General features: G+C 48.4%; 106 protein-coding genes and 6 pseudogenes (2 of these 112 running past the window's edge). 61 read left to right on the forward strand and 51 right to left on the reverse strand.

The features are described from left to right. The 8 genes from lysA to SPI9445_RS0115875 form a co-directional block, all read left to right on the forward strand. On the forward strand, positions 1-664 hold the end of the coding sequence (gene lysA / locus SPI9445_RS0115830; protein ID WP_017305751.1) for a diaminopimelate decarboxylase. It extends 737 nt beyond the left edge of the window; the window shows 664 of its 1,401 coding nt (coding positions 738-1,401); its start codon lies beyond the left edge, outside the window; its stop codon occupies positions 662-664. A gap of 28 nt (positions 665-692) precedes the next feature. Then, positions 693-1,610, forward strand: a complete 918-nt coding sequence (gene cdaA, locus SPI9445_RS0115835) for a diadenylate cyclase CdaA (protein ID WP_017305752.1) — start codon at positions 693-695, stop codon at positions 1,608-1,610. A gap of 84 nt (positions 1,611-1,694) precedes the next feature. Then, positions 1,695-1,982 carry a type II toxin-antitoxin system HigB family toxin gene (locus tag SPI9445_RS0115840; RefSeq protein ID WP_026079843.1) on the forward strand — a complete coding sequence of 96 codons (288 nt, stop codon included), beginning with the start codon at positions 1,695-1,697 and terminating at the stop codon, positions 1,980-1,982. 2 nt (positions 1,983-1,984) lie between these two features. Further along, entirely contained in the window at positions 1,985-2,206 is a 222-nt protein-coding gene (locus tag SPI9445_RS0115845; protein ID WP_017305754.1) for a hypothetical protein, read from the forward strand. 583 nt (positions 2,207-2,789) lie between these two features. Further along, entirely contained in the window at positions 2,790-3,545 is a 756-nt protein-coding gene (uppS, locus tag SPI9445_RS0115860; protein ID WP_017305756.1) for a polyprenyl diphosphate synthase, read from the forward strand. 431 nt (positions 3,546-3,976) lie between these two features. After that, the gene (locus SPI9445_RS0115865) at positions 3,977-5,002 is read left to right on the forward strand and encodes a ligand-binding sensor domain-containing protein (protein WP_017305757.1); all 1,026 of its coding nucleotides are present in this window, start codon (positions 3,977-3,979) and stop codon (positions 5,000-5,002) included. A gap of 28 nt (positions 5,003-5,030) precedes the next feature. Then, positions 5,031-5,813 (forward strand): 3-methyl-2-oxobutanoate hydroxymethyltransferase, encoded by a 783-nt coding sequence (panB, locus tag SPI9445_RS0115870; protein WP_017305758.1) that lies wholly within the window; start codon positions 5,031-5,033, stop codon positions 5,811-5,813. Positions 5,814-6,359: 546 nt separating this feature from the next. Next, positions 6,360-7,412 carry an RNA-guided endonuclease InsQ/TnpB family protein gene (locus tag SPI9445_RS0115875; RefSeq protein WP_237748025.1) on the forward strand — a complete coding sequence of 351 codons (1,053 nt, stop codon included), beginning with the start codon at positions 6,360-6,362 and terminating at the stop codon, positions 7,410-7,412. A 150-nt stretch (positions 7,413-7,562) separates the two neighbouring features. On the opposite strand, the gene SPI9445_RS0115880 is transcribed toward SPI9445_RS0115875, so the two are convergent. Beyond that, positions 7,563-9,284 carry an ABC-F family ATP-binding cassette domain-containing protein gene (locus SPI9445_RS0115880; RefSeq protein WP_017305760.1) on the reverse strand — a complete coding sequence of 574 codons (1,722 nt, stop codon included), beginning with the start codon at positions 9,282-9,284 and terminating at the stop codon, positions 7,563-7,565. Positions 9,285-9,473: 189 nt separating this feature from the next. Here SPI9445_RS0115880 and SPI9445_RS0115885 point away from each other — a divergent pair, with 189 nt between their 5' ends. Then, positions 9,474-10,178 carry a CADD family putative folate metabolism protein gene (locus tag SPI9445_RS0115885; protein WP_017305761.1) on the forward strand — a complete coding sequence of 235 codons (705 nt, stop codon included), beginning with the start codon at positions 9,474-9,476 and terminating at the stop codon, positions 10,176-10,178. A 207-nt stretch (positions 10,179-10,385) separates the two neighbouring features. Here the strand turns inward: SPI9445_RS0115885 and SPI9445_RS0115890 are convergent, their stop codons facing one another. From SPI9445_RS0115890 to SPI9445_RS0115905, 4 genes and pseudogenes are all read right to left on the reverse strand, one after another. Next, positions 10,386-11,207, reverse strand: a complete 822-nt coding sequence (locus tag SPI9445_RS0115890; protein WP_017305762.1) for an ABC transporter permease — start codon at positions 11,205-11,207, stop codon at positions 10,386-10,388. After that, positions 11,197-12,111, reverse strand: coding sequence for an ABC transporter ATP-binding protein (locus SPI9445_RS0115895; protein ID WP_017305763.1), 915 nt, complete (start codon positions 12,109-12,111; stop codon positions 11,197-11,199). Before SPI9445_RS0115895 ends, SPI9445_RS0115890 begins: the two co-directional genes overlap by 11 nt. Before the next feature lie 201 nt (positions 12,112-12,312). Continuing rightward, a complete protein-coding gene (locus SPI9445_RS0115900) occupies positions 12,313-13,521 on the reverse strand; it encodes an RNA-guided endonuclease InsQ/TnpB family protein (RefSeq protein ID WP_026079846.1) in 1,209 nt (402 codons plus the stop codon). A 77-nt stretch (positions 13,522-13,598) separates the two neighbouring features. Then, a pseudogene (locus tag SPI9445_RS0115905) lies at positions 13,599-13,823 on the reverse strand (hypothetical protein); the annotation flags it as partial. A 150-nt stretch (positions 13,824-13,973) separates the two neighbouring features. On the opposite strand from SPI9445_RS0115905, the pseudogene SPI9445_RS0115910 reads away from it, so the two are divergent. The 4 genes and pseudogenes from SPI9445_RS0115910 to tnpB all read left to right on the forward strand — a co-directional run. Next, positions 13,974-14,216: pseudogene (locus SPI9445_RS0115910) on the forward strand (bifunctional serine/threonine-protein kinase/formylglycine-generating enzyme family protein); the annotation flags it as partial. 7 nt (positions 14,217-14,223) lie between these two features. Then, positions 14,224-16,026 carry a bifunctional serine/threonine-protein kinase/formylglycine-generating enzyme family protein gene (locus tag SPI9445_RS0115915; RefSeq protein ID WP_026079847.1) on the forward strand — a complete coding sequence of 601 codons (1,803 nt, stop codon included), beginning with the start codon at positions 14,224-14,226 and terminating at the stop codon, positions 16,024-16,026. A gap of 298 nt (positions 16,027-16,324) precedes the next feature. Beyond that, positions 16,325-16,498, forward strand: coding sequence for a hypothetical protein (locus tag SPI9445_RS30675; protein ID WP_164674537.1), 174 nt, complete (start codon positions 16,325-16,327; stop codon positions 16,496-16,498). A gap of 142 nt (positions 16,499-16,640) precedes the next feature. Continuing rightward, a complete protein-coding gene (gene tnpB, locus SPI9445_RS0115925) occupies positions 16,641-17,882 on the forward strand; it encodes an IS200/IS605 family element RNA-guided endonuclease TnpB (protein ID WP_017305768.1) in 1,242 nt (413 codons plus the stop codon). Here the strand turns inward: tnpB and SPI9445_RS0115930 are convergent. Both SPI9445_RS0115930 and SPI9445_RS0115935 read right to left on the reverse strand, forming a co-directional pair. Then, entirely contained in the window at positions 17,833-18,252 is a 420-nt protein-coding gene (locus tag SPI9445_RS0115930; protein WP_017305769.1) for a type II toxin-antitoxin system VapC family toxin, read from the reverse strand. The two genes, tnpB and SPI9445_RS0115930, sit on opposite strands and share 50 nt — an antisense overlap. Continuing rightward, positions 18,233-18,499: a hypothetical protein gene (locus SPI9445_RS0115935; RefSeq protein WP_017305770.1), complete on the reverse strand. Its 267-nt coding sequence runs from the start codon at positions 18,497-18,499 to the stop codon at positions 18,233-18,235. The genes SPI9445_RS0115930 and SPI9445_RS0115935 overlap by 20 nt, the downstream gene beginning before the upstream one ends. A gap of 337 nt (positions 18,500-18,836) precedes the next feature. On the opposite strand from SPI9445_RS0115935, the gene SPI9445_RS30680 reads away from it, so the two are divergent. Genes SPI9445_RS30680 through SPI9445_RS0115945 form a run of 3 tightly spaced genes read left to right on the forward strand, consistent with a single transcriptional unit; the run spans position 18,837 to position 20,240 of the window. Next, complete coding sequence (locus SPI9445_RS30680) at positions 18,837-19,058, forward strand: hypothetical protein (protein ID WP_164674538.1); 222 nt, start codon at positions 18,837-18,839, stop codon at positions 19,056-19,058. 11 nt (positions 19,059-19,069) lie between these two features. Next, positions 19,070-19,516, forward strand: coding sequence for a hypothetical protein (locus SPI9445_RS0115940; RefSeq protein WP_033374888.1), 447 nt, complete (start codon positions 19,070-19,072; stop codon positions 19,514-19,516). 55 nt (positions 19,517-19,571) lie between these two features. After that, positions 19,572-20,240, forward strand: a complete 669-nt coding sequence (locus SPI9445_RS0115945) for a hypothetical protein (RefSeq protein ID WP_017305772.1) — start codon at positions 19,572-19,574, stop codon at positions 20,238-20,240. Positions 20,241-20,268: 28 nt separating this feature from the next. On the opposite strand, the gene SPI9445_RS0115950 is transcribed toward SPI9445_RS0115945, so the two are convergent. Then, entirely contained in the window at positions 20,269-20,598 is a 330-nt protein-coding gene (locus tag SPI9445_RS0115950; RefSeq protein ID WP_017305773.1) for a DUF433 domain-containing protein, read from the reverse strand. Positions 20,599-20,755: 157 nt separating this feature from the next. Next, positions 20,756-20,836, reverse strand: a pseudogene (locus SPI9445_RS32175) (GUN4 domain-containing protein); the annotation flags it as partial. Positions 20,837-20,997: 161 nt separating this feature from the next. Here SPI9445_RS32175 and SPI9445_RS0115955 point away from each other — a divergent pair. From SPI9445_RS0115955 to SPI9445_RS32180, 4 genes are all read left to right on the forward strand, one after another. Further along, positions 20,998-22,794, forward strand: coding sequence for a bifunctional serine/threonine-protein kinase/formylglycine-generating enzyme family protein (locus tag SPI9445_RS0115955; RefSeq protein WP_017305774.1), 1,797 nt, complete (start codon positions 20,998-21,000; stop codon positions 22,792-22,794). A gap of 124 nt (positions 22,795-22,918) precedes the next feature. Beyond that, on the forward strand, positions 22,919-23,272 hold the full coding sequence (avd, locus tag SPI9445_RS0115960; RefSeq protein ID WP_017305775.1) for a diversity-generating retroelement protein Avd: 354 nt from the start codon (positions 22,919-22,921) through the stop codon (positions 23,270-23,272). A gap of 13 nt (positions 23,273-23,285) precedes the next feature. Continuing rightward, the gene (locus SPI9445_RS0115965) at positions 23,286-24,341 is read left to right on the forward strand and encodes an RNA-directed DNA polymerase (RefSeq protein WP_017305776.1); all 1,056 of its coding nucleotides are present in this window, start codon (positions 23,286-23,288) and stop codon (positions 24,339-24,341) included. Between the two features lie 23 nt (positions 24,342-24,364). After that, positions 24,365-24,520, forward strand: coding sequence for a hypothetical protein (locus tag SPI9445_RS32180; RefSeq protein WP_420329826.1), 156 nt, complete (start codon positions 24,365-24,367; stop codon positions 24,518-24,520). A gap of 123 nt (positions 24,521-24,643) precedes the next feature. Here SPI9445_RS32180 and SPI9445_RS0115970 read toward each other — a convergent pair whose 3' ends face one another. From SPI9445_RS0115970 to SPI9445_RS0115985, 4 genes are all read right to left on the reverse strand, one after another. Further along, positions 24,644-24,988 carry a nucleotidyltransferase domain-containing protein gene (locus SPI9445_RS0115970; RefSeq protein WP_017305777.1) on the reverse strand — a complete coding sequence of 115 codons (345 nt, stop codon included), beginning with the start codon at positions 24,986-24,988 and terminating at the stop codon, positions 24,644-24,646. A gap of 74 nt (positions 24,989-25,062) precedes the next feature. After that, positions 25,063-25,326 (reverse strand): type II toxin-antitoxin system HicB family antitoxin, encoded by a 264-nt coding sequence (locus SPI9445_RS0115975; RefSeq protein WP_017305778.1) that lies wholly within the window; start codon positions 25,324-25,326, stop codon positions 25,063-25,065. Between the two features lie 12 nt (positions 25,327-25,338). Continuing rightward, positions 25,339-25,524 (reverse strand): type II toxin-antitoxin system HicA family toxin, encoded by a 186-nt coding sequence (locus SPI9445_RS0115980; RefSeq protein ID WP_026079849.1) that lies wholly within the window; start codon positions 25,522-25,524, stop codon positions 25,339-25,341. 100 nt (positions 25,525-25,624) lie between these two features. Beyond that, the gene (locus tag SPI9445_RS0115985) at positions 25,625-27,088 is read right to left on the reverse strand and encodes a protein kinase domain-containing protein (RefSeq protein WP_017305780.1); all 1,464 of its coding nucleotides are present in this window, start codon (positions 27,086-27,088) and stop codon (positions 25,625-25,627) included. A gap of 154 nt (positions 27,089-27,242) precedes the next feature. On the opposite strand from SPI9445_RS0115985, the gene SPI9445_RS0115990 reads away from it, so the two are divergent. The 3 genes from SPI9445_RS0115990 to SPI9445_RS30685 all read left to right on the forward strand — a co-directional run bounded on the left by SPI9445_RS0115990 (position 27,243) and on the right by SPI9445_RS30685 (position 29,539). Next, the gene (locus SPI9445_RS0115990) at positions 27,243-28,403 is read left to right on the forward strand and encodes a tetratricopeptide repeat protein (RefSeq protein WP_017305781.1); all 1,161 of its coding nucleotides are present in this window, start codon (positions 27,243-27,245) and stop codon (positions 28,401-28,403) included. A 259-nt stretch (positions 28,404-28,662) separates the two neighbouring features. Then, a complete protein-coding gene (locus tag SPI9445_RS0115995) occupies positions 28,663-29,241 on the forward strand; it encodes a Uma2 family endonuclease (protein ID WP_017305782.1) in 579 nt (192 codons plus the stop codon). 160 nt (positions 29,242-29,401) lie between these two features. Further along, complete coding sequence (locus SPI9445_RS30685; protein WP_164674539.1) at positions 29,402-29,539, forward strand: hypothetical protein; 138 nt, start codon at positions 29,402-29,404, stop codon at positions 29,537-29,539. Here SPI9445_RS30685 and thyX read toward each other — a convergent pair. Together thyX and SPI9445_RS0116005 are read right to left on the reverse strand one after the other, a co-directional pair. Then, the gene (gene thyX / locus SPI9445_RS0116000; RefSeq protein ID WP_017305783.1) at positions 29,536-30,258 is read right to left on the reverse strand and encodes an FAD-dependent thymidylate synthase; all 723 of its coding nucleotides are present in this window, start codon (positions 30,256-30,258) and stop codon (positions 29,536-29,538) included. The genes SPI9445_RS30685 and thyX overlap by 4 nt on opposite strands. 14 nt (positions 30,259-30,272) lie before the next feature. Further along, complete coding sequence (locus SPI9445_RS0116005; RefSeq protein ID WP_017305784.1) at positions 30,273-32,006, reverse strand: dCTP deaminase domain-containing protein; 1,734 nt, start codon at positions 32,004-32,006, stop codon at positions 30,273-30,275. A 220-nt stretch (positions 32,007-32,226) separates the two neighbouring features. On the opposite strand from SPI9445_RS0116005, the gene ileS reads away from it, so the two are divergent. The 3 genes from ileS to SPI9445_RS0116020 all read left to right on the forward strand — a co-directional run bounded on the left by ileS (position 32,227) and on the right by SPI9445_RS0116020 (position 36,225). Beyond that, the gene (ileS, locus tag SPI9445_RS0116010) at positions 32,227-35,106 is read left to right on the forward strand and encodes an isoleucine--tRNA ligase (RefSeq protein WP_026079850.1); all 2,880 of its coding nucleotides are present in this window, start codon (positions 32,227-32,229) and stop codon (positions 35,104-35,106) included. 277 nt (positions 35,107-35,383) lie between these two features. Further along, on the forward strand, positions 35,384-35,722 hold the full coding sequence (locus tag SPI9445_RS0116015; protein ID WP_017305786.1) for a type II toxin-antitoxin system PrlF family antitoxin: 339 nt from the start codon (positions 35,384-35,386) through the stop codon (positions 35,720-35,722). Between the two features lie 2 nt (positions 35,723-35,724). After that, the gene (locus tag SPI9445_RS0116020; protein WP_026079851.1) at positions 35,725-36,225 is read left to right on the forward strand and encodes a type II toxin-antitoxin system YhaV family toxin; all 501 of its coding nucleotides are present in this window, start codon (positions 35,725-35,727) and stop codon (positions 36,223-36,225) included. Positions 36,226-36,505: 280 nt separating this feature from the next. Here the strand turns inward: SPI9445_RS0116020 and SPI9445_RS0116025 are convergent, their stop codons facing one another. Beyond that, positions 36,506-38,071 carry an NAD(P)H-quinone oxidoreductase subunit N gene (locus SPI9445_RS0116025; protein WP_017305788.1) on the reverse strand — a complete coding sequence of 522 codons (1,566 nt, stop codon included), beginning with the start codon at positions 38,069-38,071 and terminating at the stop codon, positions 36,506-36,508. Between the two features lie 520 nt (positions 38,072-38,591). Here SPI9445_RS0116025 and SPI9445_RS0116035 point away from each other — a divergent pair. Further along, complete coding sequence (locus tag SPI9445_RS0116035; protein ID WP_017305790.1) at positions 38,592-38,933, forward strand: thioredoxin family protein; 342 nt, start codon at positions 38,592-38,594, stop codon at positions 38,931-38,933. A gap of 121 nt (positions 38,934-39,054) precedes the next feature. Here the strand turns inward: SPI9445_RS0116035 and glpD are convergent, their stop codons facing one another. Next, entirely contained in the window at positions 39,055-40,740 is a 1,686-nt protein-coding gene (glpD, locus tag SPI9445_RS0116040) for a glycerol-3-phosphate dehydrogenase (RefSeq protein ID WP_017305791.1), read from the reverse strand. A gap of 139 nt (positions 40,741-40,879) precedes the next feature. On the opposite strand from glpD, the gene SPI9445_RS0116045 reads away from it, so the two are divergent. The 3 genes from SPI9445_RS0116045 to SPI9445_RS0116060 all read left to right on the forward strand — a co-directional run bounded on the left by SPI9445_RS0116045 (position 40,880) and on the right by SPI9445_RS0116060 (position 44,377). Then, on the forward strand, positions 40,880-41,935 hold the full coding sequence (locus tag SPI9445_RS0116045; RefSeq protein WP_017305792.1) for an AAA family ATPase: 1,056 nt from the start codon (positions 40,880-40,882) through the stop codon (positions 41,933-41,935). 11 nt (positions 41,936-41,946) lie between these two features. Next, positions 41,947-42,846: a hypothetical protein gene (locus SPI9445_RS0116050; RefSeq protein WP_017305793.1), complete on the forward strand. Its 900-nt coding sequence runs from the start codon at positions 41,947-41,949 to the stop codon at positions 42,844-42,846. A 211-nt stretch (positions 42,847-43,057) separates the two neighbouring features. Beyond that, positions 43,058-44,377 (forward strand): hypothetical protein, encoded by a 1,320-nt coding sequence (locus SPI9445_RS0116060; RefSeq protein ID WP_017305795.1) that lies wholly within the window; start codon positions 43,058-43,060, stop codon positions 44,375-44,377. Positions 44,378-44,537: 160 nt separating this feature from the next. Here SPI9445_RS0116060 and SPI9445_RS0116065 read toward each other — a convergent pair whose 3' ends face one another. Both SPI9445_RS0116065 and SPI9445_RS0116070 read right to left on the reverse strand, forming a co-directional pair. Continuing rightward, the gene (locus SPI9445_RS0116065; protein WP_017305796.1) at positions 44,538-45,410 is read right to left on the reverse strand and encodes an alpha/beta fold hydrolase; all 873 of its coding nucleotides are present in this window, start codon (positions 45,408-45,410) and stop codon (positions 44,538-44,540) included. A 72-nt stretch (positions 45,411-45,482) separates the two neighbouring features. Beyond that, entirely contained in the window at positions 45,483-46,607 is a 1,125-nt protein-coding gene (locus SPI9445_RS0116070) for a glycosyltransferase (RefSeq protein WP_017305797.1), read from the reverse strand. Between the two features lie 607 nt (positions 46,608-47,214). Between SPI9445_RS0116070 and SPI9445_RS0116075 the strand changes: the two genes are divergently transcribed. Beyond that, a complete protein-coding gene (locus tag SPI9445_RS0116075; RefSeq protein WP_017305798.1) occupies positions 47,215-48,840 on the forward strand; it encodes an AAA family ATPase in 1,626 nt (541 codons plus the stop codon). A gap of 229 nt (positions 48,841-49,069) precedes the next feature. After that, positions 49,070-51,097: a transketolase gene (gene tkt, locus SPI9445_RS0116080; RefSeq protein WP_017305799.1), complete on the forward strand. Its 2,028-nt coding sequence runs from the start codon at positions 49,070-49,072 to the stop codon at positions 51,095-51,097. A 282-nt stretch (positions 51,098-51,379) separates the two neighbouring features. Here the strand turns inward: tkt and SPI9445_RS25870 are convergent, their stop codons facing one another. The 4 genes from SPI9445_RS25870 to SPI9445_RS30690 form a co-directional block, all read right to left on the reverse strand. Next, positions 51,380-52,366 carry a GNAT family N-acetyltransferase gene (locus SPI9445_RS25870; RefSeq protein ID WP_017305800.1) on the reverse strand — a complete coding sequence of 329 codons (987 nt, stop codon included), beginning with the start codon at positions 52,364-52,366 and terminating at the stop codon, positions 51,380-51,382. A gap of 857 nt (positions 52,367-53,223) precedes the next feature. Next, positions 53,224-53,793, reverse strand: coding sequence for a translation initiation factor IF-3 (infC, locus tag SPI9445_RS0116090; protein WP_017305801.1), 570 nt, complete (start codon positions 53,791-53,793; stop codon positions 53,224-53,226). 101 nt (positions 53,794-53,894) lie between these two features. Continuing rightward, the gene (locus tag SPI9445_RS0116095; RefSeq protein ID WP_083883554.1) at positions 53,895-54,980 is read right to left on the reverse strand and encodes a peptidoglycan-binding domain-containing protein; all 1,086 of its coding nucleotides are present in this window, start codon (positions 54,978-54,980) and stop codon (positions 53,895-53,897) included. Positions 54,981-55,100: 120 nt separating this feature from the next. Further along, positions 55,101-55,277, reverse strand: a complete 177-nt coding sequence (locus SPI9445_RS30690; protein WP_017305803.1) for a hypothetical protein — start codon at positions 55,275-55,277, stop codon at positions 55,101-55,103. Between the two features lie 280 nt (positions 55,278-55,557). Between SPI9445_RS30690 and SPI9445_RS0116105 the strand changes: the two genes are divergently transcribed. Then, a complete protein-coding gene (locus SPI9445_RS0116105; RefSeq protein WP_017305804.1) occupies positions 55,558-56,172 on the forward strand; it encodes a hypothetical protein in 615 nt (204 codons plus the stop codon). Between the two features lie 264 nt (positions 56,173-56,436). Continuing rightward, complete coding sequence (locus tag SPI9445_RS0116110) at positions 56,437-61,143, forward strand: S8 family serine peptidase (protein WP_017305805.1); 4,707 nt, start codon at positions 56,437-56,439, stop codon at positions 61,141-61,143. Positions 61,144-61,299: 156 nt separating this feature from the next. On the opposite strand, the gene SPI9445_RS0116115 is transcribed toward SPI9445_RS0116110, so the two are convergent. From SPI9445_RS0116115 to SPI9445_RS25875, 10 genes are all read right to left on the reverse strand, one after another. Beyond that, on the reverse strand, positions 61,300-61,791 hold the full coding sequence (locus tag SPI9445_RS0116115) for an SH3 domain-containing protein (RefSeq protein ID WP_017305806.1): 492 nt from the start codon (positions 61,789-61,791) through the stop codon (positions 61,300-61,302). A gap of 78 nt (positions 61,792-61,869) precedes the next feature. Further along, positions 61,870-63,384, reverse strand: a complete 1,515-nt coding sequence (locus tag SPI9445_RS0116120; RefSeq protein ID WP_026079853.1) for an AAA family ATPase — start codon at positions 63,382-63,384, stop codon at positions 61,870-61,872. A 24-nt stretch (positions 63,385-63,408) separates the two neighbouring features. Next, positions 63,409-63,936, reverse strand: coding sequence for a YceD family protein (locus SPI9445_RS0116125; RefSeq protein ID WP_017305808.1), 528 nt, complete (start codon positions 63,934-63,936; stop codon positions 63,409-63,411). Between the two features lie 97 nt (positions 63,937-64,033). Continuing rightward, complete coding sequence (locus SPI9445_RS0116130; RefSeq protein WP_017305809.1) at positions 64,034-64,519, reverse strand: Jag family protein; 486 nt, start codon at positions 64,517-64,519, stop codon at positions 64,034-64,036. A 160-nt stretch (positions 64,520-64,679) separates the two neighbouring features. Then, positions 64,680-65,846 (reverse strand): membrane protein insertase YidC, encoded by a 1,167-nt coding sequence (gene yidC / locus SPI9445_RS0116135; RefSeq protein WP_026079854.1) that lies wholly within the window; start codon positions 65,844-65,846, stop codon positions 64,680-64,682. Positions 65,847-65,883: 37 nt separating this feature from the next. Continuing rightward, positions 65,884-66,276, reverse strand: coding sequence for a PH domain-containing protein (locus tag SPI9445_RS0116140; RefSeq protein WP_017305811.1), 393 nt, complete (start codon positions 66,274-66,276; stop codon positions 65,884-65,886). Next, the gene (rnpA, locus tag SPI9445_RS0116145) at positions 66,266-66,646 is read right to left on the reverse strand and encodes a ribonuclease P protein component (RefSeq protein WP_017305812.1); all 381 of its coding nucleotides are present in this window, start codon (positions 66,644-66,646) and stop codon (positions 66,266-66,268) included. Before rnpA ends, SPI9445_RS0116140 begins: the two co-directional genes overlap by 11 nt. Positions 66,647-66,733: 87 nt before the next feature. Further along, positions 66,734-66,871: a 50S ribosomal protein L34 gene (gene rpmH / locus SPI9445_RS28695; protein ID WP_071525296.1), complete on the reverse strand. Its 138-nt coding sequence runs from the start codon at positions 66,869-66,871 to the stop codon at positions 66,734-66,736. 284 nt (positions 66,872-67,155) lie between these two features. Further along, a complete protein-coding gene (gene tftA / locus SPI9445_RS0116150) occupies positions 67,156-68,505 on the reverse strand; it encodes a hormogonium tapered terminus morphoprotein TftA (protein WP_017305813.1) in 1,350 nt (449 codons plus the stop codon). A gap of 188 nt (positions 68,506-68,693) precedes the next feature. Next, a complete protein-coding gene (locus SPI9445_RS25875) occupies positions 68,694-68,936 on the reverse strand; it encodes a hypothetical protein (protein WP_164674540.1) in 243 nt (80 codons plus the stop codon). A 379-nt stretch (positions 68,937-69,315) separates the two neighbouring features. Between SPI9445_RS25875 and cobA the strand changes: the two genes are divergently transcribed. The 3 genes from cobA to SPI9445_RS0116170 are packed head-to-tail and all read left to right on the forward strand — an operon-like array spanning position 69,316 to position 71,829. Then, a complete protein-coding gene (gene cobA / locus SPI9445_RS0116160) occupies positions 69,316-70,119 on the forward strand; it encodes a uroporphyrinogen-III C-methyltransferase (protein WP_017305815.1) in 804 nt (267 codons plus the stop codon). A 2-nt stretch (positions 70,120-70,121) separates the two neighbouring features. Next, the gene (locus SPI9445_RS0116165; RefSeq protein WP_017305816.1) at positions 70,122-70,574 is read left to right on the forward strand and encodes a nitrate reductase associated protein; all 453 of its coding nucleotides are present in this window, start codon (positions 70,122-70,124) and stop codon (positions 70,572-70,574) included. A gap of 52 nt (positions 70,575-70,626) precedes the next feature. Continuing rightward, a complete protein-coding gene (locus SPI9445_RS0116170; RefSeq protein ID WP_017305817.1) occupies positions 70,627-71,829 on the forward strand; it encodes a HEAT repeat domain-containing protein in 1,203 nt (400 codons plus the stop codon). A gap of 61 nt (positions 71,830-71,890) precedes the next feature. On the opposite strand, the gene SPI9445_RS0116175 is transcribed toward SPI9445_RS0116170, so the two are convergent. The 8 genes from SPI9445_RS0116175 to secG all read right to left on the reverse strand — a co-directional run bounded on the left by SPI9445_RS0116175 (position 71,891) and on the right by secG (position 83,986). Beyond that, a complete protein-coding gene (locus SPI9445_RS0116175) occupies positions 71,891-72,682 on the reverse strand; it encodes an MlaE family lipid ABC transporter permease subunit (protein WP_017305818.1) in 792 nt (263 codons plus the stop codon). Continuing rightward, entirely contained in the window at positions 72,682-75,714 is a 3,033-nt protein-coding gene (locus tag SPI9445_RS0116180; protein WP_017305819.1) for a methyl-accepting chemotaxis protein, read from the reverse strand. The genes SPI9445_RS0116175 and SPI9445_RS0116180 overlap by 1 nt, the downstream gene beginning before the upstream one ends. Positions 75,715-75,886: 172 nt before the next feature. Further along, on the reverse strand, positions 75,887-76,417 hold the full coding sequence (locus tag SPI9445_RS0116185) for a chemotaxis protein CheW (RefSeq protein WP_017305820.1): 531 nt from the start codon (positions 76,415-76,417) through the stop codon (positions 75,887-75,889). Positions 76,418-76,445: 28 nt separating this feature from the next. Further along, positions 76,446-76,811: a response regulator transcription factor gene (locus SPI9445_RS0116190; RefSeq protein WP_017305821.1), complete on the reverse strand. Its 366-nt coding sequence runs from the start codon at positions 76,809-76,811 to the stop codon at positions 76,446-76,448. A gap of 299 nt (positions 76,812-77,110) precedes the next feature. Further along, positions 77,111-77,698, reverse strand: a complete 588-nt coding sequence (locus SPI9445_RS0116195) for a phycobiliprotein lyase (protein ID WP_017305822.1) — start codon at positions 77,696-77,698, stop codon at positions 77,111-77,113. Positions 77,699-77,819: 121 nt separating this feature from the next. Then, a complete protein-coding gene (locus tag SPI9445_RS0116200; RefSeq protein WP_017305823.1) occupies positions 77,820-81,881 on the reverse strand; it encodes a DUF7948 domain-containing protein in 4,062 nt (1,353 codons plus the stop codon). Between the two features lie 246 nt (positions 81,882-82,127). Further along, positions 82,128-83,324 carry an RNA-guided endonuclease InsQ/TnpB family protein gene (locus SPI9445_RS0116205; RefSeq protein ID WP_017305824.1) on the reverse strand — a complete coding sequence of 399 codons (1,197 nt, stop codon included), beginning with the start codon at positions 83,322-83,324 and terminating at the stop codon, positions 82,128-82,130. Between the two features lie 431 nt (positions 83,325-83,755). After that, the gene (gene secG / locus SPI9445_RS0116210; protein ID WP_017305825.1) at positions 83,756-83,986 is read right to left on the reverse strand and encodes a preprotein translocase subunit SecG; all 231 of its coding nucleotides are present in this window, start codon (positions 83,984-83,986) and stop codon (positions 83,756-83,758) included. Between the two features lie 74 nt (positions 83,987-84,060). On the opposite strand from secG, the gene coaE reads away from it, so the two are divergent. Then, positions 84,061-84,690, forward strand: a complete 630-nt coding sequence (gene coaE / locus SPI9445_RS0116215; protein ID WP_017305826.1) for a dephospho-CoA kinase — start codon at positions 84,061-84,063, stop codon at positions 84,688-84,690. Here coaE and SPI9445_RS25880 read toward each other — a convergent pair. The 3 genes from SPI9445_RS25880 to SPI9445_RS0116230 all read right to left on the reverse strand — a co-directional run bounded on the left by SPI9445_RS25880 (position 84,657) and on the right by SPI9445_RS0116230 (position 89,293). After that, positions 84,657-86,879, reverse strand: coding sequence for a tetratricopeptide repeat protein (locus tag SPI9445_RS25880; protein ID WP_017305827.1), 2,223 nt, complete (start codon positions 86,877-86,879; stop codon positions 84,657-84,659). The genes coaE and SPI9445_RS25880 overlap by 34 nt on opposite strands. A 759-nt stretch (positions 86,880-87,638) precedes the next feature. Beyond that, positions 87,639-87,938: a YggT family protein gene (locus tag SPI9445_RS0116225; protein WP_017305828.1), complete on the reverse strand. Its 300-nt coding sequence runs from the start codon at positions 87,936-87,938 to the stop codon at positions 87,639-87,641. A 143-nt stretch (positions 87,939-88,081) separates the two neighbouring features. Beyond that, positions 88,082-89,293, reverse strand: coding sequence for an extracellular solute-binding protein (locus SPI9445_RS0116230; RefSeq protein WP_017305829.1), 1,212 nt, complete (start codon positions 89,291-89,293; stop codon positions 88,082-88,084). A 207-nt stretch (positions 89,294-89,500) separates the two neighbouring features. Here SPI9445_RS0116230 and SPI9445_RS0116235 point away from each other — a divergent pair, with 207 nt between their 5' ends. The 11 genes and pseudogenes from SPI9445_RS0116235 to SPI9445_RS32185 form a co-directional block, all read left to right on the forward strand. Continuing rightward, positions 89,501-90,025 (forward strand): DUF4330 domain-containing protein, encoded by a 525-nt coding sequence (locus tag SPI9445_RS0116235; protein WP_017305830.1) that lies wholly within the window; start codon positions 89,501-89,503, stop codon positions 90,023-90,025. Between the two features lie 145 nt (positions 90,026-90,170). After that, positions 90,171-90,950, forward strand: a pseudogene (locus SPI9445_RS0116240) (HisA/HisF-related TIM barrel protein); the annotation flags it as partial. Between the two features lie 123 nt (positions 90,951-91,073). After that, positions 91,074-91,244: a photosystem II assembly protein Psb34 gene (gene psb34, locus SPI9445_RS30695; protein WP_017305832.1), complete on the forward strand. Its 171-nt coding sequence runs from the start codon at positions 91,074-91,076 to the stop codon at positions 91,242-91,244. A 102-nt stretch (positions 91,245-91,346) separates the two neighbouring features. Next, a complete protein-coding gene (locus SPI9445_RS0116250; protein WP_026079856.1) occupies positions 91,347-91,874 on the forward strand; it encodes a GrpB family protein in 528 nt (175 codons plus the stop codon). Further along, the gene (gene psbP, locus SPI9445_RS0116255; RefSeq protein ID WP_017305834.1) at positions 91,871-92,416 is read left to right on the forward strand and encodes a photosystem II reaction center PsbP; all 546 of its coding nucleotides are present in this window, start codon (positions 91,871-91,873) and stop codon (positions 92,414-92,416) included. Before SPI9445_RS0116250 ends, psbP begins: the two co-directional genes overlap by 4 nt. Positions 92,417-92,484: 68 nt before the next feature. Then, positions 92,485-93,072: a Maf family protein gene (locus SPI9445_RS0116260; protein ID WP_017305835.1), complete on the forward strand. Its 588-nt coding sequence runs from the start codon at positions 92,485-92,487 to the stop codon at positions 93,070-93,072. A gap of 175 nt (positions 93,073-93,247) precedes the next feature. After that, positions 93,248-96,697, forward strand: a complete 3,450-nt coding sequence (locus tag SPI9445_RS27720; protein WP_017305836.1) for a hypothetical protein — start codon at positions 93,248-93,250, stop codon at positions 96,695-96,697. A 21-nt stretch (positions 96,698-96,718) separates the two neighbouring features. After that, positions 96,719-97,573, forward strand: coding sequence for a hypothetical protein (locus SPI9445_RS0116270; protein WP_202803715.1), 855 nt, complete (start codon positions 96,719-96,721; stop codon positions 97,571-97,573). A gap of 62 nt (positions 97,574-97,635) precedes the next feature. Continuing rightward, on the forward strand, positions 97,636-97,986 hold the full coding sequence (locus SPI9445_RS0116275) for a DUF565 domain-containing protein (protein WP_017305838.1): 351 nt from the start codon (positions 97,636-97,638) through the stop codon (positions 97,984-97,986). An 18-nt stretch (positions 97,987-98,004) separates the two neighbouring features. Continuing rightward, on the forward strand, positions 98,005-99,075 hold the full coding sequence (locus tag SPI9445_RS0116280) for a hypothetical protein (RefSeq protein WP_017305839.1): 1,071 nt from the start codon (positions 98,005-98,007) through the stop codon (positions 99,073-99,075). 20 nt (positions 99,076-99,095) lie between these two features. After that, positions 99,096-99,203, forward strand: a pseudogene (locus SPI9445_RS32185) (Rpn family recombination-promoting nuclease/putative transposase); the annotation flags it as partial. Positions 99,204-99,510: 307 nt separating this feature from the next. Here SPI9445_RS32185 and SPI9445_RS0116285 read toward each other — a convergent pair. Together SPI9445_RS0116285 and SPI9445_RS0116290 are read right to left on the reverse strand one after the other, a co-directional pair. Then, the gene (locus SPI9445_RS0116285) at positions 99,511-100,524 is read right to left on the reverse strand and encodes a glycoside hydrolase family protein (RefSeq protein WP_017305840.1); all 1,014 of its coding nucleotides are present in this window, start codon (positions 100,522-100,524) and stop codon (positions 99,511-99,513) included. A gap of 12 nt (positions 100,525-100,536) precedes the next feature. Beyond that, a complete protein-coding gene (locus tag SPI9445_RS0116290) occupies positions 100,537-101,529 on the reverse strand; it encodes a glycosyltransferase family 2 protein (protein WP_017305841.1) in 993 nt (330 codons plus the stop codon). A gap of 82 nt (positions 101,530-101,611) precedes the next feature. Between SPI9445_RS0116290 and SPI9445_RS0116295 the strand changes: the two genes are divergently transcribed. Further along, on the forward strand, positions 101,612-102,838 hold the full coding sequence (locus SPI9445_RS0116295) for a glycosyltransferase family 4 protein (RefSeq protein WP_017305842.1): 1,227 nt from the start codon (positions 101,612-101,614) through the stop codon (positions 102,836-102,838). On the opposite strand, the gene SPI9445_RS0116300 is transcribed toward SPI9445_RS0116295, so the two are convergent. Continuing rightward, positions 102,815-103,636: an HAD-IIB family hydrolase gene (locus SPI9445_RS0116300; RefSeq protein WP_026079857.1), complete on the reverse strand. Its 822-nt coding sequence runs from the start codon at positions 103,634-103,636 to the stop codon at positions 102,815-102,817. The two genes, SPI9445_RS0116295 and SPI9445_RS0116300, sit on opposite strands and share 24 nt — an antisense overlap. A 16-nt stretch (positions 103,637-103,652) precedes the next feature. Here SPI9445_RS0116300 and yqeK point away from each other — a divergent pair, with 16 nt between their 5' ends. The 6 genes from yqeK to SPI9445_RS0116325 all read left to right on the forward strand — a co-directional run bounded on the left by yqeK (position 103,653) and on the right by SPI9445_RS0116325 (position 107,261). Continuing rightward, positions 103,653-104,279: a bis(5'-nucleosyl)-tetraphosphatase (symmetrical) YqeK gene (yqeK, locus tag SPI9445_RS0116305; RefSeq protein ID WP_017305844.1), complete on the forward strand. Its 627-nt coding sequence runs from the start codon at positions 103,653-103,655 to the stop codon at positions 104,277-104,279. 118 nt (positions 104,280-104,397) lie between these two features. Next, positions 104,398-104,781, forward strand: coding sequence for a ribosome silencing factor (gene rsfS / locus SPI9445_RS0116310; protein WP_237747974.1), 384 nt, complete (start codon positions 104,398-104,400; stop codon positions 104,779-104,781). 33 nt (positions 104,782-104,814) lie between these two features. Beyond that, the gene (locus SPI9445_RS0116315; RefSeq protein WP_017305846.1) at positions 104,815-105,315 is read left to right on the forward strand and encodes a CGLD27 family protein; all 501 of its coding nucleotides are present in this window, start codon (positions 104,815-104,817) and stop codon (positions 105,313-105,315) included. A gap of 24 nt (positions 105,316-105,339) precedes the next feature. Next, positions 105,340-106,293 carry an asparaginase gene (locus SPI9445_RS0116320; protein WP_017305847.1) on the forward strand — a complete coding sequence of 318 codons (954 nt, stop codon included), beginning with the start codon at positions 105,340-105,342 and terminating at the stop codon, positions 106,291-106,293. Positions 106,294-106,313: 20 nt separating this feature from the next. Next, complete coding sequence (locus SPI9445_RS31685; RefSeq protein WP_272943238.1) at positions 106,314-106,439, forward strand: hypothetical protein; 126 nt, start codon at positions 106,314-106,316, stop codon at positions 106,437-106,439. Between the two features lie 189 nt (positions 106,440-106,628). Continuing rightward, complete coding sequence (locus SPI9445_RS0116325; protein WP_017305848.1) at positions 106,629-107,261, forward strand: ribonuclease H-like domain-containing protein; 633 nt, start codon at positions 106,629-106,631, stop codon at positions 107,259-107,261. A gap of 376 nt (positions 107,262-107,637) precedes the next feature. Here the strand turns inward: SPI9445_RS0116325 and SPI9445_RS0116335 are convergent, their stop codons facing one another. The 3 genes from SPI9445_RS0116335 to SPI9445_RS0116345 form a co-directional block, all read right to left on the reverse strand. Continuing rightward, positions 107,638-107,958 carry a hypothetical protein gene (locus SPI9445_RS0116335; protein ID WP_017305850.1) on the reverse strand — a complete coding sequence of 107 codons (321 nt, stop codon included), beginning with the start codon at positions 107,956-107,958 and terminating at the stop codon, positions 107,638-107,640. A gap of 348 nt (positions 107,959-108,306) precedes the next feature. Continuing rightward, a complete protein-coding gene (locus tag SPI9445_RS0116340) occupies positions 108,307-109,164 on the reverse strand; it encodes a prohibitin family protein (protein ID WP_026079858.1) in 858 nt (285 codons plus the stop codon). A gap of 200 nt (positions 109,165-109,364) precedes the next feature. Continuing rightward, positions 109,365-109,796 carry a tellurite resistance TerB family protein gene (locus tag SPI9445_RS0116345; RefSeq protein WP_017305852.1) on the reverse strand — a complete coding sequence of 144 codons (432 nt, stop codon included), beginning with the start codon at positions 109,794-109,796 and terminating at the stop codon, positions 109,365-109,367. 134 nt (positions 109,797-109,930) lie between these two features. On the opposite strand from SPI9445_RS0116345, the gene SPI9445_RS0116350 reads away from it, so the two are divergent. After that, positions 109,931-110,680: a creatininase family protein gene (locus SPI9445_RS0116350; protein WP_017305853.1), complete on the forward strand. Its 750-nt coding sequence runs from the start codon at positions 109,931-109,933 to the stop codon at positions 110,678-110,680. On the opposite strand, the gene SPI9445_RS0116355 is transcribed toward SPI9445_RS0116350, so the two are convergent. Further along, complete coding sequence (locus SPI9445_RS0116355) at positions 110,677-111,540, reverse strand: tRNA (5-methylaminomethyl-2-thiouridine)(34)-methyltransferase MnmD (protein ID WP_017305854.1); 864 nt, start codon at positions 111,538-111,540, stop codon at positions 110,677-110,679. The genes SPI9445_RS0116350 and SPI9445_RS0116355 overlap by 4 nt on opposite strands. A gap of 398 nt (positions 111,541-111,938) precedes the next feature. Here SPI9445_RS0116355 and SPI9445_RS25890 point away from each other — a divergent pair, with 398 nt between their 5' ends. From SPI9445_RS25890 to SPI9445_RS32280, 4 genes and pseudogenes are all read left to right on the forward strand, one after another. Further along, positions 111,939-112,379, forward strand: a complete 441-nt coding sequence (locus tag SPI9445_RS25890) for a hypothetical protein (RefSeq protein ID WP_017305855.1) — start codon at positions 111,939-111,941, stop codon at positions 112,377-112,379. Between the two features lie 123 nt (positions 112,380-112,502). Next, positions 112,503-113,882, forward strand: coding sequence for an LCP family protein (locus SPI9445_RS0116365; RefSeq protein ID WP_017305856.1), 1,380 nt, complete (start codon positions 112,503-112,505; stop codon positions 113,880-113,882). 175 nt (positions 113,883-114,057) lie between these two features. Further along, positions 114,058-114,330, forward strand: a complete 273-nt coding sequence (locus SPI9445_RS0116370; protein ID WP_164674541.1) for a hypothetical protein — start codon at positions 114,058-114,060, stop codon at positions 114,328-114,330. Between the two features lie 76 nt (positions 114,331-114,406). Beyond that, positions 114,407-115,343: pseudogene (locus SPI9445_RS32280) on the forward strand (tetratricopeptide repeat protein) (its annotated part continues 1,991 nt past the right edge of the window); the annotation flags it as partial.

The following is a 115,343-nucleotide window of genomic DNA, read 5'->3' on the forward strand; positions in this document are numbered from 1 at the left end:
CCTCGGCCGCGTCCTCGTCGATTGGTTCCACCAAGCCAAAACCTACAACCTCTCCCTCGAAATCCTGAACATTGGCGGTGGTTTAGGCATTTGTTACACCGAAAGTGATGATCCCCCCAGTATTGAAGAATGGGTCAAAGCCGCCGCCCAATCCGTCGCCAGTGCTTGCCAAGGGTATAATCTCCCCCTCCCGAAACTGATTTGTGAACCCGGGCGCTCCCTCATTGGGGCTGCCTGTGTCACCGCTTACACCGTGGGTAGTCGCAAAGAAATCCCCGACCTCAACCGAACCTACGTCGCCGTGGATGGAGGAATGTCCGACAATCCCCGCCCCATCACCTACCAATCCCTTTATCGGGCAGTCGTGGCGAACCAGATGACCACACCGAGCCAAGAAACTGTTACCCTAGCAGGTAAACATTGCGAGTCGGGGGATATTCTCATCCAAGCAGCCCAACTGCCCCGCACCCAACCCGGTGATCTCATAGTCGTTTTAGGCACCGGAGCCTACAACTACAGTATGGCCTCCAACTATAACCGTCTCCCTCGTCCGGCGGCCGTGTTAGTCCAGGGGGGGGATGCTGAGATTATCCTAGAACGAGAAACCTATGAGGACTTGTTACGACAAGACCGTTTACCGGAAAAACTGCAACTGAAGCCGTAAACCTACAATCACCCTTTGAGAAAGTTCAATGTTGTTGTCGGGTTTTCCTCCTGACTCTAGCTGGATTCCCTCCTGGCTATTAGAAATTGTTGATATTAGCTTAGTTCTCCTGCTCACCTACGCGGTTTTGTTGGTGATTGGAGAACGGCGCACCCTATGGGTAGTCCGAGGTCTAATTATTCTCATGCTAGCTGCCGTAATTAGTAACCGTTTGGGACTGCCCCATTTAAGCTTTGTCTTAGAACGGTTGGTCTTAGGCTCGGCGGTAGCAATGGCGGTGGTTTTTCAGTCAGAGTTTCGCCAGTTTTTGGAACAGTTGGGACGGGGTGAAATCCTCAAGTTATTTCAACCCTCCCGTCGTCCCATTCCCAAACCGGATCATGTAATCGATGAAATTGTAGACGCGGTAAAAGACCTGTCTCAGAACCGTACAGGGGCTTTAATTATGGTGGAAACCAGCGGCCCGATTGATGAGCGGGATTTTTCGGTGTCTGGGGTGGTTCTCAATGCGGAAGTGTCGCGGGAACTGTTACAAACCATCTTTCAAACCAGTACCCTGCTCCATGATGGGGCGGTGCAAATTCGCGGCTCCCGGGTAGTGGCAGCCGGGATTATTCTACCGCTCTCGGAACGCACGGCCTCCCGTCAACTGGGGACTCGACACCGAGCCGCTATGGGGATTACGGAACGGGTGGATAATTGTTTATGTATTGTGGTGTCTGAGGAAACTGGGTCGATTTCCTTGGCAGAAAAGCGCTCGTTAAATCGACCCTTGACCAGTACGAAGTTAAGGGAAATTTTGAAAGAAAAGTTCTCCCCGATGATGGAACGGGAGGCGGTCGCGCCTCAGTTGGGGCGCTGGAGTCGCAAACTTCGGCATTATGGCTGGAGTTTGGTGGAGCGTTTTTTAGATGGGTTTAGTTCGACTTCACGGGGGAGAAAGTAAGGTGGGGAACTATGGGGTTCGTTCTGTCCTGTTCGTTCTGCCCTTGGGTTAAAATTTGTGACAATCGGGAAAGATGCGATCGCAATGCACGTTATCACACGCAAACGGCTCAATGAATTTGCAGCAAAGTACCCGGACACAGAAAGCGCATTGGCTCGTTGGTATCAACTGGTGAAATCAGGAATATTTAATTCCTTTGTTGAACTTCGTAACGAGTTTCCCAGTGCTGATCAAGTTAATAACCTCACAGTGTTTAATATTGGTGGGAACAAAGTACGGTTAATAGCGGCGATTCACTATAATCGACAAAAAATTTATATTCGGGCAGTTTTGACTCATGCAGAGTATGATCGAGGCAAATGGAGAGAGTAAAAATGTTGAGCATTGATGAAACTCAAAAATTGTGGCAGCCCCTAGCAACTAAATTAGTCATTCCCCGCGATGAAGCCAGTTATCAATGTCTGGTTGATTGGCTCGATCGCCTGATTGATGAAGTTGGCGAAGATGAAGCACATCCTCTCGCTTCACTGATGGATCTTCTCGGTGTTTTAATTGAACAATATGAAAGCGATCGGGTTCCTGAACTTCAAAACTGATGGTTTACTATTTTCCTGAGTTATTCTGGGTAAAGCATATAAAAAACCCCGGTTTCTTTCTTGGCGCAGAACTCGGAGCCTCAGAAAACGGGTTTCTTTTTCGGGTAAAATAGGCTTATCGCCCTGCTTTTTGTGTTTCTTCTGTTGGCGTAATTTGCGTTTTTGCGTTTTCAGGATTTTGTGGTGCGAGGTATGACATGATATTTTCCTGTGCTTTGTTTTATTTTTATGACAAAAAGCGGTAAGCGCAGCTATGCCGTCAGGCTTATCGCCTGCCCTACATAGATATAAGTCTGGCTTATCACCATAGATCCGGGAGAGCCTGGGGCGGCACTAGCAAGAGAAGAAGAACTGTCGCCAAGGGTGTGAGGCTGTTCAAACCAGTACCCTGCTCCATGCTGGGGCGGTGCAAATTCGTGGCTCTCGTGAAGGGTGGGAGATTCCTGTTCAGGGGAAAAAGTTCCGGTTCGTCCTACCCTTGGGTTAAAATTTGTGACAAATCGGGAAATTTGCCCAAAAACATGAAACTCGGGTTTGATTTAATAGTAGCCGCCTCCAAGGGGATTCATTACCAGAAAAAGCAATGATTGTAAAACCAAGTGCGCCTTTAGAACAGTTACCCTCGGATCTGGATTGCGATCGCCTACCCCAACATATTGCAGTCATCATGGATGGCAATGGTCGCTGGGCTAAAGCGCGAGGTCTACCCAGAATTATGGGACATCGCCGAGGTGTGGATACCCTAAAGGATTTACTGCGCTGTTGCAAGGATTGGGGCATTGCTGCCTTAACGGTCTATGCCTTTTCGACGGAAAATTGGGGTCGTCCCATGGAAGAGGTACAATTCCTGATGACCCTGTTTGAGCAAGTCCTACGGCGGGAATTGGCGGAAATGATTGCCGAAAAGGTGCGCATTCGTTTTGTGGGCAATTTGGCGGCCTTACCCGCTTCTCTGCAACGGGAAATTGCCCGCTCAATGGAAGATACAAAGGATAATCAAGAGGTGCAGTTTACGGTAGCCACCAACTACGGCGGACGGCAGGAGATTGTTCAGGCTTGTCGTGCGATCGCCCAAAAGGTAAAAACGGGAGAATTGGAGGCTGAGGATATTGATGAGGCTTTATTTGAACGTCATCTTTATACCCACGAATTAAGCAGCCCCGATTTACTCATCCGCACCAGTGGAGAAATGCGGATTAGCAATTTTCTGCTCTGGCAGATGGCCTATGCAGAAATCTATGTTACCTCGATTGGCTGGCCTGATTTTGACCGAGAAGCTTTTCATCAGGCCCTGTTGGATTATCAAAAGCGCGATCGCCGTTTTGGGAAGGTTCGTTAATTAAGGTCTGCTGAATAACACGCCTACGCTAGACCCAACTGTACCTTTTAGGTCGAGGAGTGTCAATGTTAAGATTGGCTCAAGCACGAGAGAAACCCCTCAGCTTGTCACGAACTCGCCCTTAATTGCTGACGCAATCTAACGGGGGCTGGAAAAAGTCCAAACGTGACCAGACTAAGTTCTTCGAGAACTACGTTATCTGGGTCAAGACACCTCGGAATGCGTGCCAGTTCCCTGCTCTGTCGTCTAACGTTAAACATTTCTAAGGGGTTAAGGAAGTGAGTTAGACCCAACAAGCCCAGATAACGTTGTCAAGGCAAACCTGACCCAAGAAATTGGAGTTATCTATGACGGTTTCGTTAACAGCAAGGTTTAGTACCCGGCCCCTGAGTATTCTAGGAGGTCTGTTCCTCTGGGGTGGAGTCTTAGGAATGCCCCAGACCGCCATCATCGCCCAATGGCTGCCTCAACTCGAAGCAGAAGGCATCAGTCCCCCCCATTTCCAATCAGCCCCACCCCCTCCGGGAAATGCCCCCCTCCCCCCGGAGCGTGTCCGCCAAGAGAATATCCGAGAACGGGATTTTCGCATCACAGCCCTACAACCGGACTATACCGGGGATCTCTGGGTGGGATCTTGGATTGGACTGACCCGCATTGACCCCAATACAGGGCGGATTAACGCCCGAGTTGCCCTACCTAACTATAGTATTGGAGCCTTAGCCCAAGACCGTTCTGGGCGGATTTGGGTGGGGACTTATGAAGGGTTGGTGCGGGTAGATCCTCGCAGTAATGAAGTGACGGCGCAAAATTTCAGCTTGCCCTCTAATCGGGTATTATCCCTGTTAGTGGATCATCGGGGATACCTATGGGTCGGAACGGATCGGGGATTGGTGTTAATTAGTCCCGATCAAGGCTTAAGAATGACCACGTTACAAGCTTTACCGGGTGTTAGTGCCAATACTTTGGCGACGGATAATGAGGGTCAATTGTGGGTGGGGACTTTAGAGGGATTGGTTCAAGTGAACACAGCCAGCGCGTTAATTATGGGGCGAATGTCTAATATGCCGGGGGGGGTAGTACAAACTCTGGCGAAGGCTCCCGATGGGAATTTGTGGGTGGGTACGATTAGCCATTTATTGGTGGTGAATCCCATTGATAAGCGCATTGTCCGCACGATTCGGGAGTTTGATGGGCGCAATATTAAGTCGATTCGCTTTGCGGCAGATGGTCGGGTGTGGGTAGGAACGGAAAATGGATTATATAACTTAGATGGGTCAACGGGGGCCATTTTAGGGCAGATTCCGGATTTACCTTCCCATCGGGTTTTATCTTTGTCTCCAGATACGGGGAATAAATTATGGGTGGGTACCAGTGAGGGGTTAGCATGGGTCAGTCAAACTACCGGATTAGTGCGGCCTCATTTGGCTTTTGTGCGTAATCCTCCCCCGATTTATTGATTTTGAGTTTTGAGGACTTGGATTAAAAATGCCTGTCACCCCGCAAACGCTACGGAATTGGAAGAATCAAGCCCAGCCTTTTGTTATGTTAACGGCTTGGGATTGGGCGATCGCACAAATTGTCGATCAAGCGGGCGTTGAGGTGATTCTCGTCGGGGACTCCCTCGCCATGGTCGCCTTGGGCTATCCCAACACCTTACCCCTCACCCTTGACCAAATGATTCACCACAGTCAAGCGGTCTGCCGAGGGGTCAAACAGGCCTTAGTGGTGGTGGATTTGCCCTTTCTGACCTATCAAGAAAGTATCCCCCAAGCGATTCACTCGGCCGGGCGTATTCTCAAGGAAAGTCATGCCCAAGGGGTGAAAATTGAAGGGGGAAGTCCCGATATTGTGCAAACTATTGCCAAGTTAACCAGTATTGGTATTCCGGTGATGGGTCATGTGGGCTTAACGCCCCAATCGGTGCATCAGTTGGGCTATAAGCAACAGGGCAAAACTGAGGCGGAGGCGGAACGGATTCTGAGGGAGGCGATCGCCATTGCGGAAGCGGGAGCCTTTGCCCTAGTCTTGGAACATATCCCCGCCCCCCTCGCTACCCACATCACGGAAAAATTGCCGATTCCTACCATTGGCATTGGGGCCGGTTCCGCTTGTGATGGTCAGGTGTTGGTCACGGCGGATTTATGGGGATTATCGGAGAAATTGCCCCCCTTTGCTAAAGCCTATACCAACCTACGCGCTACCATGACCGAAGCAACTCAGGCGTTTATTCGAGATGTGAAGTCCCGACAGTTTCCGCCTAATCAGTAGCAGGGAGAATTTATGAATGCCCCTTACAATGTGGGTTAATGTTCCAAAACGATGAGGACTTTTTATGAATCAAGATTTGCTGCTATTCTTCGGAGGAATTGCTGTTTTTATAAAAATTGCCGGGAAAACCCCATCCCCTTGTGGGTGGGGATGAGAGGCAAAGCAGGCGATGGGGTTCAATACCCCGCTCGCCTGCCAACAGTATATCGGGATAACAGTTAGCCTCTCTGCTTCTGAGTCTCGATATATCGCTTCACAGCTTCCTCCCAGACGTGACCAACAGTGCCGTAGTAAGTAGGGCGTGCTGAATAAGTCCGAGAGTTGGGGACTCGGGAGTCGGGAATAGGCAATCGTGCCAGTTTTAGATGATCTGTTCCCTGTTAAGAGTTCCCTGTTCCCTTGTTGAGCCTAGCATCTGGTGTTATTCAGGAAGCCCTACCTATAGATTGTCCTTTTTTCTCGCCAGTCCAATCCTGGATGCTCGCCAACATGAAGCGAACCGTTTCCATTCCCGTCAACCTACCCCGTGAGCGGTTTTTGCCCCTCATGGGCTTTTGTGCTGACATTTTTAATCAGCACGTTGACTGGGCATTGAAGACGCGGACGTACAATAAAACCAAGGCTCATAGGGCTTTGTATGCTGACCTCAGAGGGCAATATCCTGATGTGCCATCCGCACTCGTGCAAACGATGCGTGATAATGCCCTGGAGGCAGTTAAGGCGACCAAATTTCAGCGCACACCCCGGAAAAAGCCTACATCAGGACTGAGATATGACAAGCGCACCATGACGCTGAGAGGGCATCAGTTGACCCTTTCGTGCATTGGTAAGCGGGAAAAGCTCATCCTCAATGTGCCGGAGCATTTTCGAGAAATCGTGGAAACCTGGGAGTTCTGCGCGGCGACAGTGACCTACTCGAAACAGAGTCAACAGTTTTGGGTGAGGTTGGTGTTTGAAGCCCAAACACCGCCGACAGTAACTCAGGGCAAAGTCTTGGGGATTGACCGAGGGTTGTATCACATCGCTGTAACATCCGATGGTCAGTTCTTTTCAAGTAGCCAGGTTCGTGCAACACAGCGACGGTATTTACACAACCGAAAAACGTTGCAGCAAAAAGGCACTCGCTCTGCTAAACGTCGCTTGAGAGCGATGAGTGGACGCGAGAAGCGGTTCATGCGAGACGTGAATCACTGTGTCACGAAGAAACTGGCAAACCTGACGGGTGTAGCCGTGTTTGTGTTAGAAGACCTATCGGGAATCCGCCAAAAAAGGCGGGGAAAGAAGATGAACAAGTGGCTGGGGAGTTGGTCGTTTCACCAGCAAGATTTGTTTTTGGCGTACAAGGCGGAGGCATTGGGGAAGCGGGTCGTCTTCGGAGATCCGAGATACACATCCCAGAAATGCAATGTCTGTAAGCACATCAGAAAAACGAATCGCACGAAGTCTCGTTTTTACTGTCGCAACTGTGGTCATCGTGACCATTCCGATTTGAATGCAGCGAAGAATCACAGAGACGACTACATTCTTTCCACTACCTCAATGGGGACAGTGGAACAGGCAGCGGTCAATCTGCCAGATGTGACAGCCCTTGTGGGTTAGTTACAAGCCCCATCCCCTTGTGGGTGGGGCAGTTGACTCTTTATCTTTGGTGGTCGGCTAAAACCGAAATGGGGACTAAATGGTTCAGAAAAAACAATCGTGACACCCATCAGTAATCCGTCACCCAGCACGGATTACTGAATGGCTGAACTAAGACGCTACTTTTTTCTTCTTGCTGTTCTTGGCTTTCTCACGCTGTTTAGCCGCTTTAGCCGCTTTTTTCTCGGCCTCTTTTTCGGCTTTAATCCGTAGTTGTTCCTTGGTTTTTTCCTCGGCGATTTTATCTAAGTAGTAGTGATAATCCCCCCGATAGAGTAACAATTCCCCATCTCGAACCTCGACAATTTTATTGGCAACTTTGGAGATAAAATAACGGTCGTGGGAAACAATAATCACCGTGCCATCATAGCCTTGTAGTGCCTCTTCGAGCATTTCTTTGGCGGGAATGTCCAAGTGATTGGTCGGCTCATCTAAAATGAGTAAATTCGCCGGACGGAGCAACATTTTAGCTAAGGCGAGACGGGCTTTTTCTCCCCCACTCAAAGCCGAAACTTTTTTAAACACTGTCTCCCCACTAAATAGGAAGCGCCCTAATAACGTGCGAACTTCCTCATTTTTCCAGGTGGGAACTTCATCATGGATGGTTTCCATAACATTTTTTTCGAGGTCTAAAGCTTCCGCTTGATTTTGTTCAAAATAGCCCGGAATAACGTTATGTTTGCCCAGTTCAATGCGACCCTCTTCTGCGGCCTCCATGCCCATAATCATGCGGAGTAGGGTAGATTTGCCGCATCCATTGGGGCCGAGGAAGGCAATGCGATCGCCTCGTTCAATCAATAACTCTGCACCGAGGAATAAAATCTTCTCATTGTAGGTATGGGAAACATCCTCAATAATCACCACTTCTCGACCACTGCGGGGGGCTGGGGGAAACTGAAACCGGAGACTTTTCACCGCCCCAACAGGGGCATCTACTAACTCCATTTTTTCCAGTTGTTTCTCGCGGCTTTTCGCTTGGGTGCTACGAGTGGCACTAGCGCGAAATCGATCCACAAAGGCCTGTTGTTTTTCTAATTCCTTTTGTTGCCGTTCGTAGGTGCTGAGTTGAGCGGCTTGGTTTTCGGCTTTTTGGGCGAGATAATTGGAATAATTGCCTAAATAGGTCGTGGAAACCCCTCGTTCGGTTTCCACAATTTGGGTGCAGAGACGGTCTAAAAATTCTCGGTCATGGGAGACAATCACCATGGGGGTTTTTAAGCCTTTTAAATACAGTTCTAGCCATTCGATGGTTTCTAAGTCGAGATGGTTCGTCGGTTCGTCCAATAGCAGGATATCGGGTTTTTGTAGTAGGATCTTGCCCAAACTCATGCGCATCTGCCACCCCCCACTAAAGGAACTGACAAGGCGATCGCCATCTTCGGGGGAAAAGCCCATTTCTGGCAGAATCTTCTCAATTTCCGCGTCTAAAGCGTAGCCATTGAGGGCTTCAAAACGTCGTTGTAAGCGGTCGAGTTGATGGATTAAGTCCTCTAGGGTATCGGGATCGGCGCTGGCCATTTCGTGGGTGGTGTGTGCGATCGCCTCATGAACTTGATTGGCCTCCTCAAACACCGTCCAGAACTCCTCCCGCACCGTGCGCGTCGGTTCCACCTCAAACTCTTGAGTTAAATAGGCAATGTGCAGATCGGCCGGACGAATCACCTCTCCCCCAGAGGGTTCAATCTCCCCCATAATGATTTTGAGTTGGGTGGATTTCCCTGCACCATTCACCCCCACCAAACCAATGCGATCGCCCTCCTTCACTTCCCACGTCACATCCTTCAGCACTTCCCCTGTCGGATAGACCTTGCTAATATGTTCTAGTCGCAGCATTACCGATATTTTCCCCTTGCACGTTGCACTCTTACCACTTTAACAATTTTTAACAATTATTCAACAGGACTTTACCCCCAGTCAGTGCAACCGTTACCATAGCCCCTAAGACAATCAGCGCATTCTCAGCCCGTTTTTGGTAAAGTGAGAAGCAATTTGTTCATTAACATCACAAAACGACAAAAAAACATGGTAGCTATCCAAAATCCAACGACTCAAGCCCCCTTCCTCGCTCAACTTGACGCTATCCTCGAACAAAACCACCTCCTCAAGCACCCCTTCTATCAACTCTGGAACGAAGGAAAATTAACCTTGACAATGCTGCAAGAGTATGCTAAGGAATACTACTGGCAAGTTCACAACTTCCCCACCTACGTCAGCGCCACCCACGCCGCTTGTGATGACCTGAACATCCGCAAAATGCTGTTAGAGAACTTGATGGAAGAAGAAGGCGACAGCGTCAACCACCCTGAACTGTGGCTGCGCTTTGCCGAAGGCTTAGGGGTAAACCGGGAAGACGTTTTAAACCATGACTATCTCCCCCAAACCCAAGACTCCATCAAACAACTGAAAACCCTCGCCCGTAGCGAGAACCCCGCCGAAGGTTTAGCCGCCCTCTATGCCTACGAAGCCCAAATTCCCGAAGTCTCCACCACCAAAATTGCGGGACTGAAAGAATACTACGACATTGAGGCTCCCGAAGCCTTGTCCTTCTTCAGCGTCCACGAAAAAGCCGACGAAATCCACAGTCAAGTCACTCGGGAAGCCCTCACCCAACTTTGTCAAACTCCCGAAGAGCAACAAGCCGCCCTTAACGCCGCCCAATCCGCCGTTAATGCCTTAAACTTGTTACTCGACGGCGTTTATGAAACCTACTGCCAAGCCCCCGCTTAAGCCGTTGATACCATGATTTTAGGTTGGGTGGAGCGATCGCGAAACCCAACAAAAGAACAGGGAACAGGCAGGAGGGAATAATGATCAACTCCCCCTCTCCCTGTCTTCTTGAACAAAATTAGCGACGCACTCCGCCACCTCGGGCCCTCGCAGGTGGCGGAGCATTCATTCAAGGCCAATCACCAGACAAAGGGGATCTTGTTGACTTCAGTGAAAGAGACGGGGGTAGATCGTCCGCCAGGCGAGGACAATTGAGGCGATCGCCCACCCCACTAACCCCAACAATGCCCAAGGCCAATGGTTGGGTAAACCCAAGGGCCAGCGGAGCAGATCCACTAATACCGATAACGGTAAAAGACCCGCCACCTCCAACAAGGGGGAAGGCAATGTTTGACGGGGGAAATAGGTTCCGCAGAGCGTAAACATCGGCACAATTAAGAGATAGATAGGTACATTGATTTGATCAATCGTGCGCACCAACCCCGCCGTCAGTAAACCTGCCCCGGCAAAGGCCACACTCCCCAATAGCAAGAGCGGAATCGACAACACCAATGTTGTAATCGACATTAAGCCCCAAAGGATCGCCAGTAACCCCGTGGCTAGGGCGGCAATCATGCCCTTGGTTGCCGCCCACAACAATTCACCCGTAAACACCTCACTAAAGGTTAACGGGGTGGTGAGGATGGCGTGCCAAGTTTTTTGATAGTCCAAACGTAGATAACTGGCATAGGCTCCCTCACTGTAGGACTGGAAAAGCACACCAATGCCCATCATCCCCGGTGCGAGGAAGCGGAGATAATCTACCGTTGTGCCATAGTAGGAAATTTCTCCCACGAGGGGCGTTAAGCCATAGCCAAAGGCCACCAGATAAATTAACGGCTCCGATAAGGGGGGTAAACTATTCACAAGCCAAGTGGCTTGATAAACGCGGGCGTTGCGTTGCCAAGCGGCATAGACCCCCCAAGGGGTGATCGGGGCTTGACTCTGTGGCTCTTGGGTCGGGGTAAATGGAGTAAAATCAGTTTTCATCGAGACTATGACCCGTAAGGCGTAAAAAGACATCTTCAAGGTTGGCGCGGCGACGACTCAGACCAGCAGGATGGCGATCGCTGAGATATTCCCAAAGTTCATCGCCGCGTTTGGGAGGAACGGCGATCAGGTAATGCACCCCCACCAGCCGCCCCCAGGTTTGAAATTGGGTGAGCAGGGGGTGTAATTGCTCTTCTTTCATCCCATCCACTTCAATCACCTCCTCCCCAATGGTGCTGTGGATTAAGTCTAGGGGGGTGCCACTGTTGATCACTTGACCTTTTTGTAAAAGGAGGAGGCGATCGCACAATCGCTGTGCTTCATCCATGTAGTGGGTCGTGAGCAACACCCCACAGCCCGCCTGCTTGAGTTCCGTCACCAATCGCCAAAAATCTTGGCGGGCATCGGGATCAAGACCCGTCGTCGGTTCATCCAAAAAGACGAGACGAGGACGGTTAATTAAAGCCCGGGCCAAAACGAGGCGGCGTTTTAGCCCCCCCGATAGCTGATCTACCCGATGGCGGGCATAATCCCCTAAACCCACTTGTTCTAAGAGTTCACTGGCTCGCTGTTGAGCCGCCCGGCCGGTAATGCCGTAGAAACTGGCAAAGTAGCGGAGATTATCAAACACAGAAAAATCAGGATCTAGGTTGTCCTCTTGGGTGACAACTCCCATGATTTGGCGAGCGCGGCGGCCTTGGCTGCGCACATTGAACCCGTCCACCGTCACCTGGCCTCGACTGGGAATCACTGCCCCGTAGAGCATTCCAACGGTGGTGGTTTTTCCGGCTCCATTGGCTCCGAGGAATCCCAACACCTCCCCGGCCGCTAGGCTAAAGCTCACCCCCCGGACAACGGAGCGATCGCCATAGGTTTTCCAAAGATCATCAGCCTGTAAGACCATAACACTCATCAGAATTATTGTGTAATACAAGATATACTACAAAATAATTTCTTTAGCAACTACGATGAGCCTAGCTATGGCACGCAATCTAGAGGAACTAACACAGTGGGAGAAATCGGACTTGTCCTTCCCATTCCCCCTCAAGGCTACATTCGGCAATCAAATTGACACTCCCGTCGCTAAAAGCGAGGGATTCTTGGTTCACCGAGTTTCCTTAACTTGACAGGACGTATCCAACCAAGCCAGAGGGAATCTCTCCCCAAGCGTATAAGTTTCGGTGTGTCCCACCGTACTTAGTCCTCTTTTCAAAATGTTGATAGCAGCATTAACATCTCTATCTTCCGTATAACCACAATGGGGACAAACATGGGTTCTTGTAGATAGGAATTTAGACACTTTTTGACCACAGTTAGAACAGTTTTGACTCGTGTTATGGGGCGGCACTGCTACCGTAGCCTTACCATATTTAAAGCCAAAATACTCTAGCCATTGACGAAACGTTGACCAAGCTGCATCATTAATAGATTTAGCTAGTCTAGAGTTTTTTACCATGCCTTTGACATTTAAGTTTTCGTAGGCGATGAAATCGTTAGATTTAATGACGCGCAATGCCTCTTTTTCAGCAAAGCCTCTACGTTGCCTACTTATTCTTAAATGTTTTCTAGCATATCTCTTTCTAGCCTTTTGATAGTTGTTTGATTGGGGTTGACCTTTCTTAAACTTTTTAGATTTCTGCCGATTCAGACGGTTTAATCTTTTTTCGGCCTGGCGATAGTATTGTGGTATCTCTACTGTTTCACCATCACTGTTCCCATAGAACACTTTTAAGCCTACATCCAATCCTACACATCTTTTAGTCGGTTCTAGCGGTTTAGCGTATTCCCGAATATCAACGTTTAGACAGAATTGGACATAGTAACCATCCGCTCGTTTAATAATCCTAACTCGTTTAATTTGGTCTAAAGGATAAAAGTTCAGGTCTCTAGTTCCTTTTAGTTTAACCGTCCCGATGTTTTTCTTGTCTGTGAAAGTGATTTTTTTCTGGTCCTCTGATAGTTTCCAACCAGAGTGTTTATATTCTACAGAACGGTTATTCTTTTGGAATTTAGGATAACCTTTTTTCCCTTTAACCTTTTTCTTACAATTGTCATAGAAACGAGCAATAGCAGACCAGGCTCGTTCAGCAGATGCTTGTCTGGCTGTAGAATTTAGAGTATCAACAAACTTGAACTGTTTGGCAAGAACTGCACAGTATTTATTGAGAGAATATTTGTCTACTTTGTCTTCTCTCTTGGCATCCATCCAAAGCTTTAACGCTTTGTTTCTGATGAATTGTACTGTACGAACAGCTTCGTCTATAGCCAATGCCTGATCAGGCTTAAGCACAGCTTTCATCTCTAAGACAATCATTGTTTCTCGACCCCAAACAACTATTTGTATGCTATGCTATATAGCACAAATTGTCAAGGTTTGAGTCGTGCTTTGTGTCACTGAGCCTGTCGAAGTGCTGTTTCTATACGGGTCGGGGTTTCATCCCGTCGGTGTTCGTGAAACGTTGCGCAGCTCTCCCCGAGGGTCTTCACCCCGACATTCTCGATAATTTCCTCAATGGCCAAGCCGACAGGAACACGACGATTCACCTCGAACAATCCAGGCATGGATAATCCAGCTTCGATGCGTTGGTAGGCAAAGGTAATCATCGTAGCAACTTCGCCTGCTGTTGACGTTCTGCTAGATTAGCTCTGCTCAGTAACGCCCCCCAGAGCCTCTAATTCCATTGCCAAAGCCTATCAAAAACCCAGTTTCTGCCACAGGCGAAAAATTGTACAATACCATTACACCCCTCACCCCGTCTCTGCCCTATGTTTTGGCCCAACGGACACCAATTGCAAAACGGCAAACTGCGAATTGACCAAGTTCTGGGTCAAGGGGGCTTCGGTATCACCTACAAAGCCATCCATCGCGGCTTTAACGCTCCCGTGGTGATTAAAACCCCCAACGCCTATCTCCGCAATGACCCAGACTACCCCAAATATGTGAAGCGGTTCATCCGGGAAGCCCAGACTTTAGCCCAGTTAGAACAAAATCCTCACCCCAATATGGTAATGTGCTATGCGTCACTGTCTGAATCCTGCCTGTAGTCAGCCAAACCCCGACGGTCACAAGTTTTGTCAAAAATGCGGTAATCCCTTGTTACTACGGGGGCGATATTGGGCGAAGGAGGTGATCGGTCAGGGGGGATTTGGGCGAACGTTTTTGGCGGTGGATGAAGATAAACCCTCGAAGCCATTTTGTGTGATTAAGCAACTTTTTCCCCAAGATCCGTCAACGTTCACCAAGGCATTAGAACTGTTTGAACAAGAGGCGCAACAATTGGAAATTTTGGGGAAACATCCGCAAATTCCGGAGTTATTCGCGCATTTTGTTGAAAAGAATCAGTCTTATTTAGTTCAAGAGTTTATCAAAGGAATCACGCTTAAGGAAGAATTGGAAAATCAGGGGGTCTTTTCAGAGCAGAAGATTCGGGCTGTGTTGGGGGATTTACTGAATATTTTGGCGTTTGTTCATCAGAAGAATGTGATTCACCGGGATATTAAGCCAGAAAATATTATCCGTCGCCAAGGGGATCAAAAGTTGGTTTTAGTGGATTTTGGGGCGGCGAAGGTGTTGCAGCAGGTACAGCGCACTGTTACGGGTACGGTGATTGGTTCGGTGGAATATTGTGCGCCGGAGCAAGGTATAGGGAAAGCGCGACTCAATAGTGATCTGTACGGTTTAGGGGCGACTTGTTTGCATTTACTGACCCAGACGAGTCCTTTTGATTTATATTCAGTGCATGATGGGGAATGGGTGTGGCGGGATTATTTAAATGGCAATCGGGTTAGTGATGATTTGGGGAAAATTTTAGATCGACTGGTTGAGCCAGCATCAAAAAAACGTTATCAATCTACAACGGAGGTTTTAGCGGATCTCCAGTCTGTGGCGAAAACCTCCTCTGCTGCAAAATCCTCACCTGTTCCTCAACACATTCAAATCTACCAGTACGAGATCATCACGCTGAATGAGCAGGGGAGAATTGCCCAACGGCAAAAGGGACAAAATCAGGGCTATTTGGAAAATACCAAGGGATTAAACCTAGAAATGGTGATGATTCCGGCGGGGGAATTTAGGATGGGCGCACCGGAAAATGAGGCGGGGCGATCTGATGATGAAGGCCCCCAGCATCGGGTGATGGTGCCGGAATTTTTCATGAGTCGCACCGCTATCACCCAGGCACAATGGCAGATTGTCGCCCAACTGCCCCAAGTGGTGCGCTCTCTGAATCCTAATCCCGCTAATTTCAAAGGCAAAAACAATCCTGTGGAACGGGTGAGTTGGGAAGACTGTATCGAGTTCTGTCTAAGGTTAAGCCAAGCCAGTGGTAAGCTCTACCGTCTGCCCAGTGAGGCCGAATGGGAATACGCCTGTCGAGGGGGAACAACGACCCCTTTCCACTTTGGCCCCACCCTCTCCCCCCAAGTTGCCAACTATGACGGCAACTACACCTATGGCAAGGGGAAGAAAGGGGAATATCGCAAAAAAACGATCCCGGTGGGGAGTTTAAACGCGCCCAATGCTTGGGGACTCCATGATATGCACGGGAATGTGTGGGAGTGGTGTTTAGATGATTGGCACAGGAGTTATCAGGGCGCACCGGGGGATGGGAGAGCTTGGATAAATAATGATAATCATTCTCAAAATGATAGGGAGTGGTTAAAACGTTTATTGAATAAAAAATCAACATCAAAGCTGCTGCGTGGTGGTTATTGGAACAACTACCCGAAGTACTGCCGTTCTGCCAATCGCTACCACCGCACCCGCGGCCTCAAGTACAGGCGCATCGGTTTTCGTGTTGTCGTCCCCAGAACTCTTTGACCCTCTACCCTTTTTCCCTCTTTCCCTCTTCCCGGCACGAATGAGAAACCGGGTTTTTTGCACAATGTCCACCAAAAACGAGAAACTCCCCGCAACCCGGTTTCTGGTTAGTGGGGAATCAACCGTGATGGTGGAGGGGAGAAGCGAAGCGCGCAACCCAACAAAAGCGGCCAAGTCATCACACCAGATCCCCCCACTTCTCCCCTCCTGACTTGGCTCTGCCCAGTAACGCCCCCCAGAGCCTCTAATTCCATTGCCAAAGCCTATCAACAACCCAGTTTCTGCCCCAGGCGAAAAGTTGTACAATACCACTACACCCCTCACCGTGTCTCCGCCCTATGTTTTGGCTCAACGGACACCCATTGCCAAACAGCAAATTCCGGAGTTATTGAGTTGGGACGATTGTATCGAGTTCTGTCTCCATTTAATCCAAGCGAGTGGCAAATTCTACATTACTGATCAATGTTTTTAACAAAAATGTTGCGGAATTCCCCTTCCTCGCTTGCAGGGAGGGGATGGATAGCAACCCAGTAATAAACTGAGCGACAGTGAATCCTTAGATAAAATCCTTAGATAATCTGTTATACTATTGTCGGCAAAATCGGTTCTCGATAATGTATAAGGCTTACAAGTATCGTATCTATCCTACTGACGAGCAAAAAGTATCCCTGGCTAAGGCGTTCGGATGCTGTCGTTGGTATTGGAATTTTGCCTTAGACTTGTGCCAAAAAAACTATATCGAGACGGGGAAAGGACTGTCTCGTGGATACATTCAAAGCCTGTTACCTAAACTAAAAAAGGAATATCCTTGGCTAACAGATGCCTACTCCCAATCCTTACAGGTGGTTGCCCTTAATCTTTCTACTGCCTACAAAAACTTTTTTGAGAAACGGGCGCTGTCACCCCGTTTCAAGTCAAAGCATGGTCGGCAGTCTTTAAGTTATCCTGCTAACGTTAAGTTGGAGGGGGATTACATCAAAATACCGGGAAAAATTGGATTGATTTATTTCCGTCGTCATCGGGAACTTGAAGGGACAATCAAAACAGTTACTCTCTCCAAAAATCCTGACGGCAAATACTATGCTTCAGTGTTAGTGGATGACGGGAAGGATGCCATTAGCCCATCGGTTGAGGGCAAAGCCATTGGCATTGATGTTGGACTAACTCATTTTGCCATTACTAGCGATGGGTCTAAGTACGATAATCCTCGCCATTTTGCCAAGCATCAGAAAAACCTAAAGCGTAAGCAACAAAAGCTATCGCGTAAACAAAAAGGGAGTAAAAATCGAGCTAAGGCGAAACAAAAAGTCGCCAAGGTTCATGGTAAGATAGCCCGATGTCGTGAGGACTTTCTACACAAACTATCCCGCAAGATAGTGAACGAAAACCAAGTGATTGCTGTAGAGAATCTGAACGTCAAAGGGATGGTAAAAAACCCTAAACTAGCCAAGGCAATTAGTGATGTGGGTTGGGGGATGTTTACCACTAGGCTGAAATACAAAGCCGAGTGGGAAGGCAAAACCTATATTGAAGTTGACCGCTTTTTTGCGTCTTCAAAAACTTGTCACGTTTGCCTTAATAGAGTGGATAGCTTACCGTTAGAAGTTAGGCAATGGGAATGTCAAAATTGTGGCACTCACCATGACCGCGATATTAATGCAGCACAAAACATTAAAAATGAAGCCTTGCGGATATTGTCGTTGGGAACCAGCGATACGGCCTGGGGAGGGAACGTAAGACAACCTGGCAAGATTTCGGTTTTGCTAGATGCTGTTCCCATTGAATCAGGAAGCCCCATCCTCGCGCCTAGGCAGGGTGGGGTAGTTCACTCCAGTTATCAACTTCCAACTGGATGATCCGATCAAAATGCTTACGGTTATCTGTAATCAGGACTAGCTGATTGGCAATGGCTGTCCCGGCGATTAATAAATCAATATCATCAATCGGTTGCCCACACTTTCTCAAATCGGAGTACACTTCCGCCGCAACGTCGGCAACTTTTGGGGTCAAAGGAAGTATGGTGTTTTGAGCAGCAAACTCCAGAAAGAGGGTGAGTTGATTGTGGGCATCGCGATGTTTTAATCCGCTGACTATTTCATAATAGGTGATGATGCTAAAGTTGATCATTTCATGCTCTTGCAAGTAGGCTTCAAATTTAGCCACAACTTGAGGATTTCCTCTAAAGAAGTGGGACAAAATATTGGTATCAACGAGCGATGCTTTCATCTCCTCTTCTCCGCGTGAAGGCTTGCTGGCGACGTTGTTTTATTTCTGTCGTAAAATCATTAAATACTTCATCCGGCATATCTTGCCAACAACCTGCAAAGGCGGAAATAGTTTTATTGTTTGTCTTTTGTGATTTTTCTAAGCCTAGCCTGAAATCGTGAATGAAGTTGTACAAATCGATTAACTTATCTTCTGGGATCAGGTCTATCTCTTGTAGAACTTTATTTTTGATCAGTCTTGAAGTCATCGTGTTATCCTCGTTCAGAAATTATCTTGGGTGCATCTCAGTTGGGCGATGTGCCTAGTTCAGGGGAATTGGCGATATTAGGGAATAAGTTGATTGATCAGGTATAGCACTAGCCAAGGCGGTTAAGATACCTAGAATTTCTAAGATCAAGGGGTTAACCTCCTTTTCGATGGTGATGGTGTTGGGCATGGTGGGGGAGTGGTGATGGTGTTCTCCATTTTAGCGAGAGAAATTGGGTTCCCTCCCCCCAATCTGCGCCTCAGTCTTCGCTGTAAAATGCCACTACCAGGTATCGAAAAGCGAGACCCCGCATGGCTTCGTGAAAATCAACGGGTTAATGACTCTTAAAAGCCAAAAGTCTGAACGAGAAAAGTGTTTCGCCCTTTGGTGCAGTTCATTGGCGATCGCGTGGTTGCGGATCAAAACCCGCCATCCTAATGGCCAATGGCTGTGCTACAGCGGAGCCATAGCACGAGATCGGACATCAGGGGAGCGGGCCAGCGAAGAAGATAAACATTGGTTTTTCATTGGTTTTTTGTTAGTATTGCTATGGGAATGAAAGATAAAGTCATGGCAATTACGCAGAAAAATCAAGGTCAGTTCAGCTTACGAGTGGGTCAAACCTGGAAATCGTTTGAACAATTTCGCCTAGAGGGGGCGAAAACCCTGAGTGCGGTTAAGGATCGGTTTATTGCGACCCTTCACACCAAGTCCGGCCAATATCGCATTATTGAAGAGCGTGATTTTCAAACCTTGTATGGTTTGGCGCGGGATGTTGATCGCCTGCGGGGAGGACTCCGAGTTGTGGTTTTAGCGGTACGTGCTGCCCAGAAGCATCCCGATGAAGAAAATTTAAATTTACTGGCGGAAGCGGTAGCGATGCTAGGCAATTTGCCGGAACTCCCTATGCGTGATACTTTTGAGGCCTTGGAACCAGAAACTTCCGATTGGGATGAGGAGGATGAGGTGATTCTGGATAGCGATCGCCTGCCTCACCCGTTGCGCTCAACGAAGTGATCTCATCAGTAAATCGCTGCAATTGTTTCAAGTTTATGAACCAGAAGACTAAAGCATGGCGACCATGGACGATCAACCGTCCCCCAGTTTAGCGGAGTTAGAAAGGCGGTTAAAAACTCTCTCCCATGATGCTCAGGCGTTGCAGATCATTCGAGAATTCGCTCATAAATTAGGCAAAACCAAAGACCGCCAGCTTGTCTTTGGAGAAGAAAACGCACTGGTATGCCAGCCCATTGAGTATCAGGATGTGTTGGCAAGGGGTTTGATTGATGAGACAGAAGACCCTTTTGCACTTTTGCAGGGGGATATTATCAGCACAGATGCGGCTTATTTCCTAGGAGAGCGGATCACAGGACTAAAATTTGCGATTGCTACTTCTACCTGCGATCTTGTACCGGGTCGCCGTAATTACGCTTTGTTGTTGCGACTCCAACCCATTCATGGCAATGATGCGAATGCCAAACAGCTTCTGAGTGAGATGCTCAAGTTCAAATCCACCCAACGGATGTATTTGCCCCCTTTGCCCGGTGATCCAGAAGGGGCGATCGCTAATGCGGTTATTTTTGATGGTGCGATCCAAATCCGACTTGATGATTTATTGGTGTCAACTCGTTATGCCAGTTTAAGTTTAGTGGGGTGGCGCATTTTTGGATCTCTTGTGCGGTCAATTTTGGTGCGGACTGGCCCCAGTGAAGTGGCAATGCGAGAAGCATTCAACGGGTGATGATCAGCCAGGAATTGAGCCATAGGGATCATCGCTGATTGTGTCTTGCGAGTAGGCGATCGCGGATTCCCACAGGGCTAAAACGTTGTTCAATGTCTTGCCGGATCAAATTCGCCTGCTGTTGACGTTCTGCTAGATAGGTGTTCACCTCATCCTGATGCCTCAGATAGTAGCCGATGACAAGATAGATATCTGATAGTTGTAGGGCTGGGTACTGCTCTTTGATCTCCTCTGGTGTGCATCCCTCTAGGAATGCTGTCACAACTGTATCCAGGGTGACACGGGTTTGGGCGACTCGGATCACACCCGACGGATCAGCCGCAAGGGGGGTTTTTTCAACAGCGATGGCGATGGTCATTGGCGATATTAGGGAATAAGTTGATCAGGTATAGCACTAGCCAAGGCGGTTAAGATACCTAGAATTTCTAAGATCAAGGGGTTAACCTCCTTTTCGATGGTGATGGTGTTGGGTATGGTGGGGGAGTGGTGATGGTGTTCTCCATTTTAGCGAGAGAAATTCGCTTCTGGACGCTAAACCCAAAGCGCCTGTTACTGTGCTGTACCCAAAGACGGTCGATTTTTTGCAGATCGCGGCAACCTCACCCGCGACAGCAAGGACAACGACATCGGTTTTCGTGTTGTCGCCCCCAGAACTCTTTAACCCTCTACCCTTTGCCAAAGCCTATCAAAAACCCAGTTTCTGCCACAGGCGAAAAATTGTACAATACCATTACACCCCTCACCCCGTCTCCGCCCTATGTTTTGGCCCAACGGACACCAATTGCAAAACGGCAAACTGCGAATTGACCAAGTTCTGGGTCAAGGGGGCTTCGGTATCACCTACAAAGCCATCCATTGCGGCTTTAACGCTCCCGTAGTGATTAAAACCCCTAATGCCTATCTCCGCAATGACCCAGACTACCCCAAATATGTGAAGCGGTTCATCCGGGAAGCCCAGACTTTAGCCCAGTTGGAACAAAACCCCCACCCCAATATTGTCCGGGTTAAGGATCTCTTTGAGGAAGAAGAAGCCCATTGTTTGGTGATGGAGTTCATCCCCGGAACGACGTTATTTGATGAAGTACAGCGGCGAGGCCCCCTGACAGAAGCGGAGGCGTTGGCCTATATTCGCCCCATTGCCGATGCTCTGACGCGGGTGCATGGGGTGGGGTTGGTGCATCGGGATGCAACCCCGGTGAATATCATGCTGCGGGAGAATCGCCAGCCCGTTTTGATTGATTTTGGCATTTCGGGGGAGATTATCCCCAAGTCTCGGAGTTCCAAGATGTTTGGCAATCGGGCTTTTGCTCCCTATGAGCAGTTAATTAAGGGGGAGCGTAGCCCGACGGTGGATATTTATACGCTGTCGGCTTCGTTGTATTACCTGATCACGGGACAATTGCCCCAAGATTGTTTTTCCCGCAAGGTGGATGAGGAGCCTTTGATTCCCCCCCAGGAGTTGGTGAAGGTGAGTGGGGAGATTAATCAGGCGATTCTCAAGGGGATGGCGTTGCGGCCGAAGGATCGTTATTCCTCAATGGCGGAGTTTTTGGCGGCTTTATCCCCTGTTGTATCGTCCAAGCCTCAGCCCGCTTCCCAACCCGTAAATCTAGATGATTTTCTGGCCTCTCTTTCCCCCACGCCTACAGCGCCGCGTCCATCTAATGGGAAAATCTACCAGTACGAGATCATCACAGTGAATGAGCAGGGGGGAATTGCCCAACGGCAAAAGGGACAAAATCAGGGGTATTGGGAAAATACCAAGGGATTAAACCTAGAAATGGTGGTGATTCCGGCGGGAGAATTTATGATGGGCGCACCGGAAAATGAAGAAGGGCGATATAGTGATGAAGGCCCCCAGCATCGGGTGATGGTGCCGGAATTTTTCATGAGTCGCACCGCCATCACCCAAGCACAATGGCAAATTGTCGCCCAACTGCCCCAAGTGGTGCGCTCTCTGAATCCTAATCCCGCTAATTTCAAAGGCAAAAACAATCCTGTGGAACGGGTGAGTTGGGAAGACTGTATCGAGTTCTGTCTAAGGTTAAGCCAAGCCAGTGGTAAGCTCTACCGTCTGCCCAGTGAGGCGGAATGGGAATACGCCTGTCGAGGGGGAACAACAACCCCTTTCCACTTTGGCCCCACCCTCTCCCCCCAAGTCGCCAACTATGACGGCAACTACACCTATGGCAAGGGGAAGAAAGGGGAATATCGCAAAAAAACGATCCCGGTGGGGAGTTTAAACGCGCCCAATGCTTGGGGACTCCATGATATGCACGGGAATGTGTATGAGTGGTGTTTAGATGATTGGCACGGGAGTTATCAGGATGCACCAACAGATGGGAGAGCATGGATAGACAATGATAATCATTCTCAAAATGATAGGGAGTGGTTAAAAAGTTTATTGAATAAAAAATCAACATCAAAGCTGCTGCGTGGTGGTTATTGGAGCCACTACCCGAAGGGCTGCCGTTCTGCCTATCGCCTCAACAACCCCCGCGACTACAAGGACGACTTCATCGGTTTTCGTGTTGTCGTCCCCAGAACTCTTTGACCCTCTACCCTTTTTCCCTTTTTCCCTCTTCTTGGCGCGAAGCGCCTTTTTTTATTTTTTTTTTTTAAAGATCACCCACTACCACAATATGCTTTTATGAGGACAGGTTAAATCTTAAAACGCGATGGATGAATTGCCGATCATTCAGAAAACCTACGACTTGATACAATGGTACGTTCCCGTTCTGAACCGCTTACCTCGTGATCATAAAATGATGCTAGGAGAGCGAATCATCCGCAATCTTTATGATTTCTTGGAAAGCCTTATTCTAGCACGTTATTCCTCCTCAAAAGGCAACTTGTTAAGATCCCTTAACCCCAAACTTTCCATCCTCCGCTACCAAACACGCCTACTGATGGATTTTAAACTAATTTCTGTTGAACGCTACGAGTACATCGCCAAACAAATAGACGGTATTGGTAAAGAATTGGGAGGATGGATTAACCAACAGTCTCCTCAACCCGCTAAGATAACCTAAATTCCTAAACATAATGAAACGATATGGAAACCTTTGGCCTGAAATTTCGAGCTTTGAGAACCTCCTCATTGCTGCCCGCAAAGCCCAAAAAGGCAAGCGTTTCCGTCCTGCTGTTCTATCCTTCAATGATAATCTAGAAGGCAACTTAATTCAACTGCAAACCGAACTGAATAACCAAACTTATCAACCGGGAAACTACCATCATTTCTATGTCTATGAACCCAAAAAAAGGCTAATCTCTGCGGCTCCCTATCGTGATCGAATCATCCATCACGCCCTCTGTAATATTATTGTTCCCCTCTTAGAACGCTCCTTTATTGATACCTCCTACGCGAACCGCATCGGCTACGGTAGCCACCGCGCCCTCCAAAAATTCGCCACCCTAGCCCGCACTCACCGCTACATCCTCCAGTGCGATATTCGTAAATTTTTCCCCAGTATTAATCATAACATTCTCAAGTCAATTATTCGCCGTAAAATTAAGTGTAAAAATACCCTGTGGCTGATAGATTTAATCATTGATAATAGTCAAAACTTAGAGCCTGTTCTGCATTACTTTTCTGGAGATGATTTGCTTGCCCCAATTCTATATCCTTGTGGCTTACCCATTGGCAATTTAACCAGTCAATTTTTTGCCAATCTTTACCTGAATAGCTTTGACCACTTCATTCTTCAGGAACTAAAAATTCCTGCTTATGTTCGTTATGTAGATGACTTTGCCCTTTTTGCTGATGATTACAGCACACTCGCCACAGCGCGCCAAGCCATTGAAACGTATCTAGCCACCTTGCGATTAAAAATTCATCCCATTAAAAGCCAACTTTTTGAAACCCGTCATGGTGCTAATTTTTTGGGGTTCCGCATTTTACCCCAACAAACTCGCATCCGTTCAGATAGTCTCCGGCGACTACGCTCTAAACTTAGAACTCGTTGTATTCAATATCGAAATCAGGAAATTGATCAAGCCAAGTTTCAAGAATCTTTACAAAGTTGGCAGGCTCATTTAAATCATGGCAACACTGCCCAATTACAACATCAGCTTTTTGCTCCAATTCTGGTAGAATCATGAATTAGGGATGAACATTTTAGCTGCTGCGTGGTGGTTATTGGAACAACAACCCGAAGAACTGCCGTTCTGCCAATCGCAACAACAACACCCGCGACAACAAGAACAACAACATCGGTTTTCGTGTTGTCGTCCCCAGCACTCTTCAACCTGCCGGAATAGCTCAATGGGAATTGGGTTAGTGTGTAATCGAAGAGTTCAGTTTCATTCCTGTGATGTACAAGCATCCAAATATCTCGTTACCCAACAGCAGGGGAGTAGGTATAGCCAAAACCCAACTGATGGGGTACTCCCACCCCGGAGGATTAATCCTTGTTCCGCAATGGCTGATAAACAATTCCCTCTTTCTTGACATGGAACATAAAGGGAGAATCCTGATCATTGAATCGTTCCTGATCCATAAAATGCCAAGAAATTACAACATCATGCTCTAAACAAATTTGACTGATCAAATCCGTAGTTTGATTAATTTCATCACAGGGATGATCCAATGTTTTTAAAATGATCAACAAATCAATATCTGAGTAATCCCTAGCATCCCCCCGCGCCTGGGACCCATATAAAACAACGGATTTCATCCGATCTTGATAATGATCAACCAACGCCGCCGTCACCTGCTCCAAAATCAATGATAAATTTTTATGCTGCATAGTTCCATAGGTTCATCACACTGAAGCCCCATATTAGGGGAATTTAGACGATTTCAGGCATAATCCAGTTCGCCTCAGTTGGTGCTTCGGGTGATTCTATTGTAATTACCAGGAATCGATAAACTGACAGTTTCACTGGTTGAGAGCGGTTCAGGAATCGGCTGCCCGTTCATTTGTAAATCTTCAAGGTGAAATAAAATGGCCTCTTGAATTAAGGCTAAGGCTTCCTCCTTCGTCTCCCCCACAGCCACACATCCCGGTAAATCCGGAACATAAACCCCATAGCTAGATTTTCCCTGCTCAAGAATAATCGTATAGTGCAATTGTTGATTACTCATTGTCGGACTCCTTTACTTTAATCCTGCTTGCTTCAAGACATTATTAAGCGTTCCTGGCGGCATATCAACATTGAGCTTCCCGGAAATGGTTACTGTGCCAGATTTGGTCAAATGGCGAAATTGCCGATGACTCCCCCTTGTCCGAACGTGATACCATCCATCATTTTCTAAAATTTTGATGATATCCTTGACTTTCATCGCCCCAATGCCACAACAACACCCCCATTCTAACCCCCACCCCAGAAACCGGGTTGCCCCCATTACAATCTACAAGTCGCGACGCGAGAGAAGGGAATCCCTAGATTTTGCACTCGTCTAATCTTTTAATAAACGCGGCGAAATCATCGGATTCAAAACCAAAATCACCTTGGCCAAATAAAGAACCAATACCCAGCGCTTCATAGTAAATTTTGATGACAGGTAAATGACCTTTAGGTGCAGACAAACTAAAGTTTAGATTTCTGTAGTACAACCATGAACCTTTTTTCCGCCAACCAATCACATCACAAAACGTTTTCCATAATTTCTCTGATTCACAATCCAAATTATTATAGATTTGTTTCTGAATACTAAAGCCATAGAGTCCCTGGCTATACTTCAGCCAAAGCTGATCAATAATCTGTAAATCTACACAAGGAATTTTAGGCATATCTTCTGGGTTTAAATACCCTAGACTGGAACGATCTGTCACCTTTAAAATTTGTTGTGCGGTTTCTTCATCTGCTTTGCGCCATTCTTGTGCTTTCAGAAGCTGCTCAAGCTCTTGATACTGTAGTGGAATCGGAAAATTTGTCGGGTGTATCAATAACGAATTAGGCTGTGGTTGAGTTTCAGGTTTAGATAGCGTCGGCTGAGGTGTTTGGGGTGAATTAAGAGCCGTGGATGTCGGTTGTAATAGTTGTAAAACAGCTTGGGCAGACTGCGCCCGCTTGTTAGGAGCTTGCTGAATTAAATGATCCAAAATTTGACCCAGTTCATCACTGACTGAATTCCCACTGAGAAAATCGCGCCAGACCCACGCCATTTCATTGAAATCATACAAATCAAAAGGACTCATCCGCGTCAGTAAATGGAGACAAGTCACCCCCAAACTATATAAATCACTTGCAAATTTAGCCTTGCCCATGGATTGCTCAGGCGCACAATATTCGGCCGAACCGATGATTGTGCCTGTCACGGTGCGCTGAACTTGTTGCAAGACCTTCGCTGCCCCAAAATCTACGAGGACTAACCTTTGATCCAATTTACGCCGAATAATATTCTCTGGTTTGATATCACGGTGAATAACATTTTTGCCATGCACAAAATCTAAAATTCCCAATAAATCAATCAGTAATTCTCGAATCTGTTGCTCACAAAATACCCCATTTTCTGTTAATTCCTGCGCTAGTGTCACGCCATTGACAAACTCTTGTACTAGGTATTGTTGGCCATTGTCCGTAAAATAGGCCAATAGCTCCGGAATTTGGGGATGATCCCCCAATTGTTCTAATTGCCCCGCTTCCTGGGCGAATAATTCCGCTGCTTTGCTAAGGCTTGCCGTCCCTTGGGCTTGGGGTAACAACTGCTTGATGACACAAAAGGGTTTTGAGGGCTTATCCTCATCAACAGCGAGAAAGGTACGCCCAAACCCGCCCTGGCCAAGAATTCGCTGGGCCCAATATCGTTCCCGGAGAAGCAGTTTTTGGCCACACTTGATACAAAATTGGTGATTTTCGGGATTAGACGGATGCAAACAACCGGGATTCAGACAATGACGCATGATGGATAAACGCGATCGCGATCTACTTAAATTGTATTCTGAATGGTGTGGCATTAGGTCTGCTTTTTCTTCGTGGTCTTGCTCTGCGATGATATGAACTAACCCCTCCCTTCTCCCCTAAAATTCCATTATTTAGTGTTTGGAAAATTGCACCATGATCAAAGCAGCGGCGATCGCTGGGTTATGCCTTTGGGTCTTGGGTCAACCCGTCGCGGCGGTTCCTCGCCAAGACCCGACCCTAGCGGCCATTTGTGCGGCACAGCGCGATCCTCACCTTTACCCCCAAACTGCCCCAGAAGCAGAAACCCTAGGGGATGCTTATTTGTGCTTAGAAGATTTTGAAGGGGCGATCGCCGCCTATAGCCAAGCCCTCAACCTACCCGGAGAACTCAACAACCCCATTGGGTTAAGGTTTAAACTCGCCCAAGTGCAAATCCAGGGGGGGCAAACCCTCGCGGCTGTAGAAACCTATCACAATGCCATAGCTTTAGAGCCTCAATATGGGTTGATTGTACCCAGCTTGAGCGATCGCCTCTATTCCCCCTTGGGAGAGCCGATCACCGATGGGGGAATGCGCGGCAATAGCTATCGTGGCCCCATTAGCACGCCCCCGGATCAAATCCATGCCCATGCTCAGTATGAATTAGCCACCACCTTAACCGCCTTGGGGTTTTGGTTACGGGGATTAGAAATTTATGAGCGCAATATTGAAGCTAATCCCGATTTTGCCTATAACTATCTCGCTGTAGCTCCCCTCTATGAAAAAGAAGGCCGGTTTAGTGATGCGGCAGAGGCCTATGAAAAAGCGTTAGCCCTTGATCCTGATTTGGTTTGGGGTTATTACGATTGGGCAAAATTGTTGCTGTGGCAGGGGGAAGAGAGGCAAGCCCTAGAAGCGTTGCAAAAAGTCGTGGGCTTTCATACGGGTTTAGATACCTTGGGGGAAAAAGAAAAGGAGGCGATCGCCCTTGATTTAGCGGGTCAAATCTATCTGGGTCGCCGTCAATGGTCAGAAGCCGCCGCCCTCTACCGTCAAGCGGTGCAAAACTGGCCCAATCAGGTCCCATTCCACATTGGTTTAGGGGAAAGTTTGAACGGCATGGGGGATTCTAGAGGCGCGATCGCCGCCTTCCAAACCGCCCTGCGCCATCTCCCCCCTGAGATCACCCGCCAACACCTCCCGGCTCAATTGGGCATCGCCCAAGCCCAAATGAATGCCGAACAGTGGGATGCCGCCCGCCAAACCCTGAACACAATTCTGGAAACCTTCCCCCACAATCGGGAGGCTCATCAACTTCTCCAATACCTCCCCTAGTTCCCCTAGCGGCAGGGCTGCCTAACCCCCGTGCCACGGCAGAGCCATGACACGAGAACCTTCTCCCTCGTTACTTGGCTCTGCCAAGTAATGCTCCCCTAGAGGCTCTGCCTCCCTCCTAGCGGCAGGGCTGCCTAACCCCCGTGCCACGGCAGAGCCATGACACGAGATAGACGTGAGATATGAACCGATTTTTTGTTAGGATGTAACGAGAAACGAGAATCCATTTAGAAGTAGAAAAGGAATAAAAAATTACCCTATGTTAACAACTAAACCTCGTTTTAAAACCTTTGAAGAATACCTAAACTATGAAGATAACTCAGAGCAACTTTATGAACTCTTTAATGGTGAACTCATTGCAATGCCCCCAGAATCTGGCTTAAATGTGCAAATTGCAACCCGTCTCCTGTTTACCTTTGCCTCCATTGTCGGTACAGATCGCGTCCGAGGACAGGGACTTGAATTAGAAGTGCAAGGAGAACCGAGAAACCGCTATCCTGATTTAACCATTATTCGAGAGGAACATATTCAACAACTCACCCGACGGAATACCCTACGTCTGGAGATGACACCCCCCTTATTAGTAATTGAAATTGTCAGTCCGGGGGAAATCCAACGCCATCGAGATTATATAGCCAAAAGACAACAATATCAGGATTGTGGCATTGCTGAATATTGGATAGTTGACCCTCAAACTCAAGAGATTTTGCTGTTAGAATTGCGGAATAGTTTCTATCAAGAAGTGGGGACATTTAGGGATAATGATTTACTGCCCTCTCCTAATTTTCCAGAATTTAATTTAACCGTTGCTGAAGTGTTGGGAAATTCTTTCCGCTAGTCTCCAGTAATCCCCGTGTCACAGCAGAGCCATGAGGGGAGAAGAAACCGGATTTTTGTTCAAAGGTAACGGGAAAACGAGAGCAGGAGGCAACCCGGTTTGTGAGCCAGGTATAATGACCCCCATCATACCCTTATGATGAGGCCGTCACACTGGCTAAATGCAGACCCCCCATATCGTGCGCGTGCGAGAAGTTTTTGAGGAATCCGTCCGGGCTTGGTTTAGCCAAGTCCGCTATGCTTGCAAGGAGAGGAATTCCCACAATATTGACCCACCACCGGATAAATTGCACCGTTAGGGCGATAAACGCGCCTTTTTCGCCCTCGCTTCGAGATACCACTGAGCCACGGCCGGAGTCCATTCTTGGAAGTGAACAAACAACAACTCACAGAATTGTTGCGCTTCGAGTTGAGCATCCTTTTTCCAGCGTAAATCTAGAAGGTGCATGAGCGATCGCAAATTGCAACTTAAAACAAAATGTTGCCGCACATCAAAGGGAATTAACCCCCTCGCGTGTTCCTCCGATAACCCCTCATCAATGCGTTGTTTATAACGCTTACAGGCTTCCCAACACCACGCTAAATCCTCTTGACGTTGCTCTTCGGTATAGGTGTATTTTTTGCCCTGACGGTTTGTATAGTCACCCACGGGACGCAGATAAAACACCTCTTCCACCTCTCGTTTTCCTGTGACTACATCAATGATACGTTGACCTGTGTAACGATTAGATTGCACATCAAAAGATACGCCCACCCGATGAGTCCTAACTTGCTGCATCATGGAATGAGGAAAAAACCCCACATTAAACGTAATTTGTGGATGTTCCAACGGGCCGTAATGACCCTTATTGCCTGATAATAAATGTTTAACAATCAGTTCCCCAGCCTTCTCCTCATCTGGGAACTTATCTTGATTATCCCACACTAAATCCTCACTATAATCTTGGTGCATAGCCGCCCAAACTAGCTGTTGAGGGTTGGAAGTGGACGTAATGACTTCAATTTTAAATTTATCCATGATGTCTAAAAAAACTAAATCCGTGCCAACGTCACCTGATCGGTTTGATCTTGATATTTTCCTTGTCTCGTTTCATAACTAACCGCACAAGGTTCACCTTCTAAGAACAATAACTGCACAATTCCCTCATTAGCATAAATGCGACAATCGGCACTTGATGAATTAGAAAACTCTAAGGTTAAATAGCCTCGCCAAGCCGCTTCTGCTGGGGTAACATTGGCAATAATTCCACAATTGTGAACGAAAACTCCAGCCTCTAGGGCAAAATTTCCGGCATCAGGTACCGTGAGGCAGTACACATCATGGGTTCCAGGGACCTCACGCACAGCAGCGACTTTATGGTTTCTATAGCCTGCGCGGCTGGAATCTTGACCTCGGAAGGCTTGAATAACCTCTGGAAATCGCCGAAATACGGAACGATCACAATCCAGATATCGAGCGGCACCTCGAATGGATCCGGTTCTATCTAGGGCTTCGCGCACAACCTCGGCGGTAATGTCAGTTCGTGTCTTAGAACTATCTACCAATGTTTTCATCAGTTGGGATTGTTTAGCTCGGCGGGAGCCATTGTCCTTCGCCCAAGATTGTTTGGAAAGCTCGCCCGTGAAAGCCCTTGCCTGAGCGTCTTGGTAATGGCGCAGCATGGCCTGACGGCGAGCCTCGCTAGTGCTTGGGGAACAATTCTGGCGATGCTCCAAGAGTCTGGCGCGGGTTTCAGCATATTTAGGATCATGCCAAAACCGTATAGCCCTTTCCTGCTGCTGAACCGAAAACCGTTCCCGCCACTCAGGATCTTGCTTAAGCCGCTCCAATGCCTCACGAATAGCGGTGCCATGTTCCTCTGGATCAAACTCCTCACCATAGTTGTGCTGATTATGCAGCCGAATATGCTCGGTAGCTTCCATGCGGGTAAGATTCCAAGGGTTGTTATTTAACCGATTGAAATCAAGGTGATGACGATGGCTATTGGGTTGATCAGCATAGATGCCGTGTCGTAAATTCCATTCGTCACTAAGGCGATGGGTGGGGTAGAGATGACCGTTGAGCGGTTGATACACCATTTCATAGCCCCTAGCGAGATGGCGATAGAGCGGCATCAGAGCATCTTGGGGTCTGAGATGATGCGCCTCAACCATGCGCCCGTCGCGGGTTAAAAACTGGTGATCGGGGGTGCAAAAAATTGACTCATCATTATCTAGCACAATTTCAATGAGCGAATCATGCCCAATGTAGCGAGGCTGCTCCAGCAACGTAACCATCAGTCGCCCATAGGGGGCAATACTGTAGCCCCAAAATAGCTCACCCTGTTGGGATCGCTTGGCCATGTCTTCCAAGGTTGGAGCAGTGCCATCTACCAGAGCTACGCGGGTATCGCCACGAAAACAACGCGCATAGGTACTTTTACCCAAACAAACTACCGTCACATTATCGGGAAGAGCCAGCTTTTCTAAGGCTACACCCAAACCATAGGAATGGGCTGGGAGAATAAAATAATCCCCTTCTGGACTGTTATAGAGTTTGGTCGTTTCTAAGTTCTCAGGATTAAAGTTTTTGGGATCAACTACGGTTCCCGGAATGTGGCGAAAAATGCGAAATTCTACAGGGGATAACCGGAGATCATAGCCAAAGCTGCTTAAGCCGTAGGAAATGACAGGCAGATTGTCGAGTTGCCGCACTTGACGGGGTTCAAAAGGCTGGATCATCCCGCCCTCAGCCATTTGAGCAATCCATTTATCGTTCTTGATCATAACCCAGACGTTTCTTTTCAGACAGCTTTTTTAGAATACCCCATAGATAACCCATAAGCTGTTAACCCGGTAATTTTCGCCCTCTGTTGAACCGTTGCGCTACTATCGGCTGGGGGAGGGCGAGATAACGGATTATGAATGATTGTCCCCCTAGCACTCCGAGGACTTTTCACCGATAATGAGAAGTGCAAATTCTACCCACCTACTGGACGATTGAACTGTGACAGACCCCAAGAGTTATAAGGACACCGTTAACCTGCCCAAAACCGACTTTAGTATGCGGGCAAATGCTGTGAAGCGTGAACCGGAAATCCAAGGGTTTTGGGAAGAGAACAAGATTTATGAAACCCTGTCACAGAACAACCCAGGGGAGATTTTTGTCCTACATGATGGCCCCCCCTATGCGAATGGTTCCCTGCACATGGGTCACGCCCTAAATAAAATTCTCAAGGATATTATCAATAAGTATCAGTTATTGCAAGGGCGCAAGGTGCGCTATGTGCCGGGATGGGATTGTCATGGTTTGCCCATTGAGTTAAAGGTGCTGCAAGCGATGAAGGCGAAGGAACGTCAAGCGCTCACGCCTTTAACGTTACGACAAAAGGCGCGGGATTTTGCCCTAAAAGCGATGGAGGAACAGCGCACGGGGTTTAAACGCTATGGGATTTGGGGGGACTGGGAAAACCCCTATTTGACCCTCAAACCGGAGTATGAGGCCGCCCAAATTGCGGTATTTGGCAAGATGGCGTTGAAGGGCTATATTTACCGGGGGTTAAAGTCGGTTCACTGGAGTCCGAGTTCTAAAACGGCGTTGGCGGAGGCGGAGTTAGAATATCCCGAAGGCCACACCTCGCGGAGTATTTATGTGGCGTTTCCTTTGGTGACGGCAGGGGAGAAGGTCGCCCAAGAGTTGGCTCCTTTTGTGGGGGAGTTGGGGGTGGCGATTTGGACGACGACTCCTTGGACGATTCCGGCGAATTTGGCGATCGCCGTTAACCCCCATCTGACCTATGCGGTGGTTGAGGTGGAAAACCCCCAAAATAGCCCCAAATACTTAATTGTAGCCGCCGAGTTAGTGGACCGATTGGCGGAAAAATTGGGCAAAACCTTGACCCCAAAAGTGACAATGAAGGGTCAAGCGTTGGAACAATGCACCTATAAACACCCCCTGTTTGACCGGGAAAGTCCCATCGTTATTGGGGGGGAATATGTCACGACGGAATCGGGGACGGGATTGGTACATACAGCCCCCGGTCATGGTCAAGAGGATTTTATTGTGGGTCAACGCTACGGTTTACCTGTATTATCCCCGGTGGATGAAGAGGGCAACTTTACGGAGGAAGCGGGGCCTTTTGCGGGGTTAAATGTACTCAATGGGGCTAATGAGGCGGTTATTCAGGCATTAGGGGAGGCAAAATCCTTGTTGTTGGAAGAGGATTATGTGCATAAATATCCCTACGATTGGCGGACGAAAAAACCGACGATTTTCCGGGCGACTGAACAGTGGTTTGCTTCGGTGGAAGGATTCCGAGATGCGGCGTTAAAGGCGATTGAGGAGGTGGAATGGATTCCCGCCCAAGGGAAAAACCGCATTACTCCCATGGTAAGCGATCGCAGTGATTGGTGTATTTCCCGTCAACGCAGTTGGGGCGTTCCCATTCCGGTGTTTTACGAGGAGGGAACGAACGAACCGTTACTAACGGAAGAAACCATCAATCATATTCAGGCCATTATTGCCGAAAAAGGCTCTAACGCTTGGTGGGAATTGTCGGTGGAGGAGTTACTCCCGGAGTCCTATCGCCACAATGGGAAAACCTACCGTAAGGGGATGGACACCATGGATGTATGGTTTGATTCTGGGTCCTCTTGGGCGGCTGTCGCCGATCAACGGGGTGAGTTAAAATATCCGGTTGAGATGTATTTAGAAGGGTCAGATCAACATCGTGGCTGGTTTCAATCCAGTTTATTAACCAGTGTGGCGGTGAATGGTCACGCCCCCTATAAAACGGTATTAACGCATGGGTTTGCCTTGGATGAAAAGGGCTACAAAATGAGTAAATCCCTCGGCAATGTGGTAGACCCCAATATTATTATCAATGGGGGCAAAAATCAGAAGCAAGATCCCCCCTATGGGGCTGATGTCTTGCGTTTGTGGGTGTCTTCGGTGGATTACTCCTCCGATGTGATGATTGGGTCAACGATCCTCAAACAATTAGCCGATAGCTACCGCAAGATTCGCAATACAGCGCGGTTTTTGTTGGGGAGTTTAGATGATTTTGACCCGGCTCAAAATGCCGTCCCTTATGAGGCGTTGCCGGAGTTGGATCGGTATATGCTCCATCGCATCTATGAGGTGTTTACGGAAGTCAATGATGCCTTTAAAACCTACCAGTTTTATCGCTTCTTCCAAACGGTGCAGAATTTCTGTGTGGTGGATTTGTCTAACTTCTACTTAGATATTGCCAAAGATCGGCTCTATATTTCCGCCGTCGATGCCCCACGTCGTCGCAGTTGTCAAACGGTATTGGCGATCGCACTAGAAAATCTCGCCCGTGCCATTGCTCCGGTTCTCTCCCACATGGCCGAGGATATCTGGCAATTTCTGCCCTACCCAACCCCCTATAAGTCGGTGTTTGAGTCCGGTTGGGTTAACATTGATCCCGCTTGGCAAAACCCCGAACTGGCGGCTACTTGGGACAAATTGCGGGATTTGCGCGATGGGGTGAATAAGGTCATGGAAGAGGCGCGCCGTGAGAAGATGATCGGGGCATCTTTAGAGGCGAAAGTGTTGTTATTGGTGGCGGATGAGGCCTTTAAGCAACAATTAGTCGGGTTTAATGAGGCCGATAGTTTAAGGACCAATGGGGTGGATGAGTTGCGTTATCTCTTCCTAGCCTCCCAAGTGGAATTAGTGGACAGTTTGGAGGCGGTAGAAAATGCCCCCTATAACAGTCAATCCGAGGGCTTAGGGATTGGCATTGTCAAGGCCGAGGGGGAAAAATGCGATCGCTGTTGGAACTACTCCACCCATGTAGGAACCAGTAGCGACGATCCCACCCTCTGTGAACGGTGCGTGGCCGCCCTTGGGGGGGAGTTTTAGCCAGGAGGGAAAGCGAGAGGGAATAGAGGGGTTTTTCGGCAAGCCCTAATTAGGGCTTGCTGAATAAGTCCGAGAGTTGGGGAATCGGGAGTCGGGAGTCGGGAGTCGGGAGTCGGGAATAGGCAATCGTGCCAGTTTTAGATGATCTGTTCCCTGTTAAGAGTTCCCTGCTTGCGGTGAAGGGGACTTTTCTTGACGAGACAATGCAATTGCATTACTCTGGAGGTAAGGCTTATCTGAGCAGATTATAAGCCCTGAAGTTGCTACGGAACTTACTATGACTGCCCAACCTATCCAACGCTTAGAATCTAAGCTGACTGCTCGTTATCAGACGACCGTCCCCGAGTCGGTTCGTAATGTCCTGGGCCTGAAGAAGCTCGATAAAATCAGCTATAATATCCTCTCTAACGGTCAGGTGGTGATTTCTCGTGCGGATTCCTACGAGAGCGAAACAGATCCGGTATTGGAGAAGTTTCTGAAGTTTTTAGCACGAGACCTCGAAAATAATCCTCAGCACTTGACAACTATTAACTCGGATTTAGTCAGTCGGGTTCAGTCATTGGTCGCTGATGTGGCGATTGATTTGAATGCCTCACTACCCGAGGAGGATGACTAGGATTGTCTGACGATGGGCCGTTAGTGATTAATGGATGGAATATCTTTGCCCATCCTCTTTTTATAGAGCAGGTTGAACAGCTTCTAACACAAGTTGAAAATTTGCGTCAGAAGGACCCTATAGGTTATCGAGAAAAAAATTCAACCAAACGTTTAGCGGCAATTGCGAAGTTGGCATTTGATGTCATCCCTCAAGATCCCACAAGGAATGAATATCGCCAAGGGTCTACTCTGGGAGATGAATATAAGCATTGGTTTCGAGCTAAGTTTTTTCAACAGTACCGATTATTTTTTCGATATCACCAAGACAGCAAAATCCTGGTTTTTGTCTGGGTCAATGATGAGAACTCAAAACGGGCCTATCAGAGTAAGACAGATGCTTATCGAGTTTTTCATAAAATGCTGAACAGTGGTTATCCACCGGATGACTGGGATGACTTAATGGCTGAGGTTCAAGAAGAAAGTGAGCGGTTAAAGCAGATAGCCAATGTAGAGTTGCCCTAATTTGAGATACTTTAGGCGATTTGGTCTGGCAACAACTAGCTAATATCTCGCCATAATTAGGGCTTGCTGAATAACTCTACTCGTGGGGCTAGGGAACAGGGAACGGGGAACAGGGAACAGGGGGAGCAGGGGAATAGTGGATAGTGAGTAGCCAAAACTCTTTTATTTTAGGCAACGGGGAACGGGGAACAGGGAACAGGGAACAGGGGGGGAGAGTTCCCAGATTCCCGATTCCTGACTCCTGATTACCCAACTCTCGGACTTATTCCCCCAGCCCCACTTATTCGGGCAAGGATTGACCCTTGATGATGGATTCAGACAGCATCACGGGGGTTGTGGCAGCCTGAAAAACGGAACTGTTGCTAATGGAACTATTCGCCAAGTTAAACAGGGGATTGGAGAGAATCCCGGCTAAAGTGGTGGCAACCAAGGAGAGGACTAACCCCACTTGTAAGGGACGCATTCCGGGCAAGTTCCAACGGATGGGGGGGTAGTTTTTCACGGTGTCGGACATTTCGTGGGGTTCTTTGACGACCATCATTTTGACCACACGAATGTAGTAGTAAATCGACACAACGCTAGTAACTAGACCTAAGAGGACTAAGCCATATAATCCCGCTTGCCAACCGACCCAGAAGAGGTAAATTTTCCCGAAGAAACCCGCTAGAGGGGGAATACCGCCCAAGGAGAGGAGACAGATACTCAGGGCAAGGGTTAGGAGGGGATCTTTTTGGTAGAGGCCGGAATATTCGGCGATTTGGTCGGTTCCGGTGCGGAGACTGAAGAGAATAACACAGGTGAAGGCTCCAAGGTTCATGAATAGGTAGATGAACAGATAGAAGACCATGCTGGCATAACCTGCGTCACTGCCAGCCACTAGACCAATCATGACGAAACCCGCTTGAGCAATGGAGGAGTAGGCTAACATCCGCTTCATGCTGGTTTGGGCGAGGGCGACGACGTTCCCCAGAATCATACTGAGGACGGCTAGGGCGGTAAAGATGAATTGCCATTCGGGGGTGACTTGTCCGAAGACGGTGACGAGGAGACGAATGGCGAGGGCAAATCCGGCCGCTTTGGAACCGACGGAGAGGAAGGCGACAACGGGGGTAGGTGAACCTTCGTAAACGTCGGGGGTCCATTGGTGGAAGGGAACGGCGGAGATTTTGAAGGCGATTCCGGCGATCGCAAATACTAAGGCAATGGCGACCCCTAATGACTGCCCACTGCTTAAATCGGTGAGTTGGGAGGCGATCGCATCTAAACGCACTTCTCCCCCCGATAAACCGTAGAGTAGGGACACCCCGTAGAGGAAAATGGCGGAACTGGCGGCCCCAATGAGCAGGTATTTTAAGGCCGCTTCATTGGATCGAGGATCTCGCTTGGTGTATCCCGTTAATAGGTAAGAGGAGATACTCAAGGTTTCGAGGGAGAGGAAGATCATCACCAGATCATTCGCTCCACAGAGGAACATGGCCCCCAGCGTCGCGGTGAGCAGAATGCTAACAAATTCCGCTAAAGCTGTTCCGGACTGTTGGATATAACGAATGGACATCAAAATGGTGAACGCGGTGGAGAGGACGATGGTTCCTCGAAAAACAATGCTGAGATTGTCGCTATTAAAACCGCCTAAAAAGCCGATGGTTTGACTATTATCCCACTGAAAATATAAGGCGACCACTGAGCCTAAAAGACCTGCGATCGCAACATAGGATAAGGAACGAGAGGCATTCCGGCCTAGAATAATATCCCCCACCAACACGACCATCAGGGTGATGATAACCAACCCCTCCGGCAAAATCACCCCCGCATTCAGTTGCGAGGCCACTGTACTTGAAAAGTCCATAGCGTATTTAGATTAATAGCACTCCGTTGAACGACCACGCCAATAAGCAGACGTAGTTTGCTTTTTTCTTAGATGAGCTTTTTAGGGGAAAAGAGGACAAGGCATCTTTTCCAAATCAAGGTAGAAGTCTTAGGTTCTAAGACCTAAACAGGAGCTTGTTCCTCTGCCCATTTTGCCTCCGCAGTGGCTCTGGGTCTGGTGATCAAGACTTGGAACAGTATATCATTGATGCCTGCCTTCATCACAGCATCTCAGAGTAGAGGTGCAACGCTTTCTAGAACCCAAAACTCGATCTCTGAACTCAGTTTGACCCAAAAAAACCAAGATTTTGCGGAGAAACTCGGTAGTTCTCCTCCTAGGGGCGCAACGGTTGCGGTTGCGGTAGGAGGCGGAATCGGTAAGATCAACAGAAGTCTGAGAAATTCTGATACACTCTGTTAACTTTCCTTCCCATCGGATCCCAATTGGATGTAGCATAAACCCAAGTTGAATATCAAACCCCATTTAATAAATAGAAATTATGCTGTTCCCAACCAGCGAAGTCTCTTTCTCCTCAGAGGTTCTGGATTCCCCGCAGCCCGTCATTGTCCATTTTTGGGCCCCTTGGTGCAAGATTTGCCAGCGCCTTGAGCCGATGTTATTAAAGTTTCAGCAGGAGTCGCCCCATCGGGTGAGGTTAGCTAGTGTTAATGCTGATGAAAGTTTAAAACTGGTGAATACTTACCGGGTGAAGATTTTGCCCACGGTTTTGGTCTTTGAACAAGGACAATTGATCCACCGGGTTGAAGGGTTTCAAGGATTAGATGATACTGCGCGATCGCTTCGTCAAGCTATTGAACAACGTATCGCAACCACAGCCTAGAGTTGAAAGTCCCCGGCCAATCTTGACAAGTTAAGACCCACTCGTTAGAAGTCAAGGAGTCGGGTGTCGGGTGTCGGGAATCGGGAATAGACATCTCCCCCTGTTCCCCGTTCCCCGTTCCCTAAACAGACAACTGCTCAGTTTTAACTTCTAGAGCATAGTCAGGAATACAGTTTTTCTGCATATAGTGGTGATACTCTGCGATCGCCTGATCACAGCGCTCCTCACTCCAACCGCAGTATTCCCGCAGGGTTTCCACCAACACCGGAAGCACCCCTAAACCGTAATTCTCCTGCATGGCAATAGTCGTCCGACGACGGGTAATGTCGAGCAAGGTTTCTGCCATCTCTGCCTGTACCGAGTAGACAATCTGGGCTTTAATATCCGGCAGATGGGGCGTGATTTGTTCAGCCAGTGCCGGATGTTCGTCCACCAGTGCCAACACTTCCCCCCCTTTGGCTCCATAGAGTAAAAACAGGTGATGGATACTGGCCACAGACACCCGATAGCGATAATCTTTAACCGCTTGTTGAATACGCGAATCTGTCGGTAAAATACACCCCGGCAGCGGAGCCTTCAGGGTGGGACAAGGAGGCACCGAACGCCCCAGTTTTTGATACACCAGATCCACCATTTCCTCTCCTACATGACGATAGGTGGTTAATTTCCCCCCAATGAGCGAGATTAAATTCTTCACCCCCTCGGAACTGTGGTCATGGAGAATATGTTTGCGGGTAAATTCCCCCGGTTTTTTCCCTTCCGCATAGGGGAGAGGACGCACCCCAGAGTAAGTAAACGTTACGTCAGAGCGGGTTAAATTGGCCGTGGGGATGATTAAATTGGTTTCTTGGAGTAAATAATCAATTTCGTTGTTATCGGCCTTTACGGTGTCGAGAGTGCCATCATAGAGCAGGTCTGTTGTGCCAATGAGAATCCGTCCTAAAAAGGGAACAATGAAAAAGGGACGGCCATCCGTTTTGGCTTCCACATATAAAGCCGTTTCGGGAGCCCCCGTAAAACGATTAACAATAATGTGACTGCCTTTCGTGCCGCCGATTTTGCGCTTTTTGCCAATGGGAGAAGGGGTATCTCCTGCTTTCCCCCGTTCGCAAACGCGATCCACCCAAGGCCCCGAGGTATTGACGACTATAGCTTGGGGGGTGGCAAGCACTGGGAATTCTGCTCCCGTCAAGACATCGCGACATTCTAATTGCTGAATGCGATCGCCTTCTCGCACCAAGGCCGTCACTTCTACATAATTTAACACCGTCGCCCCGGCCTGTTGTGCGTCTAGGATATTCTCCAAACAGAGACGTTCGGCATATTCCGCTTGAGCATCATAATATTGCGCTCCACCCTTCACCTTTTCTGTATCCAACGAGCGGAATAACTGCTTAAACTCTCCTCGGGGTAACATTCGATGACAAGGTACAGATTTGTCATAGCTGAAAACATCATAGAGCAACATTCCCGCCCAGATTTTCCAATAAGGGCGCGATCGCTCCTCATACACCGGAACCGTCAACATTAACGGTTTCACCAAATGGGGAGCCGTTTTTAACAGCACCTCCCGTTCCCGCAAAGACTCCCGCACTAAGGGAAACTCAAAATACTCTAGATAGCGTAACCCCCCATGAACTAAACGGGTAGACCAGCTTGAGGTTCCCCCCGCAAAGTCTCCCTTCTCAATTAAAATCGTCTTCAAGCCTCGTAAAGCGGCATCCCGAGCCACTCCGGCCCCGTTAACACCTCCGCCAATAATAATGAGATCATAGGTTTCGTTTGAGATAGTTTGGAAATGACGCATGATCAATGATGATGACTGCAAGAAACCCAATCCCCTGAATCGGGCTGGTTTCTCCCCCCATGCTATAGCGCTTCGTTAAGGTTGTTCAGGCAGAACTCCCCCAATCCCCTCTTTTTTCCCGTTTTTTTGCGTCTTAATCATGAAAGTTCAATCCATTCAACTCAAATATTTTAAAAAATTTCGAGACAAATTCCTCGACTTTACCGATCCAGAGACGGGATTAGCACAAGATATGATCCTGCTTGTGGGTCCCAATAGTGCAGGAAAAACCAGTATTTTACAAGCAATTGCTGCTACCCTAGGATGCGCAACGGGGCGACTCCAAAAACGCTCTGATTTGCAATGGGCCGGGTATAACAGCGAACTGCTAGGAAATAACTGGGGTAGATTTGATCCAGAAGTCAATTTAAAAATTCAGTTTTCAACCCCAGAACTCAAAGCCATTCACGAGTTCTATCAAAAATTGCAGGAGATAGGGCATGACTTACCCATACCCCCGGCTCAAGAGCATATTGTCTCCTTAAAATGGAGTGGAGAGCGGGTTATCGCTAACTCTGACCGCGAGTTTTTTCAGTTTAAAGGCAGAGAATATGCCAAGCAGTTACTCCGCTCAGAAGGGTTTCAAGTATTTGAGCGAGTGGGAACAATACTGTGGTATACAGAACAAAGAACTTCAACCAGTTTAACAACGGAAGATGACAACCGTAGTATTGAAATCACAGATGATATTTTGCGAGATCGTCTAGCAAAATGGCGGCAATTTCATCAAGATTTACAAAATGGACGATTTAAAGAATTAAGACCGGGGCAAAAAGACCTATATGCTGAAATTGAGAAGGCATACAAAGCCGTTTTCCCAGAGCGTAGTTTTGATGGGCCTGTGCCACGGGAGGGAATAGACAATATTTTCTGCGAACCTTGGTTTTTTCTCTACGATGGAAAGAATCAGTATGAAATTTCTGAGATGTCGGGAGGTGAGCGTGCTGTATTCCCTATGCTCATGGATTTTGCCAGTTGGAATATTCATAACTCAGTGATCATCATTGATGAATTAGAGTTACATTTACACCCCCCCATGCAGCAAGCCTTACTAAGAGCTTTACCTAAGCTAGGAAAGAACAATCAGTTTATCATTACCACCCATTCCGATTATGTTGAGGAGCTAGTTTCCCAAGCCGCTATTATTCGGTTATAAGAGGTGTAATTGTGACGGTTATTAGTGGGCGAAAGATTATTTTTTGTGAGGGTAAACAAGCGAGTTTAGACTTTGCTTTATTGAATCGAGTTGTTGAAGATATAGCCGGAGATAAACCGACGATTGTTCCAGCAGGTGGTAAGTTTACTGTCTCAACATTTGCTCAAGGGTACTTTTTCCCAGACGAACCCAAGAGTCGGCGATATATTATTTTCCGTGATCGTGATTTTGATGCCTGTCCTACCGAGGATAGACAACTGATTAAAATGGCAAATTCTAGAGGTAAAATATTCGCATTATTGACCTATCCTGCCTGTGTTGAGAACTATTTAATAGATGCCAAGTTAATTGACCAATATTGGACTCTAAAATATGTAGAGAAGCAGGAAAATCCAAGTTCTAAATGGGGGCATGGAGAGTCGCCCGGGGTTCAGGTGATAGAGGATTGGATTGAATTCAGTGCAAGGGAGTTGCAAGGGTATCAATCCGTCAGATGGGCGCTAGGTGATCTATTGCAAATGAGTCAAGCCCGAAGAGAACTTAAAACAACTTGGACAGGGGGTAGTGGCACACTTCCTAAATCTCTAACTGTAAATCATTGTGCTGTTCAAGCTAGCAACTTAGTGAGGGAATTTGGGCAAGCGGTTGAATTTATTAACTCAAAAACCTTTGGTAAGTGCCTTGGTAAATATCTTGCTCTATTCTCTCAAGCAGAATTTTGGCAGAATCAGGATTATTTGATTTGGTTTCACGGTAAGGATATCCAAAAAATGATGCAGAGGCAACAGCCTAATTATCCTCCCTTGAAAAACCAAAAAGGAGGTGGTTTTTTTGAGTGGGCAATTACTCAACTGGATATCACAGTCTATCCTGATCTGATGGAACTACGAGAAAAGATTGAGCAACTTTGAAGCTTAGGATGAGAGACAAGCAGTAGATAGTGCGTCGCACTTCCCCCAATCCCCTCTTTTTTCCCGTTTTCCTCAAATCACTACACAGGTATATAAAAAATTAGCGGAATAATTAAACTCATTCAATCTATTGCTCAATAATTTCAGGAATCAGAGATTGTTCTTCTGTGGTTAACAGCAACTCATGATTATCTAGGAAAAATCTATCCAGATGACTGCACATTTCACTAAAAAACGTCTGATTTTTGGGTTAATCAGCATGAGTGCCATAGTTGGAGTCCTCTTGCTCCTTTGGCACTTCATCCCCAAAGCTCTCACCCAAAACACTCTAACTGAAGCCAAAGAACATCTAGAAGAATGGGTGACAGAAAGCCCCATGCGCCGTCCCAATTCATCCGCCTTAAGGTTACAAGATTTAGGGGCTGAATTAGGAATTAATTTAGACATCCCCTTCCCTGAGACGTATCCCATTCCTCCAGAAAAACGTAACCAGTTTACCGAGATTAATGGAGATTTAGCGCGCTACATCGAAGCCCTAGAACAATCAGCAGATGATCAGATTCCTCCGATTCCTGAAAGCCTGCAAAACTATCTTACTGTTCACCGGGATACTTTAGCAGAAATTCGCGCTCATGTTTTAAGCGGTGAACCGATGGATTGGGGAATGCACTATGATTTAAACTTGGACATTGATTTTGAGCCAAATTATCGAGGTTTCACCGGGCTATTAAATCTGACTCATCTGCTAACATTAGACGCAATGGAGCGCAATTTAGCCGGGGATGCTAGCACTGCCTTAGCTAACCTAGAAACTATCGCACAACTTAACCAGCAAATTCAACAAAAAGAGCTTAATTTGTGGTTAAATTTGATTATTTCCAGAAACATAGAGCGCCGTTTAGTCCAGAATGTGCGTAAGTTAAATAATCTGCCCCAAGATTGGCAAATTTCCCGAAGTGATACTGTTTTTTATCGCCGGATTGCTAATAATTTTCAGAATGAGAGCGCGTTAACCAGTTGGAATTTCCTAGTAAACATGGATTCAGATTGGTTGGAAGATTATGGAGAGTCAGCTTCTTTATTGACGCGCCTTAAGTTTTTGTTTATCGGGCCTTATGTTCGTTTAGTTGTTGCAGACAATTGGCGCATTGGTCAGAACTTACCTGACGCATTATCTCAAGCGGATTTCTGTACAACTGACCTAGAACAGTTCAAGCAAGAAAACCCGGAAATTAAACCGTCTGGGTGGAATTATTTAGCCTCAGAGATGCTACAGTGGGATTCGGAATGGTTGATCTGGGCTGGGTTGGTTCTACAGTGGGAGTTAACGGATAAAGTCCAAAAAATTAAGCACTTAGCCCAACAAGAGGGACAATTTCCGGCTAGTATTACAGGCCTTAATCACTCCATTTGTCCTGATAGCCGTTGGGTCTATACGGTTAATCCTGATGGTACAGCTTCGATCCTTTTGGAAGGAGTTCCCCCCGCTTTTTCCGATCCGGATGTGTTCCGTTATCAAATCAGGCAATAGGTAATACCAAATTAATTTAAGTGGTGTGCAGAAGGGAAATTTTCGGGAGTCGGGAGTCGGGAGTCGGGGAATTAATAATTATTTCCTCTTGCCTATGTTTCTTCGATTTGCCCTCAAGTCTGTTTAATTTGGTCTAATAGGCAAGAGTTTTGACTATTCACTAGCCACTATTCCCTATTCCCCCTCTCCCGACACCTGACTCCACTTCGACTAAAAATGCCGCTACTTGCTGATTAAAGGCATCCGGTTCTACTAAAAACGCCCAATGATTACCGGGGACTTCTTGCACGGTTAAATGGGTTAAATAAGTATAATAGGGCTGCATTTGCCAGGCACTGCGATTTAATCCCCCTTCGGGTTTAATAAATAATGTAGGAATCGATAAAGGCTGAGTCAATCCCGCAATGTGCATCACCTCCTCAAAAACGCCGTCTCTTGCCTCTTGGGTGAATTTACTCCGCCACGTGCCATCAGATTGTTGGGTAATACTATCTCGAAAAACTTGGGCTTGTAGGGGACTCCAGCCGCGATATTGTTTTAACTGTTGGGCGATCGCACAGGCCGCCTCCTCACTCTCAAAGGGACCCATTGCCTGTAAAAACGGTAACACACGATATAAAAAAGGGAACGTGACCCGAAACCAGCGCGGAATTTTCCCAATAAAAAACGGATCCACCAAAATCATTGAGCGAAAATATTGGGGGGTTTGAGTAGCCCACAGGGGTAATAGTTTCCCCGTCCAAGAATGGCCTAAAATATGGGCATTCTCCCAGCCTAAATGAGTCATTAAACCCTGTAAATCTTGGATAATTTGGGCGAATTGATAACCCGTTTTTGGCTTGTCACTGTCCCCATGTCCCCGCAAATCTGGCGCGATGATATGATAGTGGGGAGGTAGGGCGGCCGCTAAGGATGACCACACCCCACCATGATCCGCTAAACCATGAAGTAATAACAGGGGTTCTGTCCCTTTTTTCCACTCCAAATAGGATAGATTAATGTCTCCGAGTGATACCGTTTGACGAGTGGACACGCCCTTTTCTCCCTTTGTGGTGAATAATGATCTATGGTTTTTTATTTACCACAAATCGAGATTTTTGAGAAACTAATTCAACAAATCTATATACTTTTGGGTGACAGTATCTAACGTAAATTGATTTAACCAATTGATATCAACTTTTTTGGATTTTCCCGTCAAGACTTCTACAATGGCTTGAGCCATCTTTCCCGCATCTCCTACCGGAACTAAGTGACCATATTTCCCATGATTTAAAATTTCTCTGGGTCCACTGTGACAGTCCGTAGAGACAACCGGAGTCCCGCAAGCCATTGCCTCAACTAAAACATTACCAAATCCTTCACAATTGGAGGATAGGACAAAAATTTTAGCTTGTTTCATATAGGCATAGGGATTATCTGTAAAGCCCAAAAGATCCACATCATGGGTGAGGTTGAGAGCTTGTACTAATTGCTCTAACTCCCTTCTCATTTCTCCCTCTCCCAAAATAACTAATCGACAGGAGATTTGTTCTTTAACTTTGGCAAAAGCACGAATTAATGTGAAAAAGTCTTTGTGGGGGATTAAGCGACCAACTCCTAGAATAACAGGGGGTTGATCTATTTCAAACCAAGGATGTTGGATCATTTGTTGTTGTTTTTCAAAAATCTCTGGGGTAATTACGGGGTTATAAATAACCTGTATTTTCTCCAAGGGAAATTTAGCCATTTGAGCTAAATTGTTAGCGACTCCGTAGGATGGAGCGACAACGGCATTTGCCCAAGGATAGAACCACTGCATTAATAATTTAGGCTGATCAGGAGTTAAGCCTAAATGAGCTAAGGGATGTTGTAAAAAAGGGGGAGATTTTTGTTGAGATAGATCACTATGAAGACCGAGAATGATTTTAGTTTTAACGTGGTAAATACTCTTAGCTAAAACAGAAATTGGGTCATTGTAGGACATAAAGGAGAATAGCGCATCTGGATTTTTTTCTCGCAAATATTGCCCAAGCACTTGAATAGCTTGACGTAATCGAGGTTTTTTAAAATCGACCAGATTCACAGATGGAGGAATCTGGGACATAAACGATCCGACGGATCGAATCAAGACGAGATCAATCTGATTTTTTTGCTGAGATAAACTATAGCTTAAGTTTAAGACTAATCGTTGTACTCCACCACAGTTAAAGTTAGGTAGAAAAAAGCTAATAGTTTTAGCAGGATTTGTCATGATGAACACCGATATAAAGGTAGACTATTTGTCAGACCCAGACGTTCAAAACAGAACAGAATCAATTTCTCTTATTTGGAGAGATTAGAGAGATTTTTCTGGCAAAAATACCTGCTCTCCTCTTCCTTCCGTGGTTAATACGCTCAAAATTAGTTTAGCGAAACCGTTATGGACAATCCCTGACCTAAAGGCGCGGGGCTTCTCGGCAGGGAGCTAAATGATTGGGCAAAAATATGATTTTGCGTAGTTGTGGCTGTCGTAGCGGGGTGAGGGCATTGGGGAAACTTTCAAGAACCTAGAATTGGGCGATCGCAATAGCTTCCTTAACCCAGTAGGGGAAACTTCTCTACTACCCCCAAGGAGCAATAATCTGGGGAGCAATAATCTGGTATCAGCTCGGGAAAGTGTTTCTCTCTCCCTCAAGATCAACAGAGAACGCGCTAGGGTCTTCACTCATTGTAATAGCTACAGAACAGATGTCCAGTTCCCATCTCCTATCCTCCTTAGTTCATTTTGCCCAGGTTCTTCCCCAATTGCCGCTAGGGGCATGACGCTATCACCATTGATCATTGATAATTAAGCCATGATCTTTGATTTCTCCTGCGCAATGACTCACCTTCCCTCCCATCTGATTACTCCCACTCCTACCCCTCCACCCCATCAGGAGTTAATGGCGCAATTGAGTTTGATGATGCGATCGCGTTATCCCCTCATTTATATCGTCTCCGTCGAAGAAGACCCCGTAGAACAACTCTTAAGACAAGTCGCCCGACAATCCATTCCCCCCCGTCAAGTGCTGTTTTGGGATATCGTCCGAGGCTGGAATGATAATAGCAGTAACCGCAACTCCGTTATGGGCGCCCTCGAACGCATTCGACGGGAAGATGTGGCCGTTGCTAGTGTTTTTGTTCTAAAAGACCTGCACTTTATCCTCCGCTACCCCGCCAATCCCCAAAACGCCCCCGTCGTGCGAGAATTAAAGAACCTCGCCGCCGACCTCAAACGCACCCGCCACACCCTGATTTTACTTAGTCATATCCTAGAAGTCCCTACGGAACTCGCCGAAGAAATCACCGTTGTAGACTTTCCCCTCCCCGACAGTCCAGAAATTATTCAGTTAATTGATGGTGTGGTGGCCCCGGAACGTCTCAAGATGTCTGAGTTGGCTAAAGAACAGCTTGTCAAGGCTTGTCAAGGCCTCAGCCGGGTGAGGATTCAAAGAGTCCTCGCCAAGGCCTTAGCGGCCAAGGAACAGGTCAATGAAACCGATATTGATGGCATCCTCGAAGAGAAAAAACAGGCCATTCGTCAAACCGGAATGCTGGAATTTTTCACCTCCCAAGAATCCCTAAAAAGTGTGGGAGGTTTGGAAAATTTAAAACAATGGGTGCGAATGCGTAAGGATGCTTTTAGCGAAGAAGCGAGACGTTATGGCATTCCTAATCCCAAAGGGGTGTTATTGGTGGGGATTCAAGGCACGGGGAAATCCCTCTCGGCCAAAACCATCGCCCATGAGTGGCGTTTACCCTTGCTGCGACTCGATACAGGGCGACTGTTTGGGGGATTGGTGGGGGAAAGTGAAAGTCGGGTGCGGCAGATGATCCAAATTAGTGAGGCGATCGCCCCTTGTGTCTTGTGGATTGATGAAATTGACAAGGCTTTTGGCAATATTACCAGTGGCTCCGATGGGGATTCCGGCACTTCTCGGCGGGTGTTTGGCTCCCTAATTACTTGGATGCAGGAAAAAACGGCCCCGGTGTTCATTGTCTCCACCGCCAATAATGTGCGCATTCTCCCGGCCGAGTTATTGCGCAAAGGCCGTTTTGATGAGATATTTTTCCTCAATTTACCCACGGAAAAGGAACGAGTGGAGATTTTCCGCGTTCACCTGCGCCGTTTACGTCCTTCTAAGGTGCGGGAGTATAATATTCCTTTACTGGCGAAACAAACGAAAGATTTTAGTGGGGCAGAAATTGAACAGGTGATTTTTGATGCCATGCACCACGCTTTCGCTACCCTGGTCAATGGACAACGGCGAGACTTCACCACTAACGATATACTGCGGGCTGTAGAGGAAACGGTTCCCTTAGCCGCGATCGCCCGAGAACAAATTGAGGATTTAAAATACTGGGCTGCCGAAGCCGGAGCGCGCACCGCTTCCCATGACACCGAACTCTCCGAAGCCCTACGCAATTATATGTTAAAGCGGGGTTTTGATGAATTAGAAGACTGACACTCCCACCGTTAATTAGAGAGACGCGGAAACGAGGAAGCTCAACTTGGTCAGGTTTCTCAGAGCCAAGAAAAGACGGTCTGAACAAAATCTAGGCCTTGCCCCTTGCCCATAGATCCATCGGGATGGGATGATAGATGTCAGCTTTGGGGCAATCCCAGTCTTGGTGCTTTCATCCCCAACGCATTTGCCCTTAACCGTAGTTCTCATAATAATAGCCTAAGAAAATATGGTCGTTGCTAGCCAATCACTCGAAGAACTTTGCATCAATTCCATCCGCTTTTTAGCCATTGACGCGGTGCAAAAGGCCAATTCAGGACACCCCGGACTGCCGATGGGGGCGGCTCCGATGGCTTTTGTGCTGTGGGATCGTTTCATGCGCTACAATCCCAAAAATCCGAACTGGTTTAACCGCGATCGCTTTGTATTATCGGCGGGTCATGGCTGTATGTTGCAGTATGCTCTGTTACATTTAACAGGCTACGACAGCGTTTCGATGGAAGATATCAAGCAGTTCCGTCAGTGGGAATCCAAAACCCCCGGACACCCGGAAAACTTTGTTACTTCTGGTGTTGAAGTGACCACCGGCCCCCTCGGACAAGGGATTGCCAATGGCGTTGGACTAGCAATGGCAGAAGCGCACCTCGCCGCCATGTTCAATAAACCGGATTGCACCCTCGTAGACCATTACACCTATGTAATCTTGGGGGATGGTTGTAACATGGAAGGGATTTCTGGGGAAGCTTGTTCTTTAGCAGGTCACTTGGGACTGGGTAAACTCATCGCCCTCTACGATGACAACCACATCTCTATTGATGGTTCTACAGACTTATCCTTTACCGAGGATGTAGGCAAACGGTTTGAAGCCTATGGCTGGCACGTTGTGAGTGTTCCCGAAGGCAACACCAACCTAGAAGCTATTGCTAAAGCCCTCGAAGAGGCCAAATCTGTCACCGACAAACCCTCTTTAATCAAAGTCACGACTACCATTGGTTATGGCTCCCCCAACAAAGCCAACACCCACGACGTTCACGGGGCGGCTTTAGGGGATGCAGAAGTGGCTGCCACTCGGGAACACTTGGGCTGGAACTATGAACCCTTTGTGGTGCCTGAAGATGCCTTAAACCACTTCCGCAAGGCCGTAGAACGGGGTGCCAGCTATGAGGCTGAATGGAATGAAACTTTTGCCCAATACAAAACGAAGTATGGCGAAGATGCAGCCCTGTTTGAGCGGATGGTGAGCGGCAAACTGCCGGAAAATTGGGACCAGTGTCTCCCCACCTACACTCCTGACACGAAAGCCGATGCTACTCGGAATCAATCCGGTGCAACCTTAAACGCTATTGCCGGGACATTACCGGAACTGTTTGGCGGTTCTGCGGACTTGGCTCCCTCCAATAAAACCCTGATTAAAGGGGCGGGGGATTTCCAAAAAGGCAACTATGGCGGGAAAAACCTGCGCTTTGGGGTACGGGAACATGGTATGGGGGCGATCTGTAACGGGATTGCTCTGCATAACTCCGGTTTACTGCCCTACGGTGCGACGTTCTTGGTGTTCACCGACTATATGCGCAATGCTATCCGCCTCTCGGCGCTCTCCCATGCGGGGGTGATTTGGGTGATGACTCACGATTCTATCGCTCTTGGGGAAGATGGCCCGACTCACCAACCGGTGGAACATATTGCCTCTTTACGCGCTATTCCTGATTTAATCGTCCTGCGGCCTGCGGATGGGAATGAAACCTCTGGGGCTTATAAAGTGGCGGTTGAACGGGCGAAAGGGATTGGTAGCGCGAAGAAACAAGCCAGTTTGTTGGCTTTGTCTCGTCAAAATCTGCCCAACTTGGCCGGGACTTCGATTGAAAACACTCTGAAAGGGGCTTATGTTCTTTCGGATAGTGAAGGCACTCCGGATATTATCCTGATTGGCACGGGTGGGGAATTGTACCTCTGTGCGGAAGCGGCCGATAAGTTACGGGCCGAAGGGAAAAAAGTCCGGGTGGTTTCTATGCCCAGTTGGGAACTGTTCGAGGAACAAGATGGGGCTTATAAGGAGTCGGTTTTCCCCCAAGGTGTCACGACCCGTCTGGCTGTTGAAGCGGGGATTAGCATGGGTTGGGGTCGTTATGTGGGTAACGAAAACAACACCATTGCGGTGAATACTTTCGGGGTGTCTTCTCCGGGTAATGTGGCGTTGGAGAAGTTTGGTTACACGGTGGAAAATATCGTGAACCGAGCTAAAGCACTGTTAGGTTAAGGTTAACGACAGAAGCCGAAAACTTGCTCAATCTTACCCAAAATGACCTGATTTGTCGGGAATTTCCCGAGAATTGAGTGAGATTGTTGGATTCGGATTATAAAGTAAACAAAACGCTCTAGTGATAACTCAAATAGGAGGAATTACTAGAGCTTTTTCCTGAAGATGAAGGGCGATTAGGGAAAAAAATCTGTTGTCTATGCAGCCTCCTTTCGTCCAATTAGTCTCTTCTCAAGCTCCCGGCAGAATCTTTGATTGACCCGGAGAGAACGTCACAAGAAACTAACGGAGGAACTTCCCGTATAGGGCATAACGGCGGAAAGGCTGGGCATAGCGTAAACTTAGGTTGAGGGAGGGGTTTTGTTCGTGCATGAGGGCGTGAATTACTTGCCGATAGCCTAATTTGGCGGCGATCGCATGACATTGTTTCACTAACACATTCCCTAGACCAGCATAGTCCCGTTTTGGCAGCACCGCCACAGTTTTGAGGATCACCTGCTCTATGGTTTCCCCCCGTTGCCTTTGGTTAAAATCGGGGAAAGCCAACAGGAAACCAATCGGTTTTTTATCCTGTTCTGCAATCAAGATTAGCTCAGGACGTAAAAGAGGAAACAGGGGGGCGTAGTGTTGGATAAAATCTCCCTGTGAGAGAGGAGAGTAGAGGAAATTATGGCGGAAGGCTTGCCGGACAAGGGGGTATAAGGCTTGGAGTTCCTCTATCTCCAGTTTAGCTGGGCGAATGGTGATATTTTGCGCCCTCAAATGATGACGGATTTTAACTAAACGAGGATCTATCTGTTCTAAATTGGTGCAGAGATGAGATTGGTAAAAGGCAATGGGGATAAATCCACCCTGTACGAAGATTTCAGGGGAAAAATAGTCTAGATTTGGCTCACTAAAAAATAGGGAATCCGAGGGGCTAGAACAGATGATGCGGTAACTGTATCCTGTGTTTCCGTCTACAGGTGCGATCGCCCAAAAACACCCCATATCCCTCAACTGCTGACACCCCCGCGCCAACAACTCGGGAATTAGCTCCCTAGAGTCTACCTTTAAGTGTCCGATAAACCCCACCTTTTGCCCTTGATAATTCGGTGTTTCCCGCCACCACAGGGAATAACACCCCCCACAATCCCCCCCTTCCACGACCAGACTATGAAGATCCGGCTTTTCCTGTTGCCACTGTTGGGGGGGCAAGGGGAAACTTTCCCCATAATCCTGCTGGGCTCGGGTGAATTGTTCCTCTGTGGTGATGGCGACGAACTCCATGTTATCTGATACATTTAGGGCTTGCTGAATAACTCTGCTCGTGGGGCTAGGGAACAGGGGGGAGTCGGAAAAAGACAAGCCTTGTTGATGATTTATCCCTAAAACCTTGCAGTTTCTCGCTCTTAATACCAATTTAACTTGAGTTGTGTGCAGTAGGGGAAGGTTTGGGGAACGGGGAATACCGGATCTGGGAATAGGGGAAATTCAGGTTTTTGCCCTCAAGTCTATTTAATTTGGTATAAACCGCTAAAAGTCCTAGTAACACTGCTTCGAGGGATATATTGCTACGCAACGCTTTGCTACGCAACGCTTTGCTACGCAACGCTTTGCTACGCAACGCTTCGCGAACGCGAACGCGTTCGCGAAGCGTCACGAAGTGAACAGCAGACCCCATTTACGCTACATTTTTCCGGTTGTTCCCGGATTATGCAACGATAGCACCATTGCCTTAACAGGTAATGGAGGCGGTATCCCGCAAAGCACCCACGAAAGATGACCTAAAAGCACTCTCTTCTGTCAGATCCGGTTCAAACCCTGATTCTCTCGTTAGCTATGATGGCGAAGATTCGTTACAATCTTCTAGAGTGACAGAAGAGGGGCATTCCGCTTTTTGGTTGACGCTCCCATCGCTAAAAGCGAGGGATTCCCTGTTCATCCAGTTACCTTATCTAGGAGGCTTTCACCTAATAGACAGTGGGTAGTCTGTCCGTTCGTGAAACGTTGCGTAGCAAGGGCTTGAATTTCTGTCCGCCCGACAGTATTCGCTTTGTAAGATTGGGTATTGGGAGTCCTAAAGAGAAAAAATAACCAGACAAAATAGCCCGTTACAGCATTAGCATAACAGGCGAATTCTTGAACTAGGCAGGAACGACTTGTAACATTAAAGCTCGTTGATCAAAAGATTGCACTTTGGCAATCTGTCCTAAATCGTTAATAATGCGTTGGAGCAGTTCATTTGCGCGATCGCGATGTTGATGTTCTCGACCCCGTAAGCGAACTTGAAAACGCACAGAATCCCCTTTACTCAACCATTCCTCCGCCCGCCTGATTCGCACCCCATAATCCGACTCTCCCACATTGGGACGCAATTTGACTTCTTTTAGGACAGACTTGGCACTTGTGCCTTGTCGTTTCTTCTGCTGATAGCAGAATTTACCATAATCCAGGATTTTCGCCACAGGTGCATCTTTCCCAGAAGACACCATGACTAAATCCAGCTTGACATCTTTCGCCATTTGTAGGGCTTTAGCCGTGTCGGTTAGACCTAAGTTATTGTTCTCATGGTCAATGAGTAAAACTTGAGGGGCTTTGATTTGTTGGTTGATAGGTTGCTTCTTAACGATAAGCTTTTCCTTGAATTCTGCAAGGTTATTATAACACTTTGGGCGCTTAACCGCAAGGTGATTAAGGAAGTGGGCAGGAGCCAAGAGGCAAGAGTTTCAGCTATTCCCTATTCCCCACTCAGTTTCTTCTCAATCTCCCGGCAGAATCTTTGATGAGTCGGGAGAGAACGTCAACAAAGCCCGATCTAATAATTCCCTTGTACAACATCCCCCATACTTACCCCATAAAGCCGTTGAGCCGATTCTAAAGCCTGTTGGGTTTGGGGACCCCAAATGCCATCAACCGGACCACGATAAAAGCCACCTCGTTGGAGACGTTGCTGTAAGCTGCGTACTTGCTCGGCACTGATGGCGCTGCGCAGTTGGTTGAAGGTACTGCCTCCTACTTGTCCATCGACGGCTAAATTGCGATCGCGCTGAAAATTGCGCACCGCCGCTTCTGTTGCCTCATCGTACACCCCACTGGGAGCTTGGGCTAAATAACCTAAACTATTTAAGCGCTGTTGAATCTCCCGCACCTCGTCTCCCTGACTGCCGAGGCGCAAGAGGGGCGTAGTGGGGGCGGCGGCCACTGGGGAGGCGGGGTTCGGGGTAGATTGAAGGGCGTTGAGGGTTTGCGCCCCCACAATGCCATCTACAGGTAATCCGCGCTGTTGTTGGAAACGTCGCACCGCGGCCTCAGTTTGGTTGCCGAAGTAGCCTGTCATCGGGCCATTATAGACTCCTGCCCGTTGTAGTGCCTCTTGCAGGGTTCTGACTTGGGAATTGCGATCGCCCTGACGTAACAAATTCGCTGTAATCCGGGGCGTGTTAGGCGTTACCGCCCCTTGTCGTTGATTTGAAATAACTTGATTTAAAATGACTTGAGTTTGGGGGCCAATCACCCCATCCGGGGTTAAACCATGCTCCCGTTGTAAGCGCATCACCGCTTCCCGCGTCGCTGGGCCGAAATACCCCGTTGGCGTTGCCCGCAAATAGCCTAAATTAGATAACTGAACTTGTACCGCTTGGACTTCGGAACCGCGATCGCCTTCTCTCAACAACATCATGGCACTGGCCAGAGCATCAGAAGACACCCCCCAGAGTCCCAGCACCATCCCGCCTAACACCATCCCAACCGCAACGAAACGACCTTTTCCCCGTCGCCACAAACCCGAACGACTCACCCCACCCCCTGCTGGGGTTACATTGGGAGTAAGCATCAGAGAACCATCACCGTGATCATCCTCGTAGGCAAGGGCATGATGTAAATAAGCCAGGGATTCCATCATTTTCAGTTTTTCCGTACTATTAGTGACTGCGACCGATCCAGATTGCAACTAATCTGTAGCCTATTTTGCCACGCTCAGTCCGAATTGGAATCCCTTCCGTTGCATGAGTTCACAAACGGTTCAGATCACACCGGACTTTTGACAGAACAAGGCAAAACCCACCGCCGCCCCCGTAATCGCTAAAGCCACAAGGGGATGCTGTCCTTGGCTCACGGCGCAAGAGGTGACAATTCCCGCACCAACCATAGCAATCAGGGCAGATTCTAAGAGATTTTGATTTGAATTTTTGTTATACATCCCAGTTTTTGAGCAACAATCCGAAGGAATAAAAGGTAGACTTTAGGGTAGCATCGACCTTTTAGACTCCCCTCCTCTCACTCCGACTTTTGCAATCAAGCTTTACGTTTAGCGACGTTTCTTAACAATCCTAGGGAAATCTTAAATACAACGCCTTCTAGCGTTGTTATGTATAGTGTTAAGCATTGCAAGAACTTTAATCCCGTTCCCTCCGTCATCACTCATTTATGACGGTTCTCTAACTACTGTGAGGTTGTAGATGAAATACTGGAAATCTTCCATGACAGTCTTAGCAGTCCTAGGCAGTGTCTTGGGGACTGAAACCGCGATCGCCCTTAATCAAAGCCATCGTCTGCTAAACTCCGAGCAAGGGGTGGAAGCCTCTGCCCCGACCCAGTTGGCTCAACGCTTTGATTCATGCCGCAGAGCCAATACTTCAATCTTCATCTATCGCGATCGCTCTCCGGAAAGACCCCTTGCCACAGTTCAAGCGAACGAGCAAATTCAACTCGCAGAACAAAATCCCATAGGTGGCTGGATTGCCGTGAATGCCCCTGTACGGGGATTTGTCGAAGCCCGCTTTTTAACCCGATGTGATGATGGCGGTGATGATACATTGGTCGGTCCAATCACCCAGATTATGTCCTCGCGGTTGTGCGTCAACAATCGCCCCAGTTCCAACGCCGGACTCCCCATCTATAGTGAACCCCGCACCGGCTCCCGTACCATTGATCGGGTTTTTCGCGGCGAAGAAGTCACAGCCACCAACTATTCCTTAGATCGAAGAGCCGGCCGTTTATGGTTACGCATTAGCCGCCCAGTACCCGGCTGGGTAGACTACGGCAATTTAACCACAGGAGAAGTTAACTTTATCCCTTGTGCCTTACAAAACTGATCAACCCATACAGATCAAGCTATCCCCACCTGCGAGGGCGCGAGGTGGGGGTGTCTTCTCCTAATCCCGGACTCGCCCGAGTCCACAGATCACCAAAGAGGGCTAGTATCTAGCCCTTTTTTTAGCCCTATTTTAAATCTTGACACTTGTTTCATCTTGTGCATCAGTCAAATTACAGACCCCCCTGCACCAAATTTTCACCTTTTCCCAGAGAACCCTATAGAAAACAAAAACCTCAACCGGAAACAAAACCGGGAATCTACCATGTTTATCGGACAACTCTTCTTTAACTTGTTTGGCAACAAACAAAGCCTATCCCCCCAAGAAGAAACAGAAAACACCTACTTTCAGGCCTTCATCCTCGAACCCATCCTCACCCCCAGCGGCCTCATTGATGCCGGAGACGACAGTTCAGATCCTGGCTGGATTGAACCCATCACCATTGAACCCCTCGACCTTCCAGAATCCGAACTCGAATCCCCTAGCCTCGAAGAAGTTGAGCAATTCCACGACAGCGAAACCGAACTAGAATCCGCTCTCTCTGAAAACCATTTTGAAATTGAAGACGAACTCGAAATCATACCCTACATTGAATTAGAACCCCAATCTCCCTTTAACGCTGGAGTCTTCACCGTCGGTGATACAGGGACAGTCGAAATCGACTACCTCTTTGACGGCGGCAAATATCAATTTGAACTAGCCATCTTCAGCTTAGAAGGCATGGAAGACTTTGAACCCGGTTCCGAGGCCTTCATTGCCGAAGCTGCACGACGCGCCCTCTCTGAATCCGAATTCGGTCACATCGTCATTCAAGACCGACTCGAAGGGGCAAAATTTGAAGGCCTAGGCAACCTTGGAGAAAATAACAACTGGAACTCTGGGGACTATTTAGGCGTGAAATCCTTCTCCATGCGGCCGGGGGATGAATTCGCTTTTATGTTAACCCCCAATGGGCGCATACAAGAGGTTTTGAATAACCCCAGTATTACTGGGACAAAAGCCCCCATTTTCTCCTTGGGAACCGCTAATCCTGATGATATGTTCAACTTCGGGCAGATTGCCGATGTGACAGGGGATGGCAGTACCTTTGTCATGGAAGATGTCCAGTTTGGTCATCAGTGGTATGACGGGGACTACAACGATTTAATTTTCCAAGTTCGTGGGGCAACAGGTGAAGCACCCCTCATGGCCGACTTAATCGACCCGGCTATAGATTGGCGGGACAGTGATTTAGGTCAGGCTTTGATTAATTATGCCACCCGTTATGTGGAGGAAGTAGGCGTTGAGGATATTGGGTTGAGTTTCCAACCCGAAGATCAACCCTTGGTCGGGATTATTGACACGGGATTTAGTGCAGATAATCCCGATTTAGACTATTCCAACATTACGTTAGGACGGGATTGGATTGATGGGGATGATAACCCCTTGTTGAGTGTTGGGGAAGGCAATGAACACGGAACCCATGTTTTAGGGATTATTGCGGCGCAACGAGACAACGACATTGGCATTGATGGCATTAATCCCGATGCACCGATTTGGTTAGGTCGTGCAGTAGGTTCGGGTCAGTGGGCGAATTCTTTGGTGGAATTTGTCGATGCAGCCATTGAGTCGGGACAACCCAATGCGGTGGTCAATTTGAGTTTAGATTTAACTCAGATTGATGCTGAGGGGAATGTGACGACTCGTTATGAGTTTACACCAATGGAACGGGCGGCCATTGAATATGCACGCCAGAATAATGTGTTGCTGGTGGTGGCGGCCGGGAATGATGGCGGTGTGATGTCGGCTTTGGGTCAGGCTTCTCAGGAGTTTGATAATATCATCACCGTTGGGGCGGCTCAACAGTTTGACCCGACGGCTTCCCCGTGGCAGGGTGCAGACCGGGCGGATTATTCGAGTTATGGCCGTGGCTTAGATTTGATGGCCTATGGGGGGACAACAGAAAATCCTCAATTGTCATTAACGGGGGAAGGAACCAGTGCTATGGCCGGAACTTCTGTAGCAACGGCAAAGGTAACGGGGGCGGTGTCTCAGGTTTGGGCAGCGAATCCGGGGTTAAGTTACCGTCAGGTGATTGAGATTTTGAAGCAGACGGCGACGGATTTGGGTGAGACGGGGTTTGATTTAGCCACAGGTGCAGGTTTGGTGAATATGATGGCGGCGGTGCATTTGGCGAAGGTGACGAAACCAGAGGAACACAGCACACCAAATATCCTGAGTCCTGAAACTTGGAGTGGTGAAGGTGTCTTTACGCCAGGTGAGCGGGCTGTCCAAAATGTGGTTGTACCTCCAGAATGGCGACGCTGGTATTACGGTTGGTTGGATTCAAGCAACCCTGCTGATACGTTTTCTTTCCGACTTGATGAACCGACATCACTACAGTTTTCACTGGACTTTCTAGGAAGTGCTGTTCTTCGCAGGAATGGTCAAGTTATTCTAACGGGTAAAGATGACAATGGAGACGGTATACTTTACGCCGGTGCAAACGGAAAACTCCCTCCTGGCAACTATGTTCTAACGGTTGATCGCAGCAACTATTCCAAAGTTGATCAATATAGGTTGATCATGAACTTTGTTGATGGTAGTCAGGGTGGAGAAGATCCTGTGGTTGAGTTTCTACCCGCCAAACAAGTCATTCAGCCCCAACCAATTCCAAATCCCTGGCAGAATCCCCAACCCACTCCGAGTCCAACTCCCCAACCCACTCCGACTCCATCGCCCTCAGCAGAGGAGATAGCTGCTAAGGAACGGGCCATTGAGGAGGTTCGTGCCGTCTATGAAGCGAACCTTGAGCGTCTGGGCAATTCACGACGAGATATCCAAATCTTCGAGCAGGCATTTGATGGAGTGAATATGCCTGCGGTTCAATACTTTGATGGCGGATATATCATTTGGAATGGTCAGAAAGCAATTCCCTACTTTAACGGGACTGGGAAAGCGTTACCCAATATTGATTTACCTTCGACCGTTAAGCCGATTTGGGATGTTGTTAAACCAAGCAATGTAGTTAAGGTTCCCGATGGTCGTCACACTTATCCTAATATGCGGGGCAGTAGCGAATACTGGGTGGAGTTAAACGGGACTAAAAACGATATTAGTTTGGCGGCACGGGATACAACCCTAGTTCATCCTGACTTGCGCACCACTGTCTATCGTGACCTCGGTGGGGGACGGATGCAACAGGTTCCCTTGACTGACATCAATTCTGATGACAATTATCTAAATTACAAAAATTTGCCACCCGGAAAATATCTCATCAAGATGGATGTTGAGCAGAATAAAGCTAACATTCCTTATCGGATGATTGTGAATTTAGACCAAGCTGGGGATACCTTGGCGAAAGCTCGGAATTTAGATCGAGAGTATGGCAAGATTGATGGTAAACGCATCATTGTCAGCGACCACGTGGGTCTCCCCCAGGGTGACAAAGATTTATATACTTTTACCACGAGTAACTTCCAAACCAACTTACAGTTTGCTGTTCGCAGTTTATACAGTGATTTGAATGAAGAAACCAAGAGTCAGTTACTAGATGGTGACATCAAAATGCGGTTGTTGGATGCTAATGGGAATGAAGTCTTTTCCGTTGACTCTGCCAATCGTAAGCCTACCTTTGCAGCCCAGATGCTGAAACCTAATAGCAAATACTATGTTGAAGTTACGGCTAAAAACGGTTCTCGGACTAACTACGATTTGGTGTTGAATTTTGAGCAACTCTGGGCACCAGCTGGGCGACATGAGTTTAAGGGGTTGACTGACCAACTTGAGTATAATTTCCGAGTAGACAGTAATGCGACAGATCGCACCCTACATACAGCTGTACGGGATTCTCGTGGTCAGACAATTAGCTCCATTCACTATACTTCAACAATCTACCGACGACAGAATGGGCAATGGATTCCTGTAAATCCCACTAGCACTGGTAATAGTGTCTTGATGTATAATTCTCTTCCTACGGGTGAGTATCGGGTTGTGATGAATCCTAAGCCATCAATGCCTTCATCTGTTTACACCTTTGTTCATAACTTGGATCAAGCAGGGCAGACTCGATCTGATGCGAGGAATTTGGGCAACATTGGAGGAAAACGAGTTACCGTAAATGATCACGTCGGAATGCCAACTGGTGATTTAGACTACTATAAATTCTCCACTGGTTCGGATCCTCGACTTTTACAATTTGCTGTTCGTCATCCTAGTGGTGCTGGTAGCTTGCCTCTAGAAGGAGATGTTGAGTTTATCTTGTATGACAACAATGGCACGGTGTTGAAGCGGGTCAATTCTCAAAATCGTAATTCAATCTATGACACATACGAATTGAAAGCAAACAGCGAATACTATGTTCGGATCAAGCCTCAATCTGGTCATCTTGGAAACTATCAGTTAGTCTTGAATGCAAAAGAGAAGTTGGCTTCTAATGTGGGGAATACTCCCAATCCAAATTATCTTTATCGAGAGCAGGACTACCTAAATACCTTATACCAGGATGGAACTGGAAACGTCATTAGTTCTCGACGTGCTGATGGTTATCACGATACAGGACGAGCAATGGATTCCTATGGTGGACATCCAAATAGTGCAATCTATGCTCTAGTGGGTGGAGAAGTCATTGAAGCAAAAAATGGGAAAGAGTTTTTCGGAAATAAGGTCTTGTCACATTGGGCTTATAATGGCACTGTTGCTATTTACAACAAAGAGCTAAACAAGACGTTTATTTATTGGCACTTAGCTGAAGGATCGATCGACGAAAGTATGAAAGGTAAGACTATCGAACCAGGAACCTTTATCGGACGAGAAGGTAATACAGGTTATAGCTTTGGTGCTCATACGCATGTAGAAGTACATAATGGTCGTGTAAACGTCAATATGTCTAATCGCAATGCACCTCAAGCACCTGCAAATTCTGGTCGTTTACATATTCCAACTATCTTTCAAGAGGCTGTTCGTAAGGGCTTAGTCAAGTTACACAAATAGACAATACCTGCCCTTACTCTAGAGTAATTAGAGCTTGCTGAAAAAGTCCGAGAGTTGGTTAATCGGGACTCGGGAATAGGCATTTGTGCCAGTTTTAGATGATCTATTCCCTGTCCCCTAACTCCACGAGCAAAGTTATTCAGCAAGCCCTAAATATCAATCATCATTAATGCGGTCTGCATTGCCTGATTTGACCCAACCCCGTTGATTACTCCCCGGAAGACGGACTTCTTGCCATCTGCCATCACTACTGGTTCTTAAAACAATCATTTCTTGATTGTAGGCAACGCCGCCAATGCGTTCAGCATCATCAGCCCCGGTAGCCCGCAGACTTAACCCATCGGGCCAGTTTACCCGAGCGCGATAGGCTCCGGGTTCCAAGGTTTCGGTTTCCGGTTCTGCCGCTTGCGGTTCTGGGGAGGGTTGCGGTGCAGGGGCGGCGGGGGAGGGGGGGGTTTGGGCGGCGGGGGAAGGACTCGGCGAAGGACTCGGCGAGGGTTGAGGGCGTTCTTCCGGGAAAATGGGACGGGCGGGGGTGCTAGTCATGCCACTTAAAACATAGTACCCGGCAATAAAACCACTTATCCCGAAGAGAATTAAACCGGAAAAAATTCCGAGAAAAAATTGTGCTAGACCAGTTAAATTCATAAGGATTTTAGGGGGAGACAATCAGGGGTTAGCAATTTATACAAGATTTTAACCGCAGGTGATGTTTGTGCCAAAGCATTAGGGGAATTGTTTTTGAATGCGGTTGGCTAACCGGGTATCCCGTGAAGCCAGACGCGCTTTCCCTGCGGCCGCCCAGTTCTGTAAAAACTCGATTTGTTCTTGAGCGGTGCGCGCCAAGGGGACAATTTGGCTAGCCGCCTCTAGGATATCATCTGTCGTAAAATCCCGGTTCTGACTAAAGCCAATGTGCATGGCTTCAATTAAGGTCTGCTCAATTTCTGCCCCGGAAAAATCGGGGGTTTCGTAGGCCAGACGGGGGAGATCATAGTTTTTCAAGTCATGGGGGCGCAGACGGGATAAATGGACGGAAAAGATGGCCTGACGTTCCTCTTGGTTGGGCAATCCGACAAAAAAGATTTCATCAAAGCGCCCTTTGCGCAACATTTCGGGGGGTAAGGTTTGGATATTATTGGCTGTGGCAACGACAAAGACGGGGGATTGTTTTTCCGCGAGCCAAGTGATAAAGGTGCCAAAGACTCGGCTAGTGGTGCCGGAGTCCCCTTTCCCATCGAGGCCGCCAAAGGCTTTGTCGATTTCATCAATCCACAAGACACAAGGGGCGAGGGCTTCGGCGAGGTTAATCATTTGTCGGGTGCGGGATTCGGACTCACCCACTAAACCGCCAAATAAACGCCCCACATCTAAACGCAGAAGGGGTAAATGCCAATGGTGAGCAATGGCTTTCGCGGTTAAGGATTTCCCGGTGCCTTGAATGCCGACTAAGAGCAGCCCCCGAGGATGGGGTAAACCGTAGGCTCTGGCTCGTTCACTAAAGGCCCCCCCGCGACGGATGAGCCAGTCTTTGAGGTTATCGAGTCCCCCAATATCGGAAATCTGTTCGGTGGCGGGGTAAAAATCTAAAATCTGGGTTTGACGGATGGATTGTCGTTTCTCTTCGAGGACTAATTCCACGTCTTCTGGTTCAATTTTGCCATGGGCGGCGATCGCACGGGCTAAAACTCGTCGAATCCGTTCTAAGGATAACCCTTGAGCGGAGCGCACTAACTCATCCCGCAGTTTCTCATTCACCCCTTGCCCCGTCGCCCCTAACAGTCGTTCGACTTCGGTTTTAATCTCCCCCCCACTGGGTAGGTCAAAGTCCATCACCGTGAACACCTCCCCCAACTCCGAGGGAATGGCGACCTCTGGGGCAATCACGACGAGGTTTTTGGCTTGGGCTTTCAGGCGCCGCGCTAAATTGCGCAGTTTGCGGGAAATAGACACATCTTCTAAAAAGCGGTGAAAATCCCGGAAAATAAACACCCCGGCGGCAGATTCGGGCAGTTTTTCCACTAATTCCAAGGCTTGCAACGGATTCCGACGACCCACGCCCTCATGGTTGGGGTTGTTTTGGTAGCCATCGACAAAATCCCAGACATAAACCCCCCGATTCCCGAGGCGTTGGGCAGATTGGGCGATCGCACTTTCCACCCGTTCCTCTTCCAACGTGGGAATATAGATCAGGGGATAACAAGCACGCAGCAGCAGTTCAAACTCTTGACTAAAACTCATTTCCGGCATCAAGGATCAGAACGATCAGGACGTTGTTTCATTACCATCCTTTAACCTTAGTTGTTCCTGCAAAGCCTGTAAACTAGCCCAACGGTGATCTATTTCCGGCTGACTCGATGAGGATTTTGTCTCCACCCCCGGGCAATCCTCCCCACAAACCTGTTGCAAAGGCAACGCTAAACTTAACTGCTCATATAACCACGCTTCCGGCAAAAAATACCCTGTCGGGGATAACACCTCCGATAAATCCTCAACTTTCACCTCCCGTTCTAAGGGAAACACCTGTAAAGAGTCCGGTTCTTCTTCCAACCAAATCAACTCCGTAGTTTCGACCCGCAAACGATGATTATAATTTTGCAAGCAACGATGACAAGCCAGCGTGACAATGGTTTCCACCTGAGCCGATACTTCCAAATAGGTTCCCCGATGGGCCACCGTTAACCCCCCCCGCACTGGAGTTAAACTATCCAAATCCCGGATAAACTCCCGGACTTCGATTTCCTCGGTTTGCTCTGGGGCTTGTAATAAAAAGGGAATATAAATCTTGTCCATTGTTCCGATACTCTTTTGCTAACTAACGCTAACAATGCACTCTGAGAGACAGTCTCTCAGAGAGGACTTCTAACTCCAGCTTTCGGGGACTGGGGGCTTAACGCAAACGTACAAACATCCGCCGATTCGGTTCGGAGCCTCGGCTTTCTGTGGTCAGGTCGGACAATTCCTCAAGTTCTTGAAAAAAGTTGTGAATTTGGCGACGTTCGGCGGAGGAAAGGGAGGTCATTTCCACTTCCTGCCCCGTAGCACGCACTTGTTCGGCCACTTCATCCACTAGCACCCGTAATTCCCCTTGGCGTTTCACCCGGTAGCCGTGAATCTCGATCGTGTAGGGGTGTTGGTCTGCACGGTCTACGCCAATATTTAAAATCGTATTCGCCAGATATTGAATCGCATCAATGGTTTTCCCCTGCTCCCCAATCAGGGTGTTAATTTTGTCCTCACTCAGTTGGCTTTCTTCGACCATCAACCAGATAGACTCGTCTCCTTCGTGGTGGGAGACAGTCACGTTAGTGGGACAGCCCATTAATTTGAGCAATTCCGCTAACCAAGCTTGACCTCGCTCCATTCTCTCTTGCATAACGTCCTCTTATCCTCCTCGCACAATAAAACAACCCTCTAATCAAAGAGATGAGGCAAGAAGGAGAACCTCCTTCCAACCTCATATCACTTCTGTTTCTATTGTCTTTTGACACTCCAGGGATGAGGTTTTAAACCCATTTTCTCTGATCACATCCAGACTAGCCGGAGGTTTTTTCTTTTTTCTTAGACCGTTTGCGCTCAAAGGGCAGTTCATCCCGACCTTGACGGCGTTTTTCTTCTTGCTCCTGTTTTTCAACCAGCTTTTGCAGGTTTTCGGGCAGGGGTTCACGCATCAAAATAAAGGTCTGGGCGGTTTGGAAGATGTTCGCCACCACCATATACATCAATACCCCGGCCGGGAGGGGGAAGATCAGAAACATCCCCGTAAAGATAATGGGTGTAATTTTGCTGACGGTTTGTTGTTGTTGGGCGTTAGCATCATTACTGGCCGGGGTTTGGGAGTTGGTCAGGTTTTGGCTGATGTAGGTACTCACCCCGAAGAATAGCACCATGATCACGATGTCCCAGTGAATGGCTCCATCGGTTCCGGTGGCTCCGACTCGACCCAAGGCGTTAATGAAGAGGAATCCTTCATTAGAAGCAATACCGGGGATGGTGCCTTGTAAGGTGGCTTCTCCAGGTGCGATCGCAACCACAGTCCCATCGGGTTTCACTTGTACCGCGTTTTCCCCTTTGGTCACAGTCCACTGGGGCTTAACGTTGCTGTCGGGATAATTTTTAGCTAACTGGCTGAGGGCTTCCCCAGAGGTGGATTGAAACTCTACCTTAGCACTTTGACCGATGGCTAATTTATTCCCGGTGGCGAGGTTGGCCACAATGGGATAGTGTACCCCTTCTTTGAGATAAATATTTTGGGGTTTGGTGCTGAAAATCTGGGGTTGAATCAGTTCGATTTGTTCTTGGGGAAAGACCTGTACATCTACGGTATAGTTAATATCCGCAAAGGGTGATCCCCGTAAGGTGGCAAAGAGCGCCCAGAGGATGGGAATTTGTAAGAAGAGGGGTAAACAACCGCCTAGGGGGTTGCCATATTCTTTATAAATTTCCCCCATGGCTTTTTGCAATTCGGCCGGGTCGTCTTTATAGCGTTCTTGTACTTCTTTAACGCGCTTTTGCATCACAGGCTGGGCAATACGAGTCCGCCGCATACTGCGAATGGATTTGGCGCTGAGGGGATAAACGGCAAAGCGAATCACCAAGGTGAGGGCGATAATCGCAAAACCATAGCTCGGCACAATCCCTCGGAAAAAGTCGAGGATTGGCAGCATTATATTGGTGGAAAGAAATCCGATTCCTAAATCCATTGGTTTGAAATAAACCCTTTAGTTGTATGGTGTTGTCTTAGCTTTTGATGGCCTCTAGGGAGAGTCCAGTTTTGTCGGCCGCTTTTTGGGCGATGTAATCATAAATTTCTCTATACCGGGGGAGGGCGCGCATTTCTAAACGGCTTTTATCGCGCAGGGTGACGACAATATCCCCCCAAAGTCCAATCCCTCGGGACACTTTAACAATTTTGACGACTTCCGCATAAATAATATCAGTGCGATCGCGCCCTTGCCACCCCCCCATCACGGAGATCCGACGGTCGGTAATCCGATAGCGCAACCACAGAGCGCGCACCACGGCACCCACGGTTAGAGGGAGACAAATCACGGTAAACCCTAGCAGAATATTGAGGATTAAATCCCCAATATGAGGCCCCCCTTCATAAAAGGCTGTTTCCTTAATGCCCATGCAGTACTTTGGCTCCGAGTAACAACTCTTTCAATTCTCGCAAAAAATGTTCATATTCGCACGGATTGGCATTGGGTTTTACAATGACAATCAGCTTTAAACCGGGTGAAAGCAGGGGGAGGAGGGGCTGCAAAATGGCGCGAATTTGCCGTTTAATGCGGTTACGACGCACGGCTTTTTTACTCACTTTTTTGCCTACGGCAATTCCTATGAGAGTAGGCAAGGGAAGCGGGGGCTTTCCTTGCCGAGTGGGGGGGGGAACTGATAGCACTTTTAACACCAGATAACGACCCCGATAAGTTTTTCCTCGTTCATAAACGGCTTGGAAGTCTAGCCGATTTTTGAGTCGATGTTGTTTGGGCAATCCCACGGCGATCGCCTATTTTGACATAAGGTGTACAATTAACGCTTTTCTAGTCAAGGCTCTAGTTTCTAAACTCTAGATTTTAAGCTCTGACTATACAGCCAAGCGTTGCCGTCCTTTCCGACGACGCGCTCTAATCACCCGACGACCCGTCGCGGTGCGCATACGAGCGCGAAATCCCGATGTTCTTTTCTGCTTGCGTTTGGTTCCGCCCAAGGTGCGCTGACTCACGGACAATCTCCTTGCTGAACTGATACATTGAACTGTAATCCCTGACCTTTACAAGGTCAAAAACCACGGTTTACTATTATAACCCGATTAGCGAGAAACCGTAAATAAGGGAACGGGGAACGGGAGTCGGGAGTCGGGAGTCGGGAGTCGGGAGTCGGGAATTGGGAGTCGGGAGTCGGGAATTGGGAGTCGGGAGTCGGTGATAGGTGATAGGGAATAATTATCAATTCTCCCCTGCTCCCCTGCTCCCCTGCTCCCCCTCCCCGTTCCCTGTTCCCTATGCCCTAAATTATCCCCGCAGACTCGTATAAACGGCGGAGAATGGCGAGGATTTTGTCACCGTAGAGGGGATCAGAAGACCATCTACCCGCGAGTTGTCCGACGGTGGGAGCAATGCCTCGGGTGACGAAACGGAAACGCGGATCAACGATTTCCTGAACCATCGGTTCAAGACTGGCGTAGGCTTTGAGGTGTTGAATTTGCGCCCTCACCCCGATTTGCGCGCTGGGGAAACTTGCATATCCCCCTCCTCCCACAGTGCCGAGGGTAGCAAAGTTGTTCTGGGAGGGGGTGACTTGTCCACCAAAGCGGAGGAAGTTGGTAGAGAGGCACATTTGAGAGAAAGCGATGTCATGATTCACCCCTTCTAGAGCGCCTTCTTCCCGGAAGAAACGGGGGAGATCGGGAAATTGGGAAAGGGCGCTTTCGTGGTTGGCTTTCAGGAACATGATCAGTTGTACTTCAGAGGTTCGGCCTTGTCCCATGATGCGGTCAATGGTGGTGAGACAGGTTTGATTGAGCGATCGCAATACCACCGTCCGGGTTCCATTGTCCCAGCCCACACTGATATTGAATTCCCGCAATTCCACCGCTTTCACATACACCACCCCTTGATATTCCACGAGGCGAATATTGGGCTTTTGGGAGAGATCCACATTCAACCGATCCACCAAATCCATCGGAATAAAGGAGTTACTGTTAATCAGTACCCCTTGTTCTTCATAGACTTGGCCGTTGATTTGAATATTAATCACCGGATGGGTGACGATAGGTGGTTTGGGACTGGTGCCGGACACTTCACGGCTCCACGCTTCTAAACCATCGGCAATCCCTAACGCCATATCCCGCCGTCGGTTAATCATTAAAGCGCGATCTTCAGGATTGGAGAGAAAACCCACTTCTAACAGGATGGAAGCAATGGCAACATCTCGACAAAAAGCCAGTCTTCCTACTCCGGTGGCGGTATCCGGTCGAGATCCGCGACTGGGGAGTTGGGGCAGACGACGGATCAGGGAAAGGAGAATCATGTCCCCGTGTTTTTTGCGGGTCTGGTTTCCGGCAACATAAAAAGCGGTGGCTCCTCGGGCGGTGGGATCTGAGAAGGAGTCGGCATGAATTTCAATGGCGACATCCCCAGAACGCGCTCGTTCGTTAATCCAGCTAATTGTTGAACGCAAGCTCAGGGTGTCGGGGACGGATAAGACCTCAAAACCTCGCGATCGCAACTCGGGAACAATCACATCCCGTAATAAAATCATCTGTTGGGCTTCAGTTGTCCCCCCGGCTATTGCACCGGGATCAACCCGTCCCCCTTCTGACCCACCATGTCCTGCGGAAACAAAAATCCTTCCCATAACTGTTTTGTTCCTTGCAACTTTTAAAAACTACTGTACAACCTGAGCTTGTTCAATCATACAAAATCTAGGGAACAGGGAACGGGGAACGGGGAACGGGGAGGGGGAGAGGGGGGGAGGGGGAGAGGGGGGGAGAGGGGGAGAGAGGGGGAGAGAGGGGGAGAGAGGGGGAGACTAGAAATTAAGACTTATTCCCGATTCCCGATTCCCGACTCCCTATTCCCGACTCCCGACTCCCGACTCCCGACTCCCGACTCCCAATTCCCGATTCCCGACTCCCAATTCCCGATTCCCGACTCCCGATTCCCGACTCCCGATTCCCGATTCCCGACTCCCGATTCCCGATTCCCGACTCCCGACTCCCGATTCCCGACTCCCGATTCCCGACTCCCGATTCCCGATCCCCGTTCCCTATCATGCGTAAAAAGCATTTAATCAATGCACAAATAGGATAAGACCAAAAAATCAGTAGTGTTTGTAACGAAATGTAGCGGACAGTCCCCTTAAAGTTTGACAGGATAGAGGTGGATATTGAACAGTCAAGAGTCAAAAGTGGCTAATCTGTCACGGAGACTTCAAGACAAGCTGGATTTTCCTGTTACCTCTTTCCTCTAGAACACCCTCAAATCGGTTGGAATGTCTGAGTGGCTCAAGTCTTAATCTATAGCTTGGATTATGTTTGATCCAAATGCCACAATTGATTTAGCTAATCCGCGCCAGCTGCCCCGCGCTGTAACGCTTGCGGTCAGCGTCGGAGGGAAGTCACAACTTCTATTACTGTTCTTTTTCTGAGTTACCAGTGTGACAGCAATGAATGAAATGCCACCGTTAGAGTCAGTTTGTACAGGGAAAGTCTATCTCGTCGGTGCAGGCCCCGGAGATCCCGGTCTGCTCACCCTGAAAGGCAAGGGACTGTTAGAATGTGCCGATGTGGTGATTTATGATGCCTTGGTTAGTCCCCTGATTCTGAGCATGATTAATCCCCAAGCGGAGAGGATCAACGCCGGGAAACGCTGCGGCCGTCACTCTCTGCTACAAGGTGAAACAACACAACTCTTGATTGAAAAAGCTCATCAACACGCTATTGTTGTCCGACTCAAGGGAGGAGATCCCTTTGTGTTTGGTCGGGGGGGTGAGGAAATGGAAGACTTGCTTAAAGCGGGGGTATCGGTGGAGGTGGTGCCGGGGGTAACGTCGGGAATTGCGGCACCGGCCTATTGTGGGATTCCCTTGACTCATCGCAACTATAGCTCTTCGGTGACGTTTGTGACGGGTCATGAGGCGGCGGGAAAATATCGGCCTCAAGTCAATTGGCAGGCGATCGCACAAGGATCGGAAACCATTGTCATCTACATGGGAGTTCACAATTTACCGGGTATTATCCCAGAACTCCTCACCGGAGGATTAAGTCCTCAAACCCCCATCGCGCTTATTCGTTGGGGAACTCGTCCGGATCAAGAGGAGTTAGTCGGAACCCTAGAAACTATTGTAGACCAGGTGGAACAGACGGGTTTTGAAGCTCCGGCTATTGTTGTGATTGGTCAGGTGGTCAATTTACAAGCCGTTTTGAGTCATTATGCTCCCCTCGTTGTCACGAATTCAGGAAATGACTAATAATGTCGCATCTCTTTCAATTTGAACAGGATTTTGTCGAGTCTTTGCGTTGTATTCCGATGGCCGTTCGCCTAAAGTTAGATACCTGTGGGGTTAAGCTAAAATTAACCCACTGGCATCAATTAAGTTTAGAAGAACGGCAAGATTTGCTACAGCTTCCCTGTGAAAATACTCCGGACGTGGCGGCTTATGAAGAGTATTTACAAGGGTTAGTCGTCAAGTATACCGGAACCCCTGCCTCGCCGTTAAATATTGACCCCCATCCCCCCTGGTTAGAAGTGCAAAATATCCCCCCAACTGTCTTGGAAAAAGCGGCCAGTGTTGCCGTGACTATTCCTTTGGCAAAATGGGCTAGTTTATCGCCTCTTCAACGGTTCGTTCTGATTAAACTGAGTCGTCCCAGTCATGAAAATAAGAATTTTGTACCAGCACTGAAGGAGTTTAATTTAATCTAAAGGTGAGCTAAAAGAAATCGTTAATCTGTGGAATATGGTTATGCAAACGATAATGTCAAAATTGTCACAAAAAGCTCAGGTTGCCTCTGCTCAAGGGGATTTAAAGTCAGCGATTTATTATGTTCAACAGTTCTTATTAGAAGAACAAGATCAACCCTTGGCAAGGGAGAATACATCAGAAAAGCAACAAGTTTTAGCGGTCTTATTAGACATCTTAGACCAAGGAGACTTTCACACTCGCTGGGATGTGATGAAACTCTTGCCCCACTGGGGGAAGGAAGCACTCCCGAGTTTAATGGCGATTTTAGAGGCAGAGGAGGAAGATCCAGAAAAACAATGGTTTGTCACTCGGATTTTAGGCTCTTTCCCCGATCCCCAAGTCATTCAAAGATTGATTTATTGTCTCTACCACAATCCCTATGAGGATGTGGTGAATAGTGCGGCCGAGGCCTTGGCGACAATGGGAGAAACGGCTGTAGTGGCTTTGACGGGGTTGCTGGGGCAACCGGAGTCTCATTGGTTGGCGGTGCGTTCTTTGGCTCAAATTCGCTGTCCGGCGGTGATTGAACCCTTGCTGGGGGTGGTGAAGGATAAAGATTGGCAGGTGAGGGCGATCGCATTGGAAGCCTTAGCCAGTTTCCATCAAGAACCTATTCTAGAACAGTTAATAATGAGTTTAGAAGACCTAGCCGCCTCCGTGCGGAAAGAAGCGGTGATTGGTTTAGGGATGCAAGCTCATGTCTTCCCTGAATATAACTTACTGCCCTATCTACAACCCCGACTTTATGACTTTAATCTGAGTGTGTGTCAACAAGCCGCGATCGCCATTAGCCGTTTAGGGAGCAACGAAGCCGCCCAAACCCTCCTAAACGTCCTCCAGTCCGCCGCCACCCCCACCCCCCTTAAAATCGACCTCATTCGCGCCTTAGCCTGGATGGAAACGCCTTATAGTCTCGACTGTTTACGCTTTGTTCTCAACAACCAACCCGAAGCCACCACCGGAGAAATTATTGCAGTCCTTGGCCGAGTAGCAAGCGTAACCCTCCGCCCCATTGCCGCGCAAATTCTCCTAGATTTTGCCCAGACTCAAACCATCCACTTAACTCCTGAGATTAAACAAGCCTTAGCCGTTGCTTGGGGGCAATTACAAGATCCTTGTGCTTTGGACTATTTAAGCCAAATGCAGCAGGATTCAGAGGCTAAAGTGAAATTACACGCGATCGCCGCCTTAAAAAATCTCCTAGGACCTGCTTGATAAGTTGGGTGGTTGAATTGGAAACCCGACACTGTAATCTCTGATGCAGTGTGGGAAAATGTCAGCCCACAATAGCATTGCCCATCCCTTGAAACATCAACCAAGAGAGGAAAAAATTACTGACAAAAATCGCCAACAGGGCCGTCACTACCGCCGTCGTCGTAGACTGTCCCACCCCCTTAGCCCCCCCCGTCGTCGTTAACCCCCAACTACAACCAATCACCGCCACCAAACCCCCAAACACCAACGCCTTAATCATGGCACTCACCAAATCCCAAGGCCCGAGAAAATTCTGAATCGACTCTAAAAAAATATTGCGCGGAATGTCATAAATCAAGGTCGCCACCGTTAAACCCCCCCAGAGTCCAATTAATAACGACAGCAACGTTAAAATCGGTAACATCGTACAACAGGCCACCAAACGGGGGATCACCAAATAATCAATCGGATCCGTCTTCAACATATACAGCGCATCAATTTGTTCCGTCACCTTCATGGTGCCGATTTCCGCCGCAAACGCCGACCCCACGCGACCCGCCAACACCACCGCCGTTAACACCGGGGCTAATTCTCGCGCCAAGGCCAAAGCCAACACGCCCCCCACTGCACTCCCCGCCCCAAAAAACAGGAACTCCCGCGCCACCTGAATAGTGAACACCATACCCACAAACCCCGCCGTTACCAAGGCAATGGTCAAGGAAGCCGGCCCCACAATCCCCATCTGTTCCAAGGTATTGCGACGGTGTAAGCGCAATTGCAGCAAATGAACAAACACCTGTCCCGCCAACAAACAGGCCGCCAACAAGCGTTTAAACCACATCTGAAGCCCAAAACTAGAGGAAGAAGCCGCCATTATTCCTCCGTCGAGTCTACCCGGAACCGTTCCACCGAAGACAGCAAATCTCGGGCAATACTCACCAAGTTTTGCAGGGAAGAAGCCACCTTTTGCGCCTCTTGGGAGGTTTCTTGCGCCGTTAACTCCACTGACTGCATAACCTGCGCCACGGCTAAGGTACTTTCCGTTTGTTCCACCGTATCCGCCGTAATAGACCGCACCAGCGCATCAATCCGGTTAGAGACTTGAATAATATCCTCTAGAGAACGTTTCGCCTGTTCCGCCCGCTTCGTCCCATCAATAACCTGTTGCGTCCCTTCTTCCATCGCCTGCATAACCAAGTTTGTCTCACTTTGAATCTGCAATACGATTTGTTCAATCTCTTTTAACGCCTTGGCTGACCGATCCGCCAACTGCCGCACCTCGTCCGCCACAATGGCAAAACCTCGTCCCGCTTCCCCCGCCCGGGCGGCCTCAATGGAAGCATTTAAAGCCAATAAGTTCGTCCGGGAGGCAATGGTGGAAATTACCGCCACAATTTTAGAAATTTCTTGGGAGGATTCGGCCAAACGTTTCACCTTGCGGGTGGTTTCTGCCACGGTTTCCCGAATTTGCAGAATCCCCCCCACGGTATGTTCTACCGCGTCACCCCCTTTCACCGCCACAGCCGCCGCCGTGCGAGCCACTTCCTCGGCCTCCCGCGCATTTTCGGCTACCCGGCGGATGGAGTCGGTCATCATCTGCACAGAATTTAAGGTAACGGCCAATTCCTCCGCTTGGCGCAAGGCATCACTTTGTAGACCCCGGGCGAACTGTTCATTTTCCCCAGAGAATTTATTCACCTGTCGGGCGGCCGTTTTCACCTGAACAACGATTTCCCGCAGGTTTTGAATGGTTAAGTTGAAAGCATCGGCCACCGCACCGAGTACGTCCGCCGTCACTTCTGCCCGCACCGTTAAATCCCCTCGGGCAGCGCCTTCCACGTCGTCGAGGAGGCGAATCACCTGCCGTTGTAAATCTTCTTTCTGTTGTTCGGTTTCTTCAGCCCGTCGTTGAGCTTCGCTGGTGGTGGTGAGAATGACCCGCGCCATCTCGTTAAAGCCACTGGCTAACTGTCCAAACTCATCTTCAGAATAAACCGTGGCCTTGGCGTTGAAGTCGCCCTGACAGACGGCATCAAATTGGGCTTGCAGGTTTTCCGTGGAACGCTGAATCTGTTCCGTTGTCACCCGTCCGAGGTAGACCACCGCCCCGGCACTGGCGGCCCCTCCCACTAAAGCCATTAAGGTATTCCAGATCCTCATGTAGGGGATGACAGCTTCCTTAGACTCGGGATCCGCTTGGGTAAAACTGACAAAGGAGACTAAGGCGATCGCAAACGCCGAAACCGACCCAGAAACCACCGCCGTACACCATTGTTTTTTCAACAACGGCAAATTCTCAAACCAAGCCATCCGCCCCTGTTCCACTTCCACCACCGGCTCCATAGACCGTTCAGACCGGGTGAAATTGGTGGGGGTGACATCATCCGCCACCGAGCCCCCAAACATGGCCTCATCATGGGACGTTAACATCCCACTATTGTCCCCCACAAAATCCATCTCATCGGAGAGGGTGCCGGAGGGATCAAACCCTAGACCCGAATGGGGAATATCTCCCCCCCCTTGAGTCCGATCAAAATCGGGTAGGTCTTCGAGATCCTCATTAAATACATCAAATTCTTCTAAAAAGCCTTGGGATGCTTCCCCACCCGTTCTCCCTTGGAACGCTCCAAAGCCGGAATCATCCCCTAAATCATCGGCATTGAGCAAAGCAGAGGGATCATCAAAACTATCAAAACCCTCGTCATTGTAAGTCGAGTCAAAATCATCAAAGGCAAAATTGCCCCCACTATTCATTCCGTTAGAATTGCCGTTAATGCCCGAATCTAAACCAAAGTCTTCGGAATATAACGATTCATCCTCCGCGCCTAAATCCTCCCCATAGTCCTCTGAGAAATTCTCTAGGGGTGGCTCAGGGTCTTCGAGCGCTTCAGAATTAAACTGATCCATATTAATCCCCGAGGCCATGAGTAGGGTTTCTTCAAAGTCCTCCTCGGGAAAATCCCCCAGTCCCTCTAACTCCTCTGGGGGTAGCTCAAAATCCATACCCCCTTCCTCTTGCCAATTGGGTGAAATATCGTCCAAACTTTCCGCAAAAGAACCGCTTTGAGCCTCTGTGCCTCCTGGAATTACAAAGGTAGAATCTTCATTGAAATCTTCTCCTAATTCCTCCCCATAATCTTCCGGGTCAGACAAGGCAAAGGGAGAACTCATTAATTCTGTAGCACCGGAATCCTGCCATTGTTCCTCCTCCACCCCAAAGGGATTCTCTAAAGAGTCTTCACTAAACACTGAAGCAAAATCGTCTTCTCCTTCAGCAAAGGGATTAGTAAAGGGCGTATTTTCCTCTGTTAAGGGATCTTCCTCAAATGGCTCATCGTCGAATTGCTCCGGTTCAAAGGAGTCTAGCTCAAACTGCCCGCCCCCTAGGGGATCTTCCCCCAACTCCATCCCTTCATCGGACAAATCTCCAGATAGTTCATAATCCTCTAAGGCTCCAGCCTCGGGAAACTCCTCCACATCCTCTAAATTGTCGAAATTTTCATAATCCGCTCCCGATAGTTCTTCAAAATCATCATAGGTTTCCCCACCGCTATAGGTGCTATCCCCATAATCTTCCCCTTCCATGGGTGTAGCGTAATCCTCAACCCCTAACTCCCCACCATTCAACCCCTCTAATCCGGCTTGAGCATCTTGAATTCCATTTTCGGCATATTCAAGATAGTCCTGATCTTCGGTAAGTTCTTTGACTAACTGATACTGTTGTTGGGCGATCTCATACTGATGCAGACCATAACAGTAAATATGTCCTCGCAAGAGATGAACAGCCGGGTCGTCACTATGATCTGCCAACGGGTCAATAATATTGGCCGCTTGGTCATAATTGCCTTGTAAATAGGCGCGTTCGGCTTCTGCGTAATCTTGTAAATAGTCCGTCCCTTGTGCCATTAACTTTCTCCAGCGTCGTCGATAATGGGTGAGTGGGTAAGTGATCTCAACAGTTAAAATAAATTCGGCTTTTAGGATTAATCATATAGTTTCTGTCTAAATCCTTCACTTCCTCTTCCTCTCAGGTGTACCATGTTAGTCCCATTATGCCCAGTTTCTGGAAAATCTTAAGTCAGGTCGCCCAACGAGCAGAACGCAAAATTTTGACTTGATCTAACAGGCGGACACATTGCTCTGGATCGCCCTTCGTTACCCATTCCCCTAAGATAAAGGAGGTCATGGTATCTGGGACATTATTGGGGGCTTGGATTTGGTCACTGGGCAGCCAGCCCATTTCACCGATTTGATCAATGGCTAGACCCAGAATGATTTCTTGATCTTCCACGGCAATAACCGGAATTTCAGCGCGCTGGGTATTGAGAGCAACAGGATCGCCCAGGAATTGCCCCAAGTCAGCCACCCAAATCACTTGACCCCGTAAGTTCAGGGTGCCGAGTAGGAGGGGAGAAGCATTGGGAATGGGGGTGATGCGGTCTGGGGGCTGGTTCATCACTTCTTTAATCCCGGTGGCGGGTAGGGCTAGTTCTATGCCCGAGGGGAGAAAAAATCTTAGATGTAGTTCCCCCTCGGGGGTTTCGAGTTTTTCAATATCTGGGGAAATATCATCGCCCTGACCTTGGAGAAAGTGGGGATTACCAATCATAAGGGGTGTGGGGTTTGACTCTGAAGGATTAGCCGCGTAGGAGTTGTTTAACGGTACCAATTAATTCCATGGGTTGAAAGGGTTTGGCAATATAAGCGTCGGCTCCTTGCCGCATTCCCCAATACCGATCAAATTCTTCCCCTTTTGAGGAACACATGACGACGGGAACGTGCTGGGTGTTTGGGTCGGACTTGATGCGCCGACACAATTCATAGCCGTTCATGTTAGGCATGACAATATCTAACACTACGATATCGGGGGAGTATTGTTCGATTTTTTCAAGGGCTTCTATGCCATCACTAGCAACTGCAACAGTTAAACCACTGCCTTTGAGTAAATCTGAGATCATTTCCCGTTGGGCGAGACTATCTTCTACCACCAAAACTTTACTCATACATCCTACCTACTATGACCGATGATCGATGTCGGACCGACTTCAGGGCAACCCTGTCCGTCTGACCCAAAGGATTAGACAAACTTTGGGCGAGTTGGATTGAGGGCTGATTGAAGACCAACACCAGTATCTCTCATTTTACGCCTAGTCTCGACTTGCTTCTGAGATGGCCTCATGGAATGAGGCTGAGGGGGGCGGTTTGTGACGTTCTCTCCTAGCCAATCAAAGATTCTGCCGGGCACTTCCCAAGAGTATGAACCAAGAATCCCCGTCTAGGCAAGAGCGGGGATTGTCAATGATTACCAACCACTAACAGCATAAAGGGCTGGGGAAGCTGGCAGGGAGGCCGATTCTTCTTCAAGGGTGGGATTGACGCGCACTTCCGCGCAAAAGGTAGCGGTATTAAAACCGCCAAAGCGTTTGACGGTACTCATGCGGAGACGAATGTCAGGACTCGGAAACCAAAAACGCTCAATCACGCTCATGGTTTCGTATTCGGTGATTAAGTTGAGGGCTTCTTCCTCGTCTACTTCGTACTCCCCAGCGACGGGGACAATTTCAGCATAACCCCGTTCTCGTAACAGTTTCCCTTTTTTGGGGTTTTCACCATCGGGAATGAGTGCAAAGACGCTTTTTCCTTTGTGTTCCTCTCCTTCTTTGTCCCAGGCCATTGACCCCTCCCAACTTACGAGGGCTCCGCCGACGGTTAAACTAGGATCGGCATCGTGCATCTGGCAAATTTCGATGATGCGGGGGTCATCGGCGGGTAACATCGTAACGGTAATTTCTGATCCTCCGGTTTCGGCCCGTCGGAAGGGGAGATGATGGGTGGTGCGTTGCGATCGCCAAGTGCCTGCGCTTTTCTCAAAAAATGTTAAACCGTCCATGACTGAATGACTTGCTCCTTGGGTGTGAGAGATTTCCCTTATTAGTATAAGATACCCCTACCCCCCTACCCGGCAGGTGGGGAGACTTTCATTATTGGTGTTACATCTAAGCCGTTCACCCTTAGTTAAACACCACCTCAAACACCATATCATTGAAATCCATATCTCCCCCAAAGGGTAAATCCTCAAAGCCAAAAATATTGTCGCCAAACATTCGTAGATGGTCAAACCCATCGGGATTGACCTCCACAAAGGGGAAATAAGCCACCACTTCCTGACTAATGAAATTAACTGGGTTAGTTGCTAGCCAATCCTCAACGGTGCCATTGGCGATTAAATAGGGCGCATAAATCCCGGGTTCTAACACCACATTAGCGCTACTATCTCGCGGAATTTCCGTCACCCGTCGTTCAATAGCCGTGCGCGCATAGTTGCGGTTTGTCGTCGAGATATCTAAACCAATGCGTCCATTAATCGCATCAATTCGATATAAACCAATCACATTATTAAACGCCGCCTCCGCGCGGACATTGATCGTAACCGTCCTTGTCCCTTGGCCTCGGGTGTCAATAATTTCCCCTTGCCTTGTCCCTTGCCAGCGCGTCCCAAGGGGAGGCCGTTCATCAAAGGCGTAGCGCATAGACATCACCACATCCCCCACAGCACTCGGAGCCCCCTGTTGATCATTCCAACTCAAGACAAAATCATCTACTCCAAACTGTTCAAAGGCTAAGGCATTGCCCCCCGTGGAGAAAAAGACCGGAGGAATAGCCGCCCCTCGTTCCGCATTAAACAGCACCTGATCCGTGGTGCTATTCTGCACTAAATAAAACACTAACCGTTCATTGGGGAAGAACGTCATTAAACGAGTATCTACAAAGCGGGGAATCGTATTCGGTAACGCCGAAAAGACCACCTCACCCCGTGCTAGGGCTTCTGCCACATAACCGGGATCTCCCAACCGTTTGCCATTCACCGTCCCAAATTCATCATCCACCCGAATCACCCCAATTTCATTGACGGAGGTTAGGGTATTCACTTGAGCAATGGTAAAGCGCAGACCAATATTCCGCCCCTTATTGGAATCTAAGAGAAAAACCCCATTGGGTGCAGGATTGACCCTCGGATTGTCATTATCAATAATATCTACCGTCAAGCTGGGGAGCGGAGCGTCGATATATTCCGCCGCACTTCCTAAAGCAACCCGATGTTGAATCACCCCTGTATGGCGGCCTTCGACAATTTCATCATCTATCGCGCGCACTGTCACCGTTTGCACCTGATCCCAATTGTCGGGGGTAAAGGTGATGGAATCCATCGGTTGCAGTTGATTATCTACTAAAAACTCTAGTACTACATTCGCCGTGGGTCTGCGTTTCAAGACAATGCTGTAGGTGTCACTCAGTCCGTCTTCACTTACCAGAGTCTGCCGATTGGTTTCTAGGATACTAATACCGGGGACTTCATCATCCACAATCAGCGTCGAGACTTCTGTATTAAAGAGTAGGGGAGTTCCTTGTCCGGGAGCCCTTGGATCCGTCAGGGTGAGGATAATATCCCGGTCGGGCTGAATTTGAGTGTTGCCAATAATATCGAGGGTGAGGGTGGCGGTGGTTCCATCGGGGCCAAAAACCACCCGATTGTTCTCTAGAGACACATTAAAGCCACTGACCCGCACATTCTGATAATCCACCCCTAAGCGGGCTTGACCGCTAAAGTTTAACCCGACTGAGGTCTGACGGGTTAAATCCCCTTCTCGGCGGATAGTGAAGTTGAGGGGTGTTACCCCTTGATCTCCTTCGGGAATGGTGACTCGTTGGGCAGAAATCCGATACTGTACGTCGTTGTCGATAATTTCCGCGAAGACGCTCGGTAAGATGGCGTTGCGATATTCTGGGGCGCTGTCGTCGGAGACGGTATGGGTGATAATGCCGTTATGGATGCCTTCGGGGATTTGGTCATTGATGGCGCTGACGGTGACGGTTTGGGGAACGTTCCAGTTTTCCGGGGTGAAGAGTAAGGAGCCTAGGGCGTTTAATTGGCTGTCTGTCCCTAGGATAATCCGCACGTTTTCTGTCGGTTGTTGGGTCAGGAAGACTTGATAACTGTCGGTTTGTCCGTCTTCAGTGAGTCTTAATAGGGGATTGCGGGGAATGGTGACAATATTGGGTTCTGGTAGGGTGACTTTGACGAAAAAGGCATCTTGTCCGCCACCACCCGATTGTTGAATGCCGAGGGGGGTGGTGGGGAAATTATTAGAGGTTGTCACCCCGGCAATATAGGCGCGTTGCTCGCTATCGACTTTAATCTGAAAGGCGGTTTCCTTGCCACTGCCCCCTAAATAACTTAAGTCCGCTAACAGACCTGTGGGGGAGAAGGTGGCAAAGAAGGCATCCCCTTCCCCGCCGCCGAATTCAGGCTGAAAGGCGGTGAGGGTGGTGGGGAGGTCATCGCTGCTGGTGGTTCCGGTGAGGTAAACTAACCCAGTGTCATCAATGGCGATGCCATAGGCCCTGTCGAACCCTTCACCCCCCAGAAAGGTGGAGTAAGTTAGGCCGCCGTTGGGGTTATAAACGGTGTAGAAAATATCACTGTCTCCCCCCCCATATTGGGTTTGTTTCGCATTATCGGTGGTGAAGAAGTTGGGGGAACTGGTGCCTCCGGTAACGTAGATATTGCGTTCCCCATCAACGACGATTCCCCGTCCTTGGTCGGCCCCACTGCCGCCGAGGTAACTGGAGAAAACCAACCCGGTACCACTGGATTGTAGGGCGGTGACAAAGGCATCACTAGGGCCACTGAGGGCGGTGGCAATGCCTCGGGTGGGGAAGTTGGGGGAACTGGTTTGTCCGGTGAGGTAAATGGTGCCATTATCGGCAATGGCGAGGTCGTAGATAAAATCATCCCCACTGCCACCGAGGAGGGTGGAAAATAGCAGGTTTGTTCCGGTGGGGTCAAAGCTGGCGATAAAGCCATCCCGCACGCCGCCAAAGGTGGTCTGAAATGCGCCGGGGGTGGTGGGGAAGTTGGGGGAGGTGGTGGAGCCTACGACAATAATATTGCCATTGTTGTCTCGGGCGATCGCCTGAATGCTTTCCGATTGACTGCCGCCAAAGAAGGTGGAGTATTGAATCCCGTTCCCTTGGGGGTTTAATTGCAACAGGAAGGCATCCCGAGGTTCGGTTAAGCTGGTGCCGCCCCCGAAGGCACTTTGAAAAGCGTTGTTGGTGATGGGGAAGTTGGTGGAGTTGGTTCCCCCGGCGAGATAGGCGACTCCGGAATTATCGACCAAAATATCATAAACCCAATCATCGGCCGCCCCGCCAATATAGGTGGAATAGAGGATTTCGTTGCCAAAGGGGTTAACTTTGGTGACGAATATATCCCGTTCCCCGGAGTTGATGGTTTGAAAGGCTCCGGGTCGGGTGGGAAAATTGGTGGAAAGGGTGCTACCTGTGAAGTAGGTGGCTCCGGTGTTGTCAAAGGCGATCGCCGCCGTCACCTCATCACCACTTCCCCCCAAATAGGTCGAGTATTCCAGCGTTGGGTCAATAACCAGGGCATAGTTGGGGTTATAGTGACCCAAATTAAAGCCCACCTTCCCATTTTCTAAAATTTCATAAGACCCCTCAATAATGACCGTCTGACCGTTGATTTCCTGGTAAATGAACAGGGGAGCATCCACCAGTTCCCCAAAGGCCGTCTTGAGGACGAGAGCGCCATCTGAGCGAATTTCTATCGCCTCTACTCCGTCATACTGCATCCGAATTTGACTAGGATCCCCGCCGGGGTGAACAATGAATTCACTTTTCAGTTGTCCTTCGGTGCCCAGGAAAACCCGGTCGATCCGGTCATAGACATTTTGGTAAACAATGCCGTTGTAGGTGGGAACATTAGTAATCCACTGACTGGGATTATTGCCCTGCAAAAAGTTAGCCACCCCCACCAATTGCTGAAGGGGGGTAATCACTGGGGTAGGATTAGCCCCGACGAGGCGATGTTCTACGAGAGTGGGAATTGATTCCCCATCCACTCGTTGACTGCCGCTAAAAACCACGGCATCGGGGGCGAAAAAGATATTGTGACCTGCACCGTTGACCTGAAACTTAATGGCGGAGTCAGTTTGTCCCCCATTAGCAATGAAGCTGAGGGGTAGGGGAGTTGCTGTCGCGTTTCCAGTCATGACGTTTCCTCACACAAGGGGTAAATGGGCAATGGTTTTTTGAGTTGGGTTAGATTGATAACAATATCTCTATTTAATTTTTAGCACCAATCGAGGCGACACTCCCCCCGTATTTTCCCCCCCTTCCAAAGGGGGGCTAGTCCTTGATTGTATCGAGAGTCGGGGATCGGAAGGCACTTTTCACAGTTAAGTGGGGAGAGGATGGTACTATTTTCCCCTACTGAAGGAATTTTGGCATCAGGTGAACTACCCCGCCCACAAGGGGACGGGGCTTCCCAACTCAACAGCAACCGCCTCTACGGATGACTTACGCCCCCGCTTTGGTCTTACATTGCCTCCTTGGGCAGTATCGCTGGTTCCCAACGATAATATTCGTAAGCCTTCATCTCGAATATTGATAGCTGCACTTACGTCTCTGTCATGTTGGGTTTTGCAATTGGGGCATTCCCAACTACGAACATCAAGAGGCAGACTATCAATCTGATTGAGGCATACATGACAAGTCTTACTGGACGGGAAAAACCGACCAATTTCTAGATAGGTTTTCCCGTCTTTTTCAGCCTTGTACTTTAACTGTCTGGTGAATTCTGACCATCCACAATCTGAAATCGCTTTGGCTAGATTGTGGTTTTTCACCATGTTTTTGACTGACAGGTCTTCCACAACGATGACTTGATTTTCGTTCACCAATTTGCGGGAGAGTTTGTGCTGGAAGTCTTTGCGAGTGTTAGCAATCCGCTCATGCACTCGCGCTACAATACGTCTTGCTTTAGCCCGACGCTTTGAACCCTTCTGTTTACGAGATAACTTTTGCTGCTTGCGTTTCAGGTTTTTCTCTCTCTTCTTGAGCGGTTTGGGATTATCAAATTTAGAACCATCAGACGTAATGGCAAAATGGGCTAACCCTAGGTCAATCCCAACCGCTTTACCTTGGCTGCTTATTTCAGGTTTAGGTAGTCCATCGTCAAAAAGCAAAGAGGCGGAGTATTTGCCCGTCCTACTCATGCTGACGGTAACGGTCTTCAGCTTACCATCGAAAACACGATGAAATTTTGCTTTGACATCACCGATTTTAGGCAATTTAATCGCTTTATCCAACAACTTGACGTGCTGCGGATACTGAATTGACTGCTTACCATGCTTGCTCTTGAAGTTGGGATATTGAGCTCTTCCCTCAAAGAAGTTGATAAACGCCTGAGAAAGATTCAGGGATACAGACTGGAGAACTTGGGAATAACATTGGGCCAACCAAGGAAACTCCTTTTTGAGTGCTGGTAAGCGGTCGTTATACCCCTGTCTTGACAGTCCCTTCCCGGTTGCTTTGTAGGTTTCATTGTTCAGGTTTAGAGCGTAGTTCCACCACCTAGCACAGCCAAACGCCTTTGACAAGGCTACTTGCTGCTCAGTGGTTGGATAGATTCTGACCTTAACAACATTTCTCATTCTCCAAGTTTAACACAAAAGGGATTAATGGCAAGACCGATAGATTATTGTCAATCTGCGCGGCATTGAACCGCTTGATTGACTGGCCTTTCATCCCCACCCACGAGGGGATGGGGAGTTCCCGGCAATCTTTTTAAAGCGGAAATAATGCACCAAGCTCGGTACATAGGGTCTGCTGAATATCCCTCTAAGCAGTGTTACTAAGACTTTTAGCCGTTTATACCCAATTAAATAGACTTGAGGGCAAAAACCTGAATTTCCCCTGTTCCCCGTTCCCCAAACCTTCCCCTACTGCACACAACTCAAGTTAAATTGGTATTAAGAGCGAGAAAAGGTAGCATGGGTACAGACCAGCACTTGAGCGGTGCTATTGAGGAATTTCTCCACATAGGTTAACGTCCCCAAAATATTACTAGGCGATAGGAAAAAAGTTAACCCAACCAGCCCGCGCTTAAAACTACCGTGAGACTCACAAACAGAATGCTTAACGTCCAAGTCACGCGGTTCAGGGTGGTTTCGGCGCTCTTGGTGCTGGTGAAGAGTTGCGCTTGACCCCCAATTCCTCCCAGTCCATCGCCTTTGGGACTGTGCAGTAAGACTAAAACAATCAATAGTAATGCAGAAAGGGTCCAAAGAATTTCAAACAGTTGAACAATCGTCATTTTAGGTTTTTAACTCACTACAACCAAGATTTTGCTACTCTATCAATGCTAACAGGAATTGCAACCTTGCGGTGATGGTGAACAATCTCCCCTATGCTCTCGGTTTAACCGGGGGAATTGCAACGGGTAAAAGTACCGTTGCGGACTATTTGGCCGAGGTCTATGGTTGGCCGATTTTAGACGCGGATCTCTATGCGCGGGAAGCGGTGCAGCCCGGTTCGGTGATTTTAGAGGCGATCGCACAGCGCTACGGCCCGAGTTTCCTCAACCCCGATGGTACCCTCAACCGTCCTCAACTGGGGGATATTATTTTTAACACCCCCCAAGAACGAAAATGGTTAGAAGACCAAATCCATCCCTTCGTCAGAGGGCGTTTTGAGCAAGAAATGAGGACGGGAGAAAGTCCTGTGGTGGTTTTAGTCATTCCCCTACTCTTTGAAGCCCAGATGACCGATTTAGTGCAGGAAATTTGGGTGGTGTCCTGTTCCCTAGAACAACAACTCGCCCGTCTACAAGCCCGCAATCAGTTGTCCCTAGAAGCGGCACAGGCGCGCATTGCTAGCCAAATGCCCTTAGAGTCAAAAACTGCTTTAGCGGACGTTGTACTTGAAAACAACGGTCCGCGAGAGCATTTACAGCAGGAGGTGGATCGGATTGTCTCGACCCGTTTTCACAAGTTCCCCCAATCCTGTACATCCAGATAATCATTGGTCGGAGCAGGCTGGGACGGATTGAGAATCCGTTGCCAAATTTCCAGTTGAGAGCGGGCGGCTTGGTAGGCGGGAGTATTGGGGGGGACTTGAGAGGCGATCGCAATAGCCGTTCGTAAATCACTCCCCGCCCGATTCCGTGCCATTGCCAGAATCTGTTCACTCCAAACCTGTATCGCTTGACTACTCTGGTAACGGTATAACGACTCATTCGGCACCTGTGAAGCCCGATTAATAGCCTGATTAAGGGCTTCTGGCGTTCCCCGTTGGGCGAGTTGTTGGGCTTGGGCGAGCAGGCGCTGGGCATTCACTTCCCGTTCCCAACGACTAATCCGAGCTTGCGCTTCATCGTACAAAGCCCGATTCCGTTGAATCCGTTGGGCGGTTTCGATGGCCGCCCGGAAATTCCCTTGAGTGGCCAAGTTCATCGCCTCATCTAAAATGGGCTGATCTTCCGTCTGTTGAATATTGTTTTCCCACTGTTGAATCCGGGTCTGGGCTTCCCGATAGAGGGGGCGATTGGGATCAATCTGCCTCGCCTCTTGCACCGCCTGTTCTAAGTTCTCGATACCGGGCTGACGAGCATAGTTCTGCGCTCGTTCTAAACGGGGTCGATCTTCTAGGGTTTGAATTTGCCTCGTCCAGTCGTTGATCCTACTTTGAGCTTGGGAATAGCGGGGATTCTCACGGGTGACTAAGCGGGCTTGGGCAATGGCGGCATTGAGGGAACTGGGGCGACCATCCCGAGCCAGTTGATCCGCTTGATCTAACTGCACCACGGCCTCTGCTTCGAGTTGCCACTGTCGGGCGAGTTTTTGGGCTTGGCGATAGAGGGGACGGCCGGGAGTAACACGAATGGCACGGGCGATCGCATCTTCTAAATTCCTCACGGTGCCATAACTCGCCGTTGATGACGCTTCAGCCAACAGACTAATATCTAGCGCCTGTTCCGTTAACTCCAATTCGCTGGGAATCCGATTCGCCACCTGCATGGCTTCCTGCCATTGTCCATTGGTTAATAATTCCAAGGCCAGATCAATCATCTTATCCCCAGCCCGACTGATCAGCATTTGAGCTTCCGCATAGGCTGAACTCTGGTCATTAATATTTTGAGCCAGTTCAATGGCTCTGAGCAAGTTATCTAAACCGCCGCGATTTAAGGCCGTATACGCTTCATCGAGTTGGCGACTTTCCCGACGGGCTAATTCTAAATAGTCGAATAACTCTCGATACCGGGTATTCGCCCAATAACGATTATTCAATCTCGTTAAACGCGCCGCATTTTGAAACGCTAAACCCCAAGCGGCGTTTTTAATATGACTTTCTGCCTCGTTCGCGATTTCTTCCCCTTGTTGCCAGACCTCATTCCAACGGTCAATCCGCTCCTGTACAATGCTGGGGTCTTTTAAATATTGGGAAACTTTATTGGCCAACGCGATCGCCTCTTGTAAGCGCCCCTCTTGAAACTCTTGCTCGCCCAAAGCCAGCAAATCATTAACCCACTTCTCAATATTCCGGTCAATTTCCCCCCGCAGAGGATGATCCAAAGGTAAATCCTCCACCAAGCGAATCGCTTCTAACAAGTCCTCAATGGTTTGTTTATTCGCCGCCAACTCCGCGCAATACAACCGCATAGAAGCCGAGGCAGTAGGCCAGAAAATAGAAGGACAATTAGGCATAGCCGGAGACTTCGTTAACAAAGCGGTCGCACTAAAACCAACAGTTCCCGTCACAATAATCACCACTACCCCCCAAAGTTGCCAACTCCACAAGAAAGATGTGGGGGATGCAGTGGGTTCAGGAGGAGGGGGTTGAGAGGAATGATTTTTAGACACAGGATAAGTTTGGGGACGATGGAACAGTTTAGCATTTTGCCCTTTATCCTCCCTCTGTTTGGAGTGGGGCTTTTTTTGCGTGGGTTCTTCTCTCAACTTCACCTTAACAGTAGGTTGGTCTTTTTGGCTCTCCACAGGAGCAATTTTTTCCGGTGGGGGAGTCGTCAGGGCAGGATGTTGAAGGGTTGCGGTTGTCCCTTGACGACGGTGGGGGGAAGATACCCGATGGGACACTCCCCCTATCTCCCCCCCCCTTCTGTTATGTAAACCTTGTTCATAAGACTCATTAAGACTTCTAACATGACTCCGACCCACAACTTTTGAACGATCCACTTTTGAACGGTCCATGACTGCTCTCCTCACTCCAATATTCTAGAAACGGAAATGGTCTTAGGTTATAGCAATTAGGCTTAGACTCCTATCATTGATTTGGCTGAACTTTAGGTACTTGGGTTGAGATTTAGCGGAGACTCAGGAAATTATTCCTGAATCGCGACAAAAGGAAGGAGCGTCTACTCTAGTCTTCTCTTCTGGTTGGATGACTCATATCAGGAGACATGAAAACCACAATCGCCTAGGCTATTTGAAAGCTAGGTGATCTTGGCTCTTTACAGGAACTGAGTTACTAAAATTAATCGGTAATTGATCAACTAATCAGTAATTGATCAACGGAAAAAACCCAGAACAAGGAACACTGATTGTTAGTAACATTTTGTTAGTAACATAGTGCGGGCTTCCCGATTAAATGTCCTTGAGTGTTCACTCTTGAGCGCTAATTAATGGGCGTTAACTTGGGAGTATCCCCCTATTCGCAATGGGTAAGTTAATAGATGCAACCTGATCCAAGGCTGAAATTTCTATTCAGCCTGACCTTCTCAACCTAAGCGTTGAGGCCTCCTAATTTTAATTGACCCAGACGGATTAGGACTTGTCCTAGGTTTAACCGTCTTGAGGGTCATTTATCAACCCTTAAGGAAGGGAAAACTCGCAAAAACTAGATTCATTGTACACATTATCCCCAATTCCCACACCGATTTCAAGGATTATTTTGTCTTTACAAAAAAATCCGGCGTGGGTTGCGGGGGAATCAAGGGAGCAACAGAGGCTCTAGAAGCGGGCAAAACTGTAGAGGAGTTGACCCAGTACCTGAATAATCACTGGGCCGACCCAACCTAACACCAGAAAGGCCAACATGGGGGATAAATCCAGACCACCCAGGGGGGGGATAAACGAGCGGAAGATATTTAAGTAGGGGTCTGTGATGGGGCTAAGGAATGACATGGTTTGCTGGGCCCAAGCGGCGGTTTGAAACCAACTGAGTAACACCCGCACCAACAACAGGAGAGAGTAGATATAGAGAAAATTAGAAAGGCTCTGAACCAAGAGGCTGATAATTTCTGGACTCATGATTAAAAAAATGTCCCATACTTATAGGTTTTCCCCATTCTATCGGAAATAGAGCAAGAGGACTGTTGGGAGAGCGTCTGCTAGAGGTTCACCGGGGGATGAATCCTCAACCCATCCGTAGATGGGGGGGCTTTTCTGGCGGCTCAACTGGGGGAGGTTGTATGGAGGTTTGCAGTGCGCATGGCTCGCCAAAATTCCTCATATTGTTGACCTGTGGAGTCTGGAAGCGGTAATAAAAACTCGCTATTCTCGATCACTTCAGCAGGGGGGAGACGGAGGGGTTGGTCTTGGAGGTCGGGGGGTAGGGTGGAACGGTCGCGGGTGAGGAGGATGGGAGAGGTGCCACTGGTGTTGAGGGTGATATTTTGGGCGGAGGGGTTTTGCCAGTAGAACTCAACCCATTGTTGCAGGAGGGGGTCAAGGGCAGGGTTGTTAGTCCCTTGGGGTTTGACCCATAAATCCACCCAGCGCGCTGTTCCCGAGGCCGGAACGACGGCTTTAATTTGGGGATGTTGCCGCATGAGGGGGAGGATGTCCGATGACCAGCCCACGGCGACCCAAGCATCTTTGATCACAAGGGGTTGTAGGTAGTGGGTGGAACTATAAAATTTAATTTGTTGGGCGAGTTTTTTCAGTTCCGGGAGGAGTTCGGGGACGGCGTTGAGGTCGGGGGTATTGTAGGAGTATCCGAGTTTTTTCAGGGTCAGGCCGATGATTTCTCGCGGTTGGTTGATGACGGTGAGGCGATCGCGTAAATCCGGATGCCAGAGATCCCCCCAATCTTGGGGAGTCCATTTTAGCGACCTCAGAGCATCTTGATGATAAGCAATTAAAGTATTCCCCCACCGATAGGGTGCGCCCCAAATCTCCCCTTGTCCATCATAATGACCCTCTCCATTGCGTCTCACCACATTTTGCCAAGGCGTGGGCAGATTGTCCCAGCCTTGCCACTGTTCCACCTCACGGAAGGGTTGAATAAAATTCTGTTTAATGGCCGATTTGAGCCAAACATCCCCCAAACTGACCAAATTGGCGGGACTGGGGAGCGGTTTCCCCACCACAGGAATCTGATTCCACCAAGGTTGATTCACTTCCTCCCCTTGGGCGATAGTCTGCCAAGTTTTCAACAAGTCAAAGATTTGGGCTAATTGGGCTTCTGGCACCACGGCCAAACGATTGCCCGTCGGTAAACTTTTGCGAAACTGCCCAATTAAGCGCAGAGGCAAAGAACGATTTAAGAGTTGAATCCGCAACGTTAAGGCATTATCTGCCCCACACCCTGTTAGGATCGGGGCAAGAGCCGCCCCTGCACTGAAGGCCACACTATGACGTAAAAAACCGCGACGAGTAATCATAAAGTACAATCGGAAACATTTCGGATGGCTTTCACCATATTAATTGGAAGGCAGAGGCAATTTTTGAGCATCTGAGGGAAAACAAAACCCCTAGCCAAGCTTAGGCCTGCGGCAGGCTTCGCCAACAGCGAGGGCTGGAGTCCTGCGAAGATTCCCGATAGGATTGCTATATAATCTTTAGGTTTAGCGTTCAAGACTCAATGCTCCATGAATATTCTAGATTCCAAAGGTCGTTTATTCGGTAAACTCAGCATCCTCGATTTTGGGGCGGCTGTGGTGATTTTACTGGTCATTATTGGCATTTTCTTCATCCCCGGCAGTCCTAGTCCTTTGGCACAAGGGGGAAGTGGTCAACCCATTGAAGTGGATGTCATTGTGCGGGGGTTAAGTGTCCGGAATCCCCTAGACTTTATTGAAACATTAGCCGCTAAGGAAAGCACCAATATTGTCTTACGAAATCAACCCAGTGGTTCCGCAGAAATCAAGAGCGTTACGCCCCTAGAACGACAAGTTGTTATCCCTCAGCCCGATGGTTCCGCCGCCGCTCTACCAGACCCCCGACCTTTTGAATATAGTGCAGATATGATAATTACCTTGGGCGGGAATGCACAAATAACGTCCAATGGTCCGGTTTTGGGAAATAGTCAGGTAAAAGTGGGAACTCCTATTGAATTGGATGCGCCAGAATACAATTTTCGCGGCACGGTGATTGAAGTCCGAATTTTGGACTAGGGAATCAATTGCCCATTCCCTATTCCCCACGCCCGACTGTACAATAGCTAATTGCATGATCCGTATTCGGACTTAGAAAATTATGTCATCTGCGAGTACCCTAAACCCCCAACCTACAGAACTCTCTACGTTTACCGATCAATCTTTAGTGATTGCTGGGCGCACCTTTAGCTCCCGCTTGATGACGGGGACGGGGAAATATCCCAGTTTAGAAGTGATGCAGCAAAGTATCGCGGCCAGTGGCTGTGAAATTGTTACGGTTGCTGTGCGACGAGTCCAAACCCAGGCCCCCGGTCATGAAGGCTTGGCCGAGGCTATTGATTGGGGCAAAATTTGGATGTTGCCCAATACCGCAGGCTGTAAAACGGCGGAGGAGGCGGTGCGGGTAGCCCGTTTGGGGCGAGAAATGGCGAAGTTATTGGGTCAGGAGGACAATAATTTCATCAAGTTGGAAGTCATCCCTGATGCCAAGTATCTGTTACCGGATCCCATCGGCACTCTAGAAGCCGCCCAACAGCTAGTTAAGGAAGGTTTTGCTGTTTTACCCTACATTAACGCTGACCCCCTGTTAGCGCGCCATCTAGAGGACGCTGGCTGTGTTACGGTGATGCCGCTAGGTTCTCCCATTGGGTCCGGGATGGGGATTCGCAATATTGATAATATTCGCATTATTGTTGAGCAGGCTAAAATCCCGGTGGTGGTAGATGCGGGGATTGGAACTCCGAGTGAGGCGGCGGCGGCGATGGAGTTGGGGGCGGATGCGTTATTAATTAATAGTGCGATCGCCTTAGCACAAAATCCCGTCTTTATGGCCGAAGCAATGGGACAAGCCACCCGCGCCGGACGCTTGGCCTACCTCGCCGGACGCATCCCCTGTAAAGCCTACGCCAGCGCAAGTTCACCCCTCACCGGGACAATTGTTTAAGGCCAGAGGTTGCATTTGTCCTCTTTTGCGTTACAATCAATGTAAAGATTTGTTACGCATAACAAAACTGCTCTAAACTGCCCCAAAATGGCGGAATTTGACGTAGACAAGAGGTTTTAACAAATGCCCTATACCCAAGAAGAAGGCGGCCGGCTCAACAACTTTGCAGCAGAACCTAAAATGTATGTTGCTGAACCTCCTTCCAAGAAAGAACAACGAAACTATATCATTGCGGGTGCTGCCGCATTGGCCTTAGTCTCTGGTGTAATTTTTATTGCTTTCTCTATTTCTTAGGCAATCATTCCCTAGGTTATTAAGATTCTAACTTCAATCTCGCGACAAGGGCGTATATATACGCCCTTATTTTTGTTCAATCTAGGATGATTTTTGCTGAATATGAGAAAGGTTGAAGTGGTGGCTTATAATCCCCAATGGGGGGAAATGTTTGTGGCAGAAGCTGAACACATTGCCTCGGTATTGGGGGCGAATATTGTAGCGATTCATCATATGGGTAGCACGGCCATTCCGGGGATTCATGCTAAACCGATTATTGATCTCTTGGTAGAAGTGCAGGATATTGAGCAAGTGGATGAATATAATGCCGCGATGGAGAGAATGGGTTATCAAGCTATGGGAGAATTTGGGATTGCTACTCGTCGATATTTTCCCAAGGAGAATTTAGAGGGAGTGCGTACTCATCATGTCCATATTTTTCCGGCAGGTTCAGAACAGGTGAAACGTCATCTCATGTTTAGAGATTATTTAATAAGTCACCCAGAAGATGCACAGGTTTATAGTAAACTTAAGCAAGATTTAGCGCAACAGTATCCTACAGATATTGAAAAATATATGGACGGAAAAGATGGGTTAATTAAAATTCTTGAACAAAAGGCAAGGGACTATTTTAAAGGGGAGCAATTATGAGAAAAAAAATCATTGTATTTTTATCGGGAATGTTGGTGTTTTTGACGGCTTGTACATCGGGGGTAGGTAATTTACAGACTTATGTTTCAGCTAATCAAGGCTATGAGTTTAAGTATCCTAACGGTTGGGTGCAGGTGACGGTTGAGGAGGCATCTGAGGGGGTGGATGTGGTGTTCCGGGATATTGTAGAACACAGTGAGAATTTAAGTCTAATTATTAGTGATGTTCCCCCGGATAAAACCTTGAGAGAGTTGGGGACTCCTTCTGAGGTGGGGTATCGTTTTTTGAAGGTAACGAATCAAAGAAATTTAGAGCGGGAGGTGGAGTTAATTAGTGCGGAGTTAGAAAAAGTCGAAAAAAATACTTACTATATTTTAGAATATGCGGTGACTTTTGCCAATCAACAGAAACGTCATAATATTGCAAGTGTTGCTGTCAGTCATGGCAAGTTATTCACGTTTAATTTATCGACGGTTGAGAGACGTTGGTCCCAAGTGAAAGGGGTATTTAATGCGGTGGTTCGCTCTTTTGTGGTTTACTGAGGGACGGGAAGATAAAATGATCTTGAATATCCCTTTTTCTTATTGTGCACATTAGAAACTTAGTCCCTATGTCTCCTCGTTTTGTTTTAGGTTCTGCGTCTCCGGCTCGTTTACAATTGTTGCAACAGGTAGGAATTCAGGCGATCGCACAAAAAAGCGGTTTTGATGAGTCCTTGGTGCAGTGCGAGGATCCGGTAGAATTGGTGAACACCCTCGCAGAACGCAAAGCCGAAATCGTCGCCCCCCAGTTTCCCGATGCCTTAGTATTAGGGTGTGACTCTGTGTTATCCGTGGCTGGGGAGATTCACGGGAAACCGGAATCAACGGAAGAGGCGATCGCACGGTGGCAGAAAATGCGCGGCAACACCGGAATCCTCTACACTGGACACGCTTTATTACACCACCAGAAACAGCAGAAAATGGTTCGGTGTGGTCAAACGATTGTTCATTTTGCTGATATTAGCGATCGCATTATTGAGGCCTACGTTGCTACAGGAGAACCCATGAACTGTGCAGGTTGTTTTGCCATTGATGGTCAAGGGGGGTTATTTGTAGAGAAACTAGAAGGCTGTCACAGTAACGTGATTGGCTTAAGTTTACCCCTGCTGCACCAGATGCTCAACCACCTCGGTTATAGCATTACCGAATTTTGGTGAAGCTGGCTCCCCTCTCCCGAAAAACTTGATCGATCCCCCTCAATTGTGGGTACACTGTCGAGATGAGGAGACGATCCGAGAGTTGGGAAGGGTTGCCAAACCATTGGATTCTGGCAGCGACTAAAACACCATCCCAACAACCGGACAAACTCCCCACAGCAGGAGGAAAAGGGTGATGCCATTAAGTGACGAATTTAAAAAGGCCTTACAAGAAGGCAAAATTCAAGAAGCCTTTGTTTTAGCCTTAAGTCGAGCCGTTGAGTTGAATATTACCACTTGGGTCGCCACCTCCGAAGACGATCCCGATCCCACCATCTCAGCCAGTCATCTTAAACCCGGAGATCGTCTGCGAACTCACATCAACCTAATTCAAGGAGACATCGAGAACGAAATAGGCGATCGCTTCGTCCAAGATTCAGCCTACCAAGAACTCCGGCGCTTCCACTTCGACCAAGCCATTGAAGGCAATCACATTATCAGCCAAAATATCCAATCCCTGCAACAACTTTTTACCGTCCTCCATGCCATCCAACACCCCAACGTTGCTCCCCTCCCCTTACTAGAAGACGTTCCCCCACCCCTTCCCATCCCCCCAGAAGAACCCACCCTAGAAAACGTCCCCCAAAGCCCAGAAAACGCTCTAGAAGCCCCCCCAGAACCCATTTCTGAACAGGAGGTCATTAGCCCCCTTTTCCCCTCCCTGCACCCCGAAATCCCAGACCCAGTAACACCAGAAATTGCAGAACTTGCCCCCGAAGAGACAGCACCCCCAGATCGTGAAACAGCCAGTCCTGTTGTCCCCACCCCCGACAGCACAGAACCGGACTTTGAACAAGACTTTCTCGATCCTCCGGCACTCGAAACCCCTTGGCATGACGAACAGACCCCCGACATAGACCGCCTACAAGCCCCCCCAGAAGTCCTAGACACCCCCTCTGACGACCAAGACATCTCCCCCCACATTATCAACCTAGACCCCCTTGTTGAGCCGGAAAACCTGCTTACAGAATCCGCTCCCCACCAAGAACTAGAAATTGAAGACTGGGAATCCTCCAGCTTAGAAACCCCGGATATCTTAGCGCCAGATCCTACCATCAACCAAGACCTTGTAGACCTCAACGCTCCCGTTGTTCCGCCATCAGACCCCTTAAATCTCGATAATTTTGTTTCTGATCCTACGGCCGACGAGGAGAAAAGTCCTCTCCCAACGGAAGAGTTTAGCCAACTCACCAATCCCTCTACTTCCACAGAACTTTTAGAAATTGAGGATTGGGATATTGCTTCGTCTATTGTTGAGGAAAAAGCCGAAGATTTGGAGGAGATAAAGCCCGTAGAACTTGCGGAAATTGATGATTCAGAATGGGATGAGTTTGCCTTAGATTCGTCGCCGTTTGAAGCTACTCCTGACTTGGAAATTGTCGAAGATAGTTCTGAGATGGAGGAAGACGAGGAAGAGTGGGGAGATTTCTTAGAATTTACAGAAGACACGGAAGCAACTCCCAGTTTAGAAATCCCAGAAACTCCTGTGAGTGAGGAAGAGTGGGGAGATTTTGCTTTAGAAAATGATGCGGAAGCAACTCCTAGTTTAGAACTCCCAGAAACTCCTGTAGAGGAGGAAGAGTGGGGAGATTTTGCTTTAGAAGATGATGCGGAAGCAACTCCTAGTTTAGAAATCCCAGAAACTCCTGTAGAGGAGGAAGAGTGGGGAGATTTTGCTTTAGAAAATGATGCGGAAGCAACTCCTAGTTTAGAACTCCCAGAAACTCCTGTAGAGGAGGAAGAGTGGGGAGATTTTGCTGTAGGAGATGATGCGGAAGCAACTCCTAGTTTAGAACTCCCAGAAACTCCTGTAGAGGAGGAAGAGTGGGGAGATTTTGCTTTAGAAGATGATGCGGAAGCAACTCCTAGTTTAGAACTCCCAGAAACTCCTGTGAGTGAGGAAGAGTGGGGAGATTTTGCTTTAGGAGATGATGCGGAAGCAACTCCTAGTTTAGAACTCCCAGAAACTCCTGTGAGTGAGGAAGAGTGGGGAGATTTTTCTTTAGGAGATGATGCGGAAGCAACTCCTAGTTTAGAACTCCCAGAAACTCCTGTAGAGGAGGAAGAGTGGGGAGATTTTTCTTTAGGAGATGATGCGGAAGCAACTCCTAGTTTAGAACTCCCAGAAACTCCTGTGAGTGAGGAAGAGTGGGGAGATTTTGCTTTAGAAAATGATGCGGAAGCAACTCCTAGTTTAGAAATCCCAGAAACTCCTGTAGAGGAGGAAGAGTGGGGAGATTTTTCTGTAGGAGATGATGCGGAAGCAACTCCTAGTTTAGAACTCCCAGAAACTCCTGTAGAGGAGGAAGAGTGGGGAGATTTTGCTGTAGGAGATGATGCGGAAGCAACTCCTAGTTTAGAACTCCCAGAAACTCCTGTAGAGGAGGAAGAGTGGGGAGATTTTGCTGTAGGAGATGATGCGGAAGCAACTCCTAGTTTAGAACTCCCAGAAACTCCTGTAGAGGAGGAAGAGTGGGGAGATTTTTCTTTAGAAGATAGCGAAGACATTAACCCATTTTTAAGTCAAGGAGACGAATTGTTAGAAGATGATGATTTCTTGACCTCATTAGACACATCTGAAGAGTCAAAACTTGAAGAATGGGAAGATTTTGGACTAGAGGAAGAAAAGGAATCTATTCCTAGTTTGGAGACTCCTGTCAGCGAGGAGGAATGGGGTAATATTGAGCTAGAGGAAACGGAAAACGTTGCTGCTGATTCTTCTTCTCCCCCTTGGAAAAGTGTCAGAAAAGAGTTGATTGAAGAACCAAAAACTTCAGAAAAATGGGATGATTTTGTAGGAGAAGATGAGTCGAAGGACTCTATCCCTAATTTAGACGTGACAGATTCAGATATTCCCACTTTAAGCGGGTTAAGTTTCGATACAGAAAGCGGGATCGAGGATGATTTTATTGAGGAGTTAAATCCTAATTTACTGTCAGACGATGAGGAAGACTGGGATGATTTTATGCAGTTTATTGAGGAAGATTTAGAACAACCTCCTGCGGTGTCATCTCCTCCACCTTCCCCAAAGGATGTAACCTCTTCAGACTTTTTGGGTTTAGAAGAGGAAACCCCGAGTCAAATTGATCCCCAGACTAACACATCTGGGGACAGTCCAGAAACTTGGGGAAATTGGTTCAGTGATGAGAATAACGATGAGTTTGTAGATATTTCAGACACGGCAGCAGAAACAGAATTAGATCCCTTTACATTGCCTGAGTTAGACTCAGAAGAGTTGAATGTTTTGGTAGAGGAGGATTGGGAAGAATTTACGGTGGATGAACTACAACCTTATCCCCAACTGGATGATATGAGTTTTGATCTGGAATCTTTGGATGTAGAAGCATTCAGTGAAGTAAAACAGGAGTCTAGTATTCCAGAATTGTCCCCGTCTGTGGTACCGTCAGAAGAACCTGTAGAAGAATGGGATGAGGATTTGTTTGGGGATTCTTTCACGGATAATTCTTTGGAAAAAGACTTATTAATGATGGAGGAGGATTTATGGCAAGGGATGTCAGGGACTGATATTCACCATAAAAAGAAAGGGACGAAAAAACCCCTTTTTCCCACAGATACGGATCATTAAATTCACTGACGGAGGCTAATTTTGGTTCTTAATTCAAATTCTACGGCATCGGAACAGGTTGTTCACGGGGAAGCGCCTGCACAGTCATCTCTTCCCAAGATTTTAACTCCTCCGGATCAGGGGGTGGAAGATTTTGTCCAGTCTTTACAGGATGTATTAACGGATATTACGGCACTCGAAATTAATACAATGGTGGTAGAACGGATTACGGGGGATAAGTTTATCCCGTGGGATGCCTATTGTGATTTGTACCGTGTGGATCATCAATCGGTTTATAGTGTGAATGTTCATGAGTCGTTGCGCGATCGCTACCTAACCCTACGACGAGACTTAGAAATTGAGTATGCTTTACTACGCAGTGATCCCACGTCGGAATTCTTTGATCCCGAGGCCATGTCTCCCCAGCAACCGAAATGGCAAATGCTAACGGCCGCGAATTTGGAAAACCTCCCCCCGACTCAACTCCCGGATCCTTTTGCGGCAACTTATCCCCAAGAACGTCTACAGATTCAAAAACTATTAAGTAATGGTCGTTTTCTGCGTGCTTTGCGCAAAATGACCGAATTAAAAGCTAGTTTAGATTGTCGGAATCAAGCGTTATTGCGTCTACAACATCAATATCCTACCCAAACCCCTAAAGCAATTGAGCGAGCAGTTAGAACCGATTTAATCTATGCTCAGTCCGTGATTCAATTGGATGGGGATGTGATGAACCGTTACAGTGCGGACATTTTGGATCATCCCCAACGGGAGGTTTTGTTACAACTCCATCAAGAAAGTGTGAGCGCTAGTGCGAGGGAGTGGCGGAGTTTACTAGAGTTTCTGGTGGATTTACTCCAGAAACATTTGCTGGGGGGAGGAAAACGGAAGTTTTAGCCGAATGTGTCCAGAACGAGGGGACAACGGTAAAATAACCCTAGGTTTTTAGATGATGCTTTATGCAGAATACTCGTTTTAATACGATTCTTGATGAAGTTGGCGATCGCACCGTCCAGTTAATCAATAACCCGTGGCGGCGTGTTTCTATTGTATTTATTGGCTTACTGGTGGGGTTTTTTCTCGGCAGCGCTATCCCCAGCACCACCGGACAAATGTCCATCTGGGACGTTCCGGCGGCCGCCGTTGTTATGTTAATCATTGAAGGACTGAGCCGTTTTATCTACAGTCGGAGTCGTTTAGTCCGGTCTGGGATTACCGCCAGACGCACGTTTTTCCTTGATGCTGTCAATTCAATCAAAATGGGTATGACCTACGGTTTATTTTTGGAAGCGTTCAAACTCAATTCTTGATTGTGCAGAGCAACCCCTATGTCCTCTCCGTTTGAAGCCAGTTTAACCTGTTTGCAAGGGTGGTGTGCGGGTCATTCCCCCACGACTGAAGACTATCAACAGCTTGCCTCTGAGATTTTAGCGGATTCCGAACAGGCTCAAGCCTTTGGGATTACGTCTTTTAACGTTTTGGAGGAGGTGAAGTGGCGATCGCAAATTTTCTCAGACATTTATCCTCAAGTCTGGCAACTCTGCCAAGAGATGGGGTTTCCTGACCAAAATCAAGTCATCCGCACCCTTTGGATTCTCTGGCTTCCCCTCACCCTACAATTAGTCGCAGAACGCCAAAAACTCGAAAGACCCATTGTTCAAGGCATCCTCGGGGGACAAGGGAGCGGCAAAACCACCCTCACCGCCGTCATTCGCCTTATCCTAGAGCATCTGAACTATACCAGTGTCGGATTTTCCCTTGATGACCTTTACAAATCCTATGTACAACGGCAACAACTGCAACAACAAGATCCCCGATTAATTTGGCGCGGCCCCCCCGGCACCCACGACGTAGAAATTGGGGTAGAACTCCTAGACGGCCTCCGTCAACCCAAACGCCGCAAACCTGTTATAGTCCCCCGTTTCGACAAATCGGCCTGGGGGGGAGCCGGAGACAAAGCCACCCCAGAAATGATTGATCCCGTCGATATCGTGTTATTTGAAGGCTGGTTTGTGGGAGTGCGTCCCATCGATCCCCGAGAATTTGATCAGGCTCCCCCCCCCATTATTACCCCTGAAGATCGGCACTTTGCCTGGGATATGAACGACCGACTGATGGAATATGTTCCCCTCTGGCATCGTTTAGACCGTCTGATGATTTTATATCCCGTCGATTATCGGTTTAGTAAACAATGGCGCAGGGAAGCGGAACACAAAATGAAAGCCCAAGGGAAAGGGGGGATGAGTGACGAGGAATTAGAGCAATTTGTCGAATATTTTTGGCGTTCCTTACATCCGGATTTATTTATTCGTCCGTTAATTCATAATAGTATTTTGACGGATTTAGTCGTTGAGATTAACGAAGATCACACAGTTGGGCGGATTTATCAACCGACTTAGGGATTGGCTATAGGGAATAAATCGTAGGTGAGGATAAACATGAACCGGAAAAATATCGCTACGATGTCAAACTTACCGATATTGAAACCTGCCAAATCTTCTATGACAAACTCACGTTCATCTACTTGGGGCTTGCTGTTCGCGAAGCGTTGCGTAGCAATATAACTCTGCTCCGGGTGGGAAACAGGGAACAGGGAACAGGGGAGAGTCGGAAAAAGGCAAGCCTTTTTGATTCTTGATCACTAAAACCTTGCACTTTCTCGCTCCCCATCGAAAGTCCTAGTAACACTGCTTAGAGGGATATATTGCTACGCAACGCTTTGCTACGCAACGCTTCGCGAACGCGAACGCGAACGCGAACGCGGAGCGTCACGAAGTGAACAGCAGACCCTACTTAGAAATGCCCAAGTTTACCGAAGATTTTGGGTCGGGATTTCAAAGAGAAATAGTTCGTTCTTTGCTAATGCTTCCATCCCCTTGGAACTTAAACCAAAGGGGATCGGACAAACCATTACCAAAATGTCCCCCCATTTCTGACCAATGAAACCCATAAAAAAGGGCGGGATTTTCTCGTTCTGGTTGGACAAATTTTCCGGCATACAGTCCTGAAATTAAAACTTTAGCTGGGGTTATCAAGGGCGGTAACTCTTGGCAATCTAGGGAAACTGGCTCAGAAACCTGATAATAAGTTCCCGTGATACATTGACTCGGATCGGTTTTGTAACGTTGGGCAGAACAATCTTTCGCTTGTGCCGAAAAAATCAAATAAAGTCGTTTAAAATTACCGCTTTTGTGCCAAAAGACTTGGGGGACTTCCATTTGATAAAATTCTGAGGATTCTATTAGAATTTGAGAAGAATTATCCCACTGTTCTAAATGATCAGAAACACAATAAACTATCATCCCCCCTCGATCCAGTGGGGCGGATCCTGAACGAGTACAAATAAAGGCATAATAACGTTTATCTTCCCCTTGGATTATATAGGGATCTCGCCAGGCCACACCGTCTAAACCTGCGGTAGTGCCGGGATTAGGCAAGATGGGATTATGGGGAAATCGTTCCCAGTGGCGGAGATCCTCCGAGGTGGCTAAACCAATGTGTTGGGGACGTTGCCACTCGTGGGGTGTCCACTGGGGGGCATCTTCACGACGGCGACCTGTATAAAAAAGATAGTATTTTTGCTCTTGTTGGATAATGCTGCCAGTCCAGATGGCTAAATCATCCCATGTGCCGGGTTTTCCGGGGGAGAAAGCGGGCTGAGGATGGGGGATAGTTTGCCATCCCCAAGGGGTAAGTTGACTATGACCGAGGACGGCCTGATTATGTCTGTTTTCGGGGTTATAGTGACAGTGGCTGGGGGGGGCTTGTAAGTAGAATAGGTGCAGGGTGGAGTTTTGCCAAGTGAACCAGAAGTCCCAGATATATTGATTAAAAGGAAACCAAGGCATAGTTTTTTTGAGTTATTGATTTTGTCCTTGTCGGACTTGTTCGGCATAGTCAGCCGGACGGACTTTCCGCCATCGGTTTAAGAGGGTATGATTGAGGGATAGGGGCAGGTAAGATAAGAGAAGCGCAAGGGTCGCTTTACGAGAGCCTCCGGTGTATTGGTTGGACTGTTGAATCAGGTTTCGACCTTGGGTGCTGTCTCCGGCTTCAATCAGGCGCAATCCTAACATAAGTTGGCTTTCTGCAAGGCGCGATCGCCGATTTTTTTCCAGAGAGTCTGTGTCAAACTGGAAATACTCCAAATAAGCCACTTTATCGGTCAGGTAGCGAATATCCCGTTGTAGGCCTTGTTGTTCGCCGTGGAAACGGTATTCCATGAGTAATTCGGGTAAGTAGTAGGCGACTTTTCCCGCTAAGGCTAACCGTACAAATAGGTCGTTATCTTCGCAGTTTTGCAGGTTCGGTCGCATAAAATCAACGGCTTTTAACGCGGAATAGCGGAATAAGGTCGCCCCCACTTGAAAACTCTGTTGAACAAAGACCACTTCTAGGAGATTGTCTACAAGGCCGGGGGTTAATTGATGTCGTCCCCAGCGTTGGGAATTGGTCTGGGTAGCTTCAGGATTCCGTTGATTTTGTTCATCAATTAACCAGTGATCGGTTCCTACAAAATCCACGTCGGGATACTGGTCTAAAATGGAGCTGGTTTGGGTTAAAAAGTCGGGAGTGAGTCGATCATCATCGTCAAATTTGATAAAATATTCCCCGGTTGCCGCTTCATAACCGGATCTCATATTATTGCTTTTGCCGATGTTGGTTTCATGGCGAATGTAGCGAATTCTGGGATCTTGGTACTGGGTCATCATTTCAGGAGTGCCATCGGTTGAACCATCATCACAGACCACTAACTCCCAGTCGGCATAGGTTTGAGCGAGAACACTGGCAATGGCAACACTAAGGAAATGTTGACGGTTGTAGGTGGGAACGCAAACGGTAACTTTGGGCATAATTTGTCAGTCGAAGGAGAGGGGCTAGGAGATAGCATAGACTAGGAGACGCAAGGAATTCCAAGGACAATCTAGTTCAATCATGAAAATCCTCATGCTATCGGCGACCTTTCCCTATCCTCCCACAAGGGGAGGAACTCAAGTCCGCACGTTTAATTTACTCAACTATTTGCGCGATCGCCATCAAATCACCCTTGTCACCCAAAACACCCCCGATGTCACCCCCTCAGAAATCGCCGAGTTGCGCCAAAAGGTCGCTCAATTGCAGGTGTTCCCCCGTCTTACTCCCGATGCGGCGACAGGAGGCCTCTGGGGTAAAATTCAACGCTTTACGCAGTTTTTCCGTGAAGGGACTCCCCCCAGTGTTTTAGCGGTTTTTTCCCCCCAGATGCAAAACTGGATCACGGAACGGGTGCAAGAGGGGGAATTTGATGTTATTACCTGTGAACATAGTGTTAACGAGATTTTTGTTCAACCCCAATGGAAAAATCAGGTTAGGACGGTGGTGAATATCCACAGTTCTGTTTATGCGACTTGCCAGCAACAATTAGAGACTCAGACGGCCGATAATCCTCTGCGCGATCGCCTCAACCTCCCCCTTTTAAAAAAATACGAACAAAGATACTGCGCCAAATTTTCCCATCTTGTCGCCACCACCCCCGAAGATCAAACCTCTCTCCAACAACTGAGTCCCTCCTCTGAAATTAGCGTTATTCCCAACGGAGTAGATTTAACTCTATTTCCCCCTCGTCCCCAAGATCCGGGGGGAGAGAAATTAGTATTCATTGGAGCAATGGACAACACCCCTAACATTGATGCTGTATGCTTTTTTAGTCGGGAAGTCTTCCCAAAATTGCGACAAAAGTATCCCGAAATTACCCTAGATTTAGTGGGCGCTCGTCCCGTGCCATTGGTGCAGGAATTGAGCCAAATTCCGGGGGTTAATGTGACGGGAAAGGTGCCGTCTATGGTGGATTATTTGCATCAAGCCACCCTTTGCCTTGTCCCCATGCGGACAGGATTTGGGATTAAAAACAAAACCCTCGAAGCAATGGCCGCCGGAATTCCTGTAGTTGGGAGCGATCGCGGTTTAGAAGGATTAAGGGTTGATGGAACGGGAGTTCCCCTTGCGGCTTTACGAGCGAATACCATTCCCGAATATATCAGCGCGGTGGCTCGTCTTTTGCAAGATGCTACTTTAAGAGCAGAAATTTCCCAAAATGCCCGTCAATTAATTGAGGAGCATTACACTTGGGAACAGGCAGGACGACGTTATGAGAAGGTTTTACGGGGAATTTCTCTCGAATAGAACCTCCTCCAGCACTCTCGCCCACCCTTCCGGAGCCCGACAGGGAGCGACTCGCCACCCCCGCCCAGCTAAACCGGAATGAATGCCCCGAGTGCCGGGGAGAATGATCGGGAGGTCTACGGCTTCTAACATTGGTAGATCATTTGGACTATTGCCTAACCCAATGGTGAAAACCTGACCAGGAGTTTGATAGATTTCTACAAGGGCTTGAACCGCTTTACCTTTGCCCGCTTGAGGACTGATTAAATGGGAAAAGCGATCGCCGACGACCACCTGCCAACCTAACGCCTCTGCCGCCTCTTCAAGGGTTTGGGGGCTGAGGGTTTTCGGGGTAACAAACGGTTCTGTAAAGTCCCGTTGTTTGGCCTGTGTGGCATCTTGGGGGGCTAATCCGGTTAACTGTTGGATCTCCGCCACGGTTAAATCCCCAAAACCCTGTAAGGGAAGCTTCAAGACTTGTTCTAATTGGCGCAATCCTTGGCGGATGGTGGCATAATCTCCCCCCAAGCGCAACAGGGTATAATCGCCCCAAGTTTCTCCCGCCACCGGAAACCGGGGATCTCCTTGGGGAATCCAGATCCCACTACCATTTTCCACCACAAAGGGATCGGTTAAGCCCACAGTCTCCCGGAGGCCAGCCACTTCCGCCCGGGTTTTACTGGTTACGGGGATAACGGGAATCTGTTGGGCTTGTAGACGGGCTAACAGGGGTAAAGCCGCATCATAGCGATAGTCTTCTGAGCCTAAAAGGGTGCCATCAAGGTCGGTAAAGAGTAGGATGGAAGTCTGAGCCGTCATGAGTTTTAAGTAGACAATGGAGCGCGATCGCATTTTAGCCTGGTTAGCCGATCAGGTTCCCCCGGCCCGCCTACGCCATATTTTAGGGGTAGAACAACTCGCCCAAGACCTAGCCGCCCACTATCAGCTAAATGTTGTACAAGCCCAGAAAGCGGGTTTGATGCACGATCTCGCCAAATATTTTCCCCCAAGTCGTTTATTAGCGATCGCCCAACAAGCAGGCGTTGAGATTGACGACATCTGCCACACCACCCCCCACCTCCTTCATGCTGAGGTGAGCGCCATGATCGCCCGGGATGAATTCGGCGAAACGGATCCCGAAGTCCTCAGCGCCATCCGCCATCATACCCTTGGGCAACCGGAGATGAGTCCTCTTTCCTGTGTTTTATTCATTGCCGATGCCTTGGAACCGAGTCGCGGCAACAGTGAGGAATTAGTCAAACTGCGCCACACCATGAAAGAGGATCTCTATGGCACAGTCTGGAAAACCAGCGACTATGGGCTGCAATATCTGTTAAATAAACGCTGTATTATTCACCCCCGCACGATTTTGACCCGTAACTGGGCTATGCAGCAGTCGCTCAAATCCCACGGAGTACACCCCCCGGAATCCTTGCGCCCGTCTCTTCATGAAAAAACATAGGATTCTCCACTCAGACCGCCTCGACTTCGTTATGATCGATGAGAAACCTATTCAAACTCATTTCTGAATGAACTGAATGATCCCTACCAATCGACCCCTAACCCCTCCTAGCAACGTGATGACAGCCGAAGTTCTCTCCCTTGAGGACTCCACCCAGCGCTTAGTCGCCACCATTGTCCAGGCCGCCGACGATCGTAAAGCGGCGGATATTCTCGCCCTTAAAGTGACAGAAGTTTCCTTCTTGGCGGATTATTTTATTCTGGCGAGTGGCTTCTCACGAACACAAGTGCGGGCGATCGCCGATTCCATTGAGGAAAAAGTCGAAACCACTTGGCAACGTCATCCCACACAGGTAGAAGGGAAAGGGGAAAACAACTGGATTGTTCTGGATTATGGTGAAGTGATTGCCCATATTATGCTCCCCACTGAACGAGAGTTTTATAATTTAGAAGCATTTTGGGGTCACGCCGTCCGAGTGGATCTCCCCCCGGAATTGTTCTAACCCTACTGTTCTGTTCTCTATCACCTGCCCCCTATGCCAGAGTCCCCGAGTTCCTTCTGCCCTGTCCCGGAAGACCAACAACCGTTAAATGAATATGAACAACTCAAAGGTTCTTGGTTGTTCACTTGGACAACCCAACCCCTTGGGCAGTATAGCCGGAAATTGGTCTGGGTGTGGGTGTGGGGTTGGGTGATCTCGGGTCCCATTGCTGCCGCTAGCTTCCCCCCCAACAAACTCCCGGCAAAATTTGCCCTAGCGGGGGGCGGCGGGGCATTATTTTTTGTTTTCTTAGTTTTAATGCGTCTCTGGTTAGGCTGGTGGTATGTCAAAGACCGCCTGAATCAGGACAGCGTATCCTATGAAGAATCCGGATGGTACGATGGACAGGTCTGGGATAAGCCCCCAGAAGTGCAAATGCGCGATCGCCTCGTGGTATCGTACCAAATAAAACCCATTCTGAACCGACTGCACAAAACCCTCCTAATCCTCGCGGGATTAGTGGTGGGTGGTAGTTTAATCTGGCTGATCATTTAACCTCATCCCATAGAAAAAAGACCCATGACTAGGGGAATCCGAACCCATACCCCAGAACTTGAAATCCACCTCTTGCGCGAAGGGATTATTGAGTCTATTCACAAAGTAGCCGCCGTCGTCTGTGATAATCGCGGTCGTGTTTTGTCCATGGCGGGTACATCCGAAACCACCGCCTTTATTCGTTCTGCCCTCAAACCCTTTCAAGCCCTCGCCGTCACCTCTACTGGGGTGATTGAACAGTTTGGCCTCAATGACCGGGATTTAGCCATTATTTGTAGTTCTCATCGTGGCACCGTCGAACAAGCACGCCAAGTCTTTAACATCCTCTGGCACTGTGACGTAGAAGCCGATGCCCTTCAGTGTCCCGTTCCCCCCGGCAAGGACAGCGCCCTGCAACACAACTGTTCCGGGAAACACGCGGGAATGTTGGCGGTTTGTAGACAGCGTAATTTTCCCATTGAGAACTATCTCCATCGTTCTAACCCCGTGCAGAAGTTGATTATTGATAAAGTGGGGGAACTCTTGGGGATGCCGGGAGAAGAATTTGTGCGCGCCCGGGATGACTGCGGAGCCCCGACCTACTCGATGCAGTTAGGACAAATGGCCACCCTCTACGCTGTCCTAGCTTCTGGGGATAATGTAGACCTAGAACGCATTGTGCGCGCCATGACCTACCACCCCAGTATGGTGGCCGGAGAAGGGGCTTTTGATACCGAGTTAATGCGCCTCACAGAAGGGGAATTAGTGAGCAAATCCGGAGCCGAAGGGGTGCAATGTGTGGGGCGAGTGGGAGAAGGCCTAGGTTTAGCGATTAAAGCCCGAGATGGGTCAAAACGGGCTAAATACGCGGCCGCCATTCATCTGTTATTACAGTTAGGTTGGATTCGTCCCTCGGTGGCGGAAACTTTGGCCGATCAGTTTATGAAGTTTGATGACTACAAGCGCCTTGAAGTGATTGGCGAGGTGGTCATGCTCTAGGGGGATTCATTCCCTAGGGCTTGCTGAATAAGTCCGAGAGTTGGGGAGTCGGGAGTCGGGAGTCGGGAGTCCGGGAACTCTCCTCCCCTGTTCCCTGTTCTCTGTTCCCTGAAGAGAGGGAATCGGGAATCGGGAGTCGGGAATAGGTGATAGGGAATAATTATCAATTCTCCCCTGCTCCCCCTCCCCCCCCGTTCCCTAGCCCCACGAGTAGAGTTATTCAGCAAGCCCTACCTATTATCAATTATCAATTTTTGACCTGTTGAAATAGATGGAATCCCCGTCCGTTTAGGGCGGGGCGGATGTTAACACGATTTACCATAACGAACAACTCCATGACCGTGACTAATTTTCAAGTATGCGATCGCGATCTTGATCTCGATACCCTACACCGTTACCAAAACGCCGAAACCCTTGCCGTAGATACGGAAACTATGGGGTTAGTCTTGGGGCGCGATCGCCTTTGTCTCGTCCAAATTTGTGACCCCCAAGGCCTCGTGACCGCCATCCGTATCGAACAAGGGCAAATCGAAGCCCCCCACCTCAAAACCCTGATGGAAGACCCCAAAATCACCAAAATCTTCCACTATGCCCGCTTTGACATTGCCCAGTTAAAATACACCTTCGGCATCCTCACCCAGCCCATTTTCTGTACCAAAATCGCCAGCAAACTCGCCCGCACCTACACCTCCAGTCACGGCCTCAAAGCACTGGTACAAGACCTAGAAAAGATAGAACTTGACAAAAGTTCCCAGAGTTCCGACTGGGGAAACCCCGATAATCTATCCTCCCAGCAACTCAGCTATGCCGCCAATGACGTGCGTTATCTCATCTCCTTGCGTCAGAAACTCCTGCAAATGTTGGAACGAGAAGGTCGCCTAGAATTGGTCTATCGTTGTTTTGACTGTTTACCCGTTCTAACCGATCTCGACATTCTCCAGTTTCAAGATATTTTTGAGCATAAATAGGCAAAAGGCAATCTTGACAAGTTAAAGCCTTGATTATCGGGAGAATATCAACGACTGACAGGTAAACAGGGAAGGCTCGGGAGTCGGGGAATTAATAATTAGGGCTTGCTGAATAACTCTGCTCGTGGGGCTAGGGAACAGGGAACGGGGAACGGGGAACAGGGGGGGGCGAAAAAAGCAAGCCTTTTTGATGATTTATCCCTAAAACCTTGCAGTTTCTCGCTGTTAGAAGTCAAGGGAACAGGGGAAATTCAGGTTTTTGCCCTCAAGTCTATTTAATTTGGTATAAATGGCTGAAAGTCCTAGTAACACTGCTTAGAGGAATATTCAGCAGACCCTAATTATTCCCTCTTGCCTATGTTGCTTCGATTTGCCCTCAAGTCTGTTTAATTTGGTATAACATCACCCGACTTTGTGCTAACTTGCGTTTTAGCCAAGGAATTCCGAACTTTTCCCAGATAGAGGTACGAGGAGCAATGGCAATTCTCCCGAGAGAATGAATTGTTTCTTCGCACCATTCCACATCACTCCCCTGACACAAAGGACAGGTTTCTGTAGGATTTTGCCAATCATAATCTTCTGGAGAACCAGTCACATATTGAATGGAAGATTTTTGCTTCTTAAGATCAACAGGAGTATGAGAAGCCGTGAAAATACTTTGGCAAGAATTGCACCAAAGATAGTGGGAAATACGCATAACGTTACCCTGATTCAAGAGATCATAGTAAAATCTTAACACTCTGATCTAGGGAGAATCTGTATAAAATCTGGAGATACCCGCCCGGCCTCTATCTTACCTCCGTATTATGACGTAAGTATTAAAGCGGAATAAATTCTGAACAAAAACCCTTCAAGATGCTGTATTTTTGCCTGTTATGTCCCTTGGCCTACCCAACAACACCCCTCCATTGTTAAACGCAAAACACACCTAGGGCTTGCTGAATAACTCTGCTCGTGAGTTTAGGGAATCGAGAATCGGGAGATTGCCTCTCCCCTATTCCCCGTTCCCTCGTCCAGTTATTCTGCAAACCCTAATTAGGATGACCTACTGTTTCACTAAATCCCCCACATTACCTAAGTTAAACAGGAATGGCACCGCTCCAGCACCTTCCTTTCCGCCAATAACCAGAACTTTGGGCATGGGTGCGCCCCCTTCTCGCCACGCTTCGATGGCCTCCTTCTGAAGCACTAGAGTTCCCCCTTGCGCTTTCAAGGTTTCCGCTAACAGGCGCTGGGCTTCCGCTTTCCCTTTAGCGCGGTTAACATCAGCTTGGGCTTGTTGTTCCGCTTCTCGGGCAATATAAATCGCCCGTTGCGCCCGTTGTTCAGCAATTTGCTTTTCTTCCACTGCCCGGGCAAACTCAGGCGAAAAGGTTAAATCCACCACACTGGTATCTAACACAATGATCCCATACTTCTCTAACCGGGCATTCAGGGCATTATCAAAGTCTTCCTTTAACTCCGCCCGCTTAGTAATCGCTTCTTCTACCGTGCGCAGGGCGGCGGCAATTTTAAAGGCCTCCTGAGTCTGGGGGGCGACAATTTTGGAGACGACATTTTCTAATGTCCCCTGTTTCCGCCGAATATCCACAATCCGCACCGGGTCTAAGCGGAAGTTAATGGCAAAACTAGCCGATAATTCCTGTAAATCTCGGGTCGAACTTTGGGCAGGAACTTCAAATTTCTGCACGGTGACATCATAGATATCAACGTTGGAGATGAGAGGCGGTTTGAAATGTAACCCCTCTAATAAGGCTCCATTTTGGGCTTTCCCTAAAATACTTAAAACTCCCGCTTGTCCGGGGTTAATAATGACAAAGGAATTAAAGCCAATGAGGACGATCAATGCAGCAATGATCCCTCCAATTAATGGTTGCAAACTTGGTGCTGATTGATTCTTCAATGCTATCTCTCCTGAGTTGTTTAGTGGCATCTACCCCTCTTCTGTCACTCTGGAAGATTTTAACGAATCTTCGCCATCACAGCCAACGAGAGAATCAGGGTTTGAACCTGATCTGACAGAAGAGAGATACAACCCTAGTGTACCGAAAAAAGGTAAGGCGCACTCTTCACCCGAGGGTAAACGCGCCTTACTTCTGGGGCTTAGGTCTTCTCCTCTAAGGCTTTACGATACAACAGTTGGACCGATTTTAAAAACTTATTAAATACGGTTTGCGGGGGGTCGTTGGCGGGATCAAGTTCTTGTAGTTGGGTGAGCAGTTTAGCTTCTGCGGTGTCTACTTGACCATCGCTGTAAATAATGGCGCTGAGGGCTTCTAGTAGTTCTTGATAGTCTTCTTGGGTATGATTTTCCCCTAAATAAGCATTGAGCCAGTCATAACATTCTTGGGGTTTAACTTGTCTAAGTTCAGACAACAAGGGTTTAATTTCTGGGTCGTTGGCTAACCCCTCCTGTTGTGCCATTTTATGTAAATATTCCCGCTCCTCAGCTTGCACAGTGCCATCAATCCATGCCGCTCCGATGAGTATTTTTAATAGCTTTTTTTGTTTGTTAGCATTCAGGTTAGTTGCCATAGTTTTAACCCCTTAGTTAAGGGGCTGAGTTTAAAAATACGTCTTATTTTATCAAACTCAAAATCTAACCTTAAGCCTTCTACACAAAAGTTATGTTAACTTTTATATGCCATTACGCTTTTAAATGATTGACTATGCTGCTACATCTCAGTACCTGGCCGGAAGTCGAAACCTACCTACAAAGCTCCCGAGGGATTATTCTGCCCATTGGGTCAACGGAACAACACGGGCCGATGGGTTTAATCGGAACTGATGCGATTTGTGCGGAGGCGATCGCCAAAGGAGTGGGAGAAACCACTCAAGCCCTGGTCGGACCGACGATTAACGTAGGAATGGCACTGCATCACATGGCCTTTCCCGGGTCCATGAGTTTACGACCTAGCACCCTAATCACGGTGATTCAAGACTATCTCACCAGTTTGACCCAAGCCGGATTTCAACGCTTTTTTTTCATTAATGGGCATGGGGGGAATATTGCCACCCTGAAAGCGGCTTTTGCGGAAACCTATCATCATCTCGCCTTACTCCGGATTCCGGGCGCGGAACAAGTGCAATGTAAGGTCGCCAATTGGTTTATGTGTAGCAGTGTCTATAACTTAGCCAAGGAACTCTACGGACTCCAAGAAGGCTCCCACGCCACTCCGAGCGAAGTCGCCCTGACCCAATATATCTACCCAGAAGCCATCAAAAAAGCCCCCTTAAGCGAGAAAGTCGCCTCGGGCTATCCCATCTATGGGGCGGTAGATTTTCGTCGTCACTATCCCGACGGCCGCATGGGCTCCAATCCCGCCCTAGCCACCCCAGCCCACGGTAAACAATTCTATGAGTTAGCCGTCAAGGAGTTAAGCAACAGTTACCTAGAATTTCTCAAAAAGGGGGATTAAGCCCAGCGTTTTTTCCAGTGACTGCTCGGTTCCAAAGGACTAGAGGCCTGTTCCCCTTGGCGACGCTGACGGATGATGGTGGGGGAATCTTGTCCAGTGCGATCGCGATAAGGCACCGCCGCCCGAGTCCGCAAATGTTCCTCTTCCTGCAACGACAACGGCGGCAAATCCCCCGCCCAACTCGCCACCGTCCCCGGGGATCTTCTCCCCACCCGAGGACTCGCCCCAATCCGCAGCCCAGCCTCCCTTAACGCCCCCCTCACCGCCGCCGCGCAGGAATAAGTCGCCAGTCGTCCCGTCGGAGCCAACACTTGCGCCACCTCCCCCAAAAACTCCACCGTCCACAGTTGGGGACATTTCGGCGGGGAAAAGGGATCCAGAAAAATAGCATCCGCCTGAAACCCCTCCCCTAACACCCGTTTAATCGACTGCCGAGCATCCCCCCAGAACATTCTCGCCCCCACATTCCCCCCCTCCCAAGACCCCGCCCCCACCAACTGCGCCAGCCCCTCCACCACCTGGGCCCCCCATAAATCCAGCAAACCATAAGCCAGCGCCGCCTGAGCCACCGTCGGATTCAACTCCAGAGCCACCAACTCCACCCGACAGTGGGGGTTCACCTCCCCAATCCCAGCCAACGCCGCCGCGCTATTATAGCCCAAGCCATAACACACATCTAAAATGCAAATCCGGTCTTGTTGTTGGGCTTTAGAGCGCAGGAGACAAGGTTCAATAAACTTTAACTCCGCCTCCTGTTTCGCTCCCCCCTGAGAATGAAAAGTTTCCTCAAACTCCGGGGAAAAAAACGTAAACGAGCCATCCCCCGTCACCTGGGGGCTAAAAAACTGCAAATTAGACATTGACAATTTTGAGCAATTATGTTTTATTTTTGCCCTTTTTTTGTTAGAATGAAAAAGGTTATCCTTCCCCGCCCAACCCGTGAGATTCCCCTCTGGTGAACTACCCCACCCTGCCGAGGCGCGAGGATGGAGCTTCCTGATTCAATGGGAAGTGCTTTCTATACCGAAATATAGCGAGTCTTATCTTCCCTCCCCAGGCAGAAGTCCTAGTTCCTAAGACCCAAATTTTCTCTTGCAACACAGCCCTTTTTAGCTTGGTTTTCGCTTTGGGAGTTAGTGGTCAAGATATATTGATTTTATCATGGATTCGCTGTCCCTCAGTATATTGCTGGGTTGCTATCCATCCCCTCCCTGCAAGCGAGGAAGGGGAATTCCGCAACATTTTTGTTAAACCTCTCATGTCATCATCAAATCCTTTAGATTCAGACCCTGTAGATTTAGATTCCTTAACGGTTAACCCCTTACCCAGCAACCCCTTACCCTCGGATCCCCTATTTGAGCAACCCTTACAACGGCTACAACTCCTGTTTTGTCTCGTCCCCGTCTTAGGCGTGATTCCCTCCCTCTGGACATTATCCCGTCCTCACAGCACCTCCCAACAAAAACGAGTCAGTCGTTTAGCGCTCACCCTTGCTTTATTATGGCTCTGTGCCTATAGTTTATTAACCTTTAGTGCAGGTCAAACATCCGAAATTTTACACTTGCGCTTATTGTTTTTAGATGCTTTAGTCACCTCCGGTTATTTTGTCCTCTGTCTGGGGTTAATGGTTCGACTCTGGAAACGACAAAAAGTTAATGTTCCCGGAGTAAACCAACTCTCCAACAAGTATTTCTCCTGATCAACCGGAAGTCAGTTTGAATTCTAGGAAGAATTGCTAAAAGCGTGGTAAAGCCCTAAATTACAGATACCCTTCCGGTTTTTTATTGTTCGGTGTGAGAGGAAGCCTGTGTCAACCCAAAGAATGTCTAATAACCGCCACCATTCCCGTCCTAAACCCTCTATTCCTCGCCCGAAAGACCGTCGGGGAGGAAACCGTTGGCTGTGGATTTGGTTGGGGTTAACTGGAGTGGGAATGTTATCGGCAATGGCCGGAGCGATTTTAGCCGTTTCTCTCTCTGCTACCCCCCTCCGGCAAGTATTTCTGAGTCACCATGACGATGATAGTGTGTTTCAAGATGATACGATTGCCCTCTCCAACCTGAGATTTCCCTCCCTCACCCGTCCAGTGAATATTCTGGTGTTGGGGGTCAAAGTCCTTTCGTCCGACCTAAACTTAAGACTCCCTCCCGAAGAAGACCCCGGATATCTCTTCACGGTAGATTCCTTTGAAGGGCGTTCCGACACCATGTTACTCTTGCGGTTTGACCCCCAACTGCAAAAACTGACCGTCCTTTCCATCCCCCGGGATACTCAAACCACCATCCCCGGATACGGGACGATGAAAATTAATGCAGCCAATGCTCACGGAGGGCCAGCACTCACCGCTAAAGCAGTGAGTCATTTACTCGCCGATGTTCCCATTGACCGTTATGTACGGGTGAATGTCCAAGGAGTCGAAAAACTGATTGATGCCTTGGGTGGGGTGAATCTCTACGTCCCCACAGCCATGAGGTACACAGACCACAGTCAACACCTCTATATCAATTTGCAGGAAGGGGAACAGCATCTCGATGGGGAAAAGGCCTTACAATTCCTGCGCTTCCGTTATGACCAGTATGGGGATATAGGACGAGTTCAACGGCAACAGACATTTATGAGGGCGTTGGTGGAACAGGTTTTGCGTCCTTCTACTCTCATGCGTATCCCGAGAATTTTACAGGTGATTCGTGAGAATATTGACACGAATTTAAGTGTGGAAGAATTAGCCGCTTTGGCCGGGTTTGCGGCTCAGGTGGATCGGGGTAATATTCAAATGTTGATGTTACCGGGTGAGTTTAACGGGACGGGACAGAATGGGGTGAGTTATTGGTTGCCTCACCACCGACAAATTGAGAACCTGATGGCACAACATTTTAATCAGGGGTTTGCGGAATATCGTTCTCGCAATACTAATTCTCTCCGGATTGCTATTCAAGACAGTACAGGAGATCGGGAAGCGGTGGATACGGTGGTGACGATGCTGTATAACCAAGGGTACCGGAATGTACAGGTGGGTCGTCGTTGGCGGGAACCCTTGGAAACCTCCCGCATTGTTGCCCAACGGGGTGATGATAGCAGCGCGTTTGATGTGCGCAGACAGTTGGGCATCGGGGAGGTACGGGTAGAAAGTACAGGTGAACTGAGTTCCGATATTACAATTCAGTTGGGTGAAGATTGGCGGAAACTGAAGAATGGTAATTAGGGGATGCTATTGGGGAACTGTTGCGCCCTATTCATAGTAACTTTTACCCGTTTTCTTGAGAAACCGGGTTTTTGTTAGGGTTTGGGTGGGAAACCAGAGGATGAGCGCAACCCGGTTTCTGGGTTGGTGAGGGGGTAAAGAAAGCGGGTTTCAGGGAAGTTATGGCGGGAACAGAATGGGTGCAAGAAACCCGGTTTTTAGCTTGATGTTTGAAACCGGGTTTTTGTTAGGGAGTAGGGGGAAAACCAGCCAATTAACGCAACCCGGTTTCTGGATGAGTGAGGGGGCAAAGAAACCGGGTTTCAGGGAGGTTATGGCGGGAACAGAATGGGTGCAAGAAACCCGGTTTCAAGGTGGAGGTTGGAAACCGGGTTTTTGGCAGGGTTTAGGTGGGAAACCAGAGGATGAGGGCAACCCGGTTTCTGGTCTAACCGTGAGAGGATCTTAACCAAGCCTAAAGATTGATCCCCCCTCTTATCCTTCCGGCTACCTTAGAGAAAGGTTGTCTCGTCTAGATTATCCCCATGAATAACCCAATCCCTCCCCAATCCATTGCTACGCTACAGGCACAGGTGCAAGAAGCAAGGGAGCGGCAAGATTCCCCGGCAGAGTGTGAGGCCTTGGGGAATTTGGGGTTAGCTTATAACCGAGTCCAGCAGTGGGAGAAAGCGCTTCAAACCTTTGAGGAACTATTCACGCTGGCTCAGTCTAGGGACTATCTGAGGGGTGAAGGTTTGGCGCTCTGTGGTCGCGCTCAGGTGGCTTATCATCAAGGCAACTATGGGGAGGCGAGAACATGGATTGACCAAGCCTTGGAGAAGGGGGAAGAAGAGGCTTGGATTAAAGCGAGAGCTTTGGTCAGTTTGGGGGATCGTAACCTGATTTTTCGGGATTATCGACAGGCAGAAAGAGCGTATCAAACCGCTTTAAAGCTTGCCCGCTCTCAAGGCTTTCGGGATGTGGAAGGATTGGCACTGCAAGGCGTGGCTTGGCTGTGGGTCGTGCAAGGATTGGGGGGGCAGGCATTGGGCTTATGGCAAGAAGCGTTAAAACTCGCCGAAGATTTGGGGGATACGGCACAAGAGGCCTTGATTTTTAGGGGTTTGGCTTCCACTTACCAGCAACTGGGGGATTGGGGAGAAGGCATTGGGGCTAGTGAGAGGGCGATCGCCTTAGCAGGGGAAATAGGCGATCGCCGCACAGAAGCCCGGAGTCAGTTAGTGTTAGGCGCTTGTTATTTAGCCCAACAGCAGATTAGTCAAGCCCTAGAATGTAGTGCCGCCGCCCTAAAATACAGTGAATCTGTTGGCGATAATGTTACCAAGCTGGCCAGTTTAGACTTAACAGGAAGTTGTTATTTAAACCAGCAGAACTATGAACTCGCTCTGAACTGTTATCAGGAACAATTTAATCTGGCCGGAGAGATGGAGGACAGGATTTCCCAAGGGGATAGTTTAGTTA

Source organism: Spirulina subsalsa PCC 9445 (assembly GCF_000314005.1).
GTDB lineage: Bacteria > Cyanobacteriota > Cyanobacteriia > Cyanobacteriales > Spirulinaceae > Spirulina_A > Spirulina_A subsalsa.

Bases quoted from the DNA above. Each gene is read 5' to 3' on its own strand.
- cdaA (WP_017305752.1), top strand. From the start codon at position 693: ATGTTGTTGTCGGGTTTTCCTCCTGACTCTAGCTGGATTCCCTCCTGG.
- SPI9445_RS0115840 (WP_026079843.1), top strand. From the start codon at position 1,695: ATGCACGTTATCACACGCAAACGGCTCAATGAATTTGCAGCAAAGTAC.
- SPI9445_RS0115845 (WP_017305754.1), top strand. From the start codon at position 1,985: ATGTTGAGCATTGATGAAACTCAAAAATTGTGGCAGCCCCTAGCAACT.
- uppS (WP_017305756.1), top strand. From the start codon at position 2,790: ATGATTGTAAAACCAAGTGCGCCTTTAGAACAGTTACCCTCGGATCTG.
- SPI9445_RS0115865 (WP_017305757.1), top strand. From the start codon at position 3,977: ATGCCCCAGACCGCCATCATCGCCCAATGGCTGCCTCAACTCGAAGCA.
- panB (WP_017305758.1), top strand. From the start codon at position 5,031: ATGCCTGTCACCCCGCAAACGCTACGGAATTGGAAGAATCAAGCCCAG.
- SPI9445_RS0115875 (WP_237748025.1), top strand. From the start codon at position 6,360: ATGGGCTTTTGTGCTGACATTTTTAATCAGCACGTTGACTGGGCATTG.
- SPI9445_RS0115880 (WP_017305760.1), bottom strand. From the start codon at position 9,284: ATGCTGCGACTAGAACATATTAGCAAGGTCTATCCGACAGGGGAAGTG.
- SPI9445_RS0115885 (WP_017305761.1), top strand. From the start codon at position 9,474: ATGGTAGCTATCCAAAATCCAACGACTCAAGCCCCCTTCCTCGCTCAA.
- SPI9445_RS0115890 (WP_017305762.1), bottom strand. From the start codon at position 11,207: ATGAAAACTGATTTTACTCCATTTACCCCGACCCAAGAGCCACAGAGT.
- SPI9445_RS0115895 (WP_017305763.1), bottom strand. From the start codon at position 12,111: ATGGTCTTACAGGCTGATGATCTTTGGAAAACCTATGGCGATCGCTCC.
- SPI9445_RS0115900 (WP_026079846.1), bottom strand. From the start codon at position 13,521: ATGATTGTCTTAGAGATGAAAGCTGTGCTTAAGCCTGATCAGGCATTG.
- SPI9445_RS0115915 (WP_026079847.1), top strand. From the start codon at position 14,224: ATGCGTCACTGTCTGAATCCTGCCTGTAGTCAGCCAAACCCCGACGGT.
- tnpB (WP_017305768.1), top strand. From the start codon at position 16,641: ATGTATAAGGCTTACAAGTATCGTATCTATCCTACTGACGAGCAAAAA.
- SPI9445_RS0115930 (WP_017305769.1), bottom strand. From the start codon at position 18,252: ATGAAAGCATCGCTCGTTGATACCAATATTTTGTCCCACTTCTTTAGA.
- SPI9445_RS0115935 (WP_017305770.1), bottom strand. From the start codon at position 18,499: ATGACTTCAAGACTGATCAAAAATAAAGTTCTACAAGAGATAGACCTG.
- SPI9445_RS30680 (WP_164674538.1), top strand. From the start codon at position 18,837: ATGACTCTTAAAAGCCAAAAGTCTGAACGAGAAAAGTGTTTCGCCCTT.
- SPI9445_RS0115940 (WP_033374888.1), top strand. From the start codon at position 19,070: ATGGCAATTACGCAGAAAAATCAAGGTCAGTTCAGCTTACGAGTGGGT.
- SPI9445_RS0115945 (WP_017305772.1), top strand. From the start codon at position 19,572: ATGGCGACCATGGACGATCAACCGTCCCCCAGTTTAGCGGAGTTAGAA.
- SPI9445_RS0115950 (WP_017305773.1), bottom strand. From the start codon at position 20,598: ATGACCATCGCCATCGCTGTTGAAAAAACCCCCCTTGCGGCTGATCCG.
- SPI9445_RS0115955 (WP_017305774.1), top strand. From the start codon at position 20,998: ATGTTTTGGCCCAACGGACACCAATTGCAAAACGGCAAACTGCGAATT.
- avd (WP_017305775.1), top strand. From the start codon at position 22,919: ATGGATGAATTGCCGATCATTCAGAAAACCTACGACTTGATACAATGG.
- SPI9445_RS0115965 (WP_017305776.1), top strand. From the start codon at position 23,286: ATGAAACGATATGGAAACCTTTGGCCTGAAATTTCGAGCTTTGAGAAC.
- SPI9445_RS0115970 (WP_017305777.1), bottom strand. From the start codon at position 24,988: ATGCAGCATAAAAATTTATCATTGATTTTGGAGCAGGTGACGGCGGCG.
- SPI9445_RS0115975 (WP_017305778.1), bottom strand. From the start codon at position 25,326: ATGAGTAATCAACAATTGCACTATACGATTATTCTTGAGCAGGGAAAA.
- SPI9445_RS0115980 (WP_026079849.1), bottom strand. From the start codon at position 25,524: ATGAAAGTCAAGGATATCATCAAAATTTTAGAAAATGATGGATGGTAT.
- SPI9445_RS0115985 (WP_017305780.1), bottom strand. From the start codon at position 27,088: ATGCGTCATTGTCTGAATCCCGGTTGTTTGCATCCGTCTAATCCCGAA.
- SPI9445_RS0115990 (WP_017305781.1), top strand. From the start codon at position 27,243: ATGATCAAAGCAGCGGCGATCGCTGGGTTATGCCTTTGGGTCTTGGGT.
- SPI9445_RS0115995 (WP_017305782.1), top strand. From the start codon at position 28,663: ATGTTAACAACTAAACCTCGTTTTAAAACCTTTGAAGAATACCTAAAC.
- SPI9445_RS30685 (WP_164674539.1), top strand. From the start codon at position 29,402: ATGCAGACCCCCCATATCGTGCGCGTGCGAGAAGTTTTTGAGGAATCC.
- thyX (WP_017305783.1), bottom strand. From the start codon at position 30,258: ATGGATAAATTTAAAATTGAAGTCATTACGTCCACTTCCAACCCTCAA.
- SPI9445_RS0116005 (WP_017305784.1), bottom strand. From the start codon at position 32,006: ATGATCAAGAACGATAAATGGATTGCTCAAATGGCTGAGGGCGGGATG.
- SPI9445_RS0116015 (WP_017305786.1), top strand. From the start codon at position 35,384: ATGACTGCCCAACCTATCCAACGCTTAGAATCTAAGCTGACTGCTCGT.
- SPI9445_RS0116025 (WP_017305788.1), bottom strand. From the start codon at position 38,071: ATGGACTTTTCAAGTACAGTGGCCTCGCAACTGAATGCGGGGGTGATT.
- SPI9445_RS0116035 (WP_017305790.1), top strand. From the start codon at position 38,592: ATGCTGTTCCCAACCAGCGAAGTCTCTTTCTCCTCAGAGGTTCTGGAT.
- glpD (WP_017305791.1), bottom strand. From the start codon at position 40,740: ATGCGTCATTTCCAAACTATCTCAAACGAAACCTATGATCTCATTATT.
- SPI9445_RS0116045 (WP_017305792.1), top strand. From the start codon at position 40,880: ATGAAAGTTCAATCCATTCAACTCAAATATTTTAAAAAATTTCGAGAC.
- SPI9445_RS0116060 (WP_017305795.1), top strand. From the start codon at position 43,058: ATGACTGCACATTTCACTAAAAAACGTCTGATTTTTGGGTTAATCAGC.
- SPI9445_RS0116070 (WP_017305797.1), bottom strand. From the start codon at position 46,607: ATGACAAATCCTGCTAAAACTATTAGCTTTTTTCTACCTAACTTTAAC.
- SPI9445_RS0116075 (WP_017305798.1), top strand. From the start codon at position 47,215: ATGACTCACCTTCCCTCCCATCTGATTACTCCCACTCCTACCCCTCCA.
- tkt (WP_017305799.1), top strand. From the start codon at position 49,070: ATGGTCGTTGCTAGCCAATCACTCGAAGAACTTTGCATCAATTCCATC.
- SPI9445_RS25870 (WP_017305800.1), bottom strand. From the start codon at position 52,366: ATGGAGTTCGTCGCCATCACCACAGAGGAACAATTCACCCGAGCCCAG.
- SPI9445_RS0116095 (WP_083883554.1), bottom strand. From the start codon at position 54,980: ATGATGGAATCCCTGGCTTATTTACATCATGCCCTTGCCTACGAGGAT.
- SPI9445_RS30690 (WP_017305803.1), bottom strand. From the start codon at position 55,277: ATGTATAACAAAAATTCAAATCAAAATCTCTTAGAATCTGCCCTGATT.
- SPI9445_RS0116105 (WP_017305804.1), top strand. From the start codon at position 55,558: ATGACAGTCTTAGCAGTCCTAGGCAGTGTCTTGGGGACTGAAACCGCG.
- SPI9445_RS0116110 (WP_017305805.1), top strand. From the start codon at position 56,437: ATGTTTATCGGACAACTCTTCTTTAACTTGTTTGGCAACAAACAAAGC.
- SPI9445_RS0116115 (WP_017305806.1), bottom strand. From the start codon at position 61,791: ATGAATTTAACTGGTCTAGCACAATTTTTTCTCGGAATTTTTTCCGGT.
- SPI9445_RS0116120 (WP_026079853.1), bottom strand. From the start codon at position 63,384: ATGAGTTTTAGTCAAGAGTTTGAACTGCTGCTGCGTGCTTGTTATCCC.
- SPI9445_RS0116125 (WP_017305808.1), bottom strand. From the start codon at position 63,936: ATGGACAAGATTTATATTCCCTTTTTATTACAAGCCCCAGAGCAAACC.
- SPI9445_RS0116130 (WP_017305809.1), bottom strand. From the start codon at position 64,519: ATGCAAGAGAGAATGGAGCGAGGTCAAGCTTGGTTAGCGGAATTGCTC.
- yidC (WP_026079854.1), bottom strand. From the start codon at position 65,846: ATGGATTTAGGAATCGGATTTCTTTCCACCAATATAATGCTGCCAATC.
- SPI9445_RS0116140 (WP_017305811.1), bottom strand. From the start codon at position 66,276: ATGGGCATTAAGGAAACAGCCTTTTATGAAGGGGGGCCTCATATTGGG.
- tftA (WP_017305813.1), bottom strand. From the start codon at position 68,505: ATGGGAAGGATTTTTGTTTCCGCAGGACATGGTGGGTCAGAAGGGGGA.
- SPI9445_RS25875 (WP_164674540.1), bottom strand. From the start codon at position 68,936: ATGCTTTTTACGCATGATAGGGAACGGGGATCGGGAATCGGGAGTCGG.
- cobA (WP_017305815.1), top strand. From the start codon at position 69,316: ATGAATGAAATGCCACCGTTAGAGTCAGTTTGTACAGGGAAAGTCTAT.
- SPI9445_RS0116165 (WP_017305816.1), top strand. From the start codon at position 70,122: ATGTCGCATCTCTTTCAATTTGAACAGGATTTTGTCGAGTCTTTGCGT.
- SPI9445_RS0116170 (WP_017305817.1), top strand. From the start codon at position 70,627: ATGTCAAAATTGTCACAAAAAGCTCAGGTTGCCTCTGCTCAAGGGGAT.
- SPI9445_RS0116175 (WP_017305818.1), bottom strand. From the start codon at position 72,682: ATGGCGGCTTCTTCCTCTAGTTTTGGGCTTCAGATGTGGTTTAAACGC.
- SPI9445_RS0116180 (WP_017305819.1), bottom strand. From the start codon at position 75,714: ATGGCACAAGGGACGGACTATTTACAAGATTACGCAGAAGCCGAACGC.
- SPI9445_RS0116185 (WP_017305820.1), bottom strand. From the start codon at position 76,417: ATGATTGGTAATCCCCACTTTCTCCAAGGTCAGGGCGATGATATTTCC.
- SPI9445_RS0116190 (WP_017305821.1), bottom strand. From the start codon at position 76,811: ATGAGTAAAGTTTTGGTGGTAGAAGATAGTCTCGCCCAACGGGAAATG.
- SPI9445_RS0116195 (WP_017305822.1), bottom strand. From the start codon at position 77,698: ATGGACGGTTTAACATTTTTTGAGAAAAGCGCAGGCACTTGGCGATCG.
- SPI9445_RS0116200 (WP_017305823.1), bottom strand. From the start codon at position 81,881: ATGACTGGAAACGCGACAGCAACTCCCCTACCCCTCAGCTTCATTGCT.
- SPI9445_RS0116205 (WP_017305824.1), bottom strand. From the start codon at position 83,324: ATGAGAAATGTTGTTAAGGTCAGAATCTATCCAACCACTGAGCAGCAA.
- secG (WP_017305825.1), bottom strand. From the start codon at position 83,986: ATGACGATTGTTCAACTGTTTGAAATTCTTTGGACCCTTTCTGCATTA.
- coaE (WP_017305826.1), top strand. From the start codon at position 84,061: ATGGTGAACAATCTCCCCTATGCTCTCGGTTTAACCGGGGGAATTGCA.
- SPI9445_RS25880 (WP_017305827.1), bottom strand. From the start codon at position 86,879: ATGGACCGTTCAAAAGTGGATCGTTCAAAAGTTGTGGGTCGGAGTCAT.
- SPI9445_RS0116225 (WP_017305828.1), bottom strand. From the start codon at position 87,938: ATGAGTCCAGAAATTATCAGCCTCTTGGTTCAGAGCCTTTCTAATTTT.
- SPI9445_RS0116230 (WP_017305829.1), bottom strand. From the start codon at position 89,293: ATGATTACTCGTCGCGGTTTTTTACGTCATAGTGTGGCCTTCAGTGCA.
- SPI9445_RS0116235 (WP_017305830.1), top strand. From the start codon at position 89,501: ATGAATATTCTAGATTCCAAAGGTCGTTTATTCGGTAAACTCAGCATC.
- psb34 (WP_017305832.1), top strand. From the start codon at position 91,074: ATGCCCTATACCCAAGAAGAAGGCGGCCGGCTCAACAACTTTGCAGCA.
- SPI9445_RS0116250 (WP_026079856.1), top strand. From the start codon at position 91,347: ATGAGAAAGGTTGAAGTGGTGGCTTATAATCCCCAATGGGGGGAAATG.
- psbP (WP_017305834.1), top strand. From the start codon at position 91,871: ATGAGAAAAAAAATCATTGTATTTTTATCGGGAATGTTGGTGTTTTTG.
- SPI9445_RS0116260 (WP_017305835.1), top strand. From the start codon at position 92,485: ATGTCTCCTCGTTTTGTTTTAGGTTCTGCGTCTCCGGCTCGTTTACAA.
- SPI9445_RS27720 (WP_017305836.1), top strand. From the start codon at position 93,248: ATGCCATTAAGTGACGAATTTAAAAAGGCCTTACAAGAAGGCAAAATT.
- SPI9445_RS0116275 (WP_017305838.1), top strand. From the start codon at position 97,636: ATGCAGAATACTCGTTTTAATACGATTCTTGATGAAGTTGGCGATCGC.
- SPI9445_RS0116280 (WP_017305839.1), top strand. From the start codon at position 98,005: ATGTCCTCTCCGTTTGAAGCCAGTTTAACCTGTTTGCAAGGGTGGTGT.
- SPI9445_RS0116285 (WP_017305840.1), bottom strand. From the start codon at position 100,524: ATGCCTTGGTTTCCTTTTAATCAATATATCTGGGACTTCTGGTTCACT.
- SPI9445_RS0116290 (WP_017305841.1), bottom strand. From the start codon at position 101,529: ATGCCCAAAGTTACCGTTTGCGTTCCCACCTACAACCGTCAACATTTC.
- SPI9445_RS0116295 (WP_017305842.1), top strand. From the start codon at position 101,612: ATGAAAATCCTCATGCTATCGGCGACCTTTCCCTATCCTCCCACAAGG.
- SPI9445_RS0116300 (WP_026079857.1), bottom strand. From the start codon at position 103,636: ATGACGGCTCAGACTTCCATCCTACTCTTTACCGACCTTGATGGCACC.
- yqeK (WP_017305844.1), top strand. From the start codon at position 103,653: ATGGAGCGCGATCGCATTTTAGCCTGGTTAGCCGATCAGGTTCCCCCG.
- rsfS (WP_237747974.1), top strand. From the start codon at position 104,398: ATGACAGCCGAAGTTCTCTCCCTTGAGGACTCCACCCAGCGCTTAGTC.
- SPI9445_RS0116315 (WP_017305846.1), top strand. From the start codon at position 104,815: ATGCCAGAGTCCCCGAGTTCCTTCTGCCCTGTCCCGGAAGACCAACAA.
- SPI9445_RS0116320 (WP_017305847.1), top strand. From the start codon at position 105,340: ATGACTAGGGGAATCCGAACCCATACCCCAGAACTTGAAATCCACCTC.
- SPI9445_RS0116325 (WP_017305848.1), top strand. From the start codon at position 106,629: ATGACCGTGACTAATTTTCAAGTATGCGATCGCGATCTTGATCTCGAT.
- SPI9445_RS0116335 (WP_017305850.1), bottom strand. From the start codon at position 107,958: ATGCGTATTTCCCACTATCTTTGGTGCAATTCTTGCCAAAGTATTTTC.
- SPI9445_RS0116345 (WP_017305852.1), bottom strand. From the start codon at position 109,796: ATGGCAACTAACCTGAATGCTAACAAACAAAAAAAGCTATTAAAAATA.
- SPI9445_RS0116350 (WP_017305853.1), top strand. From the start codon at position 109,931: ATGCTGCTACATCTCAGTACCTGGCCGGAAGTCGAAACCTACCTACAA.
- SPI9445_RS0116355 (WP_017305854.1), bottom strand. From the start codon at position 111,540: ATGTCTAATTTGCAGTTTTTTAGCCCCCAGGTGACGGGGGATGGCTCG.
- SPI9445_RS25890 (WP_017305855.1), top strand. From the start codon at position 111,939: ATGTCATCATCAAATCCTTTAGATTCAGACCCTGTAGATTTAGATTCC.
- SPI9445_RS0116365 (WP_017305856.1), top strand. From the start codon at position 112,503: ATGTCTAATAACCGCCACCATTCCCGTCCTAAACCCTCTATTCCTCGC.
- SPI9445_RS0116370 (WP_164674541.1), top strand. From the start codon at position 114,058: ATGGGTGCAAGAAACCCGGTTTTTAGCTTGATGTTTGAAACCGGGTTT.